Raw genomic sequence first — 114777 nt, 5'->3', positions numbered from 1 at the left:
GTCATTGGAGGCGTGGCCGGTGCTGCGCCGCCGTTGCTGGGTTGGGTGGCAATAACCGGCCAGATAACGGCCGAGCCCCTGTTATTGATGTTGATTATTTTTGTGTGGACGCCGCCGCATTTTTGGTCATTGGCAATTTATAAATGTGACGACTATGCCAAGGCAGGTATCCCGATGTTGCCCGTGACTCATGGATTAGCCTTTACGCGGTTACAAATATGGCTTTATGGCTGGTTGACGGTTATCGCTACGCTCATGCCGTTCATGATTGGTATGAGCGGAAGCGTATATTTAATTGCCGCGGTTTTATTAAATGCGCGATTCATGTACTGGAATAGCAAAGTGTGGCAAGGGAAAGATCCCCAAGCGCCATTTGCCGCTTTTTGGTTCTCAATTCGCTATTTGCTCGGTCTTTTTGGCGCGCTATTGATCGACCACTACTTTATAAGGTTAGCGTGGTAAGTTTATCGGCTTTGTGACGAAGTTAGATGGTATCAAGGCGCGCGATAATTTGGGTGGCTCACCAAGAAGGTGTACAATTAACGTAGAAATTTCCTGTTTTTGGTGAGGGTTGATATGAGTTTAACGGCTGCGGTATTACTGCTTGGTGCGGGAATAATTATTATTGCAGGCCTTGCGGCTTACGCATTTACGTTACGTAACGAGGTCAAGCGACGAGAAGCGTTCCGTATTGACGAAGAGCGGCGGGCTCAACAAAATAGTTTAGAGAACCTTGATTACGTTGTAGGGGCGCTATTACAAGAGCAAGTCAATATTACTGAGGCCAGCTGGCGTTGTAAGGTGTTACTCGAAATTATTGAACCCTCGCTAGCTGAACGCCAAGAATTTCAAGCGTTTGCAACGGTTTATGATCGCACGCGGCACCTCAAAACGCACGACGCGCGTAAACAGCTCACGCCGCGAGACCGGATGCGGGAAGATAAAGAGCGCCTAGCCGTCGAGGATGAGATGCGAGAGGATGTTTTAGCCGCTGCTAAAGCGGTTGAAGCCTGGCGAGCAAAGGGTAAAAACGCCCTTCACTGATAGTTTCATGGCAAAAGAAACTATAATTTGCACTCAGTGTTGGCCTTATGGTGTGATGAATGCCACAACGTATCTGCTATGCTGTTCATACGGGTGGCATTTAAAAGTAAAAAAGCCTTCTTATTGTCCATAACCCTAACTTTTGTCCCTCGTTGATCGACGCAGTGCATTGAAATATGCATAGACATACAAGTGGATGTTCTGCTGAGGCGGCATTGGATGGAAGCGGACGTATGTTTTTGCTTCCAATTTTCGTATCAAGAAGGAGTCTTGCATGAAAACATCAACAACTGGCTTGCTTATTGGGTCTGCTCTAGTCGTCGGCCTTTCAGGCTGCGCTAGCTCAGCTTCCCAGTCATCCGGGCAATCAACGAGCGCGGAGGGTGATCGTAGCTGGTATCAGCATCCCGCCGTTTGTGGTTTGGCCGGCAGTGTCATTGGCGGAAGCTTAGGCTACGCCACCAGCAGTGAATCTGACGAAGATACGGGTGCCGCTATTGGTGCAACGGCAGGTGCCGCCATTGGCGGTTGGTTGTGCGCCGATGAAACGCCGAAAGCCGAGCCTCAGTGCCCGAGTTATGGCGAAGTGCCTGCTGGTGTAGCGGTCGATGCTGAGGGCTGCCCGCTTGATTCAGACGCGGATGGTGTGCCGGATTACCGCGACCAGTGTCCGGGTACCCCAGCAGGGGTGGAAGTCGATGCTAAAGGCTGTCCGCTAGACTCAGATGCTGATGGCGTGCCGGATTATCGCGATCAGTGCCCCAATACGCCTGCTGGTGCAGAAGTGAACGCACTGGGTTGCCCCGAAAGCTTGGTTCTCGACGGTGTCCATTTTGAGTTTGATTCTGCTCGATTGACATCTGAAGCGCGTCAAGAACTCAACACGGTGGCAGAGCGCCTTGTGAACAATCCTGGTGTTCGCGTCAGCATTGAAGGTCATACTGACTCAGTCGGTAGCGCGGCATACAACAAAGAGCTGTCGCAACAGCGTGCAGAGTCTGTGGCGACTTATCTCCAAGAGAGAGGCGTTGATGCAGACCGTATGATGGCGACTGGCTATGGTGAAGAGCGGCCGATCGCGACCAACGAAACGGAAGAAGGGCGGGCCGAAAACCGTCGCGTAGAGTTGGATGAGTGGAACTAAGCGCTATCGCTGATTGAGTCGGCAACGTCATTTAAACGCGGAAGGGGAAACCCTTCCGCGTTTTGTTTATGCGGCGCACAACTTTTGGTAGGCTAGCCCCTAAAGCGCGGTGGCGCTTTTTTTGTTTTCTCTTTCGCTTCACCTAAACGACCATTGATAGCGATATGTGACCCTTGGTGTGGGTCACCACTGTGCTCAAGGAAATAACCGAATGCCTACAGTAACTCTGCCGGATGGCAGTCAGCGTGACTTTTCAGAGTCGTTAACAATCATGCAGTTGGCAGAGTCTATTGGCCCTGGTTTGGCCAAAGCTTGTGTGGCTGGCAAGATTAATGGCGAATTGGTCGATGCAGCCGACAGTATCGAAAACGATGCCGATGTGGCGATCATCACGGCACGAGATCCAGAGGGGTTGGAAATTATCCGGCACTCTTGTGCTCACCTGACCGGTCATGCGGTGAAGCAGCTCTACCCAGATGCCAAAATGGCGATTGGTCCCGTAATCGATGACGGCTTTTACTATGACATTGAGTTTGGTCGCTCGGTTACCCCGGAAGATCTAGACGTAATTGAAGCACGAATGAAAGTGCTAATTGAGCGTGAGTACGATGTAGTACGGGAGTATGTTGACCGTGATAAAGCGATGCTCACTTTCTTGCATCGTGATGAACCGTACAAGCAAGAGATTGTGCGGGAAATTCCTGAGGGTTCCACGATTCGTCTGTATCACCACGAAGAGTATACGGACATGTGTCGGGGGCCTCATGTGCCCAATACGCGCCACTTAAAAGCGTTTAAGCTGACTAAGCTTGCTGGTGCTTATTGGCGTGGTGATGCCGACAATACCATGCTCACGCGTATTTACGGCACAGCCTGGGGTGATAAAAAGCAGCTAAAAGCATACCTTAAGCGCTTGGAAGAGGCAGAAAAGCGTGACCACCGCAAGTTGGCGCGCAAGATGGATCTCTTTCACCTTCAAGAAGAAGCGCCGGGGATGGTCTTTTGGCATCCCAATGGCTGGACAATGTACCAAGCGCTTGAAGACTATATGCGTCGAATTCAGCGCGAACACGGTTACCAAGAGATCAAAACACCGCAAGTCGTCGATCTCTCGCTATGGAAAAAGTCAGGTCACTGGGGGCACTACAGTGAGTTGATGTTTACGACAGAGTCCGAAAAGCGCGAGTATGCGGTAAAGCCCATGAACTGCCCGTGCCACGTGCAGGTATTTAACCAGGGGTTAAAAAGCTACCGGGATTTGCCTTTACGTCTCGCCGAGTTTGGTAGCTGCCACCGTAATGAGCCCTCTGGCTCGCTGCATGGTTTGATGCGCGTTCGCGGATTTACGCAGGATGATGCTCATATTTTCTGCACCGAGAATCAGATTCAAGCGGAAGCCGAAGCCTTTATCGCGTTGACACTTGAGGTATACAGCGCGTTAGGCTTTGAGGATGTAGAGCTTAAGCTTTCCACCAGGCCAGATGACTTTCTAGGTGAGGCCAAGCTTTGGGACCGGGCTGAACAGGGTTTGGAGGCTGCGCTTAATGCAACAGGGCTCGATTGGGAGTTGCAGCCAGGAGAAGGCGCTTTTTATGGGCCGAAAATTGAATTTGCGCTGCGTGATTGCCTGAATCGAGTATGGCAATGTGGTACGCTACAGTTAGATTTTAATCTGCCAGGGCGTTTAGGCGCTCAGTATGTCGATGAAGACGGGGCCAGAAAGACGCCAGTCATGCTACATAGAGCCATTCTAGGCTCTTTCGAGCGTTTTTTGGGGATACTGATCGAGCATTACGCCGGCGCTATGCCGTTATGGTTAGCGCCGCAGCAAGCGGTGATCATGACGATTACCGACGCCCAGCGTGATTATGCCCTAGCATTAGAGCAGCGTTTGCAAAAAAATGGCTTACGCGTCAAGGCGGACTTGAGGAACGAGAAAATCGGCTTTAAAATCCGTGAACACACGCTGCAGAAGGTTCCCTATCTCCTGGTGGTAGGAGATAAGGAAGTCGAAGCTGACTCAGTCGCTGTGCGAACGCGCAGTGGCGAAAACCTCGGCACCATGACGATTGATGCACTTATCAACCGCCTTGAGGAAGAAAGAGCAGCCCTGGCGACATCGTCAATTGCCTAAGGAGACGGAGCGATCAAGCGAAGCAACCAGCGCGGGCGTCCACAAGACAAGCGCCCACCAATGAACGAGCGAATTACCGAATCTGAAGTGCGCCTCATCGATCAAGATGGCGAGCAGTTGGGCGTGGTATCCACTGCTGAGGCCCTTGAGCGCGCTCAGGAAGCCGGTTTAGACCTTGTGCAAATATCCAATGCCGATCCGATCGTCTGTAAGATCATGGATTATGGCAAATTTGTTTTTGAGCAGAAAAAGCAGAAAGCAGCTCAAAAGAAAAAGCAGAAGCAAATCCAGGTGAAGGAAATAAAATTCCGACCTGGCACTGACGAGGGTGATTACCAAGTTAAGTTGAAAAACTTGACCCGGTTCCTCGAAGGTGGTGACAAGGGCAAGGTCACACTGCGCTTCCGGGGTCGGGAGATGGCACACCAAGACATCGGCCGCAAACTGATGGAGCGGATTGCCTCGGACCTGGAAGAGATCGGAACGGTCGAATCCTTCCCTAAGATGGAAGGCCGTCAGATGATCATGATTCTTGCACCGAAAAAGAAGTGATCCAACGGCTAAGTCAACGGACCGCGGTTATGCCGCGGTTGGCCCTGGGTTTTCTAAAAAATCTCGAGCGGAGTAATCCTCATGCCGAAAATTAAGAGCAATAGTGGCGCAGCCAAGCGCTTCAAAAAGACGGCTAACGGCTTTAAGCACAAGCAGTCTTTCCGTAGCCACATTCTGACCAAGAAATCGACCAAGCGTAAGCGTCAACTGCGTGGTATGAAGCAGGTTCACGACGCTGATAAGGCGTTAATCCAGCGTATGCTGCCGAACCTTTAAGGGCCGGGCTTTCTTTTTTCTGAGCGCGTGCCTTAAGCGTCGCCTCAGTCATTTTGTCAGGAGTGTGTTATGACTCGTGTAAAGCGTGGCGTCGTTGCTCGTCGTCGTCATAAAAAAATCTTAAAGCAAGCCAAAGGTTACTACGGAGCGCGTTCGCGCGTCTTCCGCGTTGCCAAGCAGGCGGTTATTAAAGCCGGTCAGTATGCTTACCGTGACCGTCGCAACCGCAAGCGTCAATTCCGTGCGTTGTGGATTCAGCGTATCAATGCCGGTGCGCGTCAGCATGGCATGTCTTACAGCCGCTTTGTTGGTGGTTTGAAGAAAGCCGGTATTGAAATTGACCGCAAAGTGCTGGCTGACCTCGCCGTCAATGAGAAAGCAGCATTTGCTGCCATCGTTGAGAAGGCCAAGGCTGCCCAGTAAGGCTATTCGTGCGCTTATAGGCGCATGATACAAAGCCAGGTCATGACATGTGACCCATCCAGGGGAAGAGCAGCCGCTCTTCCCCTGTTTTTTTTATTCGCTATGTATGGCGGTTAACACGTCACAAGTAACTTGCTATCTCCTGATCCTTCATCAGGGAGAGGCTTAATTCGGAGTTAACGGGATGGATCACCTTCCTACTCTGGTATCTGAGGCGCGCGACGCCATTGCGTCTGCAGAGAGTGTCGCAGCGCTAGATGAAATACGTGTACGTTACCTGGGCAAAAAGGGTGAGGTGACCGCCTTACTGAAAGGCCTAGGAAAGCTCTCACCTGAAGAGCGGCCTGCAGCGGGCGAGCGGATTAATCAGGCGAAACAGACGCTGGCCGGTGAGATAGACGTTAAGCGGGCAGCGTTAGAGAAAGAAGCGCTTGACGCGCGCCTAGCGGCAGAGCGTATCGATGTCACGCTGCCCGGTCGTGGTCAGCCAAACGGCGGCTTGCATCCTGTGACGCGCACCCTTGAGCGTATAGAAGGGCTTTTTACTCGCATCGGATACGATGTTGCGGTAGGGCCTGAAATCGAAGACGATTACCATAACTTCGAAGCACTCAATATCCCAGCGCACCATCCCGCTCGTGGTATGGCGGATACTTTCTATTTTGACGCCACTCGGCTTTTGCGCACGCATACATCGCCTGTGCAAGTGCGCACGATGAAATCCAGTGAACCGCCGATTCGTATTGTCTGCCCTGGCCGCGTTTACCGCAGTGACTCTGATCTGACCCACACGCCTATGTTTCATCAGGTGGAAGGCTTATTCGTCGATGAAGGCGTAAGCTTTGCTGACCTGAAGGGTACCATCGAGGATTTTCTGCAGGCTTTCTTTGAGCGTGACGATCTTTCCGTTCGTTTTAGGCCTTCTTATTTCCCCTTTACCGAGCCATCCGCCGAGGTGGATATTCAGTGCGTGATGTGTAGCGGAGAGGGTTGCCGCGTGTGCTCTCACAGTGGCTGGTTGGAAGTGATGGGGTGTGGCATGGTGCATCCAGAGGTTTTCCGCCATTCGGGTATTGATACCGAGCGCTTTACCGGATTTGCCTTTGGTATGGGGGCAGAGCGGTTGGCGATGTTGCGCTATGGGGTGAATGATCTGCGCCTCTTTTTTGAAAATGACCTGCGCTTTTTGCGCCAATTTGCTTAAGCCCGCTGCCCAATACAGGAACGTCTATGAAATTTTCTGAACAGTGGCTGCGCGAGTGGGTGTCTCCGCAGTTGGATACGCAAGCTGTTGCCGATCAAATCACCATGGCAGGCCTTGAGGTCGATGCTGTCGAGCCCGTTGCGGCTGCATTCAGTGGCGTGGTGGTAGCAGAGGTGTTGACGAAAGAGCAGCACCCTGACGCAGATAAACTTAACGTCTGTACTGTCGATGATGGTTCAGCGGAGCCTGTGCAGGTGGTATGTGGGGCACCTAACGTGGCGGTTGGGCAAAAAGTGCCCTTTGCGCAAGTGGGCGGTGTTCTGCCTGGCGATTTCAAGATCAAAAAAGCGAAGCTTCGTGGCGTTGAGTCACATGGCATGATTTGCTCTGAATCTGAGCTTGGGCTCGTTGATGAAACCTCGCCCGGTATATTCGTGTTGCCTTCCGATGCGCCCACAGGCGAGGATTTTCGCGCTTATATGGGCCTTGATGATTGCACCATTGAAGTCGATCTGACACCGAATCGGGGAGATTGCTTAAGTGTAAAAGGCTTGGCCCGTGAAGTGGGTGTGCTTAACCGGCTCGCGGTGAGTGGGCCTGAGTGCCAAAGTGTCACCGCCGTGTTCGATGATACTTTTCCGGTGTCGGTCGAGGCGCCGGAAAGATGCCCGCGCTATATCGGTCGGTTAATTCGTGGGGTAAACGTAAAGGCGGCAACCCCGCTATGGATGGTAGAGCGTTTGCGTCGCAGCGGTGTTCGCTCGATTGATCCGGTGGTGGATGTTACCAATTATGTGATGTTGGAGCTTGGGCAGCCGCTTCACGCTTTTGATCGCGATAACCTTCATGGTGAAGTGGTGGTGCGCTTAGCCAAGGAGGGCGAAAGCTTAACGCTGCTAGACGGCCAGAATGTCGCGCTTCGCCCTGAAACCCTGCTGATCGCTGATGAGAACGGTCCGCTCGCAATGGCGGGGATAATGGGGTGTGAAAACTCCGGTGTTAGCCCCAGCACGCAGACGATTTTCCTAGAGTCAGCGTTTTTTACCCCGCTTGCCATTGCCGGCCAGGCGCGTTCTTACGGCTTGCATACCGATGCGTCTCATCGCTTTGAACGCGGCGTTGATCCTGCGCTAACAGCCATTGCCGTCGAGCGTGCGACGCATTTATTGCTGGATATATGCGGTGGTGAAGCAGGGCCGCTCAACGAAGTAAAAAGCGACGCTCACCTGCCCGAAAAGCGACAGATTCACTTCCGTGCTGAGCGGTTGCGTAAAGCGTTGAGTAAGTCTCTTGCGGCAGAAGAAGTCATGGATATTCTGCAGCGCCTCGGTTTGGGTGTTCAAGTGACCGAGCACGGCTGGCGTGTTGACGTACCTAGCTGGCGGTTTGATATCGCCATTGAAGAAGACCTAATTGAAGAAGTAGCGCGTATTCATGGCTACAACAACCTCCCGGTACGTCGCCCTTCGACACGCCTAGCGCTACGGGCCAGCGATGAAGCGCGGATCACGCAGTCCCAGTTGCGTCATCAAATGGTGGCGCGTGGCTATCAAGAAGCCGTGACCTACAGTTTCGTTGCCCCGGAACTGCAAGCTGCGCTGCTACCGGAGGCGGTGTCGCCAACGCTTGCCAACCCTATTTCCGCGGATTTGTCGGTGATGCGTGCCAGCTTGTTCCCTGGTTTGGTACGTGCGCTAGAGCATAACCTTAATCGACAACAGACGCGGGTACGATTGTTTGAAACAGGGCTAGTGTTTAATGGTCATTTGGATAGCTTAAGCCAAACGCCGATGTTGGGCGCCATTGTCTGTGGTACACGCAATCCTGAAGGTTGGTCCGGGGGTCGAGAGGCGATCGATTTTTATGATTTAAAAGGAGATCTGGAGAGCCTCCTAGGGCTAGGTGGAGGCTTTAACGAATGGCGTTTTGAGCCATCAACGCATCCATCCTTGCACCCCGGGCAGTGTGCCAAAGTGATGCATCATGATCGAGAGGCTGGTTGGATTGGTACCTTGCACCCGCAAATCCGCGCGAAACTAGGGCTGAAAGTGGATGCGTTAATGTTCGAAGTCCGCCTTGATGCGTTAAGTGAAGGGGCAATTCCGGCCTTTGAGCCTCTTTCGCGCCAGCCTGAGGTTCGCCGAGACCTGGCTTTTATCATTGATGAGACCGTACCGGTACAGTCACTGTTGGATGTAGCTTCCCAGCAAGCAGGTGAGCACCTTAAGCAGGTAAAGTTATTCGATGTGTATGCGGGTAACGGGGTGACAGAAGGGCATAAGAGTATTGCATTGGGCTTGACCTGGCAGCATCCATCGCGCACGCTAAATGATGATGAAATCAATCAGTTGGTGAGCGCGATTGTTGCGCAGGTGCGTAGTGAGTTCAGTGCAGAGTTGCGCAGTTAAGCGCCACCAAGGGCTGTTAATGAAATAAGTGCGGTGCCTTCTGTCCTGGGCCGAGCGTTTGCTACAAGGAGAAGCCTTATGGGTGCGTTGACCAAAGCGGAACTCGCGGAGCATTTACACGCCGAGCTGTCACTCTCTAAGCGGGAAGCGAAAGCCATGGTTGAAGCTTTCTTCGATGAAATACGCGCCTGCTTACGTGAAAATGAGCAGGTAAAGCTTTCAGGTTTTGGCAACTTCGATTTGCGCGATAAGCGTGAGCGCCCAGGGCGAAATCCAAAAACCGGCGAAGAAATTCCCATTTCCGCACGACGTGTCGTGACGTTTCGACCAGGGCAAAAGCTCAAGCAGCAAGTTGAGTCTTACAAAGACTCATCGTGAAATAGGCCAGGTTGGCGCAAACCGTAAGGGGGCGCTTGGCCAATGCCGTTTTAAGTCAAGGAGTGTCTCAATGGCACTCCTTTTTTATTGTGCTGGGGTTAACCTCCGGCTCTGCCTTCTATAAACCAGGTAATGATAACCTTGAGGACGTAGCCCAGCATGCCGGCGCCGAGGACAATAAAGAGCATGAGGGTACCAAAACGGCCAGCATTCGATTTTTTAGCCAAGTCCCAAATAATAAAGCACATAAACAAGATTAAACCGCCAATCATGAGCGGTGTTATCCATGCTTCAAACGTTTGTTGCATACGGTTCCCTTGTCGGTTGAGGGGAGTGGAGGCGTGCGACGTTTCGCAATAGTGTGTTAATATTTGACCAAATTCATCGGGTATTTGTCGACTTTCGCGTTGGCACTGAGACAGTTTGACAGAGGGAGTAACGATGCCAAATGTCAATATTCTGGTAGGCACGATGTACGGCGGTGCGCTGGATGTGGCGGAACAGGTCAAGCCACAGTTTGAAGAAGCCGGTTATGACGTTGAGATTATTGAGCAGCCCACACTGAAGGATCTGACTCAGTCTCAAGACAGCGTGACGCTGTTTTGCGTTTCGACCACCGGCAGCGGTGATTATCCTGGGAATTTCGTTAATTTTACCCGTGAGATCGCCGAGCAGAGTCCCTCCCTTACAGCATTGCGCTATGGTTTGATTGCCCTGGGGGATAGCTCCTATGGCGAGACATTTTGTGGGGCTGGCCGTGCCCTTGATGCGCTTTTAGAAGACCATGGTGCAGTACGCTTGGGTGAGCGGCTGGAAATTGACGCCATGGAGACCTTTATGGCGGATGACGCAGCGGTGCCCTGGGTCGAGGAGTGGATTGAAGCGCAAGAATTAAAGGTCGCATGAGCATGAAGTCATCGGCACCTTCTACCCCTGAACGCATGAGCGTGGCGCTAGGGCTCTGCCTTGTCATGCTTGCCACCCTGCCGCGCTACATAGCCGGCGGGCATGAGACACATCAGTCGTTACTGTTGATGGCCATCGTTGCGGTATTGGCGTTTGTAATTTTTCAGTGGCGTTTATTAACGGCCAACGCTCGTCAGAGACTGCCGGCATTGCTAGGAAAGCTGGCGTTGTGTCTACTGGTGGGTGTTGCCGTGATGGGGCTCTGGCATGTCTTATTCAGTGATTGGTTCAGTTGGCAGTTGTTATTGTCCCACGGTGCCACACTTGGGCTTTTGCTGCATGCACTCAACCTTTGGCGTGGGGCTAAAACCTAAAAAACCAAGCCAGTAACGGCATACGCCAATGCGTTAAGCATTAACGATCGCATAAAAGCCCACCGAATAAAGACCTTCGGGGGCTTTTAAGCCCGGTTGCGCAAATATTTAAGACCCGTGCTGAATGTGCCTGCCTCTACCGGGTAGCCGGTATAAAACCCTTGAATCGTGTCAATGGCGTAGTTACCCAGCACCGCCCACTGCTGTTCGCTTTCGACCCCTTCAGCCACCACCGTTAGCCCCAACTCCTGCGCCATACTGGCAATCGCCGCGATGATAGGTCGGCTACTGTGCTCAGGGTCATCGAGTGCTTCGATAAAGCTGCGGTCGATCTTCAAACTATGAGCGGGAATATGCTGTAAGTAACTAAGCGAGGAGTAGCCGGTACCAAAGTCATCCAAAGCAACGCGGCAGCCCAGCTGGCTTAATTGGGTCAGGATTTCGATGCCACGCGCTTGTTTATTGAGCAGTAAGCTTTCGGTAAGTTCAAAGGTAATTAGCTCGGCGGTAATGCCGGCTTGGGTGAGCTTTTGCTCTACGCTTTCAACAAACCCGCTTTGCCAAAACTGTGTCGCGGAGAGGTTGATGGCGACCGGTACCACTTCAAGTCCTAATCGTTGCCAGTGCAGTATATCCTTGATTACGCTGTCGAGTACGTGCTCCCCCAGCGAAAGGATTAACCCCGAGCGTTCCGCCAAAGGAATAAACTCACCGGGCGAAACAATACCGCGCGTGGGGTGTTGCCAGCGCACTAACGCCTCTGCACTGACTGTCACCCCTGTTTCGCGGCTCACAAGCGGCTGATATACCATGAAAAGCCCATCGCCCGTGTCAAGCATGGTGCGTAGCTCGGTTTCAAGCGTGAGGTTATCTTGAGCGGCGAGGTCCATTTCGCAGCGATAGAGGCGGTAAGTATTGCGCCCCTCTTTTTTGGCGCGATACATCGCCGCATCGGCATTTTGAATCAGTGTTTCGGGGGTGTCGCCATCATCGGGATAAACGCTTACCCCCAGGCTACAACCGATACGAAACGTATGGTTATTAATGCAATAGGGGGCGCTGACCGTATCGATTAAACGTTGCGCAATACATGTTACTTCGGCGAAGTCACTAATACCGGGCAGCAGGGCAATAAATTCATCGCCTCCCAAGCGTGCCAGCGTATCGTCCTCGCGCAGGTTATTCTGCATGCGCTCGGAGACTTGTAGCAGCAGATCGTCGCCGACGGCGTGCCCCAAGGTGTCATTGACCTGTTTAAAATGGTCAAGATCGATAAACACTACGGCGAGCTGCTCTTTTGAGCGATGAGCGTGCCGAATGGCCAGGGTAATCCGGTCTTCCAGGAGTCGACGGTTGGGGAGACGCGTCAACACATCGTAGTAGGCGAGGTGGCGAACTTGCTGCTCATTTTCACGAATATGGGTGATATCGGTGAATAAGCCCGCGTAATGTTGCGTTTCGCCATTATCATCGGTGATCGCGGTAATGGTGAGTAACTCAAGGTATAGCTCGCCGGTTTTTTTACGATTCCAGACTTCTCCTCGCCAGTAACCATGGGCTTTCAAGGTCTCCCACATCTGCTGATAAAAGGCATCGTCTTGTCGGCCGGAGGAGAGAATGCGCGGCGTTTTGCCCGCTACGTCTTCCAGTGCATACCCGGTCATATGGGTGAAGGCAGGATTGATGAACTCAATGCGCGTGGCGGGGTCGGTGATGACGATGCCTTCAAGGGAAGAGTCGATCACGCGCTCGGCGAGCTGTAAATGTTGTCGTGAGGTAGCGAGGGCGGAGTCGCGTTGCTCTAGCGCCTCGCGTAAATCCTGAAGGTACAAATGCTCAGCGCCGGCGAGCATGTCGCGAAAACCGAGCAAACCGCTGACCTTGCCCTGTGCATCGAGAACGGCTAAGTGGCGAATACGATGATCAATCAATAGGTCGCGCGCTTGAAGCAGGGCGGCTTTCTCGTCGATGGTAAGCAGGGGTTGACTGGCAAGCTCAGCGATTGGCGTATTGCCTGGGTGCCGGGCAATAAAGCGCACCAAGTCGCGCTCGGTCAAAATGCCAAGCGCACTGTCGAGTATGACCACGGCGGCATCGTGCTCTTGCAGGCGCATTTTGCGAGCCGCGTTGGCGAGAAGCATATCACCCGGAAGAACCAGCGGAGCAGCACGCATTGCAGCGTGAACTTCCCGCAGTCGTAAATAGGGTTCAAGCCCCTGGTTCAGGGCAATGTCGGATTGCGACAGGATGCCCACCGGCGAGTCGGTATCATCAATGACCAAAAGATGGCGGCGTCCCAGCGCCCGAAGCTGCAACGCCGCTTCGCCGAGAAGCTGATGTGCATAAATGCTTGCGACTGGATGGCTCATGCGTTGGGCAATGGGCTCGCGCACGGCATTCGTATCGCCAAAGTCGACACTCAAGGCGTCGTGTTCTGTCCAGATACCGACAGGGCGCGCATCTTTCATCACAAGAATTGAGCTACAGTGGCGCTCCGCCATGCGCCGAGCAGCCTCGTAGAGCGGTGTTTCGGGTGCACACTGTAAGATGCCGGTTTGCATAATGCGCGAAATGGGTAAATCCTGGCTCATAGGAAACGACAACAATTGGCCCGAGATGGCAAGAAGAAGTAGTCTCTCAGATTAACACGTTGGTGCTAGCTGCAAAGCAGATCTCATCACAAGGTGGCAGAAAAGAGTGCCCAAAAGGGAAAGAAAGACCTTAGAGCGCACGGAAAATCTCTTGTAATTCTCGGGGTCGACCCCATGTAACGTGCATGGCGCTTGCCACCATGCGTCAGGGTTCTTAAAATCGCCCTCTTGAACATCATTTTGTAACTTACCCAACGCCCAGCCGCTAGAGGACAATTCATGCAAGTTTCCGTCGAGACGACCTCCCCAATCGAACGCCGCCTGACCATCCAAGTGCCGGCCGCCGAAATCGATGAGGCCGTCAGCACTCGCTTGAAAGAAACCGCGAAAAACGTTCGTATGAACGGTTTCCGCCAGGGCCGGGTGCCAATGGCTGTGGTGAAGCAGCGCTATGGCCAAGATGTCCGCAATGACGTTGTGGGCGAGTCAATGCGTGAACACTACGTTCGTGCGATTACCGATGAAGAGCTGAACCCGGCGGGCTACCCGCAGATTGAACCCACGGTAAACGAAGCGGGCAAAGACCTTGAGTTCGTCGCGACCATGGAGGTCTATCCAGAAATTGACCTGACTTCCATTGAAGGCACTGACGTAGAGCGTCCGGTGGTTGAAGTGACCGACGCGGATGTCGACGAAATGATCGAAACCCTGCGCAAGCAAAACGCCGATTGGGAAGAGGTCGAGCGCGCTGCCGAAGAGGGCGATCAGGTCAAGATCGATTTTCAGGGTTACCTAGGCGACGAGCCGTTCGAAGGGGGGAGTGCTGAAGGTCATTCGTTGGTACTCGGTTCTAATAGTTTTATCCCCGGCTTTGAAGAGCAGCTTATTGGGGCCAAGGCTGGCGATGAGAAGACGATTAACGTCACTTTCCCGGAAGAGTATCAGGCCGAGCACTTAGCCGGTAAAGACGCAACGTTTAAAGTGAAAGTGCATAGTGTTAGTGCGCAGAAGCTTCCCGAGGTTGACGCGGCCTTTATTGAGCGCTTTGGCGTTGAAGACGGTGACGAAGCGAAATTCCGCGCCGAAATCAAAAAGAACATGAGCCGTGAAGCAGCTCAGGCGGTAGATAACCGTGTGAAGCAGCAAGTGCTGGATGCGCTTAAAGCGGCTAATGAAATTGCGGTACCCCGTGCTCTCGTTCAACAAGAAACGGAAGGCATGAAGCGTCAAGCCGCTCAGCAGTTCGGCTTAGGCGAAGACTTTGATGTCAGCCAGCTGCCCGATGAGCTGTTCGCTGAGCAAGCCAAAGGTCGCGTCCAAGTTGGCTTGCTGCTAGCCGAAGTGATCAAGGCCAACGAGTTAGACGCCACCGACGATGAAATCAAAGCGAAAGTGGAAGAGCTAGCCGAACAGTACCAGGATCCGCAGCAAGTCGTTGACTACTATATGAGCAACGATCAGCTCAAAACGCAGGTTAAATCCGCGATTCTAGAAGAAAAGGCGGTGGACAAGCTGCTGGAGCAGGCGAACGTAAACGACGTAGAGATGTCCTACCAGCAGGTGTTGGCTGCGGCAAAGCAAGCTGAACAAGACGAAGGTGAAGAAGAGAGCGAGCAGGCAAACGCCTAATCACTCGGTTTTGAGCGCAGATTGGTTCAAAACGATTAATCATCGTTAGTACAGAGTGCGCCGCATCGCGGCGCACTTTTCCCCATCGGAGGCAAGGAATCACTGATGAGTGAATTTGATATTCAAAACGCCGGCGGTTTGGTGCCTATGGTGGTTGAGCAGAGCGCCAAAGGGGAAAGAGCCTACGATATTTACTCGCGGCTTTTAAAAGAGCGTGTCATCTTTCTGGTTGGCCCAGTGGAAGATTACATGGCTAACCTTGTTGTCGCGCAGCTGCTTTTCCTTGAGTCAGAAAACCCGGATAAAGATATTCATCTCTATATCAACTCCCCGGGCGGCTCGGTGACGGCGGGCATGTCAATTTATGACACGATGCAATTCGTTAAGCCGGATATTTCAACGGTTTGCATTGGTCAAGCGGCGAGCATGGGGGCTCTCCTGCTTGCCGGTGGTGCCGCAGAAAAACGTTTCTGCTTGCCCAATTCACGTATGATGATCCACCAGCCCCTAGGCGGCTATCAGGGTCAGGCTTCTGATATTGAGATTCACACGCGTGAGATTTTGGGTATTCGTGATCGCTTGAATCACATTCTGGCGCACCATACGGGTCAGGATATTGAGACAGTCTCACGTGATACTGACCGCGATAACTTTATGAGCGCCGAGCAGGCCAAAGAGTATGGCTTGATTGACGCGGTGCTGGATAAGCGGCCTACATCCTGATAGCGTGTCGAATCTGCGCTTTATAAGATAGGTCTGCGCTTTTCAAACGAGCTTTCCGGCGGCACTCGCCGCCGCAGTGACAGAGGTACGCGAATGGCCGACGGCAAAGGCAAGGACGAAGGTGGCAAGCTGCTTTACTGCTCGTTTTGCGGTAAAAACCAAAACGAAGTACGTAAGCTGATTGCCGGCCCGTCCGTATATATCTGCGATGAGTGTGTCGACCTGTGTAATGACATCATTCGCGAGGAAGTTCTCGAAGCCGATGCCGAGAGCGATGAGGAGCGTCTGCCGACGCCTCGTGAAATTCGTCATACCCTCGACGACTACGTCATCGGGCAAGACCGCGCCAAAATGGTGCTGTCCGTAGCGGTTTACAACCACTACAAGCGACTAAAATCAGGTGTTCGCGAAGGCGACGTAGAGCTAGGCAAGTCCAATATACTGCTAATTGGCCCCACCGGTAGTGGTAAAACCCTGCTGGCTGAGACCATGGCGCGCCTGCTAAACGTTCCGTTCACGATTGCAGATGCCACCACGCTAACCGAAGCCGGTTACGTGGGTGAAGATGTTGAAAACATTATCCAGAAGCTGCTGCAAAAGTGCGAATACGACGTAGAGAAAGCCGAGCGCGGTATCGTCTATATCGATGAAATCGACAAGATTTCGCGCAAATCGGACAACCCTTCCATTACCCGCGATGTCTCGGGTGAAGGGGTGCAGCAGGCGCTGCTGAAACTGATTGAAGGCACAACGGCATCCGTGCCGCCACAAGGCGGGCGTAAGCACCCGCAGCAGGAGTTCGTGCAAGTCCATACGGCGAATATTTTGTTTATTGTAGGCGGTGCGTTTGCCGGGCTGGACAAAGTTATCCGCGATCGCGCCGAGAAGGGCGGTATTGGCTTTAACGCCAGCGTTAAGAGCAAGGATTCGTCGCGTGGTGTGGGTGAGCTTTTAGCCGATGTCGAGCCTGAAGACCTGGTTAAGTTTGGTTTGATACCTGAGTTTGTCGGGCGTTTGCCGGTGATCGCAACCCTTACCGAGCTTACCGAGGACGCGCTGATTCAAATCCTCACCGAGCCGAAAAACTCCTTGATCAAACAGTATGCCAAATTGTTTGAGATGGAGGATGTGACGCTTGAGTTTCGTGAGGACGCTTTGCGTGCGGTGGCGGCAAAAGCCATGGAGCGCAAAACGGGCGCCCGTGGTCTACGCTCCATTTTGGAGTCGGTACTACTCGACACCATGTATGAAATCCCTTCTCTTGAAGGCGTTAGTCAAGTCGTGATTGATGCATCGGTGATCAATGGCGAAAGTGACCCGCTACTGATTTATGCGCAGCAAGAAGACGCGCGCGTGGATGGCACGGATGGTTAAGCGGGCCTCTGGCGGCGCCATCGAATGGGGTTAGCACTTGCCCGCGTCATCACAGGGGGTCGCTGCGGCGGCCCCTTATTTTCTTGCGCTATTTAACCCCGTGCGACCGCCGAGTTCACTGGTGCACCCGCCTGTTTGATGAATGCTTGCGGGATCAACTCGCACCAAGCTTTCAATTTAGTTACTCACCTGAATTTCCGAGGAACGTCTGCGATGCAGCAGAACGCCGAAATGACACAATGTTTCCCACTCTTACCGCTGCGGGATGTTGTGGTTTATCCGCAGATGGTTATTCCGCTATTTGTCGGGCGCGAAAAGTCGATTCAAGCGTTAGAAGCCGCTATGGAAGCGGATAAGCGCGTCTTGCTGGTCGCACAGCGCGAAGCCTCTCAAGACGACCCTGATAACACCGACCTTTACGCCATGGGCACGGTCGCTGAGATCATGCAGTTGCTAAAACTCCCCGATGGCACGGTGAAAGTGCTGATTGAAGGGCGTTTTCGTGCTGATGTCGGCTCTGTTGAAGAGCATGAGGATGGCTACACGCAGGCTTATATTCAGCCACGTGATAGCCAGCCATTGACCGCTCGCGAGCAAGAAGCGCTGGTACGCGTACTGCTCAATCAGTTTGAGCAGTACGTCAAGCTGTCCAAAAAAGTGCCTAACGAGGTGCTTAATTCCCTATCGGGAATTGAGGATCCCAGCCGCTTGGTGGATACGATTTGCGCCCACTTGTCACTGAAAATCGGTGATAAGCAAGAGCTATTAGAGATGGATCGTGTCCGCGATCGTATCGAGCACCTGATGGCGCTGATCGAGTCGGAAATTGATCTGCTTCAGGTAGAAAAGCGTATCCGCACTCGCGTCAAAGAGCAGATGGAGAAGACTCAGCGCGAGTATTACCTCAATGAACAGATGAAGGCCATCCAGAAGGAAATGGGTGAGCTTGAGGATGTGCCTAACGAGGTGGAGAAGTATGAGCATGCCATCAAGGAGTCTGGCATGCCCAAAGAGGCAATGGAGAAAGCGGCGCAGGAGCTTAATAAGCTCAAGATGATGTCCGCCAACTCCGCCGAGGCCACGGTGGTACGCTCTTACCTTGATTGGCTTATCGCAGTGCCTTGGAAAAAGCGCACGCGGGTTAAGCATGACCTCATCAAAGCGCAGCAGGTCCTAGATGAGGACCACTACGGTCTTGAGGAAGTGAAATCGCGTATTTTGGAATACCTGGCGGTGCAAAAGCGCGTGCGCAAAATGAAAGGTCCAGTGCTCTGTTTGGTCGGGCCGCCCGGGGTAGGCAAAACCTCATTGGGGCGTTCCATAGCGCGTGCCACAAACCGCAAATACGTGCGTTTGGCGCTCGGCGGCGTTCGCGATGAGTCAGAAATTCGTGGTCACCGTCGCACCTATATCGGCTCGCTGCCGGGTAAGTTGATGCAGCGCATGAGTCGCGCCGGGGTCAAAAACCCGCTCTTTTTGCTCGACGAAGTGGATAAGCTCGGCATGGATCATCGCGGTGATCCTTCCTCGGCGCTCTTGGAAGTGCTGGATCCCGAGCAGAACAACAGCTTTAGTGATCACTACCTGGAGCTGGATTACGATCTTTCCGAGACGCTTTTCATCTGCACGGCGAACTCGATGAACATCCCCGGGCCGCTGCTCGATCGGATGGAAATCATTCGCCTGCCGGGCTACACCGAAGATGAAAAGCTAGCCATTGCCAAGCGCTACTTACTTCCCAAGCAGCGTGAGGGGAACGGTCTTAAAGCCAACGAGCTGGACCTGGATGATGCAGCACTGCTGGAATTGATTCGCTATTACACCCGTGAAGCGGGCGTACGTGAGCTTGAGCGCCAAATTGCCAAGGTCGCGCGCAAGGTGCTACGCGAGCGCTTGGAGCATGAGCGCGATAACAAGCAGGCCCAGGCCGGGCAGACACTCAGCGCTGAGGAGATCGAAACCTATGCCGGCGTTCGCCGTTACAGTTACGGTCTCGCCGACCTGGAAGATCAAGTCGGCCGTGTGACGGGATTGGCTTGGACGTCGGTGGGCGGTGAGCTCCTCAACATTGAGTCAGTGGTGACGCCGGGTAAAGGCCGCGTGAACAAAACCGGCTCGCTGGGCGATGTGATGAAAGAGTCAGTGAGTGCGGCACATACCGTGGTACGCGCACATGCCGACGCTTACGGTATTGATGCTGAGCGCTTTGAAAAAGAAGATTTGCATATTCACGTGCCCGAGGGAGCAACCCCCAAAGATGGTCCGAGCGCCGGCATTGCGATGGTCACGGCAATGGTCTCGGCCTATAGCCGGCGAGCGGTGCGCTGTGATGTGGCAATGACCGGTGAGGTGAACCTGCGCGGAGAAGTATTACCGATTGGGGGGCTAAAGGAGAAATTGCTGGCAGCCCGCCGGGGTGGTATAAAGACCGTCCTCATACCGGAGGAAAATCGTCGAGACTTAAAAGAAGTCCCGGATAACATTAAAGATGCGTTAGATATTCGTCCGGTGCGCTGGATCGACGATGTACTGGCGGTTGCCTTAGCCGAAGCGAACGACAAAGAGGCTATCGTGAGCGGTAGCGATAAAGCGTTCACTAATTCGGCTGCGATAAGCACGCATTAACGCGACCGGATCTATACGTTTAATCATTTAAACATTGCACTCAGGCCTTTAGCGCCGGTGTAACGCGGCATGGTTGCTTGACAGCGATTTCACGGCGTTGCTATAAAATGCTGCTACGCTTTGATCGACGTTCCAACCGGTGACCATGCCGTTCAGAGCCATTTTTTGAAACAGTCAAGGGGTGAAGTGTGAATAAGTCTGAGCTGATTGAAGCCATTGCCGCGTCTGCTGATATTCCCAAGGCAGCGGCAACCCGCGCATTGGATGCCATGGTGGAGTCTGTCACCGATAGCCTCAAAAAAGGCGAGAGTGTTTCACTGGTAGGCTTTGGTACCTTTTCGATCAAGGAGCGCGCCGCGCGTACAGGCCGCAATCCGCAAACTGGTCAACCGATTGAGATCAGTGCTGCTAAAGTACCCAGCTTCAAAGCAGGTAAGGCACTGAAAGACGCCGTTAACTAAATCCATGGGTAAGGGATAGTTACACCAACAGTCTTATGGGCGCATCGTTAACGCGATGCGCCCATGTTATTTTTGGCCACTGTTTGCAATCGAACCGTTTGGCTGTTTGAACTGAGGCTAACATGCTGCAAAGTATACGAGATGGCTCCAGAAGCTGGGGCGCAAAAATTATCATTGGCGTCATGGTGGCCGCGATGGCGCTGTTTGGCGTGGAGTCGCTTTTTGGTCTCTTTGGCAGCGATCCTGAGGAAGTGGCTCGGGTCAATGGCGAGCCTATCGTGCGTCAAGAAGTGGAACTTGAAGTGCAGCGAGCGATGCGCTCAGGTCAAGTCCCCCCCGAGCAGGAGCGCGCTCTGCGCAATGAAATGCTCGATCAACTGATTACGCAACGCCTGTTGACCCAGTACGCGGAAGAGGGCGGTCTGTATGTGTCCGAAGACCAGCTAGATCAGTTGATCGTCAGCCTGACGGAGTTTCAAGACCAGGAAGGCGTTTTTTCCTCGGAGCTGTTTCGCAACCGCTTAGCCAGCGCGGGCTACACACCGCTATCATTTCGTGAGGAGTTACGCACGGATGTAAAGCGCCGCCAGTTGCAGCAAGGGCTCGCCTTCAGTGATTTTACCTTGCCGACAGAGCAGCAGCGCTTAGCCGAACTGCAGCGCCAGCAGCGCAGTTTCCGCTACGCTATTTTGACGGCTGACGCTACAGGCAACATCGACGTCAGCCAAGCGGAGCTTGAGCGCTACTACGAGGAAAATGCCGAGCGCTTTGAGCGCCCCGAACAGGTACGCCTGCGCTATGTCGTCGTTGACCGGGAAGAGATGGCCGAAGACGTTGAGGTAGAGGAGGCTGAATTGCGGGAAGCATGGCGCGATCGGCATCGGGATGCGGATCGTGACGTCGCCCATATCATGATTACCTACGGTGATGAGCGCACGCGTGAACAAGCCCAGGCGCGTGCAGAGGAAGCTTTAGCGGCGCTTGAGAGCGGTGAGAGCTTTGCCGAGACCGCGGCCCGCTATTCCGATGATACCGCAAGTGCCGAAGATAGCGGTGACCTGGGTGAGATTAGCCGTGGCTTCTTCGGCGAGGCCTTTGACGAAGCGGCTTTCTCCCTGGAGGAAGGCGAAATCTCATCGGCTGTGGAGATGGATAACGCTTTCCATATTATTAACGTCCAAGAGATCGACCGTCCAGCGTTTGAAGAGCAGCGCGAAAGGCTGCGCCAAGACGTGGCGATGCGCGAAGTGGAGGATGAATTTAACCAGCGCGTTCAGCAGCTCATTGATGAAAGCTTTGCGGCCGACGATCTGCAAAGCGTGGCCGATGACATTGGTCTCACGCTCAAAGAGAGCGACTGGCTGGCAAAAGGCGAGGGGGAAGGTGTGCTCTCCGAGCCGGGCGTCATGGAGGCTGCCTTCAGCGAAGAGGTGCTGGAAGAGGGGTATAACAGCGAAGTGATTGAGCTGGATAACGATCGGCGGTTGGTCTTACGGGTGGCAGAGCATCGTGATGCTACTGTCCTTCCTTTGGAAGAGGTGCGCGATCAAGTCGAGGCAGCGGTCAGAGCGCGTAAGCAGCAAGAGGCGCTTGTCGAAGAGGCCAAAACTCTACTGTCGGACCCTGATAGTGAAGCCATCGACTGGCAAGAAGCGGATAGCGTTAGCCGCGAATCGGATACCACTCTCCCGAGGATGATTGTGCAGGCGGCTTTCCGCATGCCGCATCCTGAAGAGGATGAAAGCACCTATCGTTATGTCGAGCTCCCTCAGGGCGTTGCGCTTATCGCATTGGATGAAGTGAACGAAGGCCAGGTCGATGAGCAGACTGAACGGTTTGTGGCTCAGTTGGCCGAGCAGCTACGCGCTCAATCGGTGATTCAAGGATTGATTGATCACCTACGCGGCGAAGCGGAGATAGAGCGTCGCTAAAACCGATTAGCCACGTGCTGCAAAGGCGCCGCCCACTTGTTGTTTATTGCCAAGTGGGCGGCGCTTGTGTGAGGAGGACGAAAAAGCGCGTTTTTAGACGGGTGGTTGGTCGAGAGGAAATTGGCGCAGATGCGGTGCGGTCGCGTGCTCAGATTTTTCGTCGATCACAATATCCCAGCCATGCTGGCTATCCCAATCCCCCAGTACAAAGCGCTTGGCGGGTACGCCGTCCACGGTCAGTTCATGCACCTTGGGCCGGTGGGTGTGACCATGGATCATCGTGGCCACGCCACGCTTCTCCATCAGTTTCACGACTTCGGAGGGCGTTACATCCATAATGGCGTCTGCTTTTTTTGCGTTCGCCGCGCCCGATTGCTGGCGCAAACTTGAGGCGAGTTCCAAACGCTGTTCAAGCGGTAATGCCAGCATCTGCGCTTGCCACTGCGGGTCACGCGATTGCTCACGAAAGGCCATATAGTCTTTGTCGAGTGTGCAAAGGCTATCGCCGTGCAAAAGCACGAGCGGAATCCCGTGAAGCTCAGCCTCTTGAATATCCGGCAGGAGCGTAGCGCTACAGGCGTCAGCGAACCGCTGGCCGATAAAAAAGTCGCGATTGCCGTGCATCAGGTAGACGCGGGTGCCGTTATTGGCAAGCGTGGATAACGCGGTCGAGACGCGGGTGGCGACATCTGCGAGCGGGTGGGGGTAATCCAGCAAATCATCCCCTATCCAGGCATCAAACAGGTCGCCTAAAATATAGACGGCCTGGGCATCCACCGCGGTGGTGGCTAAGTAGTTGATAAACCCCTGCGTAATGTCAGGGGTATGTTCACTTAGGTGTAAATCAGCTATCAGCAGAGTGCGCATAAGGCTCTCCGTTTTCAGTCAGCTTCCTTGACGTAGGCGCGCTCAATGACCACGTCCTCAGTGGGTACATCGGCGTGCATACCGCGGCGGGTAGTGCTGACGTTTTTGATCTTCTCTACCACGTCCATGCCGTCAACCACTTCACCGAATACCGCATAGCCCCAGCCCTGTACCGATTTGCCGCTGTGATCCAAGAAGCTATTGTCGTTAACGTTGATGAAAAATTGCGCTGTCGCGGAGTGAGGGTCCTGCGTGCGCGCCATGGCCAGTGTGCCTTTTGTGTTTTTCAGGCCGTTGTCGGCTTCATTCTCGATCGAGTCACGAGTGGGTTTTTGGTTGAAGTCCTGGTCAAACCCGCCGCCTTGCACCATAAAGCCGTCGATGACGCGGTGAAACAGCGTGTTATCGTAAAAACCGTCGCGTACATACTGCTCAAAATTCGCCGCCGTTACCGGTGCTTTTTCGTGGTTAAGGGCAATGGTGATGTCACCGAAGTTCGTCTGTAATACGATCATGGATAAATTCCTGTTCAATAAAGGCCTTCGCCTTGGTGCTATGCTCAGGCGTCACGTTATAATAGCCGTTTTGCTCGGCACCGCGAAGCCCGGCACGCCATCCACTATGAGGTTACCAACTCCACCATGACCAACGAGACCACCCCAGCGCCGAATTTTATTCGTAACCAAGTACGCGAAGAGATCGAGGGCGGCCAGGTCACCAACATCGTGACGCGCTTTCCTCCCGAGCCCAACGGCTTTCTGCACATAGGCCATGCGAAATCGATCTGTTTGAATTTTGGCTTGGCGGAACAGATGGGTGGTGTGTGTCACTTGCGCTTTGATGACACCAACCCGGCGAAGGAAGAGCAAGCCTATATCGATGCGATCAAAGAGGATGTGAGCTGGCTTGGATTCGAGTGGGCGGGGCCTGTGCGCTTTGCTTCGGACTATTTCGATCAGCTCTACGCCTGGGCGCAGCATTTGATTGGTGAAGGCAAAGCCTACGTTGACGATCTCTCTCCGGATGAAATTCGTGAGTACCGCGGTACCCTTACCGAGCCCGGCAAACCCAGTCCTTATCGCGAGCGCAGTGTAGAAGAAAACCTCGACTTGCTGGCGCGCATGCGCGATGGCGAGTTCGCGGAAGGCGAGAAAGTGTTGCGGGCGAAAATCGATATGGCCTCGCCCAATATCAACCTCCGCGACCCCATTCTCTACCGCATTCGCCACGCTAGCCACCACCAAACGGGTGATAAGTGGAAAATTTACCCCTCCTACGACTTCACCCACGGCCAGTCGGATGCGCTTGAGGGCGTGACGCACTCTATCTGCACCTTGGAGTTCGAGGACCACCGCCCGCTTTACGAGTGGTTTTTGGATAACCTCCCGGTGCCGTGTAAGCCCCGCCAGATCGAGTTTGCGCGCTTGAACCTCAACTATACGCTGACCTCTAAGCGCAAGCTGAAGCTGCTGGTGGATAACGCCATTGTCGACGGCTGGGATGACCCCCGCATGCCGACTATTTCCGGCATGCGCCGCCGCGGCTACACGCCGGCGTCGATACGCAAGTTCTGCGAAATGATCGGCGTGACCCGTGCTGACGGTGGTCTGGTGGATATCGCCATGCTGACGCACGCCATTCGCTCCGACCTTGAAGACAATGCCCCGCGGGCCATGTGTGTCTTAAAGCCGCTGAAAGTGGTACTGACCAACGTACCCGAAGCGCATGAAGAGGTATACGAGGTGTTGGGCCATCCCGCGCGTGATGACATGCCGGTACGCCACGTGCCCTTTACTCGCGAGCTGTACATTGACCGCGATGACTTCATGGAAGAGCCGCCGAAAAAGTACTTCCGCTTGGCGCCGGGTAAAGAGGTGCGCCTACGCAACTCGTATGTGATCCGCTGCGATGAGGTGATCAAGGACGCCAATGGCGAGGTGGCGGAGCTTCGCTGCTCGGTTGACTTTGATACCCTGGGTAAGAACCCTGAAGGCCGCAAAGTAAAGGGGGTTATTCATTGGGTGAGCGCAGTCCACGGGGTGCCCTTGGAAGTGCGCTTATATGACAATCTCTTTTTGGAAGAGCAGCCCGACAAGGATAAGGACGCCGACTTTCTGGAGCATTTGAACCCCGAATCGCTCAGCGTGTGCCAAGCGATTGGCGAGCCGAGCTTGGCGCATGCCACGCCCGAGTCGCGCTTTCAGTTCGAGCGCGTGGGCTACTTCTGCGCCGACCGTCACGCCTCCACGCCGGCGCACCTAGTGTTTAATCGTACCGTGGGCCTAAAAGATACTTGGGCGAAAATCAAGCAGAAAGGCTAAGGAGGGGCTATGCAGATCTACAACACCTTAACGCGGCGCAAAGAGCCTTTCCAACCGCTTGAGCCTGGCAAGGTGCGTATGTATGTCTGCGGGATGACCGTGTATGACTACTGCCACCTTGGGCACGCGCGCGTCATGGTCGCCTTTGATGTGATCACCCGTTATCTGCGCGCGCGGGGGTACGACGTGACCTACGTGCGCAATATCACCGATATCGACGATAAAATATTGAAGCGCGCCGATGAGAACGGCGAGAGCATCGACGCGCTGACCGAGCGCATGATCGATGCCATGCACGAAGACGAGGCTCGCCTCGCCGTGCTACCGCCGGATGAAGAGCCTCGGGCAACGCGCCATATCGATGACATCATCGCCATGATCGAGACGCTGATCGAAAAGGGCTACGCCTACGCGGCCGAGAATGGCGATGTCTACTATCGAGTGCGCAAGTTTGAGGGCTACGGCAAGCTCAATAACCGTAACCTGGATGAGATGCGCTCGGGGGCGCGTGTTGAGGTTGACGCCCACAAGGAAGACCCGCTCGATTTCGTTTTATGGAAAGCCGCCAAGGCAGGGGAAGCGCATTGGGCCTCTCCCTGGGGGGATGGGCGTCCGGGTTGGCATATCGAGTGCTCGGCGATGTCAAAGTGCTGCTTGGGTGAGACGTTCGATATTCACGGCGGCGGGCCGGATCTCACCTTCCCGCACCATGAAAACGAAATTGCCCAGTCCGAGGCGGCGAACGGCAAGCCGTTCGTCTCCACGTGGATGCACGCCGGCGCGGTTCGGGTGAATCAGGAGAAAATGTCCAAATCATTGGGCAATTTCTTCACCATTCGCGACGTTTTAAGCGAGCACGATGCCGAAGTCGTACGCTACCTGCTTGTCGCCAGCCACTATCGCAGCCCGATTAACTACTCGGTGGATTCGCTGCTTGAGGCGCGCAAATCGCTGGTGCGTTTTTATACGTCGCTTGAGGGGCTTTCGCTTGACGCGTCTATCGACAATGGCGATATCGCTCACGCCACCAAGGGCAGCGGTTTTCGTGAGCGTTTTTTCGCCGCGATGGACGACGATTTCAATACCCCTGAAGCGCTATCGGTACTGTTTGATTTGGTCCGTGAGCTTAACCGCGTCAGAGACAATGACACCGAGCAGGCGCTGGTACTCGCCCACGAGCTTAAAACGCTGGGGGAGATGCTCGGCCTGTTGCAGCAGCCGCCTGAGGCCTTTTTGAAAGGCGGCCAAGCGCTGGCGCTGAGCGAAGCGGAGATCGAGGCCAAAATCCGCGAGCGTGCCGAAGCGAAAGCCCATAAAGACTTCGCCAAGGCGGATGCCATCCGCGATGAGCTGGCAAGCCAAGGCATTGTCCTTAAAGACTCCCGCGAAGGCACAACATGGGTAGCAGAAGCCACCTAAAGGATGCCAGGCACCTGCGGGCGTCTGACTTCAACGCGCCAAGGTCTTATACTCCATCGTGAACCGCTAAATTTGCCCAACCTGCAACAGAGGCTCACGCCTCTGTTTGATAAAGGAGCGTGACCATGCGCCTCACGACATCTCTTATTGCGACAGGCCTACTGTCAACTTCCCTTCTGGCATCGGCCCAGGCAAACGACCCCGTGGTGGTATCGTCGAAAATCGATACCGAAGGGGGGGTGCTCGGTCAGCTGATTCTTCAGACGCTTGAGCATGAAGGTATTCCCACCGAGAACCGTTTGCAGCTGGGGGCCACTAGCGTGGTAAGGGAGGCGTTAAAAACCGGAGAGATTGATCTCTACCCCGAGTATACCGGCAATGGCGCTTTCTTTTTCGACATGACCGACAGTGACGTCTGGAACGATGCGGAGAAGGCTTATCAAACGGTGCGCGAGCTGGATGCCGAAAACCACCTGATTTGGCTCACTCCCGCCAGCGCCAACAATACCTGGGCGATGAGTGTGCGCCAGGAGCTGGCGCGTGAGCATGATCTCAAAACGCTGGAAGACTTAGCTGATTATCTTGCCTCGGGCGGTGAGTTTAAATTCGCGGCGAGTGCCGAGTTCGTGGAATCCGAACAGGCCCTGCCTGCCTTCCAGGAGGCCTATGGGTTTGAGCTCAGCGAAGACCAGCTCTTAGTGCTTTCTGGCGGCAACACCGCTGCGACCATGCGCGCGGCAGCGCAGCAAACGAGCGGCACCAATGCGGCGATGACCTATGGTACCGATGGGGGACTGAGTGCGCTGGGGCTTGTGGTGCTGGAGGATTCCAAAGGCGTGCAACCGGTTTACCAGCCCGCACCGGTGGTGCGCGAAGAGGTCCTGGAACAGTATCCCCAGATTGAGCCGGCGTTGGCGTCTGTCTTTAATACGCTAGACCTTGAAACGCTACAGCATTTAAATGCGGATGTCGCCGTTAATGGCATGGCGGCCGAGCAAGTCGTGAAAGACTACTTGGAAAACTTGCGTCATAACACGTCGGATCAATAATTCATGCCGCTAATGGATGCACTTCCTACGCAGGGACGCTTAACCCAGTGGCGGCCCAACTGGGTCATGGTGACGCTAGGGCTTGCGATGCTGGTGGCGCTATGGGGGCTTGCGACGGTGAGCGTCGCCCCTAATCGCATTGTGTCGGGAACCGGCTACCCCGTTTGGCAAGCGCTGGGTTGGGGCGGCAGTGGGCTTGCGACGCTGATTATTCTGGCCATTCTCGCGCTGGCAAGCCAGCCTGAGCGCACCCGCTTAATCTATGCCGCCCAATTTGCGGGCCTGGCGATATTACTGCTTTTGATGCCGTTTGGCTTAATGGCAGCGAGCCACTGGCTGATCGATTCTACGATGCCCCAGGCGCGACTGGGTATTGGTCCCGCCTATTGGGTCGTGCTTTTCTTGGCCCTTTTGGGGTTGGTCGAGTTGCGTTTGCGTCTATCCCTGGCGCGCGGCTGGATGGCGTTACTGTTAGTGGGAATTGGTGCGGTATGGTGGCTTTGCGCTGCCGCCTGGCTTGATCGCTTGGCGTTAGTCCAAGAATTTTTGGCCCGTGAGGCGCAGTTTTACCGCGCGATACGTGAGCACCTTGCACTGGTGGCCATTGCGGTCAGCGCGAGTATCGCACTCGGCATGGGGGTCGCGCTTTTGATGCGTCGCTTTCGTGCCCTGCAGCGCGGTGGCTTTGCGCTCTTAAACTTTTTTCAGACTATTCCAAGCTTGGCGCTCTTTGGGTTATTGCTGGGGCCGCTGGCATGGCTTTCGGCCAACCTCCCCTTCGCTGCCCAGCTCGGGATTAAGGGGATTGGTTGGACGCCGGCACTGATTGCTTTGATTATTTATAGCCTCTTGCCCATTGTGCGTAATACCTATGTGGCGCTAGAGGCCGTAAGTCCCGATGTGCTCGATGCAGCGATGGGCATGGGGATGCGCCCCTCACAGCGCTTCTGGCAGGTGCGTGTGCCGCTGGCACTGCCGATTTTACTCGAAGGGGTGCGTATCACGCTGGTACAAGCCATCGGCTTAACGGCGGTGGCTGCGCTCATTGGTGCCGGTGGATTGGGCGCCTTTATTTTTCAAGGACTAGGGCAGGCCGCGATGGATATGGTGTTACTCGGCGCACTGCCGATCTTGGTCATGGCGCTTGTTGCCGATGCAGGGGTAGGCGCTCTCGCAGACCAGTTGCGTCGGGGGGCAGTGCATGATTGAACTGCGAAATGTGTCCAAGTTTTTCGGCGAAACGGTGGCCGTTGACGATGTCTCGTTAAACGTTCCCAAGGGTAGTTTTTGCGCCCTAGTGGGGACTTCTGGCTGTGGTAAATCCACCACGCTGCGGATGATTAATCGCCTTTTGGAGCACAGCGAAGGCGAGATACTGCTCGATGATCAGGCGATTTCAGCTTATGACCCTGTGCTTCTGCGTCGCCGCATTGGTTATGTGATTCAAAATACAGGGCTCTTCCCGCATTGGAACGTCGCGCGCAATATTGGCTTGGTTCCCCGCCTGCTCAAGTGGCCCACCAGCCAGGTGCGCCAGCGTGTGGAAGAGTTGATGCAGCTTCTAGGCTTGCCCATCGGTGAATTTGCCCACAAATACCCCCATCAGCTCTCCGGCGGGCAGGCGCAAAGGGTCGGTGTGGCGCGTGCGCTCGCGGCCGACCCGGATATCCTGCTGATGGATGAACCTTTCGGTGCGCTTGACCCCATCACTCGCGAAAAGCTTCAAGAGATGCTAATGCAGCTGCAGGCGCGGCTGCATAAAACCGTGGTATTTGTTACCCACGATATGGATGAGGCACTGCGCTTAGGGGACCATTTGGTCGTGATGCGCGCCGGCAAAATCGTTCAGCAGGGCTCGCCGCTTTCATTGCTGCAAAAACCTGCCGATGAGTTCGTCGATTCGTTACTGGGCGGTTTGGAACGAGGCTTAAAGCAGGCGTCGCTGACTCGTGTGAAAGATCATATGGCCCCGCTTGGACCCACGCTTCCTGCCCAGTCGCGCATCCCCTCGCGTTATACCCTTCGCCAAGCCCTTTCGGTGATGCTACGCGACCATAGCGAGCGCTTGACCGTCGTGGATCAACACGATGTGCCGGTCGGCGAGCTGTCGCTGCGTAAACTGGTCAAAGAAGCCCACTCAGAGCAAGGAAGTACGCGTGAGTCGTAAGTCTCAGCAACCGCTTTCCGCCTATCACCCCGCCCAGCTGCTGCTTCCCGCGCTGTGGATGGCGCTACTTGCCTTGACGGTGGTGGCAATACCGGCTGCTGAGTCACTGTTTCGCTGGTTAGCGCCTGATGTGCGCCAAGTGATTTACCAGCGAGCGGATTTTGTCACTCTACTAGGGCGGCACGTGTTCGTGGTGGGTAGCGCCGCGCTGGTTACTGTCAGTGTCGGCGTTCTGGCCGGCATCGCTGTCACGCGGCAGTGGGGCCGCGACTTTCTTCCGCTGGCCACTCAAGTGGCATCATTAGGGCAGACATTTCCGCCGGTGGCGGTGCTGGCGCTGGCCGTCCCTACTCTGGGTTTCGGCACGCTGCCCATTATCGTGGCGCTGGTGCTTTACGGGTTACTGCCAGTTGTGCGCAATACCATTGCCGGCCTGAAAGATGTCGACCCGGCGACCATTTCTTCGGCGCAAGGCATGGGGATGACCGATGGGCAAATTCTGCGTCAGGTAGAGCTACCCCTAGCCGCGCCGGTAATGCTCGCCGGTGTTCGCACCTCGATCACCATTAATATCGCCACCGCGGCGCTCGGTTCCACGGTGGGGGCGAGTAACCTGGGTGACCCGATCATCGCGGGTATTGTGAATACTAATATGGCCTATGTGGTACAGGGGGCGCTGGTGATTGCCCTGCTGGCGCTGAGCGTCGATAGCGTTTTTGAAGTGTTGCAGCGACGTCTGCGCGTATATACATCTTAAGTCGAATGCCGAAAGTGAAGAGAGTGCGTTAGTGTCGTCTGTCACCCGTGACCACTCACGGGCGACATGTTGCGTTGACCAATGCCGGGGAAATCCCCTGGCATAACGGGGAAAAACCGACAACACTGCCCTCAAAAGGGGCAAGACAAGGACAACAACCATGACACAGACGATATATTCACCGGACTTTATGACCGGTGATGAGTTTTCTATTCCCACCTTCAGTGTGCTGAACCCTGAGGGCGAGCTTCACGATGAAGCTCAGGATCCCGAGTTAGACCGCGACCACGCTCGCCGTATTTATCACGCCATGCTTGCCACGCGTATTATGGATGAGCGCATGATGGCGGCTCAGCGCCAAGGGCGGCTGTCCTTCTATATGCAGTGTGTCGGTGAGGAAGCCGCGGTCGTGGGCGCGACCGCCGCGCTCGATGATGCCGACATGATCATGGCGCAGTATCGCGAGCAGGGCGCGCTGATGTATCGCGGCTTTAGCTTCGATGAGTTCATGAACCAACTGTTTGGCAACGAGCTCGATTACGGCAAAGGGCGCCAGATGCCCGTGCATTACGGCTCGCGTAAGCTGCACTACATGACGATTTCCTCGCCGCTCGCCACCCAGATTCCCCAGGCGACCGGCTACGCGTATGGCCAGAAATTGGCGGGAGAGGGCTACTGCACGCTGACGTTCTTTGGTGAGGGGGCTGCCTCAGAGGGGGATTTCCACGCCGCGTTGAACATGGCGTCGGTGCATAAGGTGCCGGTCATTTTCTTCTGCCGTAACAACGGCTACGCGATCTCCACGCCCGCCGTTGAGCAGTTCGCCGCCGATGGTATCGCCCCAAGGGCCTTTGGCTATCGCATGCACGTGATTCGCGTCGACGGTAACGATGTGCTAGCGGTTTATGAAGCCACGCAAAAAGCGCGCAAGATTGCCGTGGAAAACAATCAGCCGGTGCTGATCGAAGCCATGACCTACCGCCTGGCCGCGCACTCATCCTCGGACGACCCCTCCGGCTATCGCGCCAAGAGCGAGGAAGAGACCTGGCGGCTCAAAGATCCCATCCTGCGGATGCAGAAGTGGCTCGACCACAAGGGGTGGTGGAGCGACGATGAGGAGGCGGAACTTCAAGAGCGTCTACGCCGTGAGGTGCTAGAGACCATGAAGCGCGCCGAAAAGCGCCCGGCGCCGGCCCTCGATACCCTGATCAGCGATGTGTACGCCGATATCACGCCGACGCTGCAGCATCAGTTTGACTCCTTGAAGCAGCATATTCGCCGCTATCCCGAGGCATACCCACGCGGAGCGAAATCGCTCGATCTCGATGTGCGCGATGACGCCAACCAGCAGGGAGGGGAGTAACATGCCGACTCTGAATATGCTTCAAGCGATCAATAACGCCTTGGATATCGCCATGGCGGAGGACGAAAAAGTCGTCTGTTTTGGCGAAGATGTCGGCGTTTTTGGCGGTGTCTTCCGCGCCACGAGCCACTTGCAGGAGAAGTACGGCAAGGCGCGCTGCTTTAATACGCCCTTGGTTGAGCAAGGCATTATTGGCTTTGCCAACGGCTTGGCCGCCCAAGGCGGGGTGCCGGTCGCCGAGATCCAGTTTGCCGACTACATCTTTCCGGCGTTCGACCAGATCGTCAACGAAACCGCAAAGTTTCGCTATCGTTCCGGGGATTTGTTTAACGTTGGCGGCTTAACCATTCGTACCCCTTATGGTGGCGGTATCCACGGTGGCCTTTACCACTCACAGTCCCCCGAGGCGTATTTTACCCATACGCCTGGTTTGAAAGTGGTAATGCCGCGTAACCCCTATCAAGCCAAAGGCCTGCTGCTGGCGGCAATCCGTGACCCCGACCCGGTGATCTTTTTCGAGCCTAAGCGTCTGTATCGCGCCTCCACCGGCGAAGTGCCTGAGGAGGATTACCAGCTGCCGATCGGCGAGGCGGAAATTACCAAGGAAGGCAGCGATGTCACCATCGTGGGCTGGGGCGCGCAGATGGAGACGATTGATAAAGCCGTGGCGCTCGCCGAAGAAGCCGGCATTGCCTGTGAAGTGATTGATCTCAGAAGCCTCTTGCCTTGGGATGCCGACACGGTGGCAGAATCGGTGCTCAAGACCGGCCGTTTGGTTATTACCCATGAAGCACCGCTCACCGGTGGCTTTGCTGGCGAAATTGCCGCCACGATTCAAGAGCGCTGTTTCCTCTATTTAGAGTCGCCCATTGAACGGGTGACGGGGCTGGATACGCCTTTCCCACTGACCTTGGAAAAAGAGTACTTCCCCGATCACCTGAAAATTTTTGCAGCGATTCAACGAAGCGTTAACTTTTAATGCCGATTGACGTGGGCACGAGGAGACAGTAATGAGCGAGTTCATGCTACCGGATATCGGCGAAGGCATTGTCGAGTGCGAAGTAGTCGAGTGGCGCGTCGCCGAAGGTGACACCATTGAGGAAGACCAGCCGGTTGTGGAGGTCATGACCGACAAAGCGCTGGTCGAAATTACCGCGCCAGAGGCAGGCGTGGTGACCAAGCTTTACGTACCGCAGGGGCAAATTGCCAAGGTGCACGCGCCGCTTTATGCCTATCAGGCTCAAGGCGAGGCGGCGGCATCCGAGGTATCCGATAACGCTGAAGCGTCGCGCGAAAAAGGGGAGCAGGAAAGCGCGCCCGCTAAGCCCAGCGAGGCCCCAGCGCCCCAAAGCGCAGCTAAGAGCGAAAGCGCTGATACGGCCGCCAAGGGAGCGGGCGCATACGGCAAAACGCCGGCAAGCCCCGCCGTTCGCCGGCTGGTCCGTGAGCACGGGCTGGATTTAGCGGCGATTGCCGGTTCAGGCAAAGACGGGCGTGTGCTGAAAGAGGATGTCCTTGCCTACCTGGAAGCGCCGGCAAAAATCGCGACGACACCGGCGTCACCGCAGGCGCCGCGCGTCGAGCCGCTGCGCGGCGTGCGCGCCGCCATGGCCAAGCAGATGGTGACGTCGGCCACCACGATCCCGCATTTCCAGTATGGCGAAGAGCTTGATGTGACCGAGTTGCTTGCCCTGCGCGAGCGCTTAAAGCCCCAGGCTGAGGCAATGGGCGAGCGGCTGACACTGATGCCGTTTTTCATGAAAGCGATGGCGATGGCCGTGGCGGAGTACCCCATTCTCAATGCCCAGCTCAACGCCGAGGCCACCGAGCTTGCCTACTACCCTGAGTGCAATATCGGCATGGCTGTGGACAGTAAGGTCGGCCTTTTGGTGCCCAACGTGAAAAACGTTGGCGCGCTGTCGGTGTTGGAAGTTGCCGGTGAAGTCGGTCGTCTGACCCAGGCCGCGCGTGAAGGGCGGGTTGAGCAGGCCGACCTCAAGGGCGGCACCATCACCATCTCCAATATTGGCGCCATGGGCGGCACCTACGCGGCGCCGATCATTAACGCCCCTGAAGCCGCGATTGTGGCGATCGGCAAAACCCAGTGGCTGCCGCGCTTTGATGCTGCCGGCAATGTCACGCGGCGGGCGATTCTGACCGTGACCTGGGCCGGGGACCACCGCTTTATTGATGGTGGCACGATTGCGCGCTTCTGCAACCAGTGGAAGGCCTACCTGGAAGCCCCCGAGACGATGCTGTTGCAGCTGCGCTAGCGTCGACGGAGCAGGAGCCTGCTATGGCTGACGCGCCCTTGCAGCAGTTCTACATCCCGGAAGATCAGTCGATCTACCTGCTTAGCCACCAGGATGCGCGCAAGCTAAAAGAGTGGGTGGCGCTGTGCCAGACTCAGCTATCGCAGCTGGGTTATCGCGATATCAAGCTGATTGGCAAAGGCGCTTACGGTTTTGTGTTTGCCGGCCGAACGGCGCCACCACCAGGAGGTTCTCCGCGCGATCTGGTGTTCAAGTTTTCGCGGATTACGCTGCCAACTCACCTGCAGGAGCGCCTCGAAGAGGAGGCGTTCATGCTAGAGCAGGTGGCGCATCCGCGCATCCCGGCGCTGGAAGCGTACCAGCGCGTGCACGGCCAGTCGATTTTGGCCATGGAGCGCGCTCCCGGCTGGAACCTTGAGGAAGTTTCGCTGCGTGAAGGGAGGCTTTCGCCGCGCTTGATCGTGCGTATTGCCGCCCAGCTAGCGGAGATTCTCAAGGCGCTGCGGCGTGAATCGGGTCCACAAGCGCGCCCCGTCGTGCATGGTGACATCAAGCCGTCCAACTTGGTCTTTGACCCTGAGCATGAAGATATCGCCCTGATCGACTGGGGTTCGTCGGTCTTTGCCCAGCTTGATGCCGAGTTACAGTTTGTCGCCACCAGCGTGATGGAGCTCATGTCCTCGGACTTGCAGCAGACCAATGCCCGGCTGGGCGATGTCTACTTTATCGGGGAAGAGCAGCTTAACGGGGCGCTTTCATCTCCGCGTTTCGATGAACAGGGGGCGGCGGGTACACTTTATGCCCTGGCGTCGGCGCAGTCGTGCCGGTTTGGCTGTCGTGCCATTCCCGCCACGTCGCTAGGGCTTCCCATGGAGTTTGCCCGTACCCTGGATGGTATGCTGGATCTTGATCCCGCCGTACGACACCGCGCGGGGGATCACTTTTTAAACGCCATGCCGCGTTTGGCCAAGCTCGTCATGCTCGATTTGCCGTCGCCGGAACCGGCGCCGCTGATTCCCGTATGGGCGCGGCCGAGCGAGCGCGAGATTGATACCGTGGTGTATAGCTCGCGTAAATCGTTCTTGCGGGAAGCAAACGTCGTCGAAACCCTCAACGATGTCAATGACGTGCAGCTTGATCGCTACTATAAACAGTTTATGCAGGGCATGGGGGAAACCGAAAAAGCGTTTCTGGCCTCGGTCAGCCGACTGGGCAAATACCCGGCGGTGGGGGGCTTGGCGGTGCGCTGGGAGCGCGACGGGGTGTATATCGACTCCTCACTTAACCTGCACGACCCGGCGCTAAAACCGGCTTTTACCCAAGCGGTGAATAACATGGTGCATCTAGCGCGTGCCATTCATCGCCAAGGGGTCTTTAAAAGCTGCCTGTTCGATGCGCGCAAGACGCTTCACCTCGACCGCGTATCGCCCAACGAGTCTTTCTATCCCGAGCCGATGATGACGATCCCCTACGAAGTCAGTGACCTACCCGAGGTAGAGGATCGCTCCCGGCAGCACAGCTACTTTGAAGACGGCCCCGATCCAGAAGAGCTTCTGAGCCTGCCAGCCTCCATTATCGAAGCCCTGGAACGGCTCAATGCGATTCATCACACCGGCATGATTATCTTCGAGGCGCTGCCGTTGCATCTTAAAATTCACAGTTACTACCGGTTGCTCGATGCCCATCAAGAGGCTGAGTTTCAGCGCCAGCTCGCGGTGATTCTCGCCGCTGTTCCCGAGATTGAAGGCTTGGGGGTATCGGGGTATATGAAGATGCCCTATAAAGATACCCGCGCCTTTACCCATCTGGCCTGCCAGCCGGAGCGCTTTTACCCCCGCGACCCGCGCCGTTTTTCCGGCAGTGTTTAGCGCTCAAGCAGGGTGAGCTGTAACCACTCAATCAGCGCTTGGCTGATCTGTTGATTCGTCGCGCCCAGCGCATTCACCACAGCCTCGATTTTCTCGCTCTCGGATACTTGTGAGGCGCTAAGCTGCGTGGTGGCAAGACGCTCACCGCTGGCCGCGTCTTGTAGCACCGCATCAACGCGCATCACCGCCTGGGGGGTGCCTTGTGTATAGGCGATGTGAAAGTCCCTTAATTCGCTGGTGAGGCGGTAATCCGCGCCTTGGCGGTCAGCGCTAACATGGCGGACAATTCCGCTTTGCTGAAGGGCATCGATCCATGTGCTTTGCAGCATCGCCGGGGCGTTATCGTACCAGCGCGCGTCGCCGTAAACGCTTACTTGATTGCCACCGGGCCACACCACAATACGGTCGCTGCCCACAAGTCTCCCGGCTTGGGGGGGCTGAACGCTGAGTGTTACCGGCTGCGGTGGGGCATTAGTTGCCAACATCTCCGGGGCAGGAAGGCGGTAAAGCTGATTCGGGGTATTCTCAGGCAGCACCGAACAGCCGCTGGTGAGTAGCATGATCAGCAGCAGCAACGCGATCGGTTTAAGGGCAGCGGGGTGTCTCATGGCCGGAACTCCTGAACGGTTTCGCCGCCGAAGAGAAACTCTTGTGGGTTCTCCTCTAGGCGTCGGGTGACGCGATTAATGTTATTGAGGGTCTTGCGTAGCTCGTCGAGCGCCGGTGCCAGTGATTGGGCGCCGGCAGCGGCACTCTCCAGCGTGGTTTCAAGCGTCGGGGCATTGGTCTCGATGAGAACGCTTAGACGCTGCGAGACTTGGTTCAGCGAATCGGCGGCGCGGGTAGAGGAGACGACGAGTTCGTTGCCCTCATTTGTGAGCAGACGGTTGGCTTCTTGGTTGAGTGAATTAAGGCTTTCCAGCGTCGCGCGGGCTTCTTGCGTGAGGCCGGAGAACGCTTGCATGCTGCGCTCAAACTGTTGCTGCTGGCCGGCTAATCCTGCGCTGATGGATTCCACATTGGCGATAATACGGCTGATACGTTCCGTGCTCTCTTCTTCAAAGAGTGTGTTGAGATTGCTGAGTAACTGACTCGCATTGCTGACGATGGCTTCGCCGTCCGATAAAAGCGAGTAAAGCGGCGAAGGTTCGGCGAGAATTTGCGGCGGGCTGCCGTCGGATGAGGTCAATAGCGGGCTCTCTGGGGTGCCACCGTAAAGCTGTAAGGTCATGCTGCCGGTGATATTGGCAAGCCCCAACCGCGCGCGCGTGTCTTCCTTAATCGGCACGCCGGCCTCAACGCGTATAAGGGCTAACACTTCGCGTGGATCCTCGGGGTTTAGGCGCATATTAACGACATCACCCACGTCGATGCCGCTGTACTCGACGCGGCTTCCGACACTTAAACCGCTAACCGCGCGATGGAAGACCACTTCAACGTGCTGATATTCCCGTTCTAGGCTCGCTTTCGTCATCCACAGCGAAAACAGCACCGCCGCCGTTAGCGTCAGCAGGGTGAAAAGGCCAATCACGACGTGATGAGCACGCGTTTCCATTAATTTGCCTCCTCGGCAGCAGCCTTGGCCGCGCGCCCGCGTGGGCCATGAAAGTAGTCATGGACCCATTCATCGTCAGTGGCGGCCACGTTCTCGAGGGTATCGGCCACCAGCACGCGCTTTTGCGATAGCACGGCGACGCGGTCGCACGTGGTATAGAGGGTATCGAGATCGTGGGTCACGAGAAAGACACAAAATCCCAGCGCGTCGCGAAGCGTCAGCAGCAGCTGGTCGAACTTGGCCGCCCCGATGGGATCAAGCCCCGCGGTGGGTTCATCCAAAAAGAGCACATCTGGGTCGAGTGCGAGTGCCCGGGCGAGCGCAGCCCGCTTAATCATGCCCCCAGAAAGCGAGGCAGGCATTTGCTTTGCCACACTGGGGCTTAGTCCCACGAGGGCGAGTTTCATGCGGGCGATGTGTTCGGCGTCTTGGCGCGAGAGCGGTGTATGCTCCACCAGGGGCAGGGCGATATTCTCCTGCAGGTTCAATGAGCTATATAACGCCCCTTGTTGAAATAGCACCCCAAAGCGGCGTTCCATGGCCGCGCGTTGCGTGGCGCTTAGCGCGTCTAAAGAGTGCCCAAAAACGTGTATCTCACCGGCGTCAATCGGTTTAAGCCCCACGATGCTGCGCATGAGTACCGATTTTCCGCTCCCCGAGCCTCCCACCACGCCCAGAATTTCACCGCGTTTTAGGGTCAAGTTCAGGTCTTGATGCACGACATGCGTGCCAAAGCGGTTTTCTAAGTGCCTAATGTCAATGACGTCCTCATCACTCACCAGCCCATCTCCATAAAGTAGAGCGCGGCTAGCGCATCCAGCAAAATTACCATGAAAATCGACTGCACCACGCTTGAGGTGGTGTGCTCACCTACCGATTGGGCGCTGCCGCTGACGTTAAATCCTTCTGCACAGCCAATAAGCGCAATGACTAATGCGAATACCGGGGCCTTAACGATACCCACATAAAAATGCGTAATGGCAATATCGCGCTCAACAATGCGCAAGAACTGGGCCAACGGAATATCGAGCGCGACCATGCTCACCACGGCGCCACCGAATATGCCACTAAGCGTGCCAATAAATGCCAGTAGCGGAAGGCTCACCCATAGCGCAATCACGCGCGGTAGAACCAGCACTTCAATCGGGTCTAATCCTTGGGTGTGAAGCGCATCCACTTCTTCGTTGGATTTCATGGAGCCCAGTTGCGCGGTAAAGGCGCTAGCGGTGCGCCCGGCCAGCATAATAGCTGCAAGCATGACACCAAACTCGCGCAAAAACGCGAATGCGACCAAATTCACGGTGTAAATGGTGGCGCCAAACGTTTCTAGCACCGTGGCGCCCAAAAACGCGACCACCGCGCCCACCATAAATGTCAGCAGTACCACGATAGGAACCGCGTTAAGCCCGGTTTGCTGGATATGGTAGACCGTTGCCGTCACGCGCCAGCGTTTAGGTCGCCAAAGCGTGCGCGCCAGGGCCGAAAGCACCAAGCCCAAAAAGGCGAGCAGGTACTTCTGCTGCAAAAAAAGCGACTCCATATGCCGCCCCAGCAGCGCTACCGCTTGAGTTAGCGTATTTGCGTCGGCCTTGGGCGGTGGGTCTTGTTGCTGGGTCTGGACGGCTTCGGTCACGCTTAACAGCAGGCTGCGCCGGCTGGCGGGAAGTTGCGATGAAAGTTCATGCATGCGCGCAGGGTCGAACCACTCGACGAGCAATTGCGCCGCAGAGGTATCAAGGCGTGTCACGTTATCGAAACAGAGCGTGGTAAATTGGCTTGGATCGAGGCTTTTTAGCTTACGCTGAATGCGATAGAAGTGCTCAAGCGTCCAGTCGCCGGCAAGCACTAGCCGCTCGCCGTCGGCCTCAATCTGGGCAGATGTCGAGGAGTTATCGTTCACGGATGTTACTCCTCGTATTGGTCGGGTGGGCGGCTAAGCTCTCGCCACGCTGCGTAAGTGCTCAAAAAGACGCGACCGGTGAGCTGTTCAAGTAAGTCGCTCAGTTTGAGCTTATCCATCACGGGCCCTTTCACTTCGGCCAAATGTAGCGTGACGTGGGAGTCTTTCAGGCGCGAATTGATGGCTTCCAGGCTTTCAAGCGCTGATGCATCAATCAAATTGACCGCCGAGCAGACAATCACCACATGCTCAAGGGCAGGACGACTCGCGACCAGGTTATAAAGCGTGTCCTCTAAATAGCGGGCATTGGCAAAATAGAGGCTCTCATCAATACGCAGCAGCGCGACGTGGTCCACGGTTTCCACATCGTGGCGGGTGATATTACGAAAATGCTCGGTTTCCGGCACGCGACCGACCAAAGCGCTATGAGGGCGGCTGGTACGGTAGAGAAACAGCGCAATCGAAAGCGAGATACCCGCCATAATCCCCGCCTCAATACCCTCGACAAGGGTGAGTAGGATGGTGATGGCCATGGCGGCAAAATCACTGCGCGAATAGCGCCATGTTTGGCGCAAGGTAGGGTAATCCACCAGCGTTAGGATGGAAACCGTGATCGTCGCCGCCAGCGTCGCAATAGGTAAATAGTAGAGCCAGCCGGTAAACGCGAAGGTGACAAGCGCGATACCCAAAGCGGCAAATGCCCCCGCGGCAGGGGTTTGCGCGCCGGCATCAAAATTTATCACCGTGCGGGATAGCCCGCCGGTGACTGGCATACCGCTTGATACCCCGGCGGCCAAGTTCGCCGCGCCCAGGCCAATGAGTTCTTGATTGGGTGAAATACGCTGGCGCCGCTTGGCGGCGAGCATCTGCCCCATGGAGACCGACTCGACAAACCCCACCAAGCTGATCAAAAGCGCCGGGATCAGTAACGCGCGCCACAGCGAGGCATCCGAAAAGGGGAGACTTAAAGGAGGCAAGCCCGCTGGGATGACGCCCACCGTGGCAACGCCAGCGGCATCGAGCTGCCAATACCAGGTCGCCAAGGTGGTGGTGATCACGGCAAATACCGGGCCCGCCTTGGCGATCAGATCCGCTAGCGCAAAAGGGACTCCTGAGCGCTGCAGGCTTTTTCTGCCGTAGCGGCGCATCAACACCAAGAAAAGCAGCGTGCCCATGCCTATCAGGGCGGTGGGGATGTTGAAGGCGGAGAGGTTGGGGAGCAGCGTCGTGAGGCGCTCCACAAGCGTAAAGCCACTGCTTTCAACGCCAATAAGGGCGCTGAACTGGCTGACGGCGATGAGTATACCCGACGCGGTAAGAAAGCCGGAAATGACCGGGTGGCTTAAAAAATTGCTAAAAAAGCCCATTTTTAGCAAGCCCATGATCACCAACATGGCACCGGAAAGTAGCGACAGCACCAGGGCGGCTTCTAAGTAGGCCGCACTTCCCGGGGCTGCAATGCTCGACAGCGCCGCACCGGTCATCAGCGCGATAATGGCGACCGGGCCGACCGCCAAGGTGCGGCTTGTGCCGAACATGGAGTACATCAGCTGCGGCAGAATACTGGCGTAAAGGCCCACGACCGCGGGCAACCCCGCGAGCAGCGCGTACGCAAGCGACTGGGGAATCACCATCACGGTGACAATCAGCCCCGCCAAGGCGTCAGCCGCGAACAAGCGCTGATGATAGTGGGGAAGCCAAGTCAGAATGGGAAAGTAGCGTTTGAGCATGAGCCTTTAAATGCGTTGGGGCAAGATTCGCCTTAATGCGAGGCCTACCAGACTAAACGATATTGGCCTTAACGTTGAAGCTTGTTTAGCATCGATACCGCCAGTCAGTATCTAAACACAACAAGGAGTTAACCATGAAACGTGAAACCCTCGCCCTCCACCATGGCTACTTGCCCGATAGCCAGAACGCGGTGGCTGTGCCCATCCACCAAACCACATCGTTTTCGTTTGATAACGCCCAGCACGCGGCGGATCTCTTTGACCTTAAAGTAGAAGGCAATATCTATTCGCGCATTATGAACCCCACGTGCGCGGTCCTGGAGCAGCGTGTTGCGGCGTTGGAAGGGGGGCTTGCGGGCCTGGCCGTGGCCTCCGGCATGGCGGCGATCACCTATGCGATCCAGACGATTGCCGAGGCCGGAGACAATATCGTCTCGATTAGCGAGCTTTACGGCGGCACTTACAACCTTTTCGCCCATACTCTGCCACGTCAGGGCATCAACGTGCGCTTTGCCGATAAGGACGATTTCGACGGCATCGAGGCCTTGATTGATGGCCGCACGAAAGCGGTTTATTGCGAAAGTATCGGCAACCCCTCGGGCGGGGTGGTGGATCTGGCCAAGCTGGCGGAGATTGCCCATCGCCATGGTGTCCCGGTGATTGTTGATAATACCACGGCAACCCCTTTCCTATGCCGTCCGATTGAGCATGGCGCGGACATCGTGGTGCATTCGGCGACCAAGTACATCGGCGGCCACGGCACGACGGTGGGCGGCGTGATTGTCGATTCCGGCCGGTTCCCTTGGGCCGAACATGCCAATCGCTTTCCGCTTCTCACCGAACCGGATGTCTCCTACCACGGCGTCAGCTATACCCGCGATGTCGGCGAGGCAGCTTTCATCGCCAGGGCGCGTGTCGTACCGCTGCGCAACATGGGGGCGGCGCTCTCAGCGCAAGCCGCTTGGAACCTGCTGCAAGGCCTGGAAACGCTATCGCTGCGTATCGAGCGCATCTGTGCCAACACCCTGACAGTGGCGAAGCACCTAGAGGCGCACCCGCAAGTAAAGTGGGTTCACTACGCCGGGCTTGAGAGCCATCCTGATCACGCCCTGGCCGAGCGTTATATGCAGGGGCAAGCCTCGGGCATCTTAAGTTTTGGCATCGAAGGCGGCCAAGAGGCGGCGGAGCGTTTTTATGACGCGCTCGGGCTGATTCTGCGTTTGGTGAATATTGGCGATGCCAAAAGCTGCTCGTCCATCCCGGCGTCGACCACTCACCGTCAGCTCAACGAGCAAGAATTGGGCACAGCCGGTGTCACGCCCGACATGGTGCGTTTGTCGATCGGTATCGAGCACGTAGATGATTTGCTCGCCGATATCGATCAGGCATTAGTGGCGGCTAAGGTTTAAGTGTTTGATCCATATCACGGCGAACCCTCCCCCCAAAGTGCTACTTATTTCCCTATAACAACGCGTTAAGCTCATTACCGGATGCTAAGGCATCCGGTGCTCTGGTATGGGCGCTGGCTTCAACGTATCGCGATAACACGCTTCAATAATAAAAGGGTAAAGAGACGCTATGCGATTACTTTCTATTTTGGCAGCGCTGGGGTGCTTTTTACTGGCGGTGGGCGCGCAGGTGCTGGGGGGGCTTTGGAGCTACGCCGGGCTAGTGCTGGCCGCGCTCGGCGGTGCGGCCTGGGTCTTTAGCGGCAATTTGGCGGTGTATTACTCGGGGCGTGGAGCGCTTGCCCGCTATCGCTCTTGGCTGTGGCCGGTGCGCGACTACCGTTCGCTGCGCAACATGGCGTATCGCCTGATGCAGCGCGCCAGCAGCACCGCTATCGCCTCGGCGGAAGTGTCTCACTACGCTGATCTGATGGATCAGCGTCTGGATAAGCAAGAAGCCATGGCGCGCGACGCCTCTGCGAGCATGAGCGCGATCAACGCCGCTATCATGCAGGTCTCCTCTAGCGCCAGCCAGGTGGCGACGCTTGCCGACAGCGCGCGGGATGCCAGCCATCATAACCGCAGCGAGCTCGATGAAGTCATCGATGAAATGATGCAAATCGCCGAGCGCTCGGAGCAGGCACTCGAGGCGCTGAACTCCCTAAACGATAAAATTGAGCGCGTTCGCGATGTGACGTCGCTGATCGAGGGTATCGCCGAGCAAACGCACCTGCTCTCGCTTAACGCCTCCATTGAAGCTGCGCGTGCCGGTGAGCATGGGCGTGGCTTCGCGGTGGTCGCAGGCGAGGTGCGCAACCTGGCGCTCAAAACCTCAAACGCCACGCAAAACGTCGACGAGCTGGTCAAGGATATGCACCTGAGCGGTAAAAGCGTGGTGGGCACCATGGGGCATTTGATGTCGCGTATTAGCGAACGCTCCGAGGGTATTCGCGGCGTGGGCAACAGCCTGGTGAACATCACCAATGATTTTGACCAGGTGCATAGCGAAATCACCAGCGTCGCCGACGCCATGGAGAATACCCGGCAACATAGCCAAACGGTGGCCGATAACCTGCGCCAGCTTGAGGTGGATGTTGATGAAGGCAACCGCGATATGCACGACCTGGCCAAGCAGGCGCGAGAATTAATGGCAGCCGCGGAGGGCGTGGACGGTGAACTGGCCCAGCAGCGTCTCAATGGCCGGCATCAGCAAGTCTTCCATGTGGCAAGAGAGACCGCCGATCAGATAGGGAAGTTATTCGAGCAAGGAATAAAGCGCGGCGAACTGTCTCAGTCGGGACTTTTTGAGCCACGCTACGAAAAAATCCCGGGCACCAATCCGCCGATGTATAAAACCGCGTTTGATGACTTTACCGATCGTCACTTGCCCGCGCTACAAGAGCCCATGCTGAAGTCGTTTGGGCTTAGCTATGCGATTGTCTGCGACCGTAATGGCTACGTGCCCACGCATAACCAAGCCAGCAGTCGCAAACCGACCGGCGATTATGACCACGACCTGAAGTTTTGCCGCAGCAAGCGCATTTTCGATGACCCCACCGGCAGACGCTGTGGCACGCACGAAAAAACGCTACTGCTGCAGACCTACAAGCGCGATACCGGCGAAATCATGCATGACCTCTCGGTGCCGGTGTACGTTAACGGTAAGCATTGGGGCGGTTTCCGCGTAGGCTACCAGCCGGAAAGTGCCAACCTTGATGCCCTGATCACCCAAGATGATCAAGGTAAGGCCAAAGCCAAGGCGCTACCGAGCAGTCGCTAATCGCGCGTGAGACTGATACCAGGCCGAGTAGGAGTAAAGCGCAAGGCCTGTCCAGATGAGTAAAAAGCTCACCAGTTGCACGGTGGAAAGCGGTTCATGGAAGACACTGAGCGCGATAATGAACTGGATGCTGGGGTTGAGGTACATCAAGAACCCCAGCGTTGCCAACCGTAGGCGCCGGGCCGCGCCGGCGAAAGCCATCAGCGGCAGGGCGGTAATGACACCACTGCCGATGAGTAGCGCCGTTGTGTCGAGCTCTGCCGCGAAGTGTGAAAGCCCTGATAGGCTCAGCCAGCTAAAGGCAATCAGCGCAAGCGGCAGCAGCAGTAGGGTTTCGACAAAAAGCCCCGATAGACCGTCGAGCGGCACTTGTTTGCGGAAAAGCCCGTAGGTGCCAAACGAGAAAGCCAGAATCAAACTCAGCCACGGCATCTCTCCGAGTAGCGCAAACTGGATGCCAATGGCCAAGGTGGCAAGCCCCAAGGCGATGAGCTGCAAACGCGCCATGACCTCACGCAGCACCAATATCCCCAGTGCCACGTTCACCAGCGGGGTTAAAAAATAACCCAGGCTCGCTTGAAGCACCTGCTGGGTTTCCACCGCGTAGATATAGACCCCCCAGTTGAGCCCAATCAGCAGCGCACAGCCGAGCACTCGCCCAAGCCGCTTGGGCTTGCTCAGGGCCGCGACCACCGGCGGCCAGCGTTTAAGCAGGCTGATCAAACCGATCAAAAATAGGCACGACCATAAAATCCGGTGGATCAAAATTTCAAACGCCGGTACGCCTTGGAAGAGAGCGAAAAAGAGCGGAAAGCAGCCCCACATCAAGTAAGCGGTCAAGCCAAACCCCACGCCTTTGACGGCTTCTGGGTCGCGTACAGGGGGTGGCAAAGCTGACATGGTGGCCTCGTTGATAACCGGTATATGTGAAAAAAGGGCGTGAAAAAATGCTAATCTAGCACACTAACGATACAAGACGAGCCATGGCGACAATAAAGGAGGCGACCCATGCGTCAGCTAACCACCAGCTTGGTGCAGTGCGATCTCCGCTGGGAAGATCCCGCGGCCAATCACCGCCATTTGGAGACGCTTCTTGGCGAGAAGGATGGGCGTGATACCGACGTGATGGTACTGCCCGAGATGTTCTCCACCGGCTTTACCATGAACTCTCGCGAGCATGCCCAGCCCATGGCCGACAGCCAAACCGTGGCCTGGCTTCAGGCCCAGGCCAAAGCACGGGGCTGTGTGATGACCGGCAGTGTCGCGATCGAGGAGGGCGGTCACTATTACAATCGCTTGATCTGGGCCACACCCGACGGCGAGATGACCCTTTACGATAAGCGCCACCTTTTCCGCATGGCCGGCGAACACGAGCGCTACGACATGGGGGAAACCCGCAAGGTGGTGAGCTACAAAGGCGTGAGAATTTTGCTCAGCGTCTGTTACGACTTGCGCTTTCCCGTGTGGCTGCGCCAGCAGCCCGGCGAGGAGGAGCACTTTGAGTACGATGCCCTTTTGTGCGTGGCCAACTGGCCCGCGCCTCGTCGCCAGCCTTGGCGTACGCTGCTGCAGGCGCGGGCGATCGAGAACCTGAGCTACGTGATTGGCGTCAACCGGGTGGGCGAAGATGCCAAGGGTATCGCGTATAGCGGTGACTCGATGCTGGTGGATTTCAAGGGCGAGCCCGTGATCGACCGGCAGGAGGGGGAAGCGTTTGTCGAAACCGGCACGCTGGACCTTGACGAGTTGGCAAAATTTCGTGAGAAGTTTCCCGCTTGGCAAGATGCCGATCGCTTTGAATTATTGCCGGGAGTGGGCCAATGATGCGCCTTGACCGCTTTTTGAGCGAAACCACGCCATTAACGCGCAGTTTAGCCAAACGTGCGCTCAAAAACGGCGAGGTGGAGCTTAATGGCAAGGCCATCAAGCAAGCCGCCACGCAGATTGATCCCGAAAGCGATCGCGTGACGTGGCAGGGCGAGCCCTTGGCGCTAATCGGCCTGCGCTACGTGATGCTGCATAAGCCACTCGATGTGGAGTGTAGTGCCCGGCGCGGGCTTTATCCCCGCGTCGTGGATTTGATTGATTTGCCCAAAGCGGAGCGCTTACAGCCGGTGGGTCGGCTCGACGTCGATACCACCGGGCTACTGCTGTTAACCGACGATGGCCAATGGGCGCACCGTATTACCTCGCCCAAGCACCGCTGCGCTAAGGTGTATCACGCTACTCTGGCATCGCCACTGGAGGGTCCGGCCGCGCAGCGCGCGGAAGAGCAAGTAGCACAGGGGTTACTGCTAGAGGGTGAAGAGGCGCCGACGAAACCGGCAACGCTCAACATGCTAACCCCGACGACAGCGGAACTGACCATTACCGAAGGGCGCTATCATCAAGTCAAGCGCATGTTCGCGGCACTGGGTAACCGCGTTGAATCGCTACACCGCGTCTCAATTGGAGAGCTTACCTTGGATGCGACGCTTGCGCCCGGCGAGTGGCGCGAACTGACAGCGGATGAAATCGCGCTTTTCTAGGTGAGCTGTGCGGCACTCACAAGCCGCTGGGTGTAGGCATGCTGCGGGGCTTTGAGCACCTCTTCGCAGGGGCCGGCCTCCAGGACTTCCCCCTCTTTCAGCACCATAATGCGGTGGGCCATGGCGCGTACCACCGCGAGATCGTGGCTTATAAACAGATAACTTAGCTTGCGCTTTGACTGCAGGCCGCGCAGGAGCGTGACCATCTGCTTCTGCACGCTGCGATCTAGCGCCGAGGTGGGCTCATCGAGTACCAAAAGCTCAGGTTCCAGAATAATGGCGCGGGCGATGGCGATACGCTGGCGCTGTCCGCCAGAAAATTCATGCGGATAGCGCGCGGCCACGCGCTCGGAGAGCCCGACTTCCGCTAGGGTTTGGTGAACGCGCTCGCCGACCTCGGCAAGCGAGAGGGTCGGGAAATGAAAACGCAAGCCTTCGCTGATGATGTCGAATACCGACATCCGTGGCGAGAGCGCGCCGTAAGGGTCTTGAAATACCATTTGAAAGCGATGCCGCGCTTTTCTTAACGCCTTACCCGAGAGCGCGCTTAAGGTGTCATCCCCCAAGGTGATCTCACCCCGGCTCTCGACAAGCCGCATGATCGCCGAGGCGAGTGTTGTCTTGCCAGAGCCAGACTCCCCCACAATGCCCAAGGTTTCACCCGGGGCGACGTATAAATCGGTGGGCTTGACCGCTTCAAAAGGGGGAGGCGAGGGGCGGAAAAGCCCGGCTTTAGGGCGCTGGAAGCTGACGCTGAGCTGTTTGGCGGTAAGCCGTGGTGATAGCCGGCCCACCGGGGCGGGGCGGCCTTCGGGCTCCGCTGCGATCAGTGCTTTCGTGTAGTCGCTTTGCGGGGCCTTAAAGACCCGCTCGACAGTGCCGCTCTCCTGCTCTTGGCCCTGGTACAGCACGCACACGCGGTCAGCATGGGCACGCACGAGGTTAAGGTCATGGGTAATGAACAGCATCCCCATGCCGTGGCGGTCGCGCAGTTCGCGCAACAGGGTAAGAATCTCCTGCTGAACGGTCACGTCCAGCGCGGTCGTGGGCTCGTCGGCGATCAAAAGCTTAGGGTGATTGGCAATCGCCATGGCGATCATCACCCGCTGGCGCTGTCCCCCGGAAAGCTGGTGGGGCCAGACATCCAAAAGCTCTTCCGCCCGAGGGAGTTTGACCTGCTCAAGCAGCCCTTTGGCACGCTCTCGCGCCTCGCGGCCGCTTAGGCCCTGGTGCAGTTTAAGCGTTTCGCCAATCTGCTTGCCGATGCGGTGCAGGGGGTTGAGCGATGTCATCGGCTCTTGAAACACAAACCCGACTTGATGGCCGCGAATGGCATTCCACTGGGGGCGTTTAAGCTGATCGAGGTGGGTACCCATCAGAGTGCGCTCACCACTAACGCGGGCGTTGTCGGCCAGTAGGTTCATCACCCCCAGGGCGGTCACGGACTTTCCCGAGCCAGACTCGCCCACCAAGGCCAGTGTTTCGCCAGCGTTAACGTCAAAGCTCAACCCGTCCACTACCGTGGTGCCGTCAAAATCAACGCTCAAGTGCTTGACTGACAAGAGCTTATCGCCCGCGGGTTGTTTATCCATGGGGCACCTCCTGCGCGGCGGGAACGGCTGCCGGGCGTGGCTTGACGTGGCGCGGGTCGAACGCGTCGCGCAGCCCCTCGCCGATAAATACCAAGAGCGACAGCATAATCGCGAGGGTCATAAAGGCGGTGATCCCAAGCCACGGTGCGTGCAGATTGTTTTTACCTTGCGCCGCGAGCTCACCCAGCGACGGTGCGCCGGGGGGGAGGCCGAAACCGAGAAAATCCAGCGCGGTCAGGGTGCCGATGGCGCCGGTGAAGATAAAGGGGATAAAGGTGAGCGTGGCCACCATGGCGTTAGGGAGCACATGGCGCCACATGATCAGCCGTGAGGGCAACCCCATGGCTTTGGCGGCCCGCACGTATTCGAGGTTGCGCGCGCGCAGAAACTCAGCGCGCACGATATCGACAAGCCCCAGCCACGAAAAAAGCAGCATAATACCCAATAGCCACCAAAACCCCGGTTGCACGAAGCTCGCCAGAATAATCAGCAGAAACAGCACCGGCAGCCCCGACCAGATCTCGGTCACGCGCTGGCCGATCAAATCGACCTTGCCGCCGAAATAGCCCTGGATGCCGCCAAATAGCACGCCCATCACCAAAGAGCCGGCGGTGAGGACCAGGGCAAACGCCACGGAGAGTCTAAAACCGTAGATCACGCGGGCGAGCACATCGCGGCCCTGGTCGTCGGTGCCCAGCCAATGGCGGCTATCCGGTGGCGCTGGGGACGGGCGCGTCATGTGCATGTCCAAGGTCTGGTAGGCGAACGGGATCGGCGGCCAAAGCGCCCAGCCATTGTCGCGAATCTGCGCTTGTATGAACGGGTCCAGGTAATCGGTACGGGTAGGCAGAAAGCCGTCAAACTCGGTTTCCGGATAGTCGACCAGAAGCGGCACGTACCAACGGCCGTCGTACTGCATGACGATGGGCTTGTCGTTGGCGATCAACTCGGCGAAAAGACTCACGACAAAGAGCACGCCAAACAGCCACAGCGAGACATAGGCGCGGCGGTTGGCACGAAAGGCGGCGAGACGGCGACGGGTAATCGGCGACACGGTCATGACTCCCGAGTGGCAAAGTCGATGCGTGGGTCGACCCACACATAGGTCAAATCAGAGACCAGCTTCAGCAAAAGGCCAATCAGCGTATAAAGGAAAAGCGTGCCGAAGATCACCGGATAGTCGCGCTGCATCACGGCCTCGAACCCGAGTAGTCCTAGGCCATCGAGCGAAAAGATCACCTCGATCAGTAGTGCGCCGGTAAAGAAGATGCCTACCAAGGCGGCGGGTAAGCCGGCGATAATGATCAGCATCGCATTGCGAAACACGTGGCCGTACAGAATGCGCCGCTCGTCGGCGCCTTTGGCCCGCGCGGTGAGCACGTACTGTTTATGTATTTCATCCAAAAAGCTGTTTTTGGTCAGCATTGTCAGCGTGGCGAAACTGCCAATTGAGGCGGCAATGACCGGCAGGGTGATGTGCCAAAAGTAGTCTTTGACCTTGCCCCAGGTGGAGAGTTGATCGAAATCCGGAGAGGTGAGCCCGCGCAAGGGGAACCAGTCGAGGTAGGTGCCGCCGGCAAACAGCACAATGAGCAAAATCGCAAACAAAAAACCGGGAATGGCGTAGCCGACAATCACCAGCCCCGATGTCCAGACGTCGAACTTTGATCCATGCTTGAGCGCTTTGCGTATGCCCAGCGGGATCGAGATGAGATACACCAGTAGCGTGGTCCAAAGCCCTAGTGAGATAGAAACCGGGAGGCGCTCCAGCATCAAATCAACCACCGGCCGGTCACGAAAGAAGCTGGTGCCAAAATCGAAGGTGAGGTAATCCCCCATCATGCCGAGAAAACGCACGTGGGCGGGTTCGTCAAAGCCAAACTGCTGCTCTAACTGTTCGATGAAACGCGGGTCGACACCCCGGGCGCCACGCGAATCATCGCTGACCTGCACGTCGCCACCGCCCATGTCCAGGCGCGTACTGGCCATGGCATTAGCGCCTTCAAAGCGCGCCAACATCTGGTCGATTGGCCCGCCGGGAGCGGCTTGCACGATGATAAAGTTGAGCAGCATGATGCCGACCAGCGTAGGGATCATCAGTAGTAGTCGGCGTAAGGTATAACGCGCCACGGCGGCGGCTCCTTCGGCAAATGTCAGCGACCGCTGCGGCGGCTCTTGAGCGTCTCTTCGCGCTCAGTATCGACCCACCAAGCATCGAAATCCATGGCATATTGCGGTAACGGTTCGGGATACTCAAATTTATCCCATACGGCGATACGCGTTTCGCCCGAGTGGTAGTGGGGTATGACATAAAACCCCCAGCGCAGCACGCGGTCAAGGGCGTGAGTGGCGGTATTAAGCGCCTCCCGGTCGCTAGCGCTAATGATCTTTTCTACTAGGTGATCCACCGCGGGGTGAGAAAGCCCCATGAGGTTGCGGCTTTGGGGTTGCTTTGCCGCCTCGCTGGTCCAGTAATCCCGTTGCTCATTGCCCGGGTTATTTGACTGCGGGAACTGGCCGATGACCATGTCGAAATCAAAACTGCGTAGACGGTTGAGGTACTGGTTGATATCGACGATGCGCAGCGAGGTTGTCACGCCCAGGCGGGCCATATTGCGCAGCATCGGTTGGACGACGCGTTCAAGTCCCGAGTCGTAAAGCAACACTTCAAGCGAAAGAGGTTCGCCACTCTCCTGGTGGACCAAACGTTGCCCCTCTACGTGATAGCCGGCTTCCCGCAGCAGTGTCAGCGCGCGGCGTAGCCGCTCGCGAAACGCTTGGGGCTGCTCGATGGGTAGCGGTTGGGTGAAAAGCTTATCGGAGCCGTGGGAATCGATTAGCTCTTCGCGAAAGGGGGCCAGCAACGCGCGCTCGGCGTCGCTAGGTAAGCCGGTGGCTTCCATTTCAGAGTTTTGGAAAAAGCTCTCGGTGCGCTGGTAGGCGCCGTAGAAGATGTTGGTGTTTAGCCAGGGAAAATCAAATGTCAGACTCAGCGCTTCGCGCACCTTTGGGTCGGCGAACTTCTCCTTGCGCAAGTTATAAATGAAAGCTTGCATGGTAGAAGGGCTGACATCGGGAATGGTGATGCGCTCGATCAGGCCGTCGTGGTAGGCAGGGAAGTCATAGCCAATGGCCCAGGTGGCGGCGCGAGCGTCAATGCGAAAGTCCACGAGGCCCGCCTTGAACGCCTCCCAGGCGATGTCGCGATCGCGGTAGTAGTCATAGATCAAGTGATCCATGTTAAAGCGCCCGACGTTGACCGGGAGGTCTTTCCCCCAGTAGTGATCATCGCGCTTAAAGCCGATACGCCGCCCCGGGTCAACGGTCTCGATGCGGTACGGACCCGAGCCGGGATGTTTATCCAGCGTCGGGGCGGTGAAGTCGCGCGACTCCCAGTAGTGGCGCGGCAAGATGGGGATTTGCGCGACAATCAAGGGAAGCTCGCGGGAGTCGGTATCGTTTAAGCGAAAACGCACCCGATGGTCATCAAGGGCAACGGCGTCCTCCACGCCGGCGTAGTAGTTGCGGTAGAAAGGATTGCCCTCCTCGCGGAGTATATCGAGGCTGAAAACGACATCGTCCGCGGTCACCGGTTCGCCATCGTGAAAGCGTGCCTCGGGGCGGAGGTCGAATTCGATCCATTTTCGCTCCGGGTCAAGGCGGACACCGCTCGCCAGCAGCCCATAAAGGCTAAAAGGCTCATTGGGGTTGCTCACCATCAGCGTGTCGTAGATCTGCGCTATTCCGCTTGCCGGGGTGCCGCGAATAATAAACGGATTGGTGGAGTCGAAGCTGCCGCCGGCGGCGGTGCGGGTCATGCTTCCCCCTGGCGGGGCGTCGGGGTTGACGTGGGGGAAGTGAGTGAAGTCTTCGGGCAGTGCCGGCGTGTCGTAAAGGGCGAGCGCGTGGCGGGTTTCGACGCTGTCCTCGTGATCGGTAAGGTCGGCCAGCGCAGGCTTGAGGCCCCATAAGCTGACCAACAGCACGCCAATTTGCCACCATCGGTGTGATTTAACTGGCCTAACGAACGACGCGCTAAGAGTCTGTTTCATGCGTTTCCCGTTACCTGAGCGGCTTTACACCTAAGACTTAAGTGTCTTCTGAAAGTGTCAAAAGCTGCCCCGGTTGTAAAGCATCAGGGCGCTTGATCGCGTTTAAACGCACGATCTGCTGCGGGCTTAGGTTATATCGGGCCGCGATGGTGGAGAGATTGTCGCCTTGTACCACACGGTAGGTATCTGGGGCGGTAGCAACGCTCTGCTCGCTCTGGGTGTCGCCCTGGGATAGCTTGGCGATGACCTCTTGGCTCGCTTCGTTGGGCACTAACAGCGTTTGCGCGCTGCGCGGGTCGATGGCACCGTTAAGAAGCCCGGGATTGAGTTCGGTGAGCGCCGACTGCTCCACGTCTAAAAGGCGCGACGCTTCGCGCAGCGTGAGCGGGTGTTGCAGTTTTACCTTGGCAAAGGCGGGCTCTAGCGCTATCTCAGGCAGGCTGACGTTGTAGCGCTCGGGGTCGGCGATAATGGCGGCAATGGCGTGAAGCTTAGGCACGTATTGCATGGTTTCATTGGGTAAGCGCAGATCCCAGTACTCGCCGCGCTTGCCTTGGCGCTGGGCGTTGCGCACTGCTCGGTTAACCGTGCCGGCACCGGCATTGTAAGCCGCGAGTGAAAGCGCAATATCGCCTTCATACCATTGGTCGGCCTGCATCTCAATATAATCCAGCGCGGCTTGTGTCGATCTCACCACGTCTAAACGCCCATCGTAATGGCCATTTCGCACCAAGCCCAGGGCATCCCCTGTTCCCGGCATGAATTGCCATAGCCCTGCAGCGCCTCGGTGGCTACGCGCACTGGGGTCAAAGGAACTCTCGATAAAGGGGATTAGCGCGATTTCACCGGGAAGATTGCGCGCACCGATTTGCTGGATGATCCAGGCTAGCCAAGGCGCTGCGCGCTGGGTAATGGTGGCGATGTTCTCGGGGCTAGAACGGTAATACTCAATCCACTTGTCGACGCGCGCCTGGGCGTGCGAGGAGAGAGACAGCTCTTGCCACTCAAAACTGTTACGCAACTGGCTCCACGCATTTTGCGGTTGCAGCGCTAGCGCGTCCCAAAAGTGGGAGGTGCCTGCAGAAGAGGGTGCTCCAGCGGGGGGGGGCGACTTTGCTGAGAAAGTTGAATCAGGCGCTGAAGCGAAAGTTTGTGTGGAAGCGCAAAGTAAAAGGGCGGCGATGACACTGCCGCCGGCGCTTAAAGACAAGCGTTGACGAAGGGTGCGATGGGTCATAAGCGTTGTGAGTCTTCGATAGTTGACTAAAAACGGTTTTTCCACTCGCGCAGAGTGGTAAACGTTGCGAGGTCATCATCGGCTGACCCTTCGTTGCTTGCTGCTTGGCGCACACTTGAGGTGCTTACGCGCAAATAAGGGTTGATGTTCAGCTCGCGTCCTATCGTGCTAGGTAGCGTGGGTCGCTCCAGCGCACGCGCTTTTTCGCACTCCTGAAGTGCGTGCTTGACCTCTTCGTTTTCCGGGTCGGCTTCACGCGCAAAGCGTAAATTGGCCTGGGTATACTCATGCCCGGCAAAGACAAGCGTATCTTCGGGCAGGGCGGCAAGGCGTTTAAGCGAGGCGTGCATCTGCTCGGGCGTGCCTTCAAACAGGCGACCGCAGCCAGCGCAAAAGAGGGTATCGCCACAAAAAAGCAGCGGCGGTATCCCTGCGGTGAAAAAACTAATATGGTCTAGGGTATGCCCCGGCGTTGCCATGACGTCAAACAAACGCCCCATGACGCGGATCTCGTCCCCTTCGCCTACCGGCTCGCTGATCCCTTTGATCGACGGATTGTCGGGGCCAATCACACGGGGAGAGTAGCGCTTGATCAGTTGATCAAGTCCGTCCGTATGGTCAGGGTGATGATGGGTGATCAATACGGCTTCCAGGGTCAGCGATTCGCGCTCTAAGAGCTCGATCACCGGGGCCGCTTCACCGGGATCCACGACGCAAACGCTGGGGCTGGCATCTTGTCGTAGCAACCAAATATAGTTGTCGCTTAAGGCGGGAATGGGTGTCACGCTCAGCATGCGAGGATCCTTTAGATCTGGGTATTGACGACGTCAAAAAGCCGTTACTTTGGAGGTACACGCTGTTTATGTCAAATTCCCCCACGGCTGATGCACTAAAGGAGCGGCTCGTACGGAGCCAGCGCTTTTGGACGTCTAGTGCCGGTAAAGCGTTGAATGACGCACAGCGTGCTTGCCTTGGCCCGGTGGCTGAAGAGCACAGCAGAGGGCACTGCCTGGAGATGAGCATGAGCCCCGCGTTGCTGGATGGGAGCGCCGCGTCGCATACGATTGAGTGGGTGCCCACGCGCGACCAAGCGCAGCGGCCGACGAGCCTTATCTGCCCGCCGAGCGAGCTGGCGCTGCCGGATGCTTGTTTGGAAATGACTATTATTCACCACTGGTTAGAGCATCTACCAAACGCAGAGCAAACCCTGCACGAAGCCGCAAGGGTGACGGCGGACCACGGTATTTTGATCATTTTTGGCTTTAACCCGCTCAGCGTTCATCACCTTACACGGCGGTTTGTACCGGGTCGCTGGGGCAAAAGTGGGAGCCACACGCAACGCCACCCGGTATCACGCCTGACTGAATGGCTGGCATTTGTCGACTTTACCGTGGAGCGCGTAGACTATTGCGGCTTTCACTGCCCTCTTTTTTGTTCGACAAAAAAGCCACGTTGTCGTGAAGTATTGGAAGCGTGGGGGCGACGACTCAATGTGCCGGTCGGCGAGAGTTATGTGCTTCAAGCCCAGCGTAAGCAACCCCAATCCCCGTCTCAGCGGGTAAAATTTGGCGCGACGCCCAGCACTGCATCGCACTCACTGGGGCTTGCGCGCGGTAACAGTTCGGCAGCGTAGCGTGTCGGTCAAAAGCCGGATCAGCACAAAAAGTCCCGGTACAAGCCGGGTAATCACGACGAGGAAACCAAGCGTTGAGTAACGAAGCAGAGCAGCGCCGGCCGCATGTGACGGTGTACACCGATGGCGCTTGCCGAGGGAACCCGGGTCCTGGCGGGTGGGGCGTGGTGTTACAAAGCGGGCAGCATGAAAAAACGCTGTATGGCTACGAAACGCTAACCACCAATAACCGCATGGAACTCATGGCCGCCATTATGGCACTGCGCACGCTGAATCAGTCCTGCGAGGTGGCACTGTGGACCGATTCGCAGTACGTGCGCCAAGGGATCACGCAGTGGATTCATAATTGGTTAAAGCGCGGCTGGAAAACCGCCGCCAAACAGCCGGTGAAAAATGCCGAGCTGTGGCAGGCACTGCACGAAGAAACCCAGCGTCACCAAATCCAGTGGCACTGGGTGAAAGGTCACAGCGGGCATCCGGGTAATGAGAAAGCGGATGCGCTCGCCAATACCGCCATTGACGAGCACATTGAAAGGAGAGCCTGATGCGCCAAATAGTGCTCGATACTGAGACAACGGGTATCGACCCCAAACAAGGGCATCGGTTGGTCGAGATCGGTGCGATTGAGATGGTGAATCGCCGCTTTACCGGGCGAACTTACCACCAATATATTAACCCAGAGCGGCACATCGATGCCGAGGTGGTGGCCGTCCACGGCATTGATGATGAGCGCGTGGCTAACGAGCCGGTCTTTGCCGAAGTGGCCGATGCGTTTTGGGAGTTTATCCAAGGGGCGGAGCTTGTGATTCATAACGCGGCGTTTGACGTCGGCTTTATCGATCACGAGCTTGCCATGCTCAACCAGAAGCGTGGCTCACCGGTGCTCGGCCCGGTAGCTGATTACTGCGGCATTCTCGATACCCTGGACATGGCGCGGCAGAAACATCCTGGCCAGCGCAACAACCTTGATGCGTTGTGCAAACGCTACGATATCGATAACGGTCATCGCGTTCTGCACGGGGCGTTGCTGGATGCCGAGATTCTAGCCGAGGTTTATCTCTCGATGACCGGGGGGCAAACCGCGCTCACGCTGGATTCAGGCAGCCAACATAGCGATGAAAGCAGTGGGGCTCACCAAGGTCTTTCCATTCAGCGTTTAGCGCTAACGCCGGGGCAGTTGCGCGTTATCCGCCCAAGCGAGGCGGAGCAAAAAGCCCACATCGCCAAGTGCGAAGCGCACCAACTGCGTTGGCCTGAGGATGCCCATGCTTAAACGCGATATCCCCACGCAGGAAAGTGCCGGTCGCGTTATCGTGTTAGCCAAGAGCAAGCTGGCGCCCGCTGTTTTACCCACTCACGGTGAGCCACATACACCGCTACAGCCTTGGCAACCTTGGGATGCCAGCATGCAGCCACTTTGCTACTGGGATGACGAGCCGGTGGCGCTCAAAGTAGTTACGCGGCCGGAAGAGGGGTGGATCGACGGTCGACAGTGGATGGCCGAGCTACCCAGCCGGTGGTTTAGTTTGCTTTCAACCGCTCTTCAGGTGGGGGCGTGGTTAGAGAATCACCGCTTCTGCGGCCGCTGTGGTGCGCACGCCACCCGGCTTGAAGCCGAGTTTGCCATGCACTGCCACGCCTGCGGCCATCGCAATTATCCGCGTATTTCGCCGTGTATTATCACGCTGGTGACTTGTGGTGAGTCGTTGTTGTTGGCACGCAGCCCGCGTTTTCCACCGGGGCGTTACTCCACCCTTGCGGGCTTTATCGAGCCCGGCGAATCGGCCGAAGAGGCCGTTCACCGCGAGGTATTTGAAGAGGTCGGCGTGCATATTGATCAGCTGCGCTACTATCAGAGCCAGGCGTGGCCTTTTCCCCATTCGTTGATGCTGGGGTTTTTTGCCGAAGCGACCACCAAGCGCATCCGCATTGATGGCGTTGAAATCGCGGATGCCGCCTGGTTCTCGCCGCGTAAGCTTCCCGCCTTACCGCCACCGTACTCCATCTCCCGCGAGCTTATCGAAGTGCATCTTGAAAAGTGGCAGCAATAAGCATAGGCACAAGTAGCTGGAAAACGGCGCCCGTTTAGGCTCTCTCGGCGCCGTGAGTTCGCTAGGGGATGGCCCGACTTGGGCGTCAGGTTTAGCGGCTAGGGAAGAGCGATGTCAGCTTGGTAGCGAGCATGACGTTGCCCGTGGCTTTGAGCTTACCCGTCATAAATGCCGTCATACCGTTAATCTCACCGCTCATGATGCCTTTGAGCGTGTCGGTGGTCAGGCTTAGGCTGACCGAAGGGTCATCGTGTTCACCTTCCTGAATATCGAGATTGCCGTCGTCGATATGCAAGTAGTAATCACCGGCATCGGAAAAGTGAAACTGAAAAACCTCGTTCATGCCTTTTGCCGCTTCGGGGTTAAACCGGCTTTTTAGCTTTTCTAGCGTGGTTGATGACATGGGTAGTGCATCCTTTGATGTAGAGTCGCTGATGATGAGGGTATTTCAAACATATGTTTTAATCAAGTGTGGATCACCTCCAGCTTAAGAAAGGTCATAAAATAGTGGCCATGACTCAATGAGGAGATAGCCTGTGAGCGAGTGGATAATCGAGCAAGGAACCTTTTTGCTCCAAACGTTAGTGGTGGTGGGATTAATCGGTATCGCTGTGGTGCTGGTGATGCGGGCGAAAGAGGGGGCGGATCAAGCCTTCACGCTGCGCATTGATACACTGAATGATCAGCGCCGCTACCGTCGGCGGCGGTTGAAAATGGCCGCCTCCGCGCCGAATCAACGCAAAAAACTCATGAAGGCTTTTCGCCGGGACGATAAAACGCGGGAAAAAAACGCGTCAAAAAAGAGTGACGAGGGCGATCATCAGCGCGTCTGGGTGCTGGATTTTCATGGCGATATCAGAGCCTCCGCGACCGAGCACTTTGCCGAGGAAGTCTCTGCGATTATCGATGTGGCAGAGGCCAACGATGAAGTCGTGGTGCGCTTGGAGTCGGGAGGTGGGCTCGTGCATGCATACGGGCTGGCGGCCGCTCAGGTCGATCGATTGAGAGACGCGGGTCTAAAGACCACGGTATGTATCGATAAGGTGGCGGCAAGCGGCGGCTACCTGATGGCGTGCAGCGCCACCCATATTAAAGCGGCGCCTTTCGCCGTGATCGGCTCGATTGGCGTGGTCGCGCAAGTGCCCAATATCCATCGGCTACTGAAGCGCCATGATATCGATGTCGAGCTTTTAACCGCGGGCAAGTACAAGCGCACATTGACCGTGTTGGGCGAAAACACCGAGGAAGGGCGCGAGAAATTTATGGATGACCTGGAAAATACGCACCGGCTTTTTAAAGCGCATGTGGCCGAGCGTCGTCCGCAAATGGATATTGATACTCTCGCGACCGGAGAGATCTGGTACGGCAGTGAAGCGGTAGAACTCAAACTGATCGACAGCGTGCAAACCAGTGAAGCTTACCTATTTGAGCGGATGCAGAAGGCTAAGGTAATGAGCGTTGCGTTGGAGCCGCCGCAAACCTTAAGCCGAAAGCTAGGGCAAGCGGTCTCCCATGGCATTGAGCGGGCGGGTGTAAAAACGCTGGGCGTGTTGGAAGCATCACGCTGGTACAAGCAATAAGCGGTATGACAGGCCTGAATGAAACGTAGCCACTAGCGGCAAAACCTTGTCGCTAGTGTTTCGACAATGGCTTTTGCTCCGTCGCTTGTCAGCGAGTAGTAAATGGTTTGCGATTCACGCCGCGTATTGACCAGGTTCTCGCGGCGTAAAATGGCAAGATGCTGCGAAAGCGCTGACTGACTCAGCGCTAACTGCTGGTTTATCTGTGTCACCGACAGCTCCTTCTCTAACAGTAGACACACGATTTGCAGCCTTTTTTCATTCGCCATGGCTTTCAATAACGACGTAGCCTGCTCAATGGCACGGCCATTATGGGCCAGCAAATCAGTGGCGGCGCTATGGGAAGGGGGCATGGGATTCTCCTGGCCTAGGCGATACAACGCGCTCTTTTATGTCTTATGTTAACGGTTATGTAATGTTCGGTAATTTAGCAAGCCTTGTCCAAACGGCTGGTTAACGGTTAATCAATGGTAGTGAAACGCATGTTTGTTGACAATGTGTGTGATTTTGTACGTCTTTAGTCGCCATTTAGCCCATAGTATGACGGCTTTTTCCCCGTTTCCTTTATAAAGTGTCAACAATTACATCAACGCTGCCATTTATGTGGCGCCTTCACCGTAGACCAGCACTGACAGATAGGGCACCTATGAGCCGTTATCAACAAGAATTTCAGCAAGCAACGCAGCAGCCGGAAGCGTTCTGGGCGGAGCAAGCCAAGCGCATCCCATGGTTTACCCAGCCGTCGACGATTCTGTCCTACGACGACCAGCAGCACGCGCGCTGGTTCGACGATGGTGAAATGAACATTTGCCACGCAGCACTTGACTACCACGTGGAGCAAGGGCGTGGCGAGCAGCCGGCGGTCTACTGGGACTCGCCGGTCACCGATAAAAAAGCCACCATTACCTTTGCGGAAATGCGTGATCGGGTTGCTTACTTTGCCGGTGCCCTGCAAGAGCTTGGCGTTGAGAAGGGCGATCGTGTGGTCATCTATATGCCCATGATTCCCGAAGCGCTAGTGGCGATGTATGCCTGCGCGCGCCTTGGAGCGATTCATTCGGTGGTGTTTGGCGGCTTTGCGCCTCACGAACTGGCCGTGCGCATTGATGATGCAAAACCGAAAGTCGTGGTCGCTGCCTCTTGCGGCGTCGAAGTGAATAAAGTCCTGCCTTATAAACCCATTATTGACCAAGCGATTGAGCAGAGCGAACACAAGCCTGAAGCGTGTGTGGTCTATCAGCGTGAAGAGCAGCGTGCAGAGCTAAAGGAAGGCGATCACGATTGGGCAGCGCTGGTCGAAAAAGCACCCTACACTGATTGCGTCCCGGTAAAGGGCACCGACCCGCTCTACGTGCTTTATACCTCCGGCACCACGGGTAAACCCAAAGGAGTGGTGCGGGATACGGCCGGCTATGCCGTCGCGCTGGCGTACTCGATGGAGGTTATTTACGACGTCGAGCCGGGCGATGTGTTCTTCTCCGCGTCCGATGTTGGCTGGGTCGTGGGTCACTCCTATATCGTTTATGCGCCTCTGCTGCGCGGCTGCACCACGGTGGTGTACGAAGGTAAACCGGTCAAAACGCCGGATGCCGGCGCTTTCTGGCGGCTGATTGAAGAGTATAGGGTAAAAAGCTTCTTTACCGCGCCGACTGCCTTCAGGGCGATCAAAAAAGAAGATCCCGATGCCAAGCTGCTAGAACAGTACGATATCAGCAGTTTGAAAAACCTCTATTTGGCGGGGGAGCGACTCGATCCGCCCACGTTCCACTGGTTGGATGATCTGCTCGATGTGCCGGTGATTGATCACTGGTGGCAAACCGAAACCGGCTGGCCCATCGCCGCTAACCTACCGGGTCTTGAGCCGATGCCAACCAAAGCCGGCTCGGCGACCGTGCCTGTGCCGGGCTTTAACGTGCAAATTCTCGACCGGGACGGCGAACAGACGGGACCCATGGAGCAGGGCAGCGTGGTGATTAAACAGCCAATGCCGCCGGGCTGCTTGGTCGGCGTATGGGGCGATCCTCAGCGCTTCCATAGCGCCTACATGGCAGCGTTTCCTGGTTACTACTTAACCGGTGATGGTGGCTACATCGATGAAGACGGTTACCTCTTCATCATGGGGCGCACGGATGATGTGATCAACGTTGCCGGGCATCGCCTCTCTACCGGTGAGATGGAGGAAGTAGTGGGTGCCCATCCTGCGGTGGCGGAGTGCGCGGTGATTGGTATTCACGATGAGCTAAAAGGGCAGCTCCCGGTTGGGCTGGTGATCCCCAAAGACGGTTTTGACGGTGACGAAGCCACGCTGGAGAGTGAGCTGATTGCACGGGTTCGCGATCAAATTGGCCCGATTGCTTGCTTCAAGCAGGTACTGGTCGTGAGCCGATTGCCTAAAACGCGCTCCGGTAAAATTTTGCGTAAGCTTTTGCGCAACATTGCCGACGGTAAAGAGTTTGGTGTGCCATCGACCATTGACGACCCTACCAGCTTGGAGGATGTGCACGGCGCTATGCGTGATCGCGCGGTTGGGGCGTCGGATAAAGCTACACCGGTATAAAGCCCGCTTTGATGCGCTACGAAGCCGCCGATGTTCTCGGCGGCTTTTTTATACCGTTATCGTTCAATCTTTGCCAATTCCACATAAAAACCTTGGTTCTACGAAAGGTGGAATCCAAAAGAGAGGTGCGTATAATGCCCGCGCTGCCTGTTTTGGGCGCAGAGGGTTCCCTTACCCCTCTTTCACTTAACCAAAAAGGATACCCCACCTATGTTCGCGTTAACCGACGCTCAGTACCGTCGCTGCCTTCTCGTAATGGTAGCGTTTCATATCGGCATCATCGCCGCGAGTAACTACTTGGTTCAGCTGCCGTTTACGCTTTTCGGTTGGCATACCACCTGGGGAGCTTTCAGCTTTCCGTTTATCTTTCTCGCCACGGATTTAACCGTTCGGCTCTTTGGTAAAGAGCCTGCTCGCGCCATTATTGTGCGTGTCATGCTGCCTGCGTTGGTCATTTCGTATCTGATTTCCGTTATTTTTCCCCGTGGCGAATATGTGGGTTTAGCCGGCCTCGGTGAAGTGAACCTATTTGTTGCCCGCATCGCCATTGCCAGCTTTTTAGCCTACGTGCTGGGTCAACTGTTGGATGTGCAAGTATTTGACCGCTTGCGCCAGTGGAGCTGGTGGGTAGCGCCTGTATGTTCAACCATTGTGGGCAATTTCGCCGATACGCTAGCGTTTTTCTCGGCGGCGTTTTATCAAAGCCCGGATCCTTTCATGGCGGCCAATTGGGTGGAGATAGCACTGGTGGATTACGTGATTAAACTCGGCATTAGCCTGCTGTTTTTCTTGCCCTTATACGGCGTGCTGTTGGCATGGTTAACGCGCCGCTTAGTGGTGTGGACAGGGCATCGCGACGCTGAGCCGCGCCCTGCTGTGTCATAATCAGGTCATGGCCAAGCAATAAGCCTTGGCCAACATGAGTCTAAAAGCGAAGATGCCAGGAGTTTTTATGTCTAACGCTTCCCCCGTTGAACTGCACTATCTGGATGCCGGACCTGCCGAGAGGGACTCAGCGGCGAGTGACGCTTTGCCCTTAGTAGTGATCCACGGCTTGTTGGGCAGTGCGGATAACTGGCGCTCGCACCTGAAAGTATGGCAATCACAACGCCGTGTGATCGCTGTGGATTTGCGTAATCATGGCCGCTCACCCCACGCAAAGGGAATGGCCTACGTAACCTTGAGCGACGATGTGCTCGCGCTCTTGGATCGTCTCGGAGTGGAGCGAGCCCATATCCTGGGCCATTCCATGGGGGGGAAAGTGGCGATTAGCCTGGCGCGTTTAGCACCCGAGCGCGTCGCTTCGCTCCTGGTAGCCGATATCGCTCCCGTTGCCTATCGGCATGGGCACGATGATGTGTTTGCCGCACTGCGCGAAGTGGAACGCGGCCATCCGCAAAATCGACGTGAGGCGGATGAATTGCTGGCAAAGCACGTCGACCACCGCCCCACGCGGCTTTTTTTGGCCACCAACCTGGAGCGGCGTGAAAGTGAAAAGGGGAGCGTGCTGGCGCTACGTATCGGGCTGGATGCCATCATGGCAGGGTATGACGATGTGATCGGCGAGCCGGCGGCAGGTGAAAATCCCTATGAGGGGCCAACGCTGGTATTGAGAGGGGAAGATTCCCACTATGTCAGCGATGACATGCTGCCCACCCTTCGCGCAGTGCTGCCCCAAGCGCGGGTAGTGACGTTGAAAAACGCTGGACACTGGCTGCATGCCGACCAACCCGCAGCATTTCAAAAAGCAGTGGAAGCATTTCTGGCGTCGCAGTCTAAATAGGCGTTAGTGATCCATTAGGCGGGATCCGACAGCGTCACTACCTCTAAGGCGTGTGAAGCTGGGTCGCGCAAGAAGCGGGTCAGAATGCGATAGGCATCTAAGTCAAAGGCAGCGCTGCTTGTGGTCAATTCGTCGGCGGCAGTTTCACTCTCTGCCGTGCCTAAGTAGCGCCACTGATTGACGACGTGATACGCGACCTGTTGGCTGTGTGGGTGGCGCTCTTTAATGGCAATGCGCCCCGGCCAAGGCCAGGCGCTAACCTGTAGCTGCGCGAGTGCGTTTTGGGCGCGCCGAGTGTGCTCTGCCAGTGTCTCTTGGCCGCAACATGCCCCGCGGCACTTGCCGATCTGGTAAGCGAAGCACCGACCTTGGCCCTTTTCCAGGCCCAAAACCAGGGGGCATAGTCGCTCTTCTTCGGCGATCTGTCTTAGTGCGCTTTTGGCATCGCGGGCGGAACGGAAAAGCCCGTATAGGTTGACCTTTACAAGCTCAATGGCGTTGGCGTCGAGCAAGGTGGGCTGTGTGGCTCCTTCCGGCCAGTGCCAAGCGGTGAGCCGGCGCTGTTTGCGCAATCGGCGGTTCATAATCGGCATCAAGGTTTTTACCAGCTGCGCTTCGCGCAGTTGTGCACCAAGGTCCCCCGCGGTTTCTTCCCACTCCACGCGCTGCACCTGCTGCGCGAGGCGCATCTCTTTATCGTCTTGGTGGTCGCGCTGAAAATGGCCGAGCACACGGCTACGCAGGTTGATGCTTTTTCCTACGTAAAGGGGGAGGTCGTTATGGCCGTAAAAAAGATATACCCCGGGTGTTTTGGGTAGCTGCTCTAGTCGTTCCAAGTCGAGGTGGGCGGGAAGACTGCGGTGGCGCTTCTCGGTGGCGAGTAGCTGTTCCCACTCCTCAAGCGAGTGCTGCGCTTGCCAGGTTTGCCATAGCGACCACAAAGCTTCAACGTCATCCCCCGCGCGGTGGTGACGTATCGCCGAAATACCATGACGGGCCAGTAGTGCTGGCAGGTTATGCTTACGCTCTTGGGGCGCAATGCGACGTGATAAGCGTAGTGTGCATAAAAGCGGAGAGCGGTAATCCAGCCCGGCACGTTTGAACTCATTGCGTAGAAAACCAAAGTCAAAGCGCGCATTGTGAGCGACCAGCGGGGCGTTACCGAGCCACTCATAAAGCGAAGACGCGATATCGACAAAACGCGGAGCATCGCTGAGCATGGCGTCACTGATGCCCGTCAACTGGGTGATATTGAAGGGAACTCGCTCCTCGGGATAAATAAGGCTTGTCCAGCGGTCAACGATATCGCCCTCAACCACTTTGAGCGCTGCGATTTCGGTGATGCGATCGCGCGTGGCCCGTGTGCCGGTGGTTTCGACGTCGACAAAAATCAGGGTAGAAGAGGTCATGTCAGCGTTTATGCGGGTCGATGGCTAATTGTTCAACCTCCAATGGAGCATCGCTGATACCCCGCTGATGAAGATACTCCTCAAAGGCGCGGTAACGGCGGGTATCCACGGCGGCAGGCGTTAATGCCGTGCGTCGCAGCAAATCCTCCCAGGCATTGGCATTAATGCTGTTATCAAGCACCGGGTAGGCCTCGATTAATGTCTCCCAGGCAAGACTTGGGTTGTCGATCATCCAGTGCGCGGCTTCTTCAAGCGCGATGACAAAGCCTCTCCAGGTGTCGGCGCGCTTGGTGATCGAGTGACTGTTGGCCATTACGATCAGGCCATCATGGCGAGGTATGGAGAGCGCTGAAAAAGGAATGACCTTGGCTTCGATACCTTCAGTGGCAAGCTGTGCGGGGAGAGTGAGATAGAAGCCATCAGCGACCGCCTGAACTTGCTGCGAGCTGAGCGCACGCGCGGCGTCGAAATGCAGGCTTTCGGGCGTAAGGGGGTCGTCGGTTTGAGGAAGGCTACTAGGCACGAGTTCAGGAATAATCAATTGCTCGCCTTCGCGGGTAGTAAAGCCGAAATGTAGCGTTTCAATGGCCGCCACGTTATCGCGAGAGTTGCCGTTATCCAAGTGTTTCTCGGTGGTGATGATGGCATTTAAGGGCGTTTCAATTAGCGTGGCGATGCGAGTCAGCGCCGCACCCTGATGGGCGCTCAAGTGCAGAAGGCTCTGGCGTCCTAGGGCGAGGTCGATTTCGCCAGCAGCGAGAAGCTTAGTGGGTAGCGAAGGATCGCCGGGCGCCTGCCACTGCACTTCCAGCCCTTGCTGCTGAAAAAGGCCTCGCGCTTTGGCCAGCAAAATGGGGGCGTGTTGTGGGCTCAAAAACCAGTCTAACATCAAGGTGACGGTTTCAAGTGGTGGGGCCGCGAGCGGCTCAGGGGGGGCGATTGCCATTGTGGGGGCGTCATCCTCCCCTTTTTCCACCTGCCAGAGCCCCTCCGGAAGTTGGACATCCGATTCCAGCGAGGGTGTGTCTGGCTCTTCCGCGCTGACCACGGTGGTCAGCGCGATAGACAGCAGAGCAATAAAAAACAGCACAATAAAAGTGGGTACGGTGCGCAAACAGCATCGTAGCATAATGAGTACTCCAAGAATTATCGCGTTGAGTTTATCCGCATCGCAAACAGACTGGCTAGTCTCCCCCTCAACGCGGCATTTCAGTATCGCTTCAGTAAATTCGGCCCTCGCGTGTAATAATGCAGGGGTATTGAGCTGAGATGGGGAATCATGGACGCACTGTATACCTTCTTTCTGCTCGGCGGTTCGTTAATGGCGCTGAGCATTTTAGCCAGCCGTTTATCGTCGCTCATGGGCGTGCCGCTGCTGCTGATCTTTTTGGGCTTGGGGATGCTCGCCGGGGAAGAGGGCATTCTCGGCATCGTGTTTGATGATTACTCGATGGCTTTTGTCATCGGCCATCTCGCGCTGGCGATGATTCTTTTGGATGGTGGCTTGCGCACGCGGCTAAAAACGTTCCGCGTCGGGTTTAAGCCAGCGCTCTCACTGGCCACGTTAGGGGTGTTTCTCACCAGTGCGATTGTCGGGATGATCGCGACCTGGATGTTCAACCTGACGCTGGTGCAGGGGCTTTTGGTGGGGGCCATTGTCGGTTCTACCGACGCGGCGGCGGTTTTCTCCATGCTAAGCGGCCGTGGCGTGAACTTAAATGAGCGCGTGGGCGCGACGCTTGAAATTGAGTCGGGTACCAACGACCCGATGGCGATTTTTCTCACTCTAATGCTTGTCGAGCTACTCGTGGGTGAGCTCGGTGGTTGGCAAGAAACGCTGCTCTTTTTCGTTTCCCAGTTTGGGGTGGGGCTTGTAATAGGGGTTGGCGGCGGTTGGGCAAGCGCCAAACTGCTGCGCTGGCTGGATTTGGCTCCAGGGCTCTATTCGATGCTGGCGCTGGCCTTGGGGTTCAGTGTTTTTGGCCTGACAAGCGTCCTGGGGGGAAGTGGCTTTTTAGCCATTTACTTGGCTGGCCTAATGATTGGTAATCAGCCGGGTCGACATTTGAACTTTATCTTACCGGTACACGATGGTTTGGCCTGGCTGAGCCAAATTGGCTTGTTCCTGGTGCTCGGGCTTTTGGTAACCCCCAGCGAGCTCTGGGAGGTAGCACTGCCGGCCTCAGTCGTTGCGCTGGCGCTCATTTTCCTGGCCCGCCCCCTTGCGGTGTTGATCACCATTAAGCCATTTTTCAAGTTCCGCTGGCGAGAAACCTTCTTCATCGCCTGGGTGGGGCTGCGTGGGGCAGTGCCGATCGTACTAGCGATTTTTCCTGTGATTGGGGGAGTAGAGAACGCTTCGCTCTATTTTAATATCGCTTTTGCGGTGGTGCTCATGTCGCTGTTGATACAGGGCGGATCGCTGGCGTGGATGGCACACTGGATGCGAGTGGAAGTGCCAACCGGCACGACCCCCAATCGCCGTGGCCCGCTTGGCATAATGCCTGAAAATGATTTTGAGATGTTCGTTTATGAAGTGGAGAACCAAGACCTGGAGGATGTTCCCATCCGGCTTTTACGCTTCCCTTCAGGGGCGCTAATCTCTGCTCTTTTTCGTAATCATGTCATGTTGCACCCCAAAGGGAGTACACGGCTTAGATTAGGCGACGTTATCTGTGTGATCGGACGTACCGAAGACCTCCCGGCGCTTAATCGTTTGTTCAACGGAGACGCCAGGTTAAAGCAAGAGCGCGCTTTTTTTGGCACGTTTACGTTAGACGGCAGTGCGCGAATGCAGGATATTGCCCAAGCCTATGGCTTAACCTTAAGCCAAGGCGAGCAGGACATGACGCTAGAGGAGTTCATTGCCTTGCGTGTGGGTGGGCACCCAGTAGTGGGCGATGACATCGATTGGCACGGCATTCATTGGGTCGTAAGCGACATGGAAGGGGGTAAAATCACCCGGGTAGGCCTACGGCTTTATTAATTACGAAACCCGCAAATACTCAACAACCCCAGGTGTTGCTGGGGCTTGAGTGCTGTTAATAAAAACGAAAAAGGGGAATCAGCTAAATAACTGATTCCCCTTTAAATCTTGGCGGAGGGACAGGGATTCGAACCCTGGAAGGGCTATTAACCCTTGCCGGTTTTCAAGACCGGTGCATTCAACCGCTCTGCCATCCCTCCGACTTGGCTGCGTATACTACCAGCTTTTCCTTAGAAGTCAACGCGCTCTACTGAAAAGTCGCTAAGCCGTAGCGCTAGCCGGCTAGTCGCTGAATGCCCATCCAAAGAAGGCGCAGCGCTAAAAGCGTCAATACGCCTTTGAACAAGGCATCGAAACGAAGCTCAGACAGGTGGTGGAGCAGGCGAACGCCGATCCATGTGCCAACAAACCCGCACGCGATCATAGCAAAAAGCAAGCCCAACCAATCATGAAAGAGAAACCCTGCTAAGCCAAAGACAAACACTTTGGTGAGGTGTTGAAGTGACATGCAGGCAGAAAAGGTCGCGACCTTGTTTAAGCGGTACGCTTGGCTCTGCTTGATAAAAGCAGACACCATAGGCCCGCTAGCTCCAATAAGACTGGACAAAAACGTTGTGGTGGCGCCCGCTACGACCGTACCGGTAAAACCCAGTGCGTGTTTGGGGAGCGGGGGCCCCCAGCAGGAGTAGAGCACAAAAGCTGCTATGCAAAGCTCGAGTATACCGGCGGGCAGGCGAATGAGTAGCCAAGTGGCGGCGATCGCCCCAATTACAATACCGGGAAGAAAAGCCGCGATCGTTCGGCGATCAATATATCGCCACGTTAACGCCGTTCGGCCTACATTGGAGCCCAGTTGCACCATGCCATGAACGGGAATAAGGGCGGCGGCTGGCATTACCTGGGCCATCGCCATGATCATCAAAAGTCCACCGCCGACGCCAACGGCAGCGGTAATGGCCGACGTTAGCGCGGAGATAATGATCAGTAAGGCATTAATGCCGCCGGGCAGTGGGGAGAGGGAGTCAAGCAGTGCGGTCATCGTGTGGCCAAACAGAAAAAATTACGGTGCTATATTATCACTCAGCCAAGCAGTGAATGTTGCCCAAGAGCGTTCGTCGGCGGTTTCATGGTAGCGGTCACTGCCAAACACGCTGAAGGCATGGGGCGCGTTGGCATAGATGCCGATCTCATATTCAGTGCCTACCTCTTCGAATTCAACGGCCAGTGTGGTCACGTCTTCAAGGCTAACAATGCTATCAGCACCGCCATGCGCGATAAAAATAGGCGCGGTATCCGCTTCGTACCGCTGTCCTTCAGGGGTAGCGAGCCCGCCATGAAAGCTCGCATACCCGGTCACGTTGTCAACGTTGGCGCGCGCCATTTCGAGTGTAACGGTACCGCCAAAGCAGTAGCCGAGAAGCACGCTGTTACTGGCGGCGCCTTGGGTTTTGGCCGCATCGATACCTGCCTGGGTGAGCTGCCGCATGCGTTCACGGTCTTGGTAGAGCCGGTTGGTCGCGGCTTGTTTGTCTTCTAACGCTTGGGGGCGGTTACCGGCGCCGAAGAGATCCATGGCAAAGGCGTCATAGCCTTGTTGGGCAAGCATATCCGCTCTTTGGCGTTCGTAATCATCCAATCCATCCCAGTCGTGAATGATGATCACGCTGCCTTTTGCGTTACCGTGTGCCGGAACATAATAGCCTTCAAAGGCTTCCTCCTGTGCTGTGTAGCGTATGTTGTCTCCTTCGGGCGTGAAGGCGAAAGCAGGTGCGGTGGCAACAAGAAACGAGGTGCTGACTAGCGCTTTTTTTAAGGGAAACATAGGAAGGCCTATCAATAGGTGAAAAGGGATGACGCTATCTCCTGCTACAAGGATAGCGTAGGCCAAATTGGCTTGCGTGGAATGGCTAGGCTTGCGTTGGGAACCTGGGCGCGGCATGCTTGTCAGTTGTTAGTAACGCGTTTTTAAGGAGCAAGTCGCATGGCTTACAACGACTCACGTGTTTCACGTTCAGCAACCGCTGAGCAAACCGGCTATTCAAGTAGCGTTAGCGCGAACAAGGTGTTGCGTAACACCTATGCCTTGCTTGCAATGACGCTGCTTTTCTCCGCAGTGACGGCTGGCGGGGCGATGGCGCTGGGTATCGAGCGCATGAACATTTTTGTGTTCTTTATCGGTGCTTATGGCCTGATGTTTTTGGTGCATAAAACGGCGAATTCAGCTGCGGGCCTGCTTGCGACGTTTGCTTTCACCGGTTTTATGGGGTTCACCCTCGGCCCGATTCTTTCGGCATACCTCGCGCTACCCAATGGGGCTTCGCTGATCATGACGGCGCTGGCCATGACCGGGATAACGTTTTTTGGTCTTTCAGCGGTGGCGTTGATCACTAAAAAGGATTTCGGTTTTTTGGCGAACTTCCTTTTTGCCGGCGCGATTGTGCTGATTTTGGCGATGGTGGCCGCGATAATTTTTAACATTCCCGCGCTTTCGCTCATGGTGTCGGCTGGCTTTGTGCTGTTTGCCTCCGCTGCGATTCTCTACCAAACCAGCGAAATCGTTCATCGTGCTGGCGAAACCAACTACATTTTGGCCACCGTCACGCTCTATGTATCTATCTATAATCTCTTTGTGAGCTTGCTTTCGCTGCTGGGCATTATGAGCAGCGATTAATACGCTAACGCCTGAAGCGGCGGTTTGAGCAGACCCTATCGAGAGGTGGGGTCTGTTTTTTGCTTTCAAGAAGGGAGTGAACGCGGTATGCGCTATGCGTTACTGGTCATGGGGGCACCTTATGTTAGCCAGGCGCCATACTCCGCGCTGCGTTTTGCGCATGCGCTGATCAGGCAAGGTCATACGCTTGAGAGCGTTTTTTTCTACCACAACGGTGTACACAATGCGTCTTTGCTGATTACGCCGCCTCAAGGCGGCGAATGCATACGCAGTGCTTGGCAGGCGCTGTATCACCAACACAGCGTTAAGCTAGATGTCTGTATCGCCGCAGCACTACAGCGTGGGCTGGTTGACGCGGCGGAAGCTAACCGGCATGGGTATGTCACGTATAACGTCGAGCCTCCGTTTGAACTGACGGGTCTAGGGCAGCTCATTACCCTTCAGCAGCGTTGCGATCGAGTGGTAACGTTTGCCCCATAACGGAGTGAGCTCATGACGAAAGAAAATACGTTGCTGGTAGTGATCAGGCAGGCACCGCAACGCGCGCATTGGCTAAGCGAAGCGCTTGATGCCGCCATGGTAGGGGCCGCTTTTGGGAAAACAGTCAGCCTTCTCTTTATGGGGGAAGGGGTGCTGGCGCTATTGCCCAATCAATTGCAAGGACCACATACTTCAACGTTGTTGCTGCCCACGCCGGAAACCCTCGCCATGTATGACATCCAACATTTATGCGTTCCGGCCGCCGATCTTCATGCGCTTAACATGGAAACGGAGCATCTGATCGGCGGGGTATTACCGCTGAATGAGGAGCAGCTTCGCGCTTGTTTTGCTGACGCTGCCCATGTCCTTAACTTCTAAAAGGGTAAAACCAGTGCGACTACATATTGTTAACCGTGCCCCGCAGTTTAACCGGGCATCATCCCAGGCGCTTCGGGCAATGGGGCCTGACGACAAACTTGTATTGATCGAAGATGCCGTTGTAGCGGTTTTGGAGCGCGAGTGGCAGGGCTGGACGCTTGCCCCAGAGCGAGTTTTCGTCATGGAAGAGGATTTAAGCATGCGCGGCTTACTCGATATGGTGGCGCCTCATCAGAGAGTTAATGTGGACGCTCTGGTCCAACTCACGGCGGAGTGTGAGCAGACTATTTCCTGGCATTAAAGTTTATACCGTTATCTTTTAATGCCTAAAACAACCACAAAATCTCGCTAAACAGAATCACCACGCGTACAAACCGATAGCACAGTGGCGTCGTCATCGCTGATGGAAATAAGCGCATGTCCCATTTCACTGTCAAAATAAATGCTGTCTCCTTCGCTTAAATGAAGCGGCGCGTAGAATTCAGTAAAAAGCGTAATATCACCGTGAAGGACCATCAAAAACTCTTCTCCATCGTGGCGAACCCACTGCTGGTACTCATCAAAGTGCCGCGCGCGAACCACTGTTTTAAAGGGAATCATGCGCTTTTGCGCGAGCTGATGCCCAAGTAACTCATGCTCATAGGTCGGGGTGGGGTGGAGCTTGCCTTTGCCCTTACGGGTTAAGTCTCGCCGCCCTAGGGTGTAGTGCTCGCGTTTGGGTGGGGTGAAAAGCTGCGGTAGATCAATATTTAAGCCTGAGGTCAGCTTCTGCACGACAGTAAATGTCGGGGATACCTGGTCATTCTCAATTTTTGACAGGGTGGAGCGAGCAAGGCCGGTGCGCTGGCTCACGTCCTCCAATGTCCATTGGTTCGACAAGCGAATCTGCTTAAGCCGCTCCCCTAAACGAAGCGGCTCAACAAATGGCTTACTGCCAGATGCAATACGCAGGGCAGCACGCTCTTCGGACGTCGCGGACATGGTAAGTCTCAAACCTCAGCATCGGTGGGTCAAAAAATAGGGAAGCGCCACTATAACATAGCGGTAAGTCACCAAGCCTTCCTTAGCCGAGGTTATGGAACCGATTCGAAAGGTTGGCCTAAAAGTGCTTTTAAATGCGCTTCAACGCCGCTGGCCAGGGTGGTGAGGTTATAGCCACCTTCAAGCACGGATACCACGCGGTTGTCCGCGTAAAGCGTCGCGATTTCCATTGCCATGTGCGTGACCCAGTAGAAATCTTCATCTTCAAGGCATACATCGGCCATGGGGTCATCGCGATGGGCATCAAAACCCGCTGAAAGCATGACAAGATCAGGTTTGAAAGCATGCAAGGCGGGTAGCCAGTGATTTTCCACGATGCGGCGGAATTCTTCACTTTGCGTGCCGACCTCAAGCGGTGTGTTCACCACGTTCTGCCACTCGCTGCGTAAATAGCGCCACGGATAAAAAGGGTACTGAAAGCTGCTGCAAATCAGATAATTCGGATCGTTTTTGAAGATATCGATCGTGCCGTTACACTGATGCACATCAAAATCCAGAATGGCGATGCGTCGAGCGCCGTATTTTTCCCGCGCATAGGCAGCGCCAACCGCTATATTGTTATAGAAGCAGAAGCCCATTGCGTCGGAAGCTTCGGCATGGTGGCCGGGCGGTCTGACGGCGCAAAACACGTTATCGGCCTGGCGCCGGAACACCTGATCCACACCGCGAAGAACGGCGCCCGCCGACATCCGTGCAGCTTTTAAACTGTCGGGATTCATCATGGTGTCGCTATCGAGCGTGACAATGCCTTCACTCGGAACGCATTTTTCTAATGCCTTTATATGGCGCATAGGGTGAACGCGCGCCAAGTCTTCGTCGGTGGCTTCCTTGGCATCCCCCTGCATGGTCTGCTGCAAAAGGCCGGATAGCGATAATCGTGCACTGATCGCCTCCAAACGCTTAGGGCTTTCCGGGTGTTCAGGCCCCATGTGGTGCAAAGAGCAGTGAGGGTGGGTAAGGTAGGCAGTGATCATTCAAGCGCTCCAATATGATTAAAGGCACCTTAATCGTGTCATGGTGTCATGCGACAGTGTCAATAAGTCGTAAACGCCATATTAATCGGACCGTACTGGGGGCATAGCGTACTTATTTTTGACCGCGGCGGGAGAGCTATACGTGAGTACACGCTTTTTACACCATTTTTTTGAACCGAAAACCATCGCGGTTTTTGGCGCATCGGAAAAACCCGAATCGTTAGGCGGCTTAGTGCTGCGCAATATTCAAGAAGGCGGTTTTAAAGGGACAATCTGGGCGGTGAATTTGCGCGGCTATGCGCAAGTTTTCGGTGAAACATGCGTCAGTCACGTCAATGACCTTCCCGAGGTGCCCGACTTAGCCGTTATCTGCTCGCCAATTGAGGGTGTGCCTCAGCTAATCAAACAGCTCGGCGCCTTTGGGGTGAAAGCTGCCGTGGTGCTATCGGGTGGCGCGCATTTGGATCGCGAAAAAGGCAGTAAAGGCTCGATTCGTGAGCGAATGCTCAAAGCCGCCCGCGCCTCGGGTATTCGCTTGCTGGGTCCTGAGTGCATGGGCGTCATTGTGCCGGGCAAAAAGCTCAATGCCTCCTATGCGAGCCAGCCGGTGCAAGCCGGGCGCGTCGCGTACTTGGGGCAGTCGGGCATGCTGGCCAATGCGATGATCGATTGGGCTGCCGGGCGCGATGTGGGCTTTTCCCACTTGATCACCGTGGGCGATAGCGTGGATGTGCTGCTGCCTGACTTGATCGACTATGTGAATCAGTTCTCTCCGGCACAAGCTATTTTGCTGCACTTGGAGCGGGTCAACGACGCACAGCACTTTATGACCGCACTGCGTGACGCTTCGCGTAACCGCTTGGTAGTGGCGATTAAAAGTGGCCGCACCACTGCCTCGGATATTTCCGGCATGCCACCCACGCCTGGCATTGCCAATCGCGACAAGGTATTTGACGCGGCGTTTTCACGCGCCGGTGTTGTGCGCGTGAATGATTCGGATGAGCTTATCGATGCGCTCGAAACCCTCTCGCGCATGAAGCCGCTCAAAGGGGATCGATTGGCGGTGGTCTCCAATGGCCTGGGTCCCGCGATGCTTGCCATCGACAAGCTCATTAGCGCGGGGGGTAAGCTTGCTGAGTTTGCCGTCGATACGCAACATGCGCTGAACAAAGGTCAAGTGGATATCAGCAAGCCGGGTGAAAACCCCGTCGACCTGGGCGGCAACGCAACGCCCCAGCGTTTTGTTGAGGCGTTGGAAATCGTGGCGGCCGATCCCAACGTCGACGCGGTATTGGTCGTACACGCGCCCACACGCTTAGCGCCCTCTATGGAAACGGCGCGGGCACTGATCGAGAATCGCAAGAAGTTTCGGCGAAACTTATTAACCAGCTGGATGGGACTAAAAGAGGCCCTCAACGCGCGCCATGAGTGCAATGTCGCGGGGATTCCGACCTACATTTCGCCGGAAAAAGCCGTGAAAGCGTTCATGCACATGGTCGATTACCAGCGTGTGCAGTTGCTGTTGCAAGAGATCCCTCCCAGCTTGCCGTTTTCCACCAGTGCCGATATTCGCGCGCAGTGCCGCACTCTGATCACCAGTGCCAAAGAGCAGGGCCGGCAAACCTTAACCCACTCGGAAACGGCCAAAGTGCTGGAAGCATACGGTATACCCACGGCGACCAGTGTCTATGTGCATACCGAAGAGCAAGCCCGCGATGCGGCGAAGCGCATCGATGGCCCCAAGGCGCTAAAAGTAGTCCACGAAGGGAACTGCTGGCCGTACCGGTACCGCAAGCATCCGCATAAAATTTCGGCCGGGTTGCTGCAAGATTTGGAAACCCCGGAAGACGTGGCGGAAGGGGTAACGCGCCTGGGGGAGAAGGTGCGCGAAAAATTTCCCGAATATCAAGTTCACGAATACTGCTTACAGCCGATGCAGCGCGGCAAGCATTCGATGCAGATTTGCGCAGGGATAACGCGTGACCCCGTGTTTGGGCCACTGATTGTCTTTGGTATTGGCGGCTATAAGGTCAATATTTTGGCCGACCGCCAGGTAGCGTTGCCCCCGCTCAACATGAGCCTTGCGGCCGACGTCGTAGGGCGCACCCATGCCGCTTCGCTTCTGCGCGAACACTCCGCTGAGCCGCAACGCGACATTAATCGTCTCTGTCAGTTACTGGTGAAACTCTCGCAGATGTCGTCAGATCTCACCGAATTAAGAGGGCTTGAGATCAATCCGCTGCTTCTCAATCGCGATGGCACGGTGGCGGTCGATTTTGCCATGGACCTCGGCACGCCCGCGCGTTTCGCCATCATGCCGTACCCGGAAGAGCTGCGGGAGTGGGTAACGCTGAAAAATGGCTGGCAAGTTGAGGTTCGCCCCATTCGCGCCGAAGACGCGCCGCTCATTACCAATTTCCATCGCCAACTCTCCGAAGAGAGCATTCGCTTTCGCTATTTCCACAATAAGTCGGATTTGAGCCAGCGTGACTTATCGATGCTTTCGCACATCAATTACGATCGTCAGATGGCCTTTATCGCCGAGCATCAGCGCGATGATGGCAGCAAAGAGATGTTAGGCGTGGTGCGTGTCTTTAATGATCCCGACAATATCCGCACTGAATTTTCCGTGATTATCCGCGATGATCTTCAAGGGCTCGGGATCGGTAGCCTGCTGATGAAGAAGATGATTAATTACTGTCGCAGCATTGGCACGCTGGAAATGATTGGCAAAATCATGGTGGATAATCACCCCATGCGTGCGTTGATGAAACACTTAGGCTTTAAGTGCCGCTACAACATGGATGAGCAGGTGATTGACGCGGTGATGCGCCTCAATGAGCCCGAGAGTGAGTGGCAGCGCCACCGTTTGGAGAGCATGCCAGACTAGGCTTATCAGCACAGAACGCGAGCAAGGGCGAGATACTCGTCCTTGCTCAAAACAGATAAACGGCGTGAATGCGTTAACCTATTAACGATTATTGCTAACGGTTGTTACGGCGCCAGTCGGAAGCGCTTCCAGGGTTCACCATCGCGGCGTTCGTAGCGGATACGGTCGTGTAAACGGCTGGGCTGGCCTTGCCAGAACTCCATCATATCAGGGATAACGCGGTAGCCGCCCCAGTGAATGGGACGTGGAATCTCCTGACCCTCATACGCTTGCTCAAAGCGCTTTTGGCGCTCTTCAATCCAGTTGCGATCAGGAATGACAACGCTCTGCGTTGCAATCCAGGCGCCTAGCTGGCTGCCCCGCGGACGACTGCTAAAGTACTCATCCGACTCCTGGGTAGAGACTTGCTCGGTGCGTCCTTCAATACGCACTTGGCGAGAAAGCGATGGCCACCAGAAGGTCAGTGCCGCGTAAGGCACATTGTTAAGTTCGCTGCCTTTGTGGCTATGGTAATTGGTAAAAAACACCATACCGTTTTCATCGAAATCTTTAAGCAGGACGACCCGGGAATGGGGGCGTCCTTGGCTGTCGACGGTCGAGAGTGTCATGGCGTTGCCATCACTCTCGTCGCTATCGAGGGCTAGGGTAAACCATTCATCAAAAAGGGAAAACGGCTCATCCGGCGTGAGTGACGTGTCGAGCCGGCCACCCTCATAGTCGCGCCGAATGTCAGCGATATTGCGTGTCATTGTATTACTCCCCCGAAAATTGTTTCACTCATGTTCGCTGCTCTAAAACAAAAGCTCAAGCGCTCTTTTTTGTTATAAGCTAGACCACCCGATTTGCACCATTAGCATATACGACCCGGTGCCAATGATAATGGAGAACAGCGCATTACGTCGCCACAGGTGAATGCCCGCCACCAGCAGGGATGCCATGATAAGCGGTAGCCCGTTGGCGCCGATGTTCAGTTGCCACGCCTGTGTGAGCGGGCGGAAATCACGTAGCGCATAGATAACCAAAATCAGCATCACGGCAGGGGGTAAGTAGCGCCCAAGGTGCAAAATCAAAGGGTGATCGGCCTGTTTCGCGAGTGCCACGAAAGGCACCACGCGCGTGGCAAAAGTGGCGAGCGCGCAGACAATAATCAGCTGCCATACCGGGTCAGTTAGCATGGGTACTCTCCTGACTGGCTACCGGGCGCACCTTGCAGTGGTAGTGAGCGAGCAGTAAGAGACTAGCGGAGCCTATCGCACCCAGAAGCAGATGCTGCTCGGGCAGCAGGAGAAGGGCGCCTACGCCCGTTCCCAGCGCCATGACAAAGGGCAGCGCCTGGCGCAAACGTTTGGCTTGTTCAAGCGTTAGCACAATAAAAAGGGCGGTTAAGGCAAACTCAATACCCTGGCTATTAAAGAGTTTGGCACTTCCGAGCGCGGCGCCGATTAACGTCCCTAGCACCCACCACGTCTGGTTCAGCAAACTCATCCGAAATGCGAGCGCATGGGATTGAGCAGATGAGGATGATTGAGAGGTTAAAAGCGAATAGGTTTCGTCGGTAAGCGCAAAGATCAGATAAGGCTTGCGCCATCCCGCCCCTTGAAAACGTTTCAGTAGCGACAAGCCATAAAAGACGTGACGCGAATTGAGCATCAGCGTTGCCACTGCCACTTCCATAAGCCCTGCGCCAGCGGCAAACAGCGCAATCGCCAAAAATTGCCCCGCGCCGGCATAGATCAAAAGCGACATGGCCAATGCCGCGTACCAAGCCATGCCCACCTCTACGGCGACAATGCCGAACGCAGCCCCAAGAGGTAAATACCCAAACATTACCGGTAAGGTTTGTCGGACGGCATCACGCCACGCCTGGCTGCTCACATCTCGCTCCTTTCAGGGTTAAACCGCTGCGACAATCAGCCCCGCATTCTATGAGAATCCATGGATAAATGCGAAACTCACGCCTTTGCTAACGCCATCATGCGAGCTGGGTAATGCGACAGTTTTTTGTATGGGACATTTTCGTTCGGCTATTTCACTGGGGGTTAGTGGCCGCCGTGCTCATGGCGTTTTACACCATGGAAACCCGTGGCGCGCCATTTTTGTTTCCCGTTGAAGTCCATGCGCAAGCGGGTTACATCGTACTTGGGTTACTGGCATTTCGTTGGCTTTGGGGGCTTCTAGGCAGCTACTACGCTCGCTTTAGCACCTTTCTTGCAGGGCCTTCCGCTTCACTTAGCTACGTGAAGAGCGCGATAAAGCGCACGCCTCAGCCTTACGCGGGGCATAATCCGCTGGGTGGCTGGATGGTGGTCATCATGCTGCTATCGTTAACGTTTCAAGCGCTTAGCGGGCTTTTTCTCAGCGATGATATTTTCTTTCAAGCGCCATTTTACGGTGTTGTCGGCGACGAGTTGAGCCAGACGCTAATGGGCTGGCATCGATTGAATGCCAACGTTTTGCTCGTGCTGATGGGGCTGCACGTAGCAGCCGTATTGGTCCATTGGCTGATGGGAGAAAAACTGGTGAGGGCGATGGTAACCGGGGTTAAATCACTCTCGCATCCGCCGGTCGACCGCCCCTCAGCGGGTGAGGGGCAAGTGCGCTGGCTATGGGCGTTAGTCGCGGTTTTTACGGGTATCACGGTTACCGTGTTATTGATCGCGCTGTAACTGACGACTGCGAAAGCGGGCGTAGCCCATGCAGCCGGTAAACAGCGCCAGCGATACCAGTGCTTCCGTCACCCCGCGCAGCGCTTGGCTGGGCAGGGTGGCCACCATCACCCCTTGAGTGAAATAGAGCAGGCTGACAAAGGCCAGCCAGGCATGCCCCCGCGGCCTACGCCCGATAATGGAGGGCAAAAACAGCACCAGCGGCAGCACAAAAGCGACAATCGGCCGCCAGTTAAAGCTGTCGCCCTGGAGTAGAAAGCCGCGGTAAAGCGTTAGCAACATGAGTGCCACATAGCTTATTAGCACCAGCTGGCGTGAGCGCTGGGTCAAATAATCCAGCCCGTATTGCGCTTCAACACTCTCTAACCACTGACGCATTAGGCCTCCTCGCGCATGGCGCGTAGCGCCAGCGCTAGCCGGGCGATACGTTTACCCTGGGCGACGCAGAGGGCGCGCTCTTGGGTGTCAACATGGCGGTCGCTGCGAGCGCCGGCGACGTGGCTTGCGCCATAGGGTGTTCCCCCTGTTTGTGTCGCGATCAGCTCGGTTTCGCTATAGGGGAGCCCGGCGAACACCATCCCGTGGTGCAACAACGGTACCAACATGGTGAGCAGCGTACTCTCCTGACCGCCATGCAGGCTAGACGAGGAGGTGAACGCGCAGGCGGGTTTGTCGACTAACGCGCCATTGATCCACAAGTTACTGGTGCTATCGAGAAAGTGCTTCACCGGAGCGGCCATATTGCCAAAGCGCGTCGGGCTACCCAAGGCCAATCCCGCACAGTGACGCAGGTCATCGAGGTCGGCGTAGATAGCGCCTTCTTCCGGGATTTCGGGGGCAACGGCTTCGCAGGTGGGGGATACCGAGGGCACGCAGCGCAGGCGAGCTTCTATACCGGCAACACTTTCCACCCCTTCTACGACTTGGCGTGCCATGGTCGCGGTGGCGCCGCTACGGGAGTAATACAACACAAGAATGTACGGCTGATTAGCGCTCATTGGGCGATCTCTTCATGGGCAAACACTTTCTGGGTAAGCATGGCGACGGCTATTGCATCAACACTAGGCCTATCCATGTTAGCAGACTCGGGTAAACGGCGGTAAACCCAGGCGATAGTGCCATCCGCGAGGGGCAGTTTGACCCGCTCGTAGCGAATGCCTAAACGCTCGTAGCGATCCAACCTCGCTAGCTGCTCTGAGGTGACGGTCAGGCGCAAACCTTCAATATGCTCGTTAGGCGCGCGGGAAATATCCAGGCCCTCGCGCTCGAAACCTTCAAGTGTGGCCGGCTCTGGCTCACCCGTTGCGCCCATGACCACAAAGCGCACCGGCGCGTATTTTAGCGTGCCATAGACAAAGACCTGATGCGGCCCCGGCTGAACCGCTGATAGGTGCTCAGGCCGGTCGTAAAACCAAGGGCTGAGCATGGTCAGCCAGAACCAAATGGCAAGTCCAACAAGCGCGATTAATACCCGCAGGGCGAAACGTTTTCGCTTTGTGTGTTTGCCTTCTCTTCTTTTCACGTGCGCAAACTTTAGCCGTTTCATAGTGTCTCCCTTATCTCCAACACGGAATGCTTAAGCATTGTGCCTGCTTTTGCTACGATGCGCTTACCACCTGCCGGAGGAATTCAAAATGAATCAGTCGCTGAGTGATGACAGGGATTTCAGGGCAATGATGGGGGATGTCAAACCGCTGCGCGGGCACAACCGTGCGGAAACGGGCAAAAAGCGGGCCAATGCCACCGAGGCCCAGCGCGCCCGTCGTGAGGCGGCCGAAGAGACATTAGGCGAGCGTAACTTTCTCTCGGACGATTTTGTCGATTTGGTGCCACCCTTCGATCCGATCGCCTTTCGGCGTGAAGGCATTCAGCAGGGCGTGATGGATAAGCTCAAGCACGGCGGCTACCCGGTGCAGGCCCAGCTTCACCTTAACCGCCGGCCGCTGGCGGAGTGCCGGCGCTTGCTTTTCCCTTTTATCCAAGATGCCTACGCCCACGACTTGCGCTCACTGCTGATTGTCCATGGCCGGGGTCGCGATATCGATAGCCCTGCTAACGTATTGCGCTCCTATCTGGCCAAGTGGCTCACCCAGTTTGACGAGGTGCAGGCCTATATCTCGGCGCAATCCGCCGATGGCGGCTTGGGAGCGACCTGGGTGATGCTACGCAAAAGCGATCGGGCCAAGGCCAATAACCGCGAGCGTCAGCAAAAGCGCCGAGGTTAAGCCACTCTCTGCCTTCCACGAGAAACGCCCCGGGATTTGCCTCGGGGCGTTTTCGTAGCGCCAATCAACGGCGTGAAGCCTTGCCTCGGCTTTAACGTTTTATGCGTAGGCTTCAGCGTCTTGTGGCGAGCGTTCGCGCTCACGGCGACGGAAAAGCGGCTCAGAGACATCCACTGCCGGCTGATAAGCGCGGCTGAAGATATGCAAGTTGCGCAGGGCATCCTCTACCCACTGATCCTCGCGAAGCGAGAGGCCATCAAAGCCGCAGCGGGTCATGAAGAAGAGCTGATCCACCAGCACATCGCCAATCGCGCGAATTTCGCCCTCATAGCCATAGCGCTCGCGCAAGAGGCGCGCGAGGCTGTAGCCACGGCCATCGGTGAACTTGGGGAACTCAATGGCGATCAGAGGCGCCTTCTGCAGCATCTCCACCAACTCGGGGTTCAACTCCGTATCGGGCGTTAACCACGGCGCGTGGGTGGTATGCTTTTTATCGCTGAGTTGCCATACCGAAAGCGGTAGAATCACGTGCTTATCTTCCCCCTCTTCGGGCGGCCCTTCGGCCGCCTCCGGGTCACGCACAAGCCACCAGGGGTCGTGGGCGACTTCGCCACGGTAAAGATACGGCCGGTGAGCGTGCGTCTCATGGGAAGAAGGCTGATCAGGCATACACATGCTCCTTAAAAGGCTTCAGGCCAATGCGGCGGTAAGTCTCCAGAAACGTCTCGCCATCGTTGCGATTGTCGACGTAGACACGCAGCACTTTGCTGATGACATCAGGAACATTTTCACGGCTGCACGAGGGGCCCAAAATCTTGCCCAGCGAGGCGTCGTTACCCTGGGCGCCGCCGAGTGAAATTTGGTACCACTCTTCGCCTTTTTTATCCACGCCGAGAATCCCGATATGGCCCACATGGTGGTGGCCGCAGGCGTTCATGCAGCCCGAAATATTGAGATCCAAGGGCCCCAGGTCGTAGAGGAAGTCCAAATCCTCGAAACGCTCTTGAATCGCCTGTGCCACCGGGATCGACTTGGCATTGGCAAGGGCGCAGTAATCGCCACCGGGGCAGCAGATTAAGTCGGACAGCGTGCCCACCGTGGGGTTGGCCATGCCCAGTGCCTCAAGGTCGTGCCAAAGTGCTTCGAGCTGATCCATCGGCACATCCGAGAGCACCAGGTTCTGCTCGTGGGTAACGCGAATTTCACCAAAGCTATACTTGTCGGCGAGGTCCGCCACCTGATGCATTTGCTCCCAGGTCACATCGCCCGGTGAGTGCTCCCGGCGCTTGAGCGACAGCGTGACGGCCTTGTAGCCTGGCACCTTATGCGCGCTGACGTTATTGGTCATAAAGCGACCAAAAGCACGATTTTCCCCGCGCAGCGCCTCGACGGCGGCGATGGCGTCCTCGCTAACCGGGCGGCGATCAGGGTCGACAAAGTAAGCAGCGACGCGTTCAACGCTCTCGTGAGTCAGTGTCTGCGGGCCGTCTTTTAGATGTGCCCACTCTTCCTCCACGCGGCGGCTAAACTCCTCAACGCCCAAGGCTTTGACCAGGATTTTAATCCTCGCCTTGAACTTGTTGTCGCGACGGCCGTACTGGTTATACACCCTCACGAGGGCTTCAAGATAGGTGAGCAGGTGCTGCCAGGGCAGGTCTGCGCGTACCACTTCACCGATCATCGGCGTGCGGCCAAGGCCGCCACCGGCGAGCACCTTCACACGCACTTCGCCGTTATCGTCGCGCCATAGGCGCAGCCCCACGTCGTGGACTTGAATCGCGGCGCGATCTTGTTCGGCGCCGGTCACGGCGATTTTGAATTTACGCGGCAGGTAAGCGAACTCGGGGTGGAACGTCGACCATTGGCGGATCAGTTCGCACCAGGGGCGTGGGTCCACTTCTTCATCCGCGGCGATGCCGGCGAACTGATCGGTGGTGGTGTTGCGAATATCGTTGCCGCTGGTCTGAATCGCGTGCATTTGCACGGTGGCAAGCTCGGCCAGCATATCCGGCACGGTCTCAAGCTTGGGCCAGTTAAGCTGTAAATTCGTGCGGGTCGTGAAGTGGCCATAGCCGCGGTCAAAGTCGCGGGCCAAATCGCCGAGTTTACGTAGCTGGTAGGACGCGAGTACGCCGTAGGGAATCGCAATTCGCAGCATGGGCGCATAGCGCTGAACATAAAGACCATTCTGCACACGCAGGGGGAGAAACTCCTCCTCGCTCAGGCGGCCAGCCAGGTAGCGCTGCATCTGGTCGCGAAACTGCGCAACGCGTTCATCTACCAACGTCTGGTCATGGGTATCATAGCGGTACATGGGGCACGGTCCTGCTTAATGCGAAGGTGTCGAGCGAATTACGACACGCTGTTGTTAGCTGATGCTGTTAGCTAAGGGAGTTAACCCAAAAGCTCAAGCTAAGAGTCATCACACCTTAACGCCTGGCTTATATTCAACAAAAGAATATATAATTATCTTTTTATTCACTTATGAGATTAAAAAAGGAGCAGGAGCGTCCATTAACTCACAAGCTGAGAGACCCAGCGACGACGCTGCCACACCCACACAAACGCCAGCGAATTGAGAAAGCGATACACCAACTGCACAAGCCAAATGCCCAGCAAGCCCACGTCGTTAACAATGCCGACCCACCACGCCAGCGGTAAAAACAGTAGCCACTGCATGCTAAGCGTTAAGGTCATCACCGTCCGTTGGGCGCCGGCGCCCATCAACGCCTGGGCCAGTACCAGGGCGCCGGCGTCAAGCACAATCATCGCCCCGGTCAGCTGTAGCGGAAGACGTCCCAGGGTGATGAGCGCCTCTTGATGAAAAAAAAGCCCCAATACCGGGCTGGGAAACAGCAGCATCGGTAGCGCAAGCAGCGCCAGCAGCAGCCAAGCAACTCTGAGCGCGTCCCATCCCCAGCGGTGCGCATCTTGACGCGCATCCCGGCCTAGCGCTTCCCCCACGAGGCTCATCGCCGCCACTCCCAGCCCCACGCCGGGCAAAATCAGCAGCAGGGATAAGTTGATCAGTACATGGCCCACGGCGACGCTGGCGGTATCTATTTGGCTGAGCATCCAGATCAGCACCGCATAACCGGCGGCAAACCAGAGCTGCTGTAAAGAGTGGGGCAGAGTAAGCGCCAGCGTTTGACGTAATTGCTGCAAAGTGGGTAAGTGCTGCAAAAAACCTTGCTGGCGGGCGCCTTTGAGGCTGACCGCAAGCCACGCCAACAGGCCGAGAAAAAGCGAAAGCGTTGTGCCCACACCGGCTCCGGCCGCCCCCATCTTTGGCAGTCCAGCGTGGCCAAAGATGAACCCAATACTGGCGAGCACGTTAATCAGATGAACGCAGACGATGATGCGCAGATAAAGCGTCGTGTATTGGCGCCCATTCCAATAGCCACGAAAACAGAGCGTCATCGCAATGGCGACAAGCGATACCACGCGCCAGCGAAAGTACGCCACGGCAATGGCATGCACCTCGCCGTTTTGGGTCATTAACCCGATAATCAGCGGCGCTTGCCACCATGCCAAAAGCGTTAACGGTAGCCCCAGCCCCAATGCAATCAGCAAGCCGGCATTGAGCGGCAGCGCAGGCGAAGGGCAGGCCGCCCCCGTGCGCTGCGCGGTTTGCGACTGCACGCCGGAAGAGAGGCCAAAGACCAGCGCGGTCAGCATAAACATGGCATAGCCGCCAACACCCACGCCCGCGAGGGCGGTTTCCCCCAGCGACCCCACGAGCGCGGCATCGATGAGATTCAGCACGCTTTGCGACAGCATGCCCAGCATGATCGGCAGCGCCAAGCGCATCACTTTGCGCCGCCGATGGCCCACTAACGCCATGGGTTAGCTCGGGTCGTAAGAGAGCACAGGCGCCAACCAGCGCTCAAGCTCAGAGAGTGCCATGCCTTTGCGTTCGGCGAGCACTTCGACTTGGTCCTGGGTGATTTTGCCGGTTGAGAAGTACTTCGATTGCGGGTGAGAAAAGTACCAGCCCGAGACCGCCGCCGCTGGCCACATGGCAAAGTTCTCGGTCAGCTCAAGCCCGGTATTTTGGGTCGCATCCAAGAGACGAAACAGCGTGGCTTTTTCGGTGTGATCGGGGCAGGCCGGGTAGCCGGGTGCCGGGCGAATGCCCTGGTACTTCTCGGCGATCAGGGCGTCATTGTCCAGCGTTTCTTCGGGCACATAGCCCCAGAACTCCTTGCGCACGCGCTCGTGCATGCGTTCGGCAAACGCTTCGGCCAAACGGTCGGTAAGGGCCTGCACCATGATGGCGTTGTAGTCATCGCCGGCGGCCTCGTAAGTTTTGCTCAACTCATACACACCGTGACCGGTAGTGACGGCAAAGGCGCCGATCCAGTCGGGCTGAGCGGTCTCTTTCGGTGCGATAAAATCGGCCAAACTGTAGCAGAGTCCATCACGCCCTTTGGTGGTTTGCTGACGGATATGGTGTAGCCGTTCAACAACCTCAGTGCGCCTATCATCACGGTAGACTTCGATGACATCGTCATCCACGGTGTTCGCCGGCCAGAAACCAATAACCCCACGCGCTTGAACGCGCTTCTCGTCGATCAGCTTGCGCAGCATCTTTTGCGCATCGTCGAACAGGTGGCGGGCGGCCTCGCCCACTTTGGCATCGTCCAAAATGTTGGGGTACTTGCCGGCCAGCTGCCAGCTCATAAAAAAGGGCGTCCAGTCGATACGCTCGACCAGTTCTTCAAGGTCGTAGTCGTCAAACACCTTAAGCCCCACAACGTTGGGCGTTGGCGGCGTATAGGCGGCCCAATCGGTGCGAAAGCGTCGCTTGCGCGCTTGCTCGTAGCTGAGGTCGGCGGCTTTGGGGCGGCGCTTGGCGTTACGCTCGCGGACTTTTTCGTACTCGGCGCGAATTTCCGCGACATAGCTGTGCTTGAGGTTTTCGGTCAGCAGACGGCCGGCGACGCCCACGGCCCGGGAGGCATCGGTGACGTAAATCACCGGGTGCTCGTACTGCGGCTCGATCTTCACCGCCGTATGCGCTTTTGACGTGGTCGCGCCGCCGATCAAAAGCGGTAAGTTCATGCCGCGACGCTGCATCTCTTTAGCGACATGCACCATCTCATCCAGCGACGGTGTAATCAGCCCCGAAAGGCCAATAATATCGGCGTTGTGCTCTTCGGCGGCTTGTAAGATCTTCTCCGTGGGCACCATCACCCCAAGGTCGATGACTTCGTAGTTGTTGCACTGCAGGACCACGCCAACGATATTTTTGCCAATGTCATGCACATCGCCCTTAACGGTCGCCATGACGATCTTGCCTTTAGTCTGGCTTTCGCCGCCGGATAGCTCGGCTTTCTCCGCCTCGATATAAGGAATGAGGTAGGCCACCGCCTGTTTCATGACCCGCGCCGATTTCACCACTTGGGGCAAGAACATTTTGCCCGCGCCGAACAGGTCGCCGACCACGTTCATGCCGTCCATTAGCGGGCCTTCGATCACCTCGATGGGACGGTTCGCCGCTTGGCGCGCCTCTTCGGTATCGTCTTCGATATAGGCGGTAATGCCTTTGACCAAGGCGTGCTGAATGCGCTCATTGACCTCCCAACTGCGCCAAGCGAGGTCCTCTTTTTTAGCGCCGCCGCTGCCATCGCCCTTGTACTGCTCGGCGATATCCAGAAGGCGCTCGGTGGCGTCGTCGCGGCGGTTAAGCACCACGTCTTCGACGGCTTCGCGTAGCTCGGTGGGCAGGTCATCGTACACCGCCAGCTGCCCGGCGTTGACGATCCCCATGGTGAGGCCCGCGCGAATGGCGTAGTAGAGGAAAACCGAGTGAATCGCCTCGCGTACGGGGTTGTTGCCGCGAAAAGAGAAAGAGACATTGGAGACGCCACCGGAGACCATGGCATGGGGCAGGTGTTCGCGAATCCACTGCGTTGCCTCGATAAAATCGACGGCGTAGTTATTGTGCTCCTCGATACCCGTGGCGATGGCGAAGATATTGGGGTCGAAAATAATGTCTTCCGGGGGGAAGCCGATTTCATCGACGAGCAGTCGATAGGCGCGCTCGCAAATTTCGGTTTTGCGCGCGAAGGTGTCCGCTTGGCCCGTTTCGTCGAACGCCATCACGACGATGGCGGCGCCAAAGCGGCGGCACTTGGTCGCTTGCTCGCGGAAGGCCGCTTCCCCCTCCTTGAGCGAGATGGAGTTGACCACCGCCTTGCCTTGGACGCACTTTAAACCGGCTTCGATGATCTCCCATTTTGACGAGTCGATCATGATCGGCACGCGGGCGATGTCCGGCTCACCGGCGATCAAGTTGAGAAAGCGGACCATCGCTTCCTGCGACTCGAGCATGCCCTCGTCCATGTTGATATCGATGATCTGGGCGCCGTTTTCCACCTGCTCTAGCGCTACCTCCAAGGCGGTCGTGAAGTCTTCCTCCACGATTAAACGCTTAAAGCGCGCCGAGCCGGTCACGTTGGTACGCTCGCCCACGTTAACAAATAGAGAGTCGGCCGCGATGTTGAACGGCTCAAGCCCGGATAAGCGGCAGGCCGCGCTGCGCTTGGGAATTTGGCGAGGGGGCATGTCCGCGACGGATTCGGCAATCGCGCGGATATGCTCGGGGGTGGAGCCGCAGCAGCCGCCGATAATATTGACCAGCCCGCTTTGGGCGAATTCGCTGACGATGGCCGACATCTCTTCCGGCGTTTGGTCGTACTCGCCGAATTCGTTCGGCAAGCCGGCGTTGGGGTGCGCGGAGACAAAGGTATCGGCTTTGGTAGAGAGCTCTTCCAGGTAAGGGCGCAGCTCCTCGGCCCCAAGAGCACAGTTTAACCCCACCGAAAGGGGTTGCGCGTGGCGCACCGAATTCCAAAAGGCCTCTGTTGTTTGGCCAGAGAGGGTGCGGCCGGAAGCGTCGGTAATCGTGCCCGAAATCATCACCGGCAAGCGTTCGCCGCGCGCGTCAAAGAGCTCTTCTAGGGCATAAATCGCGGCTTTAGCGTTGAGGGTATCGAAAATGGTCTCGATGAGAATCAGGTCAGCGCCGCCCTCAATCAGCGCGATGGCCGCTTCGCGGTAGTTCTCGCAGAGTTCATCGAACGTCACGTTGCGCTTGGCCGGGTCATTCACATCGGGCGATAGCGACGCCGTGCGGGAGGTGGGGCCTAAAACGCCCGCGACATAGCGCGGCACGCCGGTTTCACGAGCGACGGCATCGCACACCTCGCGGGCCAGGCGAGCGGATTCGCGGTTAATTTCCGGCACCCACGCTTCCATGCCGTAATCAGACTGCGACAGGCGGGTGCTGTTAAAGGTATTGGTTTCAATAATATCGGCGCCGGCTTCGAGGTAGTCGCGGTGAATCCGCGTCACCACATCAGGGCAGGTCAGCGCCAGTAAGTCATTATTGCCTTTGAGGTCCGAGGGCCAGTCATGAAAGCGCTCGCCACGAAACTCCTCTTCGCTCAGCTCGGCGTTTTGCAGCATGGTCCCCATGCCGCCATCAAGAATGAGAATGCGCTGTTCAAGGCGTTCGGTAAGCGTCGCGGTCAAGGCACTAGCAGACATGGCAGGGGGGAATCTCCAGCGTCACAGTAAAGTCACCAACGCCGCGGTGGCCTGCGGCAAAGAGGGTGCTATCCATTCGATATAATAAAGGCCGGATATAATAGCAGAGCCCGAACGTGGTGGCAGCCTTCGGCGCGTAAAAGCCTACTAAAACGGTCGGGATTGTGTCTGCGGCCCGTTTTGCTTACCATAGGCAAAAATGACATGTGAAGTGGCCACGCCACTGCCACGGGAGGAATACACCCCTCATGACCACGACAGCTGAAGCAACCGTAGAAGACGTTAAAGGTATCGAGATTACCGATAGCGCCCAAGATTACCTCGCCGAGCTTTTGGACAAGCAAAACGTCGAAGGCATCGCGGTGCGTATTTTTATCACCCAGCCGGGAACGCCCTACGCGGAAACCTGCCTGGCGTACTGCCGTCCGGGAGAGGAAGAGCCCACCGACGAAAAGCTGGAGCTTGAGAAGATTAACGTCTTCTTGGATAAAAACAGCCTGCCGTTTCTCGAAGAGGCGGTGGTGGATTTTAACGCCGACCGTATGGGCGGGCAGCTCACGATCAAGGCGCCCAACGCCAAGATGCCCAAGGTGAACGCCGATAGCCCGCTAGAGGATCGCGTTAACTATGTGCTCTACAGCGAAATCAATCCCGGGCTTGCCGCCCACGGCGGTGAGATAAAGCTCGTCGAGCTCACCGAGAATCAAGTGGCCGTGCTGGCGTTTGGCGGCGGCTGCCAGGGCTGCGCTGCGGTAGACTTAACGCTAAAAGATGGCGTTGAGAAAACCTTGATGGAGCGCATTCCGGAACTTGCCGGCATTCGCGACGTGACCGACCACTCCGATACCACCAACGCCTACTATCGGTAATGCCGGGCTAACGTTCCCATAGGAGTTCGCCGCACCTCTCACGCCCCGCTTAACGCGGGGCGTTTTCGTCTACGTCGTCGTCTTTTAAGTCGTCGTCTTTGTCGTGTTGCGGGGCTTGCCCGCGAAGCGAAGCGGGTAGATCGGAGACTTGGCGTTGTAGCGCCTCCACGCTTTGCCAGAGCGCGTTTTGCCACAGCTCCGATTGACGCTTTGTCTCTACTGCGTGCTCATGTTTCGTCGCTTCGAGGGTGTGTCGCGTGTTTTTGAGTTCGCGGCGTAGGCGCTGGGCCTCTTGCTCATGCTGTTCGGCGGCGTGTGTCGCCTGAGTGAGGGCATGCTCGGTGGCTGCTTGCCGGGCTTGCGCTTGCTGGCGGGCCTGCTGCTCCGCCTTGAGGCTGTCGTTTAGGGCCTCAAGGCGTTTTTCACTCTGCTGTATGTGCTTGTTTAGCGCTTTCTCCTCATCTGCGCGCTCTTGGCGCACGCTATCCAGCAGCGCCATGAGTTTGCCTTCGGTGGCTTCGTTACGCTGCTGCTCCTGAGTCAGCTTCTGCTCCCAAGCGTGGCGCTGCCGCTCAAGCGCCGCTTGGCTTTCCTGCTCCTGCTCTTTGCGCTGCTGCGCCAGGGCGTTGAGCTGCGTCTTAACGGCCTCTCGCTGCGCTTGATGGCGCTCTGCGCTCTCTTTCCAGCGCTTGCACTGCGCCGCCGACTCGGCAAGTTCACCACTTAACGCTTCTAGGCGCGCTTCTGTATGGCGTAGGTGCTCGGCAAGGGCGCTTTCGCGTTGCTCGGCATGGGCAGCGCGCTGCTCGGCCTCTTCGGCCTGGGAGCGGGCATCGTCTACTTTGCGATCCGCTTCTTCGCGATAGTGGGTAAGCCCTTCGTTGGCTACGTCCTGGGCCTGCTGCCACATATCCGTTGCCAACGAGACGATGGCTTCCGGAATGCCTTTCGGGGGCGGCACATCACGGTTCTGCGCACGCTCCTCACGCCAGTGGCGAAAGTGCTCGCTGATCGTCGTGAAGCTTCCTGTTCCCAATACCTCACGAATGCGCTGCACGCTAGGCGAATCACCGCGGGCGAGCAGGTGATCTATGGCTTGTTGAACGTCGCTGTATTGAATGCCACTGCGTGCCATCCAGAAACTCCTGGTTGAAGAGAGAAGGCGCCATTGTGCTTTTCCTACCGCTATTTGGCAATTATTACGTATTACGTTTTATGTAATTTTATTTATTAAATAGCGCATAAATTCAAGATTACCCGGCTTATCTTGAATTTATGTGGCTGTAGTGGCAGATTACCGACTCCATCCAAGAGAGGCGCCCAGTGAAAGAGCCAAACGCGATCACACCAACCCAGCACCACGACGTGAGCGATAGCGGCTTCATCGGGGAGGTGGCTGCAGTCGGCGTGGCTGGTCAAGCGCTCATAGACGCGGACAGTGACGTGGAAGCGGTAGCCCAGTGGCTTGCCGAGTACGGCGAAAGCCCGCAGACTCAGCGCGCCTATCGCCGCGAGGCCGAGCGCCTATTGCTGTGGCTTGACGCAGAAGGACGGCGTTTGGGGGAGGTGGATCGTCAGTGCTTGGCGCGCTTTGAGGCATTTCTTGCCGACCCGGTGCCGCGCGCGCAGTGGGTCGGGCCAACCAAGCCACGCCACGACCCGGCTTGGCGGCCGATGCGCGGGCCACTGTCGCCGGCAAGCCGGCGACAGAGCCTGGTGATCTTGCAGGGCATGTTCAGCTGGCTGGTGGAGGCGGGGTGGGTCGCGCACAACCCCTTTCGACTGATGCGCGATAAGTCACGCCGGCTAAACAACCAAGCGCCACGGGTTGAGCGGTATTTGGAACAGCCGCTGTGGGAGTGGTTCTGGCGCTGGCTGCATCGCCCGCTGCCGAGCGACAGCTCTCGCGCGTGTTTTGAGCGAGCAAGGCAACGCATCATCTTTGCCTTTGCGTATCTACTGGCGCCGCGTATTAGCGAAATGGCGGGGGCTCAAATGGGCGATTTCCATCGCCGCGAAGGGCGCTGGTGGTGGCAGGTGGTCGGCAAGGGCGGAAAGCTTGCCCACGTGCCGGTGCCGGATGATTTTTTGGTCTATCTGGCGCAATGGCGTAAAACCCTTGGCCTTGCGCCACTGCCCGAGCATGAAGAGAGCACACCGCTTCTGCGCGCCTTGGACGGTAAGCGCGCCATTGGTGATAATCAGCTCTATCGCCTGATTCGCAAAAGCTTTAAAGACGCTGCCAGGGCGCTAGAAGAGCAAGAGGGCGAGACGGCGTATGTTGCCGCTCTTCAAAGTGCTACCCCCCACTGGCTGCGCCACACCGCGATCACTCACCAAGCGCAAGCCGGGGTAAGCCTGCGCTATTTGGCTGAGAGCGCGCGTCACTCACGGCTAGAGACCACCTCGCGCTATCTGCATACCGAGGCGCAGCAGTGGCACGATGAGCAGCAGCGCCACCGTTTGTCGCAAGCGCCTTCGCTGGATGGCTTATGAAGGGGTTATAATACGCGACACTTCCCCTATACACCGATACAAACTGAGGTAATGCCCGTGAGCACCGAAGAGGCGCAACAAGAGCTAATCGAAGAGTTTGAGATGTTTGATAACTGGATGGACCGTTATCAGTACATTATCGATATGGGTAAGGCGCTACCGGAGTTCCCTGATGAGTGGAAAACCGATGAGTATAAAATCCAGGGTTGCCAATCCAACGTCTGGGTGCAACATGAGAAGCAGGGCGATAAGCTCGTGTTTCGCGCTACCTCTGACGCGGCGATTGTGTCGGGCCTGATCGCGGTGTTGATGCGTATTTATAACGAACGTCCCGCCGAGGACATCGTCGCGACCGAGCCTCACTTTCTTGCCGACTTGGGGCTGGACAAGCACCTATCGCCCACGCGCAGCAACGGCCTGCACGCCATGCTAGAGCGCATTTACGGCGTGGCGAAAGAGCAAGCGTAGCACTTCAAGCGTCACGACGGCTCGTAAGCGTCATGGCTACTTAAGGGTTGGGCGCTTATTGGGAGAGCAGCAGAGTTCGTCGTCGTCTTGACAGAGCTTTTCGCTTGGCCCACCCGGTACGGGGTCTAAGCCGCCGTCGCTACCCGGGTGGCATTTGACCATCCGTTTGATCGCCATCCAGGTGCCTTTGAGAGGGCCGTGTACCTGGATCGCTTCAATCGTATAAGACGAGCAACTGGGCCAGAAGCGGCAACGCGGGCCGAGCAGGGGACTTATCACCCACTGATACCCTCGGACGATGCCGATCAGCAGCAGGGTCACAAAATGCCGCAACACCTTGTGACCTCGAACCGCGAGGTACTTAAGTGAGCGTTTCATTACGAGCGCTGACCGTAGAGCTCAGCGGGGTCGATAAGCGGTTCACTGGCGATGCGTGCATTAGCTGCATCGATCTCCAGATAGAAGCAGCTACGTCGTCCGGTGTGGCAGGCGGGCCCGGTTTGGTCAACGTGAAGCAGCAGGGTATCGCCATCGCAATCAAGCGCGGCGGATTTCAAATGCTGCTGCTGGCCAGAAGACTCCCCTTTACGCCACAGCTTGCCACGCGAGCGTGAGTAGTAACACACTCGCCCGGTACGCAGCGTCTCCTCTAACGCTTCCCGATTCATCCACGCCATCATGAGCACCTCGCCGCTATCAAATTGCTGCGCGATGGCGGGGATCAGCCCGTCCTCGTTGAACTTAACCGCATCGAGTAGGGTAGCGGTTGAAGGCAGGCTCTCTTGCGGGGTGGCTGACTCTAACTGCTTGAATAACGAAGACATATTTGCAACTCATGAAAAAAATAGACACAAACGACGGCGAGCCCATCAGCGGTTTGGGTGTAAAGCGCTACACCGTTGCGGTTTGGCAGGCGGTACACAACCCTTGCAGCTCAATGGTTTGGCGCTCAACGTGAAAGCCTTTGCTCTCAGCACGGGCGGCAAGCTGGCCGCTGATTTCATCCAGGTGAATCTCTTCGACATGCCCGCAGCCACGGCAAATCAGCAGCTGAAAGCCGTGAGCGTGTTCGGGGCAGGCGCAGGCGACGTAGGCGTTTTGCGACTCAATGCGATGCACCAACCCCTGCTCGATGAGAAAATCCAGCGCCCGGTAAACAGTGGGAGGGCGCGCCGCCGCGTGCTGCGTGGAGAGCTGATCGAGTAGGTCGTAAGCTTTTAAGCCACCTCCACTCTGGGCAATCAACTCCAACACCTTGCGGCGGATCGGGGTAAAGCGCACGCCGCGCGCTTGGCACTGCAATGCGGCTTGATGAAGTAGTGTCGTTGTTTGAGGCATGGCCCCCTCTATACAGCGAGAAACGCGCAGTTTACGCGCTTGCCGGCGGCATGTCAGTGCTGTCGAGTAGCTGACTTTTACGGGCAAAGTGGTGTTGAGCAAACGCAACGCGCTTTTCGGGCGCCACTCCGCTGGGTTGGCGCTCGACCAGATCCAGGCGCCGGCGCAAGCCTTCGCCATTGGTCATCTGTATCGCGAGGCCAGGTCGCGCATTTAATTCCAGCAGCATTGGCCCGTGCTCACGATCTAGCACCATATCGGTGCCTATGTAACCCAAGCCAGTCATTTCGTAGCAGTTCGCGGCTAAATTCAGTAGCGTTTCCCACTGGGGGACGACCAGGCTTGCCAGGTCATGACCGGTGTCGGGATGATGGGTGCAAGGTCGATTAAACTGCACCCCGCGCAGGGCATAGCCGCTGGCCATGTCCAGCCCCACGCCGACCGCGCCCTGATGCAAGTTTGCTTTGCCATCGGAGGCGGCCGTTGAGAGGCGCATCATGGCCATGACCGGGTAGCCGTTAAAGATGATCACTCGAATATCGGGCACGCCTTCGTAGGTATACGCCATCAGGCTTTCATCAAAGTTGATGAGCGTTTCGATCAACGCCACATCGGGAGAGCCGCCAAGGGAATAGAGGCCCGAGAGAATATTGGAGACGTGGCGCTCAATGTCGGCCAGGCTCAGGCGAACACCGCTGGGTTTGATAAACGCATTGTCGTCACCCACTTGCTCGATAACCAAAATGCCTTTACCGCCGCTCCCCTTGGCGGGTTTGATAACAAACCCATGGTGGCCTTTAAGAAGACCGGCAATGTGCTTAACGCCAAACTGGGTTTCCACCGTGCCGATCAGCGTCGGCGTTGTGACGCCATATGACTGAGCAAGCAGTTTGGTTTTGAGCTTATCATCCACCAACGGGTACAAGCGGCGATTATTGTAGCGGGCAATATAGCGAATATTGCGGCGGTTCATCCCGATAATACCTTTGCTACGTAAGCGCGACGGCCACGTCCACTCCTGCCACCAGCTCATGTGTTGGGCTCGTTATCGGTGATGGGTTTAAAGCGGCGCAACTCTAAAAGGCGATAGCCGGTGTAATTCCCCAGAATAAGAATCAGCGCCATTAAAATAAACTGCACGCCAAGGAAGTTGAACGTGATATGGCGCACCACGGGGTTATTCATCGCCAAAAAGGCTAATACGGCGGTCACCAAGCTGCCACCCCCTTGAATAAGCACTTCTTTCGGGCCTTCCTCCTCCCAGAGAATCGACATGCGCTCGATCGTCCAGGCCAAAATAATCATGGGGAAGAAGGTAATCGTCAGACCCGCGTTGAGGCCCATTCGGTAGGCCAGCACGGAGAAAACCGAGATAATCGCAATGACGGTAATGATCACCGCCGAGACCCTCGCCACCAGTAGCAGGTTGAGATAAGAGAGGTAATTGCGTATCACCAGGCCGACGGAAACCACCAGTAGAAATCCGATCAAGCCGGTTAAAAGCGACGTTTGAATAAAGGCGATGGCAATCAACACCGGCATAAACGTACCGGAGGTTTTAACCCCCACAAAGACCCGCAGTAACACCACCATCAGGGCGCCGATGGGGATCAGCAGTATCGTTTGAAAGAGTGCTTGTTCCTCTAAGGGCAAACTGTGAATCGAAAAGTTCAGCAGCGTATCGTCCGATAAGTGGTTGCGTACAGCGGCGGAAGCCGGCTGGGAGTGGGTCAGCATCGAGAACGTAACGCGCGAGTTGGTGCCGCCTTGCACTTCAAGCGTCGATGCGCCACCGGTTTCCCAAAGCAGTAGATTATCGGGTTTGCCTTGTTCGCCGGTGAGCGGATGGAACAGCCACCACTGCGCTTCGTCATCGCTAAATACCTGTATCCAATTGCTCAAGGTTTGCCGGCGACGACCATCTTCAAGCAGCAATCCGCTAACCACACGCGCCTTAACCTCGGCTTGGTTTAAAAGCCGAACAAGCAGCTCAGTTGAGTCGAACTGGGTTAAAAGAAGCCGGGCATTCTCTCCTTGGCGATCACCGTTAACATCGCGGATCAATTCGCGAGCGAAGGTGGCATTGTCGGCACTGCGTGACCAGGCCCGCTCGATTACCTCATTGGCGGCGGTGTCGTAAGGGCGCTCCCATGGCGTCGCCGGGGGAAGGTCAGGCACGGTTTGGGCGGGCGCACGGGCGTCTGGTGAAACCAAAATTTGTGCTGAATAGTATAGCTGCTGACTGCCCGCCGCCTCGCGAATTGTCCACTGGGCGCGACGACCCTCTTCATTGGCATGATAGGCCAAGCCATAGCCTGATGAGGCGGTATGCTCGGTTAAAACGCGGAACCCTTGCTGATGGGAGGGCAGGGCAAAGTCAACTTCTACAGGCCCGTCTTGAGCATTGAACGTGATCATTGCCTCGACTTCCCATACTTGACGCTGCTCGCCGGGAAGCCAGGGAATTTCAAACTGCAAATGCCGGTGCACGCTCATGGCGATGCCCGCGACAAGAAGAACGCCCACAATGGCATAAAATGGAAGACGGGACATGCATCAAGCCCTTATGAATGGATATTAAGCGCCCCTAATGGCGCTACTCTTCGTTATCGTCCTGGTCAGCCGCTTCATCGGCTGCCGACTGCTCCGTCGGCTCACCGCCAGGAAACTCCGGGCGTGGATGCACGTAGGTTTCCGCGACATCAATAATCGCAATGTCGAGTAAAAAACGCCGGCCAAGCAACACCGGGTAGCTTAAATGCGAGCGATCGTTAAGGGTGAATTCAACATTTTCGCGGATGGGACCGAGCGTCATCAGAAGCGATATGACGGGTCGTGAGTCTCCCTCGCCATTTGTGGCTTGAATAACACGCACGCGCCGCTCAATCGGCGCCTCAATCCACTTATCGCGTTTATCCTCGACCACCACATCATCGTCATTAAGGGCCAGCTTGAATCGGACCCAATCCTCTCCGTCGCGTTCAAAACGGGTGACGTCCTGGGCTGAGAGCGAGGAGGTATTGGCACCGGAATCAATGCGGGCTTTTAGGTAGGTGCCAATACCCGGCAGGCCGACCCATTCGTTGCGGCCTAGCAGGGTTTTGGTATCGAGTATATCGCGGGTTTCGCACTCTTCGCGCACAATAACCGGTTCACCGCCACGCGCCTCCAACGTCTGGATATCTTGGCGCAGATGACGCAGTAGGCTGCCTACCTCGCGAACATCGGCAGTTAAGGCTTGATGCTGACGCTGGGTTTGGTCGGCGACACCGGATGAATCGCACTGCGCTGATATTTCCTGGCTAAGCGTGTTGATGCGCGCATGGAAAGCCTGCTCGGTGAGAAGAGGCGGGGGAGTATCGGAATTGGGTTGGAGCGAGGCGCAGCCTGTTAATGCAAATGACAGCGTCGCCGCTAGCCAGAAAAAACCGTGGCGCATGGTGCGAGAGATCCTTTTACATATAAGTGTGAGGATGATAAGGAGTCGCCATGACGGTGTCCAACGACGCTTTGCGTCTGAGGAGATTAAATATTAAATTTAACATAATATATATTATGCGAATTATAAGCTGTGGTTTTTTAGTGGCTTCATTTAGCTGCACTGGATTGAAAAATACCCTACCATTGTTTTACGGCATATAATAATTGCATCATTTCATGGAGGCGTTTATGGCCCTTTCCGTCCGCAACCGAAACCAATTCTCTTACTGTCGCCTTGGGTTAATGACTTTGCTGCTTTTGACGCTCGCTGGCTGCGTCGGCGTTGATATTGAGGAGTACGCTGGCCGCGAGCCCAAGCTAGACATTGGTGAGTATTTTGCCGGTAACACCCGCGCCTGGGGTATTGTTCAGGATTATAGCGGAGAGATACAGCGTCAATTTACCGTCGATATCGTGGGTGACTACGACGGTGATATCTTAACCTTGGATGAGTCCTTTGTGTTCGCTAATGGTGATACTGACCGTCGCGTGTGGACATTTAAACGCCTTGACGCGCACCGCTGGATGGGACAAGCAAGCGACGTTGAAGGTGACGTAGAGGCACGCCAATACGGCAATGCGTTCTACATGCGTTATCCGCTGGATATAGAGATAAACGGGCGCATGTTAAGTTTCACCATGGATGACTGGATGTACCTTCAACCGGATGGGCGCCTCATCAATCGCACACAGATGCGTAAATTTGGCCTCACCCTGGGTGAAATCACGCTGGTATTTGAGCAGCGCTAAAAGCGTAAAAAACCCGCTGACCATCGCCAGCGGGCTTGGATGCTACTCAAACGCTCATTAAAGATCGGTAGAGGGTGCGTAAGAGCCGTCTTCACGGTGGACTTCGGTGCCGGTAATCGGCGGCGTGAAGACACAGGCCAAGTGCATGGTTTTGTGGGCGCGAAGCAGGTGCTCATCGTGCTGGTCGAGAATGTAAATATCGCCGGGTTTAATCGGCCAGATTTTACCGTCGGCCAGCGTTTCCACTTCGCCTTCGCCTTCCATGCAGAAGACGGATTCATAGTGGTGTTTGTAGTGAATATGGGTTTCCGTACCTTCAAAGATACGCGTGATATGGAACGAGAAATTACCGGCATCAGCAGCCAAAACCAAGCGTGTGCTGTCCCAGTTACCATTCTCGGCTTTGACTAAGCGATCTGTTTGGCGAGCTTCTTCTAGGTTACGAACGATCATAGCTATTCCCTCGTTTGAAGCGGTCCTAAGAGCGAACCGCCCTATCAGTGTGTATCGCGTCTGCGTTTATGCGCTAACCACAGCATTAACACTAGCTTCAAGAATGTCCAGGCCTTCTAACAAATCTTCGTCGCTAATCGTTAACGGACACAAGCACTTCACGACTTCACCGTCCTGACCACTGGTTTCGATAATGAGACCGTGCTCAAACGCCTTGCTTGTAATCTTGTCAGCGATATCGCCCGATACCACGTCAATGCCGCGCATTAAACCACGGCCCCGCTCGGTTGCCGGCATGCCGTTATCACTTAGCATAGCGGCCAGTTTCTGGAAACGCTCTTCCACGATGCGGGCTTTACGCTGCACGTCACGCTCAAAGGTATCATCGCTCCAGTATTTTTTCAGCGCCGCCGTAGCCGTCACCATCGCCAGAGCGAAGCCACGGAAAGTGCCGTTATACTGCCCTGGCTTCCAGCGATCCAGCTCAGGGCGCATCAGCACGTGTGCAAACGGCAGACCAAACCCCGAGAGAGACTTAGAGTTGGTGATGATGTCCGGCACGATACCAGCATGTTCAAAGCTGAAAAACTTACCCGTGCGACCACAGCCTGCCTGAATATCGTCAACGATCAGCAGAATGTCATGCGCGCGGCAGATATCTTCCAACCGCTTCAGCCACTCAAGGCCGGCGACGTTGATACCGCCCTCGCCTTGCACGGTTTCAACAATCACGCCCGCAGGAACATCCAGCCCACCGGATTTGTCATTTAGCAACTTCTCAAAGTAGTCCAGCGTATCGGCGTGTTCACCCATATAGCCATCGAAGGGTAAGAAGCTGGCGCCCTGTGTGGGAATGCCACCGGTTGCTTCGCGGAATTTGCGATTGCCTGTGGTGGCCAGAGCGCCCATGGTGACACCGTGGAAACCATTGGTGAACGTCACGATGTTAGGACGGCCCTTGGCAACACGCGCCAGGCGAATCGCCGCTTCAACCGCGTTGGTGCCTGTGGGCCCCGGCAGATGGACTTTGTAATCCAGGCCGCGCGGTTTGAAAATCAGCTCTTCTAGCGCATCGAAATAGTCGCGCTTGGCTTCTGTCCACATATCCAAGCCGTGGACAATGCCGTCACCGGCAAGGTACTCCACCAAAGCGTCTTTCATATGCGGGTTATTGTGGCCGTAGTTCAGCGTGCCAGCGCCGGCGAGGAAATCGATATATTCACGGCCATCTTCATCGGTTAAACGAGCGTTCTTGGCTTTAGTAAATACCACCGGGAAAGAGCGTGAATAGGTACGTACGTTCGATTCCATGCGTTCAAGCGTCTGGGTCTGCATTCGCGACCTCCTTTAGATCGTGGTGACGGTTAAATCGTGATGACAGTTAAATCGCGATGGCAATGTCGTAATGACAAGGCATAGCTAAGAAAAATAGGCAGCGTAGGAGAAGCACGAACGGGGAAACATGGCGTTAAATCGTGCTGGTTTGGAACGGGCCAATGCGCACTAGGTTTTCTGGGTCGTGCTCCCCGCCTAGCTGTTCGGTCGAAAAGTATTCGCGGCTATTGAGCGGTGCTTGCCAGCGCGCCGCCAAGCGGCGAAACAATCCCCACGACGCCAGGTTATCCGGCGTGATGGTGGTTTCTAGGTGGTGCACATCGCTGAGTTCGGGGCGCGTCATGATCGCCTCGACCAAGCGGCGGGCTAACCCGGTACCGCGCGCTTTCTCCCCGACGGCAACCTGCCAGAGGAAGTAGGTATCAGGCGCGTTGTCTTTTGCGTAGCCCGATACAAACCCGACGACTTCGCCCTCTTCGTTTGTTGCCACCGCGCAGGTATCTCTAAATTGCGTGGCAAGGAGTAAGTAAGCGTAGGCAGAGTTCACATCAAGCGGTGGGCATGACTTGATCAATTCATAGATGCCCCAGCCATCATCGGCGTTGGGCTTACGGATGAAGAGCGGGGTTTCGGCATGCCCCACAACCGCATCGGCAACAGTGGGTCGAATAAGATCCGCAGAGGGAGTAAACGGCTGTGTTGGGGTGTTCATAGTAATGCTTCGCTTTTGCGATTTCGGAAAGGATTATAACAGCTGATTATGAACAATTCAAAAATCAACTTATTCATAATCGGCTATTCCATAATTTTTTATTATGCTGCTGGCGTTTCCTGCGCGATGAAGCGCTTCTTGGGCAGTATGTATCCAGTTTAGACGACTTTTCAGCCGTGTAACTCGCTAAGAGAAAGGCGGGCAATTTGCCCGCCTTCAACGCTCAAGCTTTATGTCTTAACGCCGCGACACGCTTCGCAGCGTGACAAACTCTTCCGCCCCCGTGGGGTGTATTCCCACGGTGCGATCAAAGTCTGTCTTGGTTAATCCCGCACGCACCGCAATGGCGATGCCTTGCATGATTTCACCGGCTTCATCCCCGACCATATGCGCCCCTAGCACCACATCGGTGGCATCATCGACCACGAGTTTCATCAGCGTGCGTTCTTGACTGCCGGAGAGCGTATGTTTCATGGCGCGAAAATCGGTACGGTAGACACGGATATCACCGCGCTCACGGGCCTGCTCCTCGGAAAGCCCCACAGTGCCAATGTTGGGATGGCAGAAAACCGCCGTCGGGATCGTTGCGTAATCCAGCGGCGCGGGGGTGGTGTGCTTAAAGTGGATATCCACCAACTGCATCGCTTCTGCCAGCGCGATCGGCGTGAGCTCTGGCCCCGCAATCAAATCGCCCAGGGCAAGCACGGAGGGCACCGCAGTCTCAAAGCGTTCGTTAACGGGAATCTTGCCTTGCTCGTCAAGGCGGATGCCGAGGGTGTCGAGTCCCAGCCCTTCTATGTTGGCATGACGCCCCGTGGCGGCCAGCACGGCATCCACTTCAAGCGTCTTGCCATCGGTCAAGGTGACCCAATAGGCACCGTTGCTGGGCTCAATCTGGGCAATATTGGTGTTGAAGTGCAGATTGACGCCTTTGCGGGCCATTTCATCGCGGGTAAATTCACGCACTTCCTGATCGAAGCCGCGCAAGAAAAGCTCGCCTCGATAAATGAGCTCGGTTTCGCTGCCCAAGCCATTAAAAATACTGGCAAACTCTACGGCGATATAGCCGCCGCCGAGGACTAAAAAGCGCTCTGGGAAGGTCTCAAGGTCAAAGACGCGGTTGGAGTCGATGGCGTACTCACTGCCGGGGAAATCGGGAATCCAGGGCCAGCCGCCGGTCGCCACTAAAATTTTCTTGGCGTGGATTTGTTGCTCGCCTGCATCGTTATGCAGCACCACCGTGTGGGCATCCACGACGCTTGCGCGGGCGTTGTACAGCGTGACGCCCGCGCTTTCGAGCAAACGCTGGTAAATCCCGTTGAGACGTTTGATTTCGCCGGTTTTGTTCTCGCGCAGCGTGGCCCAATCAAATGTTGCCGGCCCGGGTAGCTGCCAGCCAAATCCCGCAGCGTCGTCGAAGCTATCGTGAAAATGCGCCGCATAGGAGTAGAGTTTTTTTGGCACGCAGCCGACATTGACGCATGTCCCGCCTAGATAGCGGTCTTCAGCGATACCCACCTTTGCGCCTTCGGCCGCGGCTGTGCGTGCCGCACGGACACCACCGGAACCCGCGCCAATCACAAAGAGGTCATAATCGTACCGTTCTGCATCCGTCATTATAGGCTCCTAGTCGTAGCGATATTGGCGATGACAGCTTTTGCAGCTACGCCCGGTATCCGAAAGCGCTTTCGCCGCCGCACGATATTCACCCGCGTTAGCGGCTTCAATGAGCGTATCGATGTGCTGCTCCATGTCGTGAAACCCCGCACCAAAACGCTCCCACTCTTCCCAGAGTTCGGGGCGCGCATCGGAGCCGGGGCCGTGCGTGCCAGCGATAAAGGCTGGCATGAGATTGTCGGCGCTGGCGCGCTCTTTGAGCTCCTTTAAACGCGGTTTTGCGCTTTGGGCATCTTGATTGTTAACGAGATCAAAGCGCAGTTGCCGCATTAAGCTTTCAATATCCTTTAGCTCTTGCTGGCGCCACATGACCGCTTCTCGCTCGCTGGAAAAACGCGTCTCATCCACGTGCGCGGGGGCTGCGTTCAAAGAATCTGCATTCGCGCCCGCTGAAGCGAGGGTGGCAACACCGCTTATCGTGATCGCCAGCGTGGCAACCCCCACCCGCATGAACCTACCTCGATGGATGGTGCGATGCGATGCACCGCGCTCGTCCGCATATAAGCTGGGTACATTGGACAACTTGACACCCCTTACGGCGCTAATTTCTGAAATTTAACTAATGGGGCAGCTAATGCCCGTTCCTTTTAAACCGCAATAGCCGCCGGGATTTTTGTCGAGGTACTGCTGGTGATAAGCCTCGGCGTAATAAAACGTATCCAGCGGTTTTATTTCCGTGGTGATATGACCGTGCCCTGCGCGTGTCAATTGCTGCTGAAACTGATCGGCGCTGCGTTTGGCAAGCGCGAGTTGCGCATCGGTGGTGGTATAGATCGCCGAGCGATATTGAGGACCAATATCGTTTCCTTGGCGGTTCCCTTGTGTCGGGTCGTGGTTTTCCCAAAAGACTTGGAGTAGCGTTTCCAGGTCGGTTCGCGCGGGATCAAACACGATAAGAACGACTTCTGCGTGTCCGGTCCGTCCAGTGCACACCTCTTCATAGGTGGGATTGGGTGTTTCTCCGCCCGCGTAACCCGCAGCCGTAACGTGAACGCCTGGAAGCTGCCAAAAGAGGCGCTCGACGCCCCAGAAGCAGCCCATTCCCACTACTAACGTTTCGTAACCTGCAGGAAACGGTGGATGAAGCGACTCGCCATTCACAGCGTGCCGTTCACTGGTGGGTATCGGCGTCTCGCGCCCTGACAGGGCGCCGGCATAAAGTGTCATAAGCTCCTACCTTTATTCGGTGAATAATGCATGTTTAATCGAAAATTCGCGGGTTACCCGGAAGGTTAAATTCATAGATAAGATCGACTGCCTGAGATGCGCCTGACACTGCCTGCAGATAAAGGTTACGCCAAAGCGTGTAGCGCAACGTCAGTTCGGCGATCGGCGAGAAAATCCCGACGCCGTAGCTAATGCGGATATCATCGGTTAGCTGACCACTCAACTCCACTTGGCTTTCATCACCTGCGCCGGTGGTATCGAGCGTGAGATTATCAATGCCAAAGGCTTCGCCAATAGAGCCAACGGCTCCCCCCGTGCGACCCAGCGACATGCCGATAAGCGCCGTGGTGACCGCGCTGTCAATACCATCGCCAGTAGCATCGGGGGCCCGCCCGCGAAGCAGATAAGAGAGCGCGCGCGTCTCGTTCATCGCCGGCTCGGAGAAAATATCGATGTTCGGCTCTTCGGCAAGTCCTGTCACTCTTAGTCCGGCGATCACGTCGTCCTCGGTGACCTCAGGGTTGCGGATCGCTTCGAAATCGAGTGTGGGTAGCCCCGGCGGACCGCTAAAGAGAATTTGCCCGCGTCTCACCAGCAAGTCTTGCCCAAATGCCTTGAAGCGGCCATCGACCAAACTAACATCGCCGAAAAGCTGAAGCCCCCTACTGTCTTGTCGAACCTCCAGGGAACCAGCCAGGTTAGACTCTAAGCCATAGGCCGTGAGTTCCATATCGCTACCCAGTGTGACCGTGAGGAGCACGTCCAGGGCCATGCCCCTTTGTGCTAGCTCGTCAGCGGCACTGGGCTCACCGTTTTCAGCGCGTGTTTGCGCGCGCTCTTGCGCTTCGCGATCATCGCGCTCGGTGATGATGATTTCATCGCTACTGGGGGCCTTTGCCGAGCTGGGAATGTTCCCTACCTCAAGCCGCGCCCAAGGAACATTGACATTGCCGCGAACCTGCAAGCGCTCAGGGGTGACGCGCACGCGAATATCGGGCGCCACTTCTAAGCGACCAAACTGTGGCAGCGAAATCAGTAGCGGTGCTTGGGTTGCGTTAAGATCCACCCCCAAGCGCCATGGCGCGTCGCTCGGCCAAACGGCGTTGCCGCTAATATCCAGTCGGCCACGTTCAGCGCTAATAGCGCCATCAATCGTGCCCGATGCGCCATCAAATGCCACGTTAACCTCACCATCGGAGACCACCAGCGGTATGTCGGGGCCGGCGGCATTCATGCCGGAAAGCTCAAGCTGACCCTGTAGATCGGGCTGCTCGGCGGTACCGCTAATCTGCACACTGCCGTCTAGCGACCCTGCCAAGGTATCCAAACCCACGACCATGGGCCGATATGGCGCCAACAAGACGTTTCGTACGTTTAGCTCGCCATCAAGGCGCCCTTCTCCCATGGGGTCGGCGATGGTCAACCCGAGGTTGACATCGCCCGCCTCCGAAAGAGAAAGCGTGCTATCGGCCCGAGCGCGTTCAGGGGTAGCGTTGACGCGCGTATCGAGGGTTACGCGTGGAAGCTCAACGGGTTGGCCGAAGTCGTTAAGCGCGGTAATCGCAACCTCGCTTACAAGCTGCATATCCGCCTCCCAGCGCTGTCCCCCATTTTGCCATGAGGCGGTCACATCGGCGGTGGTATCACCGTCTAGTGACCACCCTTCAGGTAAGAAAGGCGTGATCATCTGCATCGGCACTTCGCGCAGCGAGAGTACCGCTTCCCCTGTTTCGGGGGAGGCGCTCAGAGGTTGTTCTGAGCAGACTACCCCGCCCTCTTCTCGGCGCAGGCAAAACGGTGACACGCGGGCTTCACCGCTTGCTAGGCGGTAATCCAGGTTGAGCGTCTCTTCCAATCGGATGGTGCCCGCCTGTGATACCAGCGCTAAGGGCGTGACGCTGGCCTGGTAGCGCTGTTCGTCTTGATGAAAGGCGCCGTCTAGGGCCATGGAAGCTTGTTCAAGTAGTCGATTTTGTGCCGCCCCTTGCACGTCGAAGGTCAAGCGGTGCTGCGAAAGGCGGCCGTCGAGGCGTAAATCAGCCCGCTCAATGGCTTGGCCACCCGCGTCGACCGCCTCAAGCGTTAGCGCCACATCGAAGCGTGGGTCCTCTAACCCGCTCACATCGGCATCAAGGCGCACCGCTTCGAGGCGATTCTCTCCAAACCGCAGCGACTCACCATCGAGTGTGGCGCTTAGGTTAGGTTGCGTAAGGCTGCCCCGGGCTTGGATATCACCCGTTAGCGCCCCGGAAAGTTGCGGTGCGAGCGTACTTAGCTCACGAAGATCGATCTTCGCATCGAGCGCCATGCTCTCTTCGCTAAGGTCGCCACTGGCGTTTAAACGGTTGTTGCCTTGAGCAAAGCGCAGCTCCTGAATCGTTGCGTTGAGCTGACTATCGGCGTCCAGCACGGCGCTAAGCGATAACGGATACTCCATTAACTCGCCGTCAATATTGAGCGACGGGATGGAGACCGCCCAGAGGTTTTCCTCTTGGCGTACGTTTACCTCAAGGTCTCCGCTTAGGTCGCCGTTAAGCGATGCAACAAAATCTCCTGGGTTTACGTTAGACAGCGACAGCGATGCCGACAGGTCGAGTGGAGTTAGCCACTCCACGCGCCCTTCGCTGCGGATTTCACTCTCATTCACGCGCACCGACAGCGGTGACCAGGCGAATTGCCCCAGGTCGCCTTGGCCAGAGAGCGAAAGTTGGGTTAAAGGCAGCGTCGGGCCAGAGGCTTGGGTGTCCAGCGTCATCTGGTAATCGGTGAGATCACCCTCGACGGTGAGGTCCAGCGCTTGCAAACGGTATGGCGGATCGAGGGATTCGGTCTCGTCGCTTGTCGCGTCAAGCGGCCAACTAACCTCGTCGCTTTGCAGAGTTAGCTGGAAAGGCAGCTTGGGCGAAAGCACATCCACCTGGGCGTTGAAGCGCGCTTTTAATGCACCATCGGCGCGCAGCGTTGCGTTTAAGTCACTCAATGGGCCGTCGAGATTAAGGCGTAAATGCTGGCCGCCGAGCGCTTCAAGGCCAAGTGTGTTTAAGCGTTCGGACTCCCGTACCTCGACACTCAGCCGGGCGGTCAAGGGGTAGTCTTGGTCAAGGGTGACCTCTGAGCTAAGCCCGATATGCGCATCGGGAGTGGTGGCATCAAAGTGGGTCAGCGTAATGCGACTGCCCTCGGTGATGATTCCCACATCAAGGGACTCGACGTGGTATTCCGCCGCCCCGCTCACGTTAAACTGAGCGACATTAAACGACGGTAAGCGGATATCCAGGGGCAACGTAATCGCCGGAAGCGCGATCGGCTCCCGCTCGGCGATTGCTTGATCCAGGGGCAGCGTGGTTTCACTGATCGCTTCGTCAGCTTCGTTCGATGTCTCGCCAGGCGTGTGAACGGCAATGGCCGCATCGATACCGGCGGCGTTAAGCGGTGTCTCGACATCCTGGGTTAGGCGCACGCCTTCGCTGGGGGGTAGATAAAGTTCGGGGCGCTCCCACTGAGTGGGGGCAATATCAATACCGTTTTCGGAGGCCTGAATGGCGCTGGAAAAGCGCTCCCAGCGAAACCTTGTGCCGTCGCCCAAATGGATAGCCACATCGTCAAGGGCCAGCGCTCTTATCGCTACAGGAAAAGGAAAGCGGAAAGCGCCGCTTTGCTGACCTTCTTCTGGCGGCTCTTCGGGTTCTTGCGCTGTGCCTGATGCCGGCAGGTAAATATCGGCTTGCGCGATGCGCAGTGTATCGACACATAGCTTCCCCGAGAGCACGCAGTCCTCTGCCCAAGCAAGCTCAAACTCACCGATATTCACCTCAATGCCTGCCGCCTCCAAGACAAAGCCTTCAAGCCGAAATGTTTCCAGCAAGCTGCCTTCTTGCTGATCGAACGCGATCCAGTCGCGCTGCTGTGCTTGATCTAGCAGCACACCGGTGCCCCATGGCGATAACGCCCAGCCCAGTAATAGCATGACCAGTGATAGCAACCAGAGCGGTAAAACCACCACCAAACGGATGAGGCTCCAGACCAAAAGCCACAGGCGCTTTCGGCCAGACAGAGGGTGCCGCTGGGGCGAGGTTTGAGCAACCTGGGACAAAAAAGCCTCCTAGAATTCCGGCCCGATGGAGAAGTGCAGACGCCAGTCGTCTTCGTGGTCAAACGGATGGGCAACGTCTAAGCGAATAGGGCCCACCGGCGATACCCAACGCACGCCGAGACCCGCGCCGGTTTTCAACTCATCGGGCGCCCAGTTATCGAAAGCGTCACCGCTATCCACAAAAGCCGCGCCCCACCAGTTACCCGTTATACGGCGCTGATACTCAACGCTTGTACTTAAAAGCTGCTGCCCGCCGCGTAAGCGGCCTTCAGCGTTGCGAGGCGATAGGCTTTCATAGGAGTAACCCCGCACGCTGTTATCGCCGCCGGCAAAAAAGCGTAGCGACGGCGGGATGGTGGAAAAATCGTCGGTTTCAATCGCGCCAATACTCACGCCGCCAATAAAGCGGTTATTTTGCCCCCACATACGGATCCATTCGGTATCACCGGTGATCCGCAAAAACTGCGCATCCGACCCCCAGGCGGTATCGGAGTATTCAACCGAAAACTGCTGACGATCCCCCCAGGTGGGAAAGCGCTGCTGGCGCGTGCGGATCCGCGACCATTGAACCCCGGGATAGAAAATCCAGACTTTTTCTGCCTCACCGCCTTGGGTAAAGTCATCATAGGTGGTACGCAGATAGACAGACTGCACCCAGTCGTTGTCAAATTGCCAGCGCCGCGCAACCTCAACGGTGGCTTCTAGCGAGCGAGTGTCGTTATCGTCTTCGCTTCTAACGCCGTACAGCAGTTGGTAGCTATCGCGTAGCGGATCGTCCAGGGGAATGCGGTAGCGCCCGGTCAAACTCTGCTCCGGGGCAGAGAGGTACAGTTCGTGATTCAAGCTGTGGCCATAGCGATTGACCCAGGGCTGCTCCCAGCTAAATTGCAAACGCGGACCAATGTCGGTGGCGTAGCCAATACCCGCTTCAAATTGATGCCGCTCCGCTGGCTCGACGCTAACATCGATGGGGAGACGCTGCTCTTCGCGCTGGCTTAAGCGCATCGCACTCTCAAGCGCGCCACGGCTGAGGTATTGCCGTTGCGTTCGCTGCGGCGTCGCTTCCTGCCACCATGTGCCCTCTCCGCTCGGCGGCGCTGCCACCACCAACTCTTGCGTGCTCTCTAAGCGTGGGCGTACCGCCACGGAGCGAAACCAGCCGGTTTCCGCCAGGCGCTGATTGTACTGAGCGATCGCTTCGGCGAGGTATGGCTGCCCTGTCTCGAAGGAGCGCAGATTCTTTAACCGCTCTGGCTCGATGTGACTGCCGCGAATCGCTATATCGCCAAAGTGATAGCGGGGGCCGCTGGCGAATGTCATGTATAAGCGCGCGCTTTGCTGATAGGGGCGCACTTCCATTCGCCGGTCGCTAAACTGAGAATCGAAATAGCCACGCTCAAGGGCGAGCGCCGAAAGCTGGCTGCGCAGACTGTCCCACGGAGAGTGGCGTAATGTGTCACCTTCTTGGAGGGGAAAGTTGTCGACGGCTTCTATAAAGGGCGCATCATCACGCGCGTCTCCCTCTAGCTGAATAGCGAGTGTCTCAATGACGACTTGCGGTCCAGGTTCAATCTCTAAGGCGGCGGCACTCCCCTCCTCCTTAAAGGCCACATTGATCGTGGGCTCGTAATAACCGAATGGGCGCATCGCCTCTCGAGCGCGCTGCTTGACTTCATTCTCAAGGCGCGCGGGCGTGTACTCTTGTGCTTCCAGGTTTTCTAGGTAGGCGCTGATGTTGCCTTCCACTTCGCCTTCCACGCCCTTTATCGTGACATCGAAAGCCAGGGCACCAGAAGAGAGGCAAAGCAGCGGCAAGAGAGCAACCTGTGCCAGCCTATCGACTGCCCATCCTCGGCGTTTTATTCCCATAAATCCTTCCTAGCCAATGACCTGGCATCTTTTTAGCGCAACATTTCTAATTGAGCACTCAGCGCCAGTTGCGACTGGCGTACTTGGCGCACATCTCCTTCCAACGTCGCTAAGCGCTCCTGCCACGCTTGCTCTAGGGTCTCAAGCGTCTCTTCGCGTTCACGACTTTGCTCAGCGAGTGCTTCGACCTCGTCCGATAAACGCTGTTGCGTGTTGCTGCTTGATTGCGCCAAGGCTTCCAGCGACGCTTCAAGTTCGCGGCTTTGATCAGCCAGTGCTTCGATCTCATCTGAAAGAAGTTGTTGCGCGTTATCGCTTGATTGCTCCAAGGCCTCAAGCGAGGCATTGATGGCTGCAAGCTGGCTATCACGCAGTTGTGCGGACGCCTGTTGCTGCTCCACCTGTTGCAGCAATGCTTCAATGGCATCGGCTGATACCATCTCCTCGCTGGCGGGAATCAGACTGAATAGCTCTTCACGCGCGTTCCTTAACGCCACGGAGAGCTGCTCTTGCTCTTGAAACAGCGTGCTCATTTGAGCCTGTACCAAGGTTAACCTTTCTTGTACATCACTGTCACCTGCGTCTAAGCGCGCATGCATATTGGAGACTTCTCCGCTGACGCGATTCAACTCGCTCAATAGGCGTTCACGCTCCAACCAGAGCCCTGCAGCCGCAGCGCTTAGCACTGCGATGATGGCAATGATAACGAGCCACAAGGGCCAGAGAGCCGGGCCTTTGCGGTAGCGTAGGTGCTGGGCGTTAAAGCTTTCATCAACATCCGGCACGATTCTTGTCGATGCGGCATTGTCAGACATGCGCTCTCCTTAACAAGTCATGGGGTCAGCGCGGCGGCCAATGCCTCGATAGGTGAGACCGCAACTGGCCACGAAACTTGGGTCATAGATATTACGTCCATCCAGCACAAGCTTGGCGTTTAACAGCGCGCTAAGACGAGACCAGTCGGGATTCCAGTAGGATTTCCACTCTGTTACTAACATTAGCGCATCTGCGCCTTCACAGGCGAGATAAGGGTCATCGCAAAATGTCAGCAAATCGTCGCGCGGCCCCACGGCCTCTTCAAGCGCCGGCACCGCCGCGGGGTCATGCAAACGCACAGTAACTCCCTGGGCCCACAATGCTTCAAGCAGGGTTAACACCGGGGCGTGATCGATGCGCGCCGTGCCCGGCTTAAATGCCGCGCCCCAAATGGCCACCGTTTTGCCTGCAAGCTGGCCACCAAAATGTGACCATAATTTGCGGAAAAGCGTCTCTTTTTTCTGCTCGTTAATATCCATCACCTGTTCTAACAAGGCAGAGGTACGGCCGCTAGAGAACTGGACATCAGCCAAACGCATCAAGTCACGCGAGAAGTTGGGGCCGCCGAAGCCGCAGCCGGGGTACAAATATTCAAACCCAATACGAGTGTCGGCTCCCATGCCTTGGCGCACGTACTCGACATCAACACCCAATGTGTCGGCAAGGCCGGCAATTTCGTTCATGTAGCTGATGCGAGTGGCCAGCATGCCATTGATGGCAAGCTTGGTCAGTTCCGCGGCGCGGCGCGGCATCGGCTGAAACACTTCACTGCGGCGGTTAAAGGCGCGCAGTAACTCGCGTACTAAGCGCTCGCTTGCGGCGTCGTCGCAGCCGAGTAGCCAGCGCGTAGGGCGTGTAAAGGTGGCCCAGGCGCGCCCCTCCTCCAGCATATCCGGTAGCGCGACACTACGCTGAGTGCTGCGCATAAGCCCCTGCAGGCGTTCGGTTTCACCCACGGGGAAAGTGGAATTATTGACCAGCAGCAAGTCAGGTTTTTCATGTAGGGCGGGATGCGACACGAAGGCCGCCGCGTCGTCGCGCTGGGCGGGCGAAAGGGCTAACCACGCAATATCGCACTGAGGGACGGCCTCGACGCCACTGACCAGCGTAAGGTTGCCTTCGGCAAGGCTATCTTGCAGCTGGTCAAAGAGGGTGGGCTCGCGGCGTAACCACCCGGCATGCTTTAACTTTTCCCAAGGCTGAGAGAGGTGCGCTTGCCAATAGACATGGTGCCCCACCCAAGAGAGCGCCGCCGCTGCCGTCGCCGCGCTTAGCTCGCTGCCATAAACAAAAACCCGCATGGCTTACGCCTCCTGCTGATAGCGTGCGAGTAGCGCCTTGAAGTCGTCGCCGAGGGTGGGATGGCAGCGACCATAAGCAAGCGTGGCTTCTAAATAGCCCAGGGGCTGCCCGCAGTCGTAGGTCACGCCCTGCATGCGATACGCTTCCACGCCCGATTGTTGGCGCAGCGTTTCAATGGCATCGGTCAGCTGAATTTCACCGCCAGCGCCGGGCGGGGTATTTTCCAGCAAGGAAAAAATCGACCCAGGCAGCGCATAGCGGCCAATGACGGCCAGGTTGGAAGGCGCCGTATCACGAGGAGGTTTCTCCACCACGCCGGCGGCCGGCGCGGCGTGACCCGGTGGCGGTGTCTCTCCTTGCAAGGCAACGATGCCATAACGCTCAACGTGGTCCCACGCCACCTCTTCCACCATCAGTTGCGCGGTATTGTGTTGGTCAAACGCCCGCAGCATGCCGTGTAAATCGTTGCCAGAAGAGGCGTTCGCCTGGTTAACCAACACATCAGGCAGTAACACAGCGAAAGGCTCGTTGTCGCCAATCACCGGACGAGCGCATAACACCGCGTGCCCCAGGCCTAATGGCTCGCCCTGGCGCACGCTGATGATATTAACGTCGTCGGGGATAATGCGGCGAATGCTATCAAGCAGGGCATGCTTGCCTTTGGCTTCGAGGCTGGCCTCCAACTCCGCGTGGGTGTCGAAGTGGTTTTCGATGGCACTTTTACTGCTGCTGGTGACTAAGACGATCTCGCGAATGCCTGCCGCCACCGCCTCTTCCACCACGTATTGAATGACCGGGCGGTCAACAATGGTGATCATCTCTTTAGGGATCGCTTTCGATGCGGGCAAACAGCGCGTCCCAAAGCCAGCAACAGGAAGTACAGCCTTACGAATCATACAAAGGTCCTTTTTATGCGTTCCGACCTCGGAGTGGGTAGAATGGGTATCATACACGACACATCGCTCATCGCTCACGAACGCCAGCGGTGGTTTTGGGCCGTTCATTATCTCGTTTTAAGACGCAGGGAGTCACGCACATGCAAGCGACATCTCAGGATAGCACTGCGCAAGGCTATCACGGCAATGTCGATGCGGCAGAAGTCGCGAAATTTGAAGCACTTGCCAGCCGCTGGTGGGATAAAAACGGCGAGTTTAAACCGCTGCACGACATCAATCCGCTGCGACTTGATTTTATCGATGCCCGCGCCGGGCTTGCGGTAAAGCGCGTGCTTGATGTGGGCTGTGGCGGCGGCATTTTGAGCGAAGCCATGGCGCACCGCGGCGCCAATGTGACCGGCATCGATATGGGCGAGGCCCCCTTGGCGGTGGCGCGCCTGCACGCCGAGGAGAGCGGCGTCGACATTACCTATCAGCAAGTCGCCGTCGAGGCGTTCGCCGATGAGCACGCAGGTAGGTTTGATATTGTGACCTGTATGGAGATGCTTGAACACGTACCCGACCCCGCTTCCGTGGTTGAGGCCTGTAGCCGCTTGGTGCGCCCTGGCGGGCACGTTTTCTTTTCCACGATCAACAGAACGCGTAAAGCCTATCTGTTTGCCATCGTGGGGGCGGAATACGTCCTCAAACTTTTGCCACGCGGCACACACGACTATGCCAAGTTCATTCGCCCATCGGAAATGGCCGCGTGGTGTCGCGCGTCGGGACTTGAGGTAAGCGAGCAGACCGGTCTGATCTATAATCCGCTGTTGCGCCAATATCGGCTTAACAGCCACGACGTCTCGGTCAACTATATGATGCACTGTCGCCAAGCGGAGGCGTGATGACGGCTGTAAAACGTGATGGACCACTGAACGTGCCGACCGCGCGTGCCTTACTGTTTGATCTGGACGGCACGCTGGTGGATACCGCACCCGATTTGGCCAATGCCACCAACGCGCTGCGGGCCCATCACGGCTTGGCGCCCTTGCCCTTTGCTACCGTACGCAAGCAGGTGTCTAACGGCGGCAGCGCCTTGGTCACACTGGCACTGGGGTTAGAGAAGGAACACCCCCACCACGGCGCGGCCAGAGCGTTTTTACTTGATGCTTATGAGCAGGCAATAGCGACCCATAGTCGGGTTTTTTCGCCCCTCGATACGTGGCTAACCCGCTGGCAAGGCCAAGGCGGTCGCTGGGGCATTGTGACCAATAAGCCCAGGCGCTATACCGAACCGCTTTTATCTGCGCTCGCGCTTGAGCCAGGCGCCCTTCTGTGCGCCGATGATTTAAGCGTCAAAAAACCCTCACCTGAGCCGCTCTGGGAAGCCGCGCGACGCCTAAACGCCGCGCCTCATGAGTGCTGGTATGTGGGTGACCACCTACGCGATATGCAAGCAGCCAAAGCGGCAGGAATGACAGCCGTGGCGGTAGGCTATGGCTATATCAGTGAAGAGGACGACTATCACCACTGGCCAGCGGATATATGGTTTAGCGACTGTGCGGCGCTGGTGACGGCTCTAGCCGCTTTTAACGCAACCGCCTAATCCCTTGCTGCATTGACAAAAAGCTAGCCTGGTTACGTTCGAGGTGGCTGGGCATCCCATTTCTGGCCGGTTTCTCCACGGCTATCAGGGCCCATTAACCATAAATAGGTGGGCATGATCTCTTCCGGTGTGCGCAGCGTGTCGGGGTCTTCGCCCGGAAAAGCGCTGCGGCGCATTTGCGTGCGGGTAGCGCCAGGGTTGAGGCTGTTGATGCGAAGGTTGGGCTGGCTCTCCATTTCATCGGCGAGCACTTCCATAAAGCCTTCCGTGGCGCACTTGGAGACCGCATAGGCGCCCCAGTAGGCTCGCCCTTTGCGGCCCACGCCGGAGGAAGTAAAAATCACCGAGGCATCGTCTGACTGCTGCAAAAGAGGTAGCAAGGCCTGGGTCATCCAAATAGGGCCGTTGAGATTGACCTGCATCACCTGGTTCCAAAGCTCAGGGTTGTACTGCTCGAACGGCGTAATGCGGCCCAGCATGCCCGCGTTGTGAAGGAGTCCATCCAAGCGA

107 protein-coding genes and 1 tRNA gene (2 of these 108 running past the window's edge) are annotated in these 114777 nt (G+C 56.4%); 54 read left to right on the top strand and 54 right to left on the bottom strand.

Annotation, left to right across the window (positions count from 1 at the left end):
* The 10 genes from cyoE to BQ9846_RS04640 form a co-directional block, all read left to right on the top strand.
* Positions 1–462 carry the 3' portion of a heme o synthase gene (cyoE, locus tag BQ9846_RS04685; RefSeq protein ID WP_075879427.1) on the top strand. Its footprint begins 456 nt before the window's first position, so only the last 462 of its 918 coding nucleotides appear in the window; its start codon lies off the left edge, out of view; the stop codon is at positions 460–462.
* A 114-nt stretch (positions 463–576) separates the two neighbouring features.
* Positions 577–1044 (top strand): DUF2489 domain-containing protein, encoded by a 468-nt coding sequence (locus BQ9846_RS04680; RefSeq protein ID WP_075879426.1) that lies wholly within the window; start codon positions 577–579, stop codon positions 1042–1044.
* A 274-nt stretch (positions 1045–1318) separates the two neighbouring features.
* Positions 1319–2188 carry an OmpA family protein gene (locus BQ9846_RS04675; protein WP_075879425.1) on the top strand — a complete coding sequence of 290 codons (870 nt, stop codon included), beginning with the start codon at positions 1319–1321 and terminating at the stop codon, positions 2186–2188.
* A gap of 211 nt (positions 2189–2399) precedes the next feature.
* Positions 2400–4322: a threonine--tRNA ligase gene (gene thrS / locus BQ9846_RS04670; RefSeq protein WP_075879424.1), complete on the top strand. Its 1923-nt coding sequence runs from the start codon at positions 2400–2402 to the stop codon at positions 4320–4322.
* Between the two features lie 12 nt (positions 4323–4334).
* On the top strand, positions 4335–4874 hold the full coding sequence (gene infC / locus BQ9846_RS04665) for a translation initiation factor IF-3 (RefSeq protein ID WP_075879423.1): 540 nt from the start codon (positions 4335–4337) through the stop codon (positions 4872–4874).
* 81 nt (positions 4875–4955) lie between these two features.
* Positions 4956–5150: a 50S ribosomal protein L35 gene (gene rpmI / locus BQ9846_RS04660; RefSeq protein ID WP_075879422.1), complete on the top strand. Its 195-nt coding sequence runs from the start codon at positions 4956–4958 to the stop codon at positions 5148–5150.
* A gap of 69 nt (positions 5151–5219) precedes the next feature.
* Positions 5220–5573, top strand: coding sequence for a 50S ribosomal protein L20 (gene rplT / locus BQ9846_RS04655; protein WP_075879421.1), 354 nt, complete (start codon positions 5220–5222; stop codon positions 5571–5573).
* 184 nt (positions 5574–5757) lie between these two features.
* Positions 5758–6777, top strand: coding sequence for a phenylalanine--tRNA ligase subunit alpha (gene pheS / locus BQ9846_RS04650; protein WP_075879420.1), 1020 nt, complete (start codon positions 5758–5760; stop codon positions 6775–6777).
* 26 nt (positions 6778–6803) lie between these two features.
* The gene (pheT, locus tag BQ9846_RS04645) at positions 6804–9185 is read left to right on the top strand and encodes a phenylalanine--tRNA ligase subunit beta (protein WP_075879419.1); all 2382 of its coding nucleotides are present in this window, start codon (positions 6804–6806) and stop codon (positions 9183–9185) included.
* A gap of 78 nt (positions 9186–9263) precedes the next feature.
* Complete coding sequence (locus BQ9846_RS04640; protein ID WP_075879418.1) at positions 9264–9563, top strand: integration host factor subunit alpha; 300 nt, start codon at positions 9264–9266, stop codon at positions 9561–9563.
* Between the two features lie 98 nt (positions 9564–9661).
* Here BQ9846_RS04640 and BQ9846_RS04635 read toward each other — a convergent pair whose 3' ends face one another.
* The gene (locus BQ9846_RS04635; RefSeq protein ID WP_075879417.1) at positions 9662–9871 is read right to left on the bottom strand and encodes a DUF2788 domain-containing protein; all 210 of its coding nucleotides are present in this window, start codon (positions 9869–9871) and stop codon (positions 9662–9664) included.
* Positions 9872–10004: 133 nt separating this feature from the next.
* Between BQ9846_RS04635 and BQ9846_RS04630 the strand changes: the two genes are divergently transcribed.
* Positions 10005–10469 carry a flavodoxin gene (locus BQ9846_RS04630; protein ID WP_075879416.1) on the top strand — a complete coding sequence of 155 codons (465 nt, stop codon included), beginning with the start codon at positions 10005–10007 and terminating at the stop codon, positions 10467–10469.
* 2 nt (positions 10470–10471) lie between these two features.
* Positions 10472–10843, top strand: a complete 372-nt coding sequence (locus BQ9846_RS04625; RefSeq protein WP_083651473.1) for a hypothetical protein — start codon at positions 10472–10474, stop codon at positions 10841–10843.
* A gap of 86 nt (positions 10844–10929) precedes the next feature.
* Here the strand turns inward: BQ9846_RS04625 and BQ9846_RS04620 are convergent, their stop codons facing one another.
* A complete protein-coding gene (locus tag BQ9846_RS04620; RefSeq protein ID WP_075879415.1) occupies positions 10930–13434 on the bottom strand; it encodes an EAL domain-containing protein in 2505 nt (834 codons plus the stop codon).
* 279 nt (positions 13435–13713) lie between these two features.
* Here BQ9846_RS04620 and tig point away from each other — a divergent pair, with 279 nt between their 5' ends.
* The 6 genes from tig (at position 13714) to BQ9846_RS04590 (ending at position 22177) form a co-directional block, all read left to right on the top strand.
* A complete protein-coding gene (gene tig / locus BQ9846_RS04615; RefSeq protein WP_075879414.1) occupies positions 13714–15063 on the top strand; it encodes a trigger factor in 1350 nt (449 codons plus the stop codon).
* A 105-nt stretch (positions 15064–15168) separates the two neighbouring features.
* The gene (gene clpP / locus BQ9846_RS04610; RefSeq protein WP_075879413.1) at positions 15169–15786 is read left to right on the top strand and encodes an ATP-dependent Clp endopeptidase proteolytic subunit ClpP; all 618 of its coding nucleotides are present in this window, start codon (positions 15169–15171) and stop codon (positions 15784–15786) included.
* Between the two features lie 93 nt (positions 15787–15879).
* Entirely contained in the window at positions 15880–17160 is a 1281-nt protein-coding gene (gene clpX / locus BQ9846_RS04605; RefSeq protein ID WP_075879412.1) for an ATP-dependent Clp protease ATP-binding subunit ClpX, read from the top strand.
* Positions 17161–17373: 213 nt separating this feature from the next.
* Entirely contained in the window at positions 17374–19785 is a 2412-nt protein-coding gene (lon, locus tag BQ9846_RS04600) for an endopeptidase La (RefSeq protein WP_075879411.1), read from the top strand.
* 188 nt (positions 19786–19973) lie between these two features.
* Positions 19974–20246 (top strand): HU family DNA-binding protein, encoded by a 273-nt coding sequence (locus BQ9846_RS04595; protein WP_075879410.1) that lies wholly within the window; start codon positions 19974–19976, stop codon positions 20244–20246.
* A gap of 122 nt (positions 20247–20368) precedes the next feature.
* Positions 20369–22177: a SurA N-terminal domain-containing protein gene (locus BQ9846_RS04590; RefSeq protein WP_075879409.1), complete on the top strand. Its 1809-nt coding sequence runs from the start codon at positions 20369–20371 to the stop codon at positions 22175–22177.
* 93 nt (positions 22178–22270) lie between these two features.
* Here BQ9846_RS04590 and BQ9846_RS04585 read toward each other — a convergent pair whose 3' ends face one another.
* Both BQ9846_RS04585 and BQ9846_RS04580 read right to left on the bottom strand, forming a co-directional pair.
* Positions 22271–23044 carry a UDP-2,3-diacylglucosamine diphosphatase gene (locus tag BQ9846_RS04585; protein ID WP_075879408.1) on the bottom strand — a complete coding sequence of 258 codons (774 nt, stop codon included), beginning with the start codon at positions 23042–23044 and terminating at the stop codon, positions 22271–22273.
* 14 nt (positions 23045–23058) lie between these two features.
* Positions 23059–23559 (bottom strand): peptidylprolyl isomerase, encoded by a 501-nt coding sequence (locus BQ9846_RS04580; protein ID WP_075879407.1) that lies wholly within the window; start codon positions 23557–23559, stop codon positions 23059–23061.
* Between the two features lie 126 nt (positions 23560–23685).
* Here BQ9846_RS04580 and BQ9846_RS04575 point away from each other — a divergent pair, with 126 nt between their 5' ends.
* From BQ9846_RS04575 to BQ9846_RS04530, 10 genes are all read left to right on the top strand, one after another.
* Positions 23686–25365 carry a glutamine--tRNA ligase/YqeY domain fusion protein gene (locus tag BQ9846_RS04575; RefSeq protein ID WP_075879406.1) on the top strand — a complete coding sequence of 560 codons (1680 nt, stop codon included), beginning with the start codon at positions 23686–23688 and terminating at the stop codon, positions 25363–25365.
* Positions 25366–25374: 9 nt separating this feature from the next.
* The gene (gene cysS, locus BQ9846_RS04570) at positions 25375–26784 is read left to right on the top strand and encodes a cysteine--tRNA ligase (RefSeq protein ID WP_075879405.1); all 1410 of its coding nucleotides are present in this window, start codon (positions 25375–25377) and stop codon (positions 26782–26784) included.
* 125 nt (positions 26785–26909) lie between these two features.
* Positions 26910–27833: a glycine betaine ABC transporter substrate-binding protein OsmF gene (gene osmF, locus BQ9846_RS04565; RefSeq protein WP_075879404.1), complete on the top strand. Its 924-nt coding sequence runs from the start codon at positions 26910–26912 to the stop codon at positions 27831–27833.
* Positions 27834–27836: 3 nt separating this feature from the next.
* Positions 27837–29042, top strand: a complete 1206-nt coding sequence (locus BQ9846_RS04560; RefSeq protein WP_075879403.1) for an ABC transporter permease — start codon at positions 27837–27839, stop codon at positions 29040–29042.
* Positions 29035–30000: an ABC transporter ATP-binding protein gene (locus BQ9846_RS04555; protein WP_075879402.1), complete on the top strand. Its 966-nt coding sequence runs from the start codon at positions 29035–29037 to the stop codon at positions 29998–30000. The genes BQ9846_RS04560 and BQ9846_RS04555 overlap by 8 nt, the downstream gene beginning before the upstream one ends.
* Before the next feature lie 58 nt (positions 30001–30058).
* Positions 30059–30757, top strand: a complete 699-nt coding sequence (locus tag BQ9846_RS04550) for an ABC transporter permease (protein WP_235818916.1) — start codon at positions 30059–30061, stop codon at positions 30755–30757.
* A 160-nt stretch (positions 30758–30917) separates the two neighbouring features.
* Positions 30918–32120 carry a thiamine pyrophosphate-dependent dehydrogenase E1 component subunit alpha gene (locus tag BQ9846_RS04545; protein WP_075879401.1) on the top strand — a complete coding sequence of 401 codons (1203 nt, stop codon included), beginning with the start codon at positions 30918–30920 and terminating at the stop codon, positions 32118–32120.
* Between the two features lies 1 nt (position 32121).
* Positions 32122–33099 carry an alpha-ketoacid dehydrogenase subunit beta gene (locus tag BQ9846_RS04540; RefSeq protein ID WP_075879400.1) on the top strand — a complete coding sequence of 326 codons (978 nt, stop codon included), beginning with the start codon at positions 32122–32124 and terminating at the stop codon, positions 33097–33099.
* 31 nt (positions 33100–33130) lie between these two features.
* Positions 33131–34393, top strand: a complete 1263-nt coding sequence (locus BQ9846_RS04535; protein WP_075879399.1) for a 2-oxo acid dehydrogenase subunit E2 — start codon at positions 33131–33133, stop codon at positions 34391–34393.
* 23 nt (positions 34394–34416) lie between these two features.
* On the top strand, positions 34417–36261 hold the full coding sequence (locus BQ9846_RS04530; RefSeq protein WP_075879398.1) for a protein kinase domain-containing protein: 1845 nt from the start codon (positions 34417–34419) through the stop codon (positions 36259–36261).
* Here BQ9846_RS04530 and BQ9846_RS04525 read toward each other — a convergent pair.
* The 5 genes from BQ9846_RS04525 to BQ9846_RS04505 are packed head-to-tail and all read right to left on the bottom strand — an operon-like array spanning position 36258 to position 41446.
* Positions 36258–36869, bottom strand: coding sequence for an ABC-type transport auxiliary lipoprotein family protein (locus tag BQ9846_RS04525; protein ID WP_075879397.1), 612 nt, complete (start codon positions 36867–36869; stop codon positions 36258–36260). The two genes, BQ9846_RS04530 and BQ9846_RS04525, sit on opposite strands and share 4 nt — an antisense overlap.
* Positions 36866–37816 carry an MlaD family protein gene (locus BQ9846_RS04520; protein ID WP_075879396.1) on the bottom strand — a complete coding sequence of 317 codons (951 nt, stop codon included), beginning with the start codon at positions 37814–37816 and terminating at the stop codon, positions 36866–36868. The genes BQ9846_RS04525 and BQ9846_RS04520 overlap by 4 nt, the downstream gene beginning before the upstream one ends.
* Positions 37816–38595 (bottom strand): ABC transporter ATP-binding protein, encoded by a 780-nt coding sequence (locus BQ9846_RS04515; RefSeq protein ID WP_210433169.1) that lies wholly within the window; start codon positions 38593–38595, stop codon positions 37816–37818. Before BQ9846_RS04515 ends, BQ9846_RS04520 begins: the two co-directional genes overlap by 1 nt.
* On the bottom strand, positions 38592–39716 hold the full coding sequence (locus BQ9846_RS04510; protein WP_210433168.1) for an ABC transporter permease: 1125 nt from the start codon (positions 39714–39716) through the stop codon (positions 38592–38594). The genes BQ9846_RS04515 and BQ9846_RS04510 overlap by 4 nt, the downstream gene beginning before the upstream one ends.
* 5 nt (positions 39717–39721) lie before the next feature.
* Positions 39722–41446 (bottom strand): SulP family inorganic anion transporter, encoded by a 1725-nt coding sequence (locus tag BQ9846_RS04505; RefSeq protein ID WP_075879394.1) that lies wholly within the window; start codon positions 41444–41446, stop codon positions 39722–39724.
* 134 nt (positions 41447–41580) lie between these two features.
* Here BQ9846_RS04505 and BQ9846_RS04500 point away from each other — a divergent pair, with 134 nt between their 5' ends.
* Entirely contained in the window at positions 41581–42855 is a 1275-nt protein-coding gene (locus BQ9846_RS04500) for an O-acetylhomoserine aminocarboxypropyltransferase/cysteine synthase family protein (RefSeq protein WP_075879393.1), read from the top strand.
* Positions 42856–43024: 169 nt separating this feature from the next.
* Positions 43025–44674: a methyl-accepting chemotaxis protein gene (locus tag BQ9846_RS04495; RefSeq protein ID WP_075879392.1), complete on the top strand. Its 1650-nt coding sequence runs from the start codon at positions 43025–43027 to the stop codon at positions 44672–44674.
* Here the strand turns inward: BQ9846_RS04495 and rarD are convergent.
* Positions 44657–45574: an EamA family transporter RarD gene (rarD, locus tag BQ9846_RS04490; protein WP_075879391.1), complete on the bottom strand. Its 918-nt coding sequence runs from the start codon at positions 45572–45574 to the stop codon at positions 44657–44659. The two genes, BQ9846_RS04495 and rarD, sit on opposite strands and share 18 nt — an antisense overlap.
* A gap of 108 nt (positions 45575–45682) precedes the next feature.
* On the opposite strand from rarD, the gene BQ9846_RS04485 reads away from it, so the two are divergent.
* Positions 45683–46498: an amidohydrolase gene (locus BQ9846_RS04485; RefSeq protein ID WP_075879390.1), complete on the top strand. Its 816-nt coding sequence runs from the start codon at positions 45683–45685 to the stop codon at positions 46496–46498.
* Positions 46498–47202: a pseudouridine synthase gene (locus tag BQ9846_RS04480; RefSeq protein WP_075879495.1), complete on the top strand. Its 705-nt coding sequence runs from the start codon at positions 46498–46500 to the stop codon at positions 47200–47202. Before BQ9846_RS04485 ends, BQ9846_RS04480 begins: the two co-directional genes overlap by 1 nt.
* On the opposite strand, the gene BQ9846_RS04475 is transcribed toward BQ9846_RS04480, so the two are convergent.
* Genes BQ9846_RS04475 through gloB form a run of 6 tightly spaced genes read right to left on the bottom strand, consistent with a single transcriptional unit; the run spans position 47199 to position 54877 of the window.
* Positions 47199–48794, bottom strand: a complete 1596-nt coding sequence (locus tag BQ9846_RS04475; RefSeq protein WP_075879389.1) for an ABC transporter ATP-binding protein — start codon at positions 48792–48794, stop codon at positions 47199–47201. The two genes, BQ9846_RS04480 and BQ9846_RS04475, sit on opposite strands and share 4 nt — an antisense overlap.
* Positions 48787–49848: an ABC transporter permease gene (locus BQ9846_RS04470; protein WP_422821876.1), complete on the bottom strand. Its 1062-nt coding sequence runs from the start codon at positions 49846–49848 to the stop codon at positions 48787–48789. Before BQ9846_RS04470 ends, BQ9846_RS04475 begins: the two co-directional genes overlap by 8 nt.
* A 2-nt stretch (positions 49849–49850) precedes the next feature.
* Positions 49851–50924 carry a microcin C ABC transporter permease YejB gene (locus BQ9846_RS04465; protein WP_075879387.1) on the bottom strand — a complete coding sequence of 358 codons (1074 nt, stop codon included), beginning with the start codon at positions 50922–50924 and terminating at the stop codon, positions 49851–49853.
* A gap of 23 nt (positions 50925–50947) precedes the next feature.
* The gene (locus tag BQ9846_RS04460) at positions 50948–52846 is read right to left on the bottom strand and encodes an extracellular solute-binding protein (protein WP_083651461.1); all 1899 of its coding nucleotides are present in this window, start codon (positions 52844–52846) and stop codon (positions 50948–50950) included.
* Between the two features lie 37 nt (positions 52847–52883).
* Entirely contained in the window at positions 52884–54083 is a 1200-nt protein-coding gene (locus BQ9846_RS04455; protein ID WP_075879386.1) for a transglycosylase SLT domain-containing protein, read from the bottom strand.
* Positions 54084–54109: 26 nt separating this feature from the next.
* A complete protein-coding gene (gloB, locus tag BQ9846_RS04450) occupies positions 54110–54877 on the bottom strand; it encodes a hydroxyacylglutathione hydrolase (protein ID WP_075879385.1) in 768 nt (255 codons plus the stop codon).
* 227 nt (positions 54878–55104) lie between these two features.
* On the opposite strand from gloB, the gene BQ9846_RS04445 reads away from it, so the two are divergent.
* From BQ9846_RS04445 to nudC, 4 genes are all read left to right on the top strand, one after another.
* Positions 55105–55716 (top strand): class I SAM-dependent methyltransferase, encoded by a 612-nt coding sequence (locus tag BQ9846_RS04445; protein ID WP_235818902.1) that lies wholly within the window; start codon positions 55105–55107, stop codon positions 55714–55716.
* 74 nt (positions 55717–55790) lie between these two features.
* Positions 55791–56261, top strand: a complete 471-nt coding sequence (rnhA, locus tag BQ9846_RS04440; RefSeq protein WP_075879383.1) for a ribonuclease HI — start codon at positions 55791–55793, stop codon at positions 56259–56261.
* Positions 56261–56989, top strand: coding sequence for a DNA polymerase III subunit epsilon (gene dnaQ, locus BQ9846_RS04435; RefSeq protein WP_075879382.1), 729 nt, complete (start codon positions 56261–56263; stop codon positions 56987–56989). The genes rnhA and dnaQ overlap by 1 nt, the downstream gene beginning before the upstream one ends.
* Complete coding sequence (gene nudC / locus BQ9846_RS04430) at positions 56982–57767, top strand: NAD(+) diphosphatase (RefSeq protein ID WP_075879381.1); 786 nt, start codon at positions 56982–56984, stop codon at positions 57765–57767. Before dnaQ ends, nudC begins: the two co-directional genes overlap by 8 nt.
* 91 nt (positions 57768–57858) lie before the next feature.
* Here the strand turns inward: nudC and BQ9846_RS04425 are convergent, their stop codons facing one another.
* Positions 57859–58170 carry an SCP2 sterol-binding domain-containing protein gene (locus tag BQ9846_RS04425; protein ID WP_075879380.1) on the bottom strand — a complete coding sequence of 104 codons (312 nt, stop codon included), beginning with the start codon at positions 58168–58170 and terminating at the stop codon, positions 57859–57861.
* Positions 58171–58303: 133 nt separating this feature from the next.
* Between BQ9846_RS04425 and sohB the strand changes: the two genes are divergently transcribed.
* Entirely contained in the window at positions 58304–59347 is a 1044-nt protein-coding gene (gene sohB, locus BQ9846_RS04420; protein WP_075879379.1) for a protease SohB, read from the top strand.
* Positions 59348–59379: 32 nt separating this feature from the next.
* On the opposite strand, the gene BQ9846_RS04415 is transcribed toward sohB, so the two are convergent.
* Positions 59380–59700 (bottom strand): ArsR/SmtB family transcription factor, encoded by a 321-nt coding sequence (locus BQ9846_RS04415; RefSeq protein WP_075879378.1) that lies wholly within the window; start codon positions 59698–59700, stop codon positions 59380–59382.
* 293 nt (positions 59701–59993) lie between these two features.
* Between BQ9846_RS04415 and BQ9846_RS04410 the strand changes: the two genes are divergently transcribed.
* The 3 genes from BQ9846_RS04410 (at position 59994) to BQ9846_RS04400 (ending at position 63687) form a co-directional block, all read left to right on the top strand.
* The gene (locus BQ9846_RS04410) at positions 59994–61904 is read left to right on the top strand and encodes a propionyl-CoA synthetase (RefSeq protein WP_075879377.1); all 1911 of its coding nucleotides are present in this window, start codon (positions 59994–59996) and stop codon (positions 61902–61904) included.
* A 210-nt stretch (positions 61905–62114) separates the two neighbouring features.
* Positions 62115–62789 (top strand): 7-cyano-7-deazaguanine/7-aminomethyl-7-deazaguanine transporter, encoded by a 675-nt coding sequence (locus BQ9846_RS04405; RefSeq protein ID WP_075879376.1) that lies wholly within the window; start codon positions 62115–62117, stop codon positions 62787–62789.
* Positions 62790–62856: 67 nt separating this feature from the next.
* Positions 62857–63687 carry an alpha/beta fold hydrolase gene (locus BQ9846_RS04400; RefSeq protein ID WP_075879375.1) on the top strand — a complete coding sequence of 277 codons (831 nt, stop codon included), beginning with the start codon at positions 62857–62859 and terminating at the stop codon, positions 63685–63687.
* A 14-nt stretch (positions 63688–63701) separates the two neighbouring features.
* Here BQ9846_RS04400 and BQ9846_RS04395 read toward each other — a convergent pair whose 3' ends face one another.
* A complete protein-coding gene (locus BQ9846_RS04395; RefSeq protein WP_075879374.1) occupies positions 63702–65096 on the bottom strand; it encodes a 3'-5' exonuclease family protein in 1395 nt (464 codons plus the stop codon).
* Position 65097: 1 nt separating this feature from the next.
* A complete protein-coding gene (locus BQ9846_RS04390; protein ID WP_075879373.1) occupies positions 65098–66225 on the bottom strand; it encodes an ABC transporter substrate-binding protein in 1128 nt (375 codons plus the stop codon).
* 150 nt (positions 66226–66375) lie between these two features.
* Here BQ9846_RS04390 and BQ9846_RS04385 point away from each other — a divergent pair, with 150 nt between their 5' ends.
* The gene (locus BQ9846_RS04385) at positions 66376–68082 is read left to right on the top strand and encodes a potassium/proton antiporter (protein WP_075879372.1); all 1707 of its coding nucleotides are present in this window, start codon (positions 66376–66378) and stop codon (positions 68080–68082) included.
* A 109-nt stretch (positions 68083–68191) separates the two neighbouring features.
* On the opposite strand, the gene BQ9846_RS04380 is transcribed toward BQ9846_RS04385, so the two are convergent.
* The 3 genes from BQ9846_RS04380 to BQ9846_RS04370 all read right to left on the bottom strand — a co-directional run bounded on the left by BQ9846_RS04380 (position 68192) and on the right by BQ9846_RS04370 (position 69904).
* Positions 68192–68282 (bottom strand) — tRNA-Ser (locus BQ9846_RS04380).
* Between the two features lie 74 nt (positions 68283–68356).
* Positions 68357–69121, bottom strand: coding sequence for a sulfite exporter TauE/SafE family protein (locus tag BQ9846_RS04375; RefSeq protein ID WP_075879371.1), 765 nt, complete (start codon positions 69119–69121; stop codon positions 68357–68359).
* Positions 69122–69142: 21 nt separating this feature from the next.
* Entirely contained in the window at positions 69143–69904 is a 762-nt protein-coding gene (locus tag BQ9846_RS04370; protein WP_075879370.1) for a dienelactone hydrolase family protein, read from the bottom strand.
* A 159-nt stretch (positions 69905–70063) separates the two neighbouring features.
* On the opposite strand from BQ9846_RS04370, the gene BQ9846_RS04365 reads away from it, so the two are divergent.
* From BQ9846_RS04365 to tusB, 4 genes are all read left to right on the top strand, one after another.
* Entirely contained in the window at positions 70064–70753 is a 690-nt protein-coding gene (locus BQ9846_RS04365) for a Bax inhibitor-1/YccA family protein (protein ID WP_075879369.1), read from the top strand.
* Positions 70754–70840: 87 nt separating this feature from the next.
* Entirely contained in the window at positions 70841–71233 is a 393-nt protein-coding gene (tusD, locus tag BQ9846_RS04360) for a sulfurtransferase complex subunit TusD (protein WP_075879368.1), read from the top strand.
* A gap of 12 nt (positions 71234–71245) precedes the next feature.
* A complete protein-coding gene (locus BQ9846_RS04355) occupies positions 71246–71611 on the top strand; it encodes a DsrE family protein (protein ID WP_075879367.1) in 366 nt (121 codons plus the stop codon).
* Positions 71612–71624: 13 nt separating this feature from the next.
* Positions 71625–71912 (top strand): sulfurtransferase complex subunit TusB, encoded by a 288-nt coding sequence (gene tusB, locus BQ9846_RS04350; RefSeq protein ID WP_075879366.1) that lies wholly within the window; start codon positions 71625–71627, stop codon positions 71910–71912.
* 47 nt (positions 71913–71959) lie between these two features.
* On the opposite strand, the gene BQ9846_RS04345 is transcribed toward tusB, so the two are convergent.
* Positions 71960–72592 carry a helix-turn-helix domain-containing protein gene (locus tag BQ9846_RS04345; RefSeq protein ID WP_075879365.1) on the bottom strand — a complete coding sequence of 211 codons (633 nt, stop codon included), beginning with the start codon at positions 72590–72592 and terminating at the stop codon, positions 71960–71962.
* Positions 72593–72684: 92 nt separating this feature from the next.
* Positions 72685–73626: a histone deacetylase family protein gene (locus tag BQ9846_RS04340; RefSeq protein WP_075879364.1), complete on the bottom strand. Its 942-nt coding sequence runs from the start codon at positions 73624–73626 to the stop codon at positions 72685–72687.
* A 142-nt stretch (positions 73627–73768) separates the two neighbouring features.
* On the opposite strand from BQ9846_RS04340, the gene BQ9846_RS04335 reads away from it, so the two are divergent.
* Positions 73769–76516, top strand: a complete 2748-nt coding sequence (locus tag BQ9846_RS04335; RefSeq protein WP_075879363.1) for a bifunctional acetate--CoA ligase family protein/GNAT family N-acetyltransferase — start codon at positions 73769–73771, stop codon at positions 76514–76516.
* A 104-nt stretch (positions 76517–76620) separates the two neighbouring features.
* Here the strand turns inward: BQ9846_RS04335 and pdxH are convergent, their stop codons facing one another.
* The 3 genes from pdxH to BQ9846_RS04320 form a co-directional block, all read right to left on the bottom strand.
* The gene (pdxH, locus tag BQ9846_RS04330) at positions 76621–77265 is read right to left on the bottom strand and encodes a pyridoxamine 5'-phosphate oxidase (protein ID WP_075879362.1); all 645 of its coding nucleotides are present in this window, start codon (positions 77263–77265) and stop codon (positions 76621–76623) included.
* A gap of 72 nt (positions 77266–77337) precedes the next feature.
* Positions 77338–77691 (bottom strand): branched-chain amino acid transporter permease, encoded by a 354-nt coding sequence (locus BQ9846_RS04325; protein ID WP_075879361.1) that lies wholly within the window; start codon positions 77689–77691, stop codon positions 77338–77340.
* Positions 77681–78391 carry an AzlC family ABC transporter permease gene (locus tag BQ9846_RS04320; protein WP_210433167.1) on the bottom strand — a complete coding sequence of 237 codons (711 nt, stop codon included), beginning with the start codon at positions 78389–78391 and terminating at the stop codon, positions 77681–77683. Before BQ9846_RS04320 ends, BQ9846_RS04325 begins: the two co-directional genes overlap by 11 nt.
* A 113-nt stretch (positions 78392–78504) precedes the next feature.
* On the opposite strand from BQ9846_RS04320, the gene BQ9846_RS04315 reads away from it, so the two are divergent.
* Positions 78505–79182: a cytochrome b/b6 domain-containing protein gene (locus BQ9846_RS04315; RefSeq protein WP_075879360.1), complete on the top strand. Its 678-nt coding sequence runs from the start codon at positions 78505–78507 to the stop codon at positions 79180–79182.
* Here the strand turns inward: BQ9846_RS04315 and BQ9846_RS04310 are convergent.
* The 3 genes from BQ9846_RS04310 to BQ9846_RS04300 are packed head-to-tail and all read right to left on the bottom strand — an operon-like array spanning position 79165 to position 80728.
* Complete coding sequence (locus BQ9846_RS04310) at positions 79165–79560, bottom strand: DUF2069 domain-containing protein (RefSeq protein WP_075879359.1); 396 nt, start codon at positions 79558–79560, stop codon at positions 79165–79167. The two genes, BQ9846_RS04315 and BQ9846_RS04310, sit on opposite strands and share 18 nt — an antisense overlap.
* Entirely contained in the window at positions 79560–80180 is a 621-nt protein-coding gene (gene wrbA / locus BQ9846_RS04305; RefSeq protein ID WP_075879358.1) for an NAD(P)H:quinone oxidoreductase, read from the bottom strand. Before wrbA ends, BQ9846_RS04310 begins: the two co-directional genes overlap by 1 nt.
* The gene (locus BQ9846_RS04300) at positions 80177–80728 is read right to left on the bottom strand and encodes a gamma-glutamylcyclotransferase family protein (RefSeq protein WP_075879357.1); all 552 of its coding nucleotides are present in this window, start codon (positions 80726–80728) and stop codon (positions 80177–80179) included. The genes wrbA and BQ9846_RS04300 overlap by 4 nt, the downstream gene beginning before the upstream one ends.
* 88 nt (positions 80729–80816) lie before the next feature.
* On the opposite strand from BQ9846_RS04300, the gene smrA reads away from it, so the two are divergent.
* Positions 80817–81407 (top strand): DNA endonuclease SmrA, encoded by a 591-nt coding sequence (gene smrA / locus BQ9846_RS04295; RefSeq protein ID WP_075879356.1) that lies wholly within the window; start codon positions 80817–80819, stop codon positions 81405–81407.
* A gap of 99 nt (positions 81408–81506) precedes the next feature.
* On the opposite strand, the gene BQ9846_RS04290 is transcribed toward smrA, so the two are convergent.
* From BQ9846_RS04290 to metH, 4 genes are all read right to left on the bottom strand, one after another.
* Positions 81507–82076: a DUF934 domain-containing protein gene (locus BQ9846_RS04290; RefSeq protein ID WP_075879355.1), complete on the bottom strand. Its 570-nt coding sequence runs from the start codon at positions 82074–82076 to the stop codon at positions 81507–81509.
* Positions 82069–83721 carry a nitrite/sulfite reductase gene (locus BQ9846_RS04285; RefSeq protein ID WP_075879354.1) on the bottom strand — a complete coding sequence of 551 codons (1653 nt, stop codon included), beginning with the start codon at positions 83719–83721 and terminating at the stop codon, positions 82069–82071. Before BQ9846_RS04285 ends, BQ9846_RS04290 begins: the two co-directional genes overlap by 8 nt.
* A gap of 200 nt (positions 83722–83921) precedes the next feature.
* Positions 83922–85250 carry an MATE family efflux transporter gene (locus BQ9846_RS04280; protein ID WP_075879353.1) on the bottom strand — a complete coding sequence of 443 codons (1329 nt, stop codon included), beginning with the start codon at positions 85248–85250 and terminating at the stop codon, positions 83922–83924.
* 3 nt (positions 85251–85253) lie between these two features.
* Positions 85254–88961 (bottom strand): methionine synthase, encoded by a 3708-nt coding sequence (metH, locus tag BQ9846_RS04275; protein ID WP_075879352.1) that lies wholly within the window; start codon positions 88959–88961, stop codon positions 85254–85256.
* 248 nt (positions 88962–89209) lie between these two features.
* Here metH and nfuA point away from each other — a divergent pair, with 248 nt between their 5' ends.
* Entirely contained in the window at positions 89210–89830 is a 621-nt protein-coding gene (nfuA, locus tag BQ9846_RS04270; protein ID WP_075879351.1) for a Fe-S biogenesis protein NfuA, read from the top strand.
* A 49-nt stretch (positions 89831–89879) separates the two neighbouring features.
* On the opposite strand, the gene BQ9846_RS04265 is transcribed toward nfuA, so the two are convergent.
* Entirely contained in the window at positions 89880–90965 is a 1086-nt protein-coding gene (locus BQ9846_RS04265; protein WP_075879350.1) for a DNA-binding protein, read from the bottom strand.
* A gap of 230 nt (positions 90966–91195) precedes the next feature.
* Here BQ9846_RS04265 and BQ9846_RS04260 point away from each other — a divergent pair, with 230 nt between their 5' ends.
* Together BQ9846_RS04260 and BQ9846_RS04255 are read left to right on the top strand one after the other, a co-directional pair.
* On the top strand, positions 91196–92326 hold the full coding sequence (locus BQ9846_RS04260; RefSeq protein ID WP_075879492.1) for a tyrosine-type recombinase/integrase: 1131 nt from the start codon (positions 91196–91198) through the stop codon (positions 92324–92326).
* Between the two features lie 57 nt (positions 92327–92383).
* Positions 92384–92794: a SufE family protein gene (locus BQ9846_RS04255; RefSeq protein WP_422821875.1), complete on the top strand. Its 411-nt coding sequence runs from the start codon at positions 92384–92386 to the stop codon at positions 92792–92794.
* A 36-nt stretch (positions 92795–92830) separates the two neighbouring features.
* Here the strand turns inward: BQ9846_RS04255 and yidD are convergent, their stop codons facing one another.
* The 6 genes from yidD to BQ9846_RS04225 form a co-directional block, all read right to left on the bottom strand.
* The gene (gene yidD, locus BQ9846_RS04250) at positions 92831–93172 is read right to left on the bottom strand and encodes a membrane protein insertion efficiency factor YidD (RefSeq protein ID WP_075879348.1); all 342 of its coding nucleotides are present in this window, start codon (positions 93170–93172) and stop codon (positions 92831–92833) included.
* On the bottom strand, positions 93172–93618 hold the full coding sequence (gene hisI / locus BQ9846_RS04245) for a phosphoribosyl-AMP cyclohydrolase (RefSeq protein ID WP_075879347.1): 447 nt from the start codon (positions 93616–93618) through the stop codon (positions 93172–93174). The genes yidD and hisI overlap by 1 nt, the downstream gene beginning before the upstream one ends.
* Positions 93619–93685: 67 nt before the next feature.
* Positions 93686–94132: a Fur family transcriptional regulator gene (locus BQ9846_RS04240; protein WP_075879346.1), complete on the bottom strand. Its 447-nt coding sequence runs from the start codon at positions 94130–94132 to the stop codon at positions 93686–93688.
* Between the two features lie 31 nt (positions 94133–94163).
* Positions 94164–95165 carry an alpha-L-glutamate ligase-like protein gene (locus BQ9846_RS04235; protein WP_075879345.1) on the bottom strand — a complete coding sequence of 334 codons (1002 nt, stop codon included), beginning with the start codon at positions 95163–95165 and terminating at the stop codon, positions 94164–94166.
* The gene (locus BQ9846_RS04230; protein WP_075879344.1) at positions 95162–96685 is read right to left on the bottom strand and encodes an inactive transglutaminase family protein; all 1524 of its coding nucleotides are present in this window, start codon (positions 96683–96685) and stop codon (positions 95162–95164) included. Before BQ9846_RS04230 ends, BQ9846_RS04235 begins: the two co-directional genes overlap by 4 nt.
* 43 nt (positions 96686–96728) lie before the next feature.
* Positions 96729–97571, bottom strand: a complete 843-nt coding sequence (locus tag BQ9846_RS04225) for an ATP-dependent zinc protease family protein (protein ID WP_075879343.1) — start codon at positions 97569–97571, stop codon at positions 96729–96731.
* A 230-nt stretch (positions 97572–97801) separates the two neighbouring features.
* Between BQ9846_RS04225 and BQ9846_RS04220 the strand changes: the two genes are divergently transcribed.
* Positions 97802–98362 carry a DUF3833 domain-containing protein gene (locus tag BQ9846_RS04220; protein ID WP_083651459.1) on the top strand — a complete coding sequence of 187 codons (561 nt, stop codon included), beginning with the start codon at positions 97802–97804 and terminating at the stop codon, positions 98360–98362.
* Positions 98363–98419: 57 nt separating this feature from the next.
* On the opposite strand, the gene BQ9846_RS04215 is transcribed toward BQ9846_RS04220, so the two are convergent.
* The 11 genes from BQ9846_RS04215 to galU form a co-directional block, all read right to left on the bottom strand.
* Complete coding sequence (locus tag BQ9846_RS04215) at positions 98420–98815, bottom strand: ectoine synthase (RefSeq protein ID WP_075879342.1); 396 nt, start codon at positions 98813–98815, stop codon at positions 98420–98422.
* A 66-nt stretch (positions 98816–98881) separates the two neighbouring features.
* A complete protein-coding gene (gene ectB / locus BQ9846_RS04210; RefSeq protein WP_075879341.1) occupies positions 98882–100150 on the bottom strand; it encodes a diaminobutyrate--2-oxoglutarate transaminase in 1269 nt (422 codons plus the stop codon).
* A 133-nt stretch (positions 100151–100283) separates the two neighbouring features.
* Complete coding sequence (gene ectA, locus BQ9846_RS04205) at positions 100284–100862, bottom strand: diaminobutyrate acetyltransferase (RefSeq protein ID WP_075879340.1); 579 nt, start codon at positions 100860–100862, stop codon at positions 100284–100286.
* A gap of 237 nt (positions 100863–101099) precedes the next feature.
* Positions 101100–102479 carry a glutathione-disulfide reductase gene (gene gorA / locus BQ9846_RS04200; protein WP_075879339.1) on the bottom strand — a complete coding sequence of 460 codons (1380 nt, stop codon included), beginning with the start codon at positions 102477–102479 and terminating at the stop codon, positions 101100–101102.
* A gap of 9 nt (positions 102480–102488) precedes the next feature.
* Positions 102489–102908 (bottom strand): c-type cytochrome, encoded by a 420-nt coding sequence (locus BQ9846_RS04195; protein ID WP_235818901.1) that lies wholly within the window; start codon positions 102906–102908, stop codon positions 102489–102491.
* A 186-nt stretch (positions 102909–103094) separates the two neighbouring features.
* The gene (gene msrA, locus BQ9846_RS04190; RefSeq protein WP_075879337.1) at positions 103095–103706 is read right to left on the bottom strand and encodes a peptide-methionine (S)-S-oxide reductase MsrA; all 612 of its coding nucleotides are present in this window, start codon (positions 103704–103706) and stop codon (positions 103095–103097) included.
* Between the two features lie 34 nt (positions 103707–103740).
* On the bottom strand, positions 103741–107799 hold the full coding sequence (gene tamB, locus BQ9846_RS04185) for an autotransporter assembly complex protein TamB (RefSeq protein WP_235818900.1): 4059 nt from the start codon (positions 107797–107799) through the stop codon (positions 103741–103743).
* Between the two features lie 9 nt (positions 107800–107808).
* Positions 107809–109668, bottom strand: coding sequence for an autotransporter assembly complex protein TamA (tamA, locus tag BQ9846_RS04180; RefSeq protein ID WP_075879336.1), 1860 nt, complete (start codon positions 109666–109668; stop codon positions 107809–107811).
* A gap of 32 nt (positions 109669–109700) precedes the next feature.
* The gene (locus BQ9846_RS04175) at positions 109701–110483 is read right to left on the bottom strand and encodes a hypothetical protein (protein WP_075879335.1); all 783 of its coding nucleotides are present in this window, start codon (positions 110481–110483) and stop codon (positions 109701–109703) included.
* A 9-nt stretch (positions 110484–110492) separates the two neighbouring features.
* Positions 110493–111785, bottom strand: coding sequence for a nucleotide sugar dehydrogenase (locus BQ9846_RS04170; RefSeq protein WP_075879334.1), 1293 nt, complete (start codon positions 111783–111785; stop codon positions 110493–110495).
* Positions 111786–111788: 3 nt separating this feature from the next.
* Positions 111789–112682 (bottom strand): UTP--glucose-1-phosphate uridylyltransferase GalU, encoded by an 894-nt coding sequence (galU, locus tag BQ9846_RS04165; protein WP_075879333.1) that lies wholly within the window; start codon positions 112680–112682, stop codon positions 111789–111791.
* 140 nt (positions 112683–112822) lie between these two features.
* Here galU and ubiG point away from each other — a divergent pair, with 140 nt between their 5' ends.
* Together ubiG and BQ9846_RS04155 are read left to right on the top strand one after the other, a co-directional pair.
* Positions 112823–113566, top strand: a complete 744-nt coding sequence (gene ubiG, locus BQ9846_RS04160; protein WP_075879332.1) for a bifunctional 2-polyprenyl-6-hydroxyphenol methylase/3-demethylubiquinol 3-O-methyltransferase UbiG — start codon at positions 112823–112825, stop codon at positions 113564–113566.
* A complete protein-coding gene (locus BQ9846_RS04155; protein WP_075879331.1) occupies positions 113566–114267 on the top strand; it encodes an HAD-IIIA family hydrolase in 702 nt (233 codons plus the stop codon). The genes ubiG and BQ9846_RS04155 overlap by 1 nt, the downstream gene beginning before the upstream one ends.
* Positions 114268–114299: 32 nt before the next feature.
* Here BQ9846_RS04155 and BQ9846_RS04150 read toward each other — a convergent pair whose 3' ends face one another.
* A protein-coding gene (locus BQ9846_RS04150) for a YciK family oxidoreductase (RefSeq protein WP_075879330.1) crosses the window boundary here: on the bottom strand, positions 114300–114777 show its 3' portion. 284 nt of this gene lie beyond the right edge of the window; 478 of the gene's 762 nt are visible here — the last part of the coding sequence; its start codon lies off the right edge, out of view — the gene reads right to left on this strand; its stop codon occupies positions 114300–114302.

The organism is Vreelandella massiliensis, from assembly GCF_900155385.1.
In the GTDB taxonomy this organism is placed as follows: Bacteria; Pseudomonadota; Gammaproteobacteria; order Pseudomonadales; family Halomonadaceae; genus Vreelandella; species Vreelandella massiliensis.
Note: the sequence above shows the minus strand (reverse complement) of the source record. Positions and strands in the feature narration are given on the sequence as shown.

Excerpts from the sequence above, each read along its gene's own strand:
- BQ9846_RS04680 (WP_075879426.1), top strand. The coding sequence starts at position 577 with ATGAGTTTAACGGCTGCGGTATTACTGCTTGGTGCGGGAATAATTATT.
- BQ9846_RS04675 (WP_075879425.1), top strand. The coding sequence starts at position 1,319 with ATGAAAACATCAACAACTGGCTTGCTTATTGGGTCTGCTCTAGTCGTC.
- thrS (WP_075879424.1), top strand. The coding sequence starts at position 2,400 with ATGCCTACAGTAACTCTGCCGGATGGCAGTCAGCGTGACTTTTCAGAG.
- rpmI (WP_075879422.1), top strand. The coding sequence starts at position 4,956 with ATGCCGAAAATTAAGAGCAATAGTGGCGCAGCCAAGCGCTTCAAAAAG.
- rplT (WP_075879421.1), top strand. The coding sequence starts at position 5,220 with ATGACTCGTGTAAAGCGTGGCGTCGTTGCTCGTCGTCGTCATAAAAAA.
- pheS (WP_075879420.1), top strand. The coding sequence starts at position 5,758 with ATGGATCACCTTCCTACTCTGGTATCTGAGGCGCGCGACGCCATTGCG.
- pheT (WP_075879419.1), top strand. The coding sequence starts at position 6,804 with ATGAAATTTTCTGAACAGTGGCTGCGCGAGTGGGTGTCTCCGCAGTTG.
- BQ9846_RS04640 (WP_075879418.1), top strand. The coding sequence starts at position 9,264 with ATGGGTGCGTTGACCAAAGCGGAACTCGCGGAGCATTTACACGCCGAG.
- BQ9846_RS04635 (WP_075879417.1), bottom strand. The coding sequence starts at position 9,871 with ATGCAACAAACGTTTGAAGCATGGATAACACCGCTCATGATTGGCGGT.
- BQ9846_RS04630 (WP_075879416.1), top strand. The coding sequence starts at position 10,005 with ATGCCAAATGTCAATATTCTGGTAGGCACGATGTACGGCGGTGCGCTG.
- BQ9846_RS04625 (WP_083651473.1), top strand. The coding sequence starts at position 10,472 with ATGAAGTCATCGGCACCTTCTACCCCTGAACGCATGAGCGTGGCGCTA.
- BQ9846_RS04620 (WP_075879415.1), bottom strand. The coding sequence starts at position 13,434 with ATGAGCCAGGATTTACCCATTTCGCGCATTATGCAAACCGGCATCTTA.
- tig (WP_075879414.1), top strand. The coding sequence starts at position 13,714 with ATGCAAGTTTCCGTCGAGACGACCTCCCCAATCGAACGCCGCCTGACC.
- clpP (WP_075879413.1), top strand. The coding sequence starts at position 15,169 with ATGAGTGAATTTGATATTCAAAACGCCGGCGGTTTGGTGCCTATGGTG.
- clpX (WP_075879412.1), top strand. The coding sequence starts at position 15,880 with ATGGCCGACGGCAAAGGCAAGGACGAAGGTGGCAAGCTGCTTTACTGC.
- lon (WP_075879411.1), top strand. The coding sequence starts at position 17,374 with ATGCAGCAGAACGCCGAAATGACACAATGTTTCCCACTCTTACCGCTG.
- BQ9846_RS04590 (WP_075879409.1), top strand. The coding sequence starts at position 20,369 with ATGCTGCAAAGTATACGAGATGGCTCCAGAAGCTGGGGCGCAAAAATT.
- BQ9846_RS04585 (WP_075879408.1), bottom strand. The coding sequence starts at position 23,044 with ATGCGCACTCTGCTGATAGCTGATTTACACCTAAGTGAACATACCCCT.
- BQ9846_RS04580 (WP_075879407.1), bottom strand. The coding sequence starts at position 23,559 with ATGATCGTATTACAGACGAACTTCGGTGACATCACCATTGCCCTTAAC.
- BQ9846_RS04575 (WP_075879406.1), top strand. The coding sequence starts at position 23,686 with ATGACCAACGAGACCACCCCAGCGCCGAATTTTATTCGTAACCAAGTA.
- cysS (WP_075879405.1), top strand. The coding sequence starts at position 25,375 with ATGCAGATCTACAACACCTTAACGCGGCGCAAAGAGCCTTTCCAACCG.
- osmF (WP_075879404.1), top strand. The coding sequence starts at position 26,910 with ATGCGCCTCACGACATCTCTTATTGCGACAGGCCTACTGTCAACTTCC.
- BQ9846_RS04560 (WP_075879403.1), top strand. The coding sequence starts at position 27,837 with ATGCCGCTAATGGATGCACTTCCTACGCAGGGACGCTTAACCCAGTGG.
- BQ9846_RS04555 (WP_075879402.1), top strand. The coding sequence starts at position 29,035 with ATGATTGAACTGCGAAATGTGTCCAAGTTTTTCGGCGAAACGGTGGCC.
- BQ9846_RS04550 (WP_235818916.1), top strand. The coding sequence starts at position 30,059 with ATGGCGCTACTTGCCTTGACGGTGGTGGCAATACCGGCTGCTGAGTCA.
- BQ9846_RS04545 (WP_075879401.1), top strand. The coding sequence starts at position 30,918 with ATGACACAGACGATATATTCACCGGACTTTATGACCGGTGATGAGTTT.
- BQ9846_RS04540 (WP_075879400.1), top strand. The coding sequence starts at position 32,122 with ATGCCGACTCTGAATATGCTTCAAGCGATCAATAACGCCTTGGATATC.
- BQ9846_RS04535 (WP_075879399.1), top strand. The coding sequence starts at position 33,131 with ATGAGCGAGTTCATGCTACCGGATATCGGCGAAGGCATTGTCGAGTGC.
- BQ9846_RS04530 (WP_075879398.1), top strand. The coding sequence starts at position 34,417 with ATGGCTGACGCGCCCTTGCAGCAGTTCTACATCCCGGAAGATCAGTCG.
- BQ9846_RS04525 (WP_075879397.1), bottom strand. The coding sequence starts at position 36,869 with ATGAGACACCCCGCTGCCCTTAAACCGATCGCGTTGCTGCTGCTGATC.
- BQ9846_RS04520 (WP_075879396.1), bottom strand. The coding sequence starts at position 37,816 with ATGGAAACGCGTGCTCATCACGTCGTGATTGGCCTTTTCACCCTGCTG.
- BQ9846_RS04505 (WP_075879394.1), bottom strand. The coding sequence starts at position 41,446 with ATGCTCAAACGCTACTTTCCCATTCTGACTTGGCTTCCCCACTATCAT.
- BQ9846_RS04500 (WP_075879393.1), top strand. The coding sequence starts at position 41,581 with ATGAAACGTGAAACCCTCGCCCTCCACCATGGCTACTTGCCCGATAGC.
- BQ9846_RS04495 (WP_075879392.1), top strand. The coding sequence starts at position 43,025 with ATGCGATTACTTTCTATTTTGGCAGCGCTGGGGTGCTTTTTACTGGCG.
- rarD (WP_075879391.1), bottom strand. The coding sequence starts at position 45,574 with ATGTCAGCTTTGCCACCCCCTGTACGCGACCCAGAAGCCGTCAAAGGC.
- BQ9846_RS04485 (WP_075879390.1), top strand. The coding sequence starts at position 45,683 with ATGCGTCAGCTAACCACCAGCTTGGTGCAGTGCGATCTCCGCTGGGAA.
- BQ9846_RS04480 (WP_075879495.1), top strand. The coding sequence starts at position 46,498 with ATGCGCCTTGACCGCTTTTTGAGCGAAACCACGCCATTAACGCGCAGT.
- BQ9846_RS04475 (WP_075879389.1), bottom strand. The coding sequence starts at position 48,794 with ATGGATAAACAACCCGCGGGCGATAAGCTCTTGTCAGTCAAGCACTTG.
- BQ9846_RS04460 (WP_083651461.1), bottom strand. The coding sequence starts at position 52,846 with ATGAAACAGACTCTTAGCGCGTCGTTCGTTAGGCCAGTTAAATCACAC.
- BQ9846_RS04455 (WP_075879386.1), bottom strand. The coding sequence starts at position 54,083 with ATGACCCATCGCACCCTTCGTCAACGCTTGTCTTTAAGCGCCGGCGGC.
- gloB (WP_075879385.1), bottom strand. The coding sequence starts at position 54,877 with ATGCTGAGCGTGACACCCATTCCCGCCTTAAGCGACAACTATATTTGG.
- BQ9846_RS04445 (WP_235818902.1), top strand. The coding sequence starts at position 55,105 with ATGAGCCCCGCGTTGCTGGATGGGAGCGCCGCGTCGCATACGATTGAG.
- dnaQ (WP_075879382.1), top strand. The coding sequence starts at position 56,261 with ATGCGCCAAATAGTGCTCGATACTGAGACAACGGGTATCGACCCCAAA.
- nudC (WP_075879381.1), top strand. The coding sequence starts at position 56,982 with ATGCTTAAACGCGATATCCCCACGCAGGAAAGTGCCGGTCGCGTTATC.
- BQ9846_RS04425 (WP_075879380.1), bottom strand. The coding sequence starts at position 58,170 with ATGTCATCAACCACGCTAGAAAAGCTAAAAAGCCGGTTTAACCCCGAA.
- BQ9846_RS04415 (WP_075879378.1), bottom strand. The coding sequence starts at position 59,700 with ATGCCCCCTTCCCATAGCGCCGCCACTGATTTGCTGGCCCATAATGGC.
- BQ9846_RS04410 (WP_075879377.1), top strand. The coding sequence starts at position 59,994 with ATGAGCCGTTATCAACAAGAATTTCAGCAAGCAACGCAGCAGCCGGAA.
- BQ9846_RS04405 (WP_075879376.1), top strand. The coding sequence starts at position 62,115 with ATGTTCGCGTTAACCGACGCTCAGTACCGTCGCTGCCTTCTCGTAATG.
- BQ9846_RS04400 (WP_075879375.1), top strand. The coding sequence starts at position 62,857 with ATGTCTAACGCTTCCCCCGTTGAACTGCACTATCTGGATGCCGGACCT.
- BQ9846_RS04395 (WP_075879374.1), bottom strand. The coding sequence starts at position 65,096 with ATGACCTCTTCTACCCTGATTTTTGTCGACGTCGAAACCACCGGCACA.
- BQ9846_RS04390 (WP_075879373.1), bottom strand. The coding sequence starts at position 66,225 with ATGCTACGATGCTGTTTGCGCACCGTACCCACTTTTATTGTGCTGTTT.
- BQ9846_RS04385 (WP_075879372.1), top strand. The coding sequence starts at position 66,376 with ATGGACGCACTGTATACCTTCTTTCTGCTCGGCGGTTCGTTAATGGCG.
- BQ9846_RS04375 (WP_075879371.1), bottom strand. The coding sequence starts at position 69,121 with ATGACCGCACTGCTTGACTCCCTCTCCCCACTGCCCGGCGGCATTAAT.
- BQ9846_RS04370 (WP_075879370.1), bottom strand. The coding sequence starts at position 69,904 with ATGTTTCCCTTAAAAAAAGCGCTAGTCAGCACCTCGTTTCTTGTTGCC.
- BQ9846_RS04365 (WP_075879369.1), top strand. The coding sequence starts at position 70,064 with ATGGCTTACAACGACTCACGTGTTTCACGTTCAGCAACCGCTGAGCAA.
- tusD (WP_075879368.1), top strand. The coding sequence starts at position 70,841 with ATGCGCTATGCGTTACTGGTCATGGGGGCACCTTATGTTAGCCAGGCG.
- BQ9846_RS04355 (WP_075879367.1), top strand. The coding sequence starts at position 71,246 with ATGACGAAAGAAAATACGTTGCTGGTAGTGATCAGGCAGGCACCGCAA.
- BQ9846_RS04345 (WP_075879365.1), bottom strand. The coding sequence starts at position 72,592 with ATGTCCGCGACGTCCGAAGAGCGTGCTGCCCTGCGTATTGCATCTGGC.
- BQ9846_RS04340 (WP_075879364.1), bottom strand. The coding sequence starts at position 73,626 with ATGATCACTGCCTACCTTACCCACCCTCACTGCTCTTTGCACCACATG.
- pdxH (WP_075879362.1), bottom strand. The coding sequence starts at position 77,265 with ATGACACGCAATATCGCTGACATTCGGCGCGACTATGAGGGTGGCCGG.
- BQ9846_RS04325 (WP_075879361.1), bottom strand. The coding sequence starts at position 77,691 with ATGCTAACTGACCCGGTATGGCAGCTGATTATTGTCTGCGCGCTCGCC.
- BQ9846_RS04315 (WP_075879360.1), top strand. The coding sequence starts at position 78,505 with ATGCGACAGTTTTTTGTATGGGACATTTTCGTTCGGCTATTTCACTGG.
- BQ9846_RS04310 (WP_075879359.1), bottom strand. The coding sequence starts at position 79,560 with ATGCGTCAGTGGTTAGAGAGTGTTGAAGCGCAATACGGGCTGGATTAT.
- wrbA (WP_075879358.1), bottom strand. The coding sequence starts at position 80,180 with ATGAGCGCTAATCAGCCGTACATTCTTGTGTTGTATTACTCCCGTAGC.
- BQ9846_RS04300 (WP_075879357.1), bottom strand. The coding sequence starts at position 80,728 with ATGAAACGGCTAAAGTTTGCGCACGTGAAAAGAAGAGAAGGCAAACAC.
- smrA (WP_075879356.1), top strand. The coding sequence starts at position 80,817 with ATGAATCAGTCGCTGAGTGATGACAGGGATTTCAGGGCAATGATGGGG.
- BQ9846_RS04290 (WP_075879355.1), bottom strand. The coding sequence starts at position 82,076 with ATGCCTGATCAGCCTTCTTCCCATGAGACGCACGCTCACCGGCCGTAT.
- BQ9846_RS04285 (WP_075879354.1), bottom strand. The coding sequence starts at position 83,721 with ATGTACCGCTATGATACCCATGACCAGACGTTGGTAGATGAACGCGTT.
- BQ9846_RS04280 (WP_075879353.1), bottom strand. The coding sequence starts at position 85,250 with ATGGCGTTAGTGGGCCATCGGCGGCGCAAAGTGATGCGCTTGGCGCTG.
- metH (WP_075879352.1), bottom strand. The coding sequence starts at position 88,961 with ATGTCTGCTAGTGCCTTGACCGCGACGCTTACCGAACGCCTTGAACAG.
- nfuA (WP_075879351.1), top strand. The coding sequence starts at position 89,210 with ATGACCACGACAGCTGAAGCAACCGTAGAAGACGTTAAAGGTATCGAG.
- BQ9846_RS04265 (WP_075879350.1), bottom strand. The coding sequence starts at position 90,965 with ATGGCACGCAGTGGCATTCAATACAGCGACGTTCAACAAGCCATAGAT.
- yidD (WP_075879348.1), bottom strand. The coding sequence starts at position 93,172 with ATGAAACGCTCACTTAAGTACCTCGCGGTTCGAGGTCACAAGGTGTTG.
- hisI (WP_075879347.1), bottom strand. The coding sequence starts at position 93,618 with ATGTCTTCGTTATTCAAGCAGTTAGAGTCAGCCACCCCGCAAGAGAGC.
- BQ9846_RS04240 (WP_075879346.1), bottom strand. The coding sequence starts at position 94,132 with ATGCCTCAAACAACGACACTACTTCATCAAGCCGCATTGCAGTGCCAA.
- BQ9846_RS04235 (WP_075879345.1), bottom strand. The coding sequence starts at position 95,165 with ATGAGCTGGTGGCAGGAGTGGACGTGGCCGTCGCGCTTACGTAGCAAA.
- BQ9846_RS04230 (WP_075879344.1), bottom strand. The coding sequence starts at position 96,685 with ATGTCCCGTCTTCCATTTTATGCCATTGTGGGCGTTCTTCTTGTCGCG.
- BQ9846_RS04225 (WP_075879343.1), bottom strand. The coding sequence starts at position 97,571 with ATGCGCCACGGTTTTTTCTGGCTAGCGGCGACGCTGTCATTTGCATTA.
- BQ9846_RS04220 (WP_083651459.1), top strand. The coding sequence starts at position 97,802 with ATGGCCCTTTCCGTCCGCAACCGAAACCAATTCTCTTACTGTCGCCTT.
- BQ9846_RS04215 (WP_075879342.1), bottom strand. The coding sequence starts at position 98,815 with ATGATCGTTCGTAACCTAGAAGAAGCTCGCCAAACAGATCGCTTAGTC.
- ectB (WP_075879341.1), bottom strand. The coding sequence starts at position 100,150 with ATGCAGACCCAGACGCTTGAACGCATGGAATCGAACGTACGTACCTAT.
- ectA (WP_075879340.1), bottom strand. The coding sequence starts at position 100,862 with ATGAACACCCCAACACAGCCGTTTACTCCCTCTGCGGATCTTATTCGA.
- gorA (WP_075879339.1), bottom strand. The coding sequence starts at position 102,479 with ATGACGGATGCAGAACGGTACGATTATGACCTCTTTGTGATTGGCGCG.
- msrA (WP_075879337.1), bottom strand. The coding sequence starts at position 103,706 with ATGACACTTTATGCCGGCGCCCTGTCAGGGCGCGAGACGCCGATACCC.
- tamA (WP_075879336.1), bottom strand. The coding sequence starts at position 109,668 with ATGGGAATAAAACGCCGAGGATGGGCAGTCGATAGGCTGGCACAGGTT.
- BQ9846_RS04175 (WP_075879335.1), bottom strand. The coding sequence starts at position 110,483 with ATGTCTGACAATGCCGCATCGACAAGAATCGTGCCGGATGTTGATGAA.
- BQ9846_RS04170 (WP_075879334.1), bottom strand. The coding sequence starts at position 111,785 with ATGCGGGTTTTTGTTTATGGCAGCGAGCTAAGCGCGGCGACGGCAGCG.
- galU (WP_075879333.1), bottom strand. The coding sequence starts at position 112,682 with ATGATTCGTAAGGCTGTACTTCCTGTTGCTGGCTTTGGGACGCGCTGT.
- ubiG (WP_075879332.1), top strand. The coding sequence starts at position 112,823 with ATGCAAGCGACATCTCAGGATAGCACTGCGCAAGGCTATCACGGCAAT.
- BQ9846_RS04155 (WP_075879331.1), top strand. The coding sequence starts at position 113,566 with ATGACGGCTGTAAAACGTGATGGACCACTGAACGTGCCGACCGCGCGT.